Below are 109,288 nucleotides of genomic sequence, written 5' to 3' on the forward strand. Positions count from 1 at the left end.
CGATCTCCACCGGTCCCGATGCAGGAGCACCGCTGGCGCCCTCGGCGGGGTGGCGCCAGTTCAGCAGGTCTCCCCTGGGTACTAGCTGCAGCCGCGGCAGGGAGAGCCGGTCGCCCTTGGCGAGGGCTTCCAGCCGGTCGCCCTCTGAGGGCCAGCGGTGCTGGGGCGGCAGCTGCAGGATCAGGCAGCCGCCATCGCGCAGGGTGAGCAGGTCGGCCAGGAATAGGAAGACCCCCAGGTCGGTGCCCTGGCCATCGACATCGGTGGCCACCCGGGTCAGGGAGTCGGGCAGCTCCTGCCAGGCCAAGCGCGAGAGCATCCCGGCGTAGGTGCGCAGGGCATCGCGGTAGAAGCCGGTGGGGCGGGCGGCTTCTAGTCGTTTGAGATAGCAGGTCTCGGGTTCTTCTATGCCGCGGGTTAGATACAGCGGGCGGCGGCTGGTGCCGTCGGGAAGCTCCAGCAGGGTCCAGCAGTCGTAGACCAACTGCAGTCGGTCGCGCAGACCGGAGAGGGTGGGGTGCTCCAGCCAGGGGGGCTGGGCTAGGAGTCGGGGCTGCGTCTCTGGCGAGGAGGTGGGGGAGCTTGTGTTGGTTGACCTGCGGCGGCGGGTGGTAGGCACTGGCTGCTGGTGGGGTCAGAGCCATTGCCAGAGGTAGCGGTTGACCGTGGGGGCGATGCATGATCTGCATGGTTCCAGTCAGATCATTTGGGCAAGCAGGTCGGGCAGACCAAGGGGCATGGGTTCATATACGGGTCCGCATATGAACCAGGCTTGAGGGTTCATCTGCCCGAGAGTGATTGCCACGCAGTGAGTTTAGGATTGAACTAGTAATGACTTCGGGTTCTTATGCGGACCAACAGGGGCCTGGCTATTTTTAAGCGAGGATCCGCCCACATAACGTTAGGCTCTCCAAAGGATTAGTGAGACGTTTCGCCATGAGTCTTCCCAAAGTCCCACTCACCCAACATCAAGAGAGAATAGGGATCAATATTGTGGCGGAGACTCTCGCGCGGATGAACCTGGTCTGGCGGGAGACTCCATCGACAGATGTCGGTGTTGATGGCCAAATCGAGTTTATAAATGACACAGGTGAAGCAACTGGTCAGATTGTCGCTGTACAGGTAAAATCCGGCCCTTCATACCTTTCTGAAGGTCCCAATAATAGCTGGGCATACTACCCTTCAGATGCTCATCGTCACTACTGGGAACAGTTTCCTGTTCCCGTTCTTCTATTTCTCTGTGATCCTGAAACTCGGCTGGTGTTCTGGGTAGATGCACGGCAGTACCTACGGTCACCAGTGAGTGAAGGGAGTCGTGCCATTCTTGTTCCCAAGCTCTCGACACTCGAAGACAAGACGAGAGGGTCCCTGTTTGCCAATATTGGCGAGATCGATGGAAGATTTCTTGATATAGACGAACTGATTAATGTACTTATGGAACGAAGGATAGACAAGCCCGGATTCTCGATGTCTTTCTTTGACATTTTTGCCACTGGCCTTACAAACATCGCAAATACGCTTTATTTTGGCATGGATATTATTTGCAAGGTTGCCGAGGCGCGAGCCGAAATCGTCACCACCGGCGAAGATGAATACCAGTTCGCATATGACTATATGCGTTTTGTGGTTGCTCAGCAACTTGCGGATGTTCCTTGGTCTGAATGCATGATTGATTGGCACGATAGAGGAGTTGTGCCGTCATGGATGGCTCGCCTTACGCGAAGGGGGCGGCAAATCGTCGATCAAGTTTACCGTCTAGAGATGAGGCTCCGTGAAAGCGGTGTCATCGATGCGCATCCGTTGCTGCATGTGATGCAAGAGACATCTGTTTCAATGCAGTGGTCACCCTATACTTATTCACGGATAGATCTTTCCAGAGATCTTCAGAATGAGCACCTGGGAACCGACTACCAGTTTGCTGCCGGACCGGAGGACATCCATTGCATCCAGGACTGATAGCCAATGACAGCCTCGATCGGGCATGTGTTGCTAGTGCGTGCCTAACATCCAGATACAGAAGACGGGAGTGAGGGTTGCTTTATACCGCGATACTTCCTGCCCGCTTCTGATCTGGGGCGTTAATCAACAGGAAAAGCAACCACCCGAACTGAGCAAGCATCAACAATCTGAATCCACTGCTCACGGCTGATCCCTAATCGCTCCAGCATCTCGCCAACGGCTACTCCCGATGTAAGCAATCGCTGCCCCCGCGCATGCAGCTCCCGCCAAGTCGGCGGCACTTTGAGCAAGAAACCATTGTCACGCAGAAAGTGGGTGATCTCCCCGTTGGCGTATGTGCGCCCATAGGGCCGGAATGGACCCCGTGAAGGGTCGTAGCGGCGGGCTGCCTTAATCAGCCCAATCATCGCCAGCTGCAGCAAGTCCTCCTTGGGGTGAACAGTGCGGCGAGCGAAGTTGCCGGCGATCTTCTCCGCCAGATCCATGTGCTCCAGCGCCAGGGAATCGGCAGCGGCGTGGGGCCGCACTGGCCGCTGTCGCCGGGGTCTGCAGCGCGGCGGCTGCTGATGCTTGGGACTCGGCGGGCGATGCGCCGGCGTCTGGAGATTGATCTCCAACTGCTCTGCCCGTGCATGGCACATCGGCTGGCGGTAGCACCTTTGCTTGAGCATTTGCACCGCCCCAGCTGCATCACCCACCAGCACCACCGTGATCGGCAACGACAGCTGAAGCACTTCTGGTTGCCCATCCACAGGCGCCAGAGCCTGCTGGGGCGACTGCTCAGGGGCTGCCATCACTGCATCCGTCATCGGCTTCTTTCCTCCTCCATCACCGACTCACCAGCAGTGGCGTCACCACCGGCTGGATGCACTGGGCTTTCCAGTAGCGACCCTCCAGCCAGAGGGCGCCGTGACAGAAGGCATCCACCAGGTCCTTGCTGCCTTTGGGGAAACGGATCGCTTCTTCCACCAGCGGCTGGGCGCGGTGGTGAAAGCGGATTTGTCCTGCTTCCACCAGGGGGGCGACGGCATGGGCGCGGGTTTCCTTGCTGCCGCGAGCGGTGATTGGCAGCATCCCCGGCACCCTGCGCCTGAGGGTCTGGAGCACCGCTGGGCCATTGGCGGCGTCCTCAATCAACACGGCATGGGGCCGCAGGCCCTGCTGCTCCAGCGCCTCCAGGCAGCCCAGCAGGAAGCGGATCACCTCCGGCAGGCCAAAACGGTGCCGCGCAGCCCACAGCACCTCCATCTCCAAGGCAGTGCTTTGCAGCGGTCCCTCGTGCTCGCCTGTGCGCGGGTTGAGCGTCCTCGGTGGTGGTGCCAGCAGGCCCGCCAGACAGAAGCCGCAGTAATCGCTTTCTGCCTCCCCCTTGAAGGACAGGTCACAGGAGAGGGCCAGTAGGGCGTGGTGCCGCTGACGGCCATCCGGCCTGGGGAACGGCGGCCGGATCCAGTCGCGCAGGAAGATTGAGCCCGACGCTGGGCTGGGCCGCTGCTGGTACAGCGCTGCCCACCAGTAGGCGCCAAGGCGGGCGCGGATTTTGACCAGCTCGCTCAGCGGGAAGCGCTCCGGGCACAGCGCCTCGCCCGCTTGCCTCCAGTCCAGAATCAGTGTGCAGGTGGGCGGCAGCTTGGGACGCTCAGCCGGCTCTTCTGCAACAGCGGGTAGGTCCAGGACGGTCCACTGCTGCGGCGCTTCGCCGAGCTCCTGCTCGTACAGCCAGCCGATCACGTCCTGGTGATCCCAGCGGGTCAGCACCACCACCTGGGCCGAGAGGTTCGGCTGCTCGTTGCCATCCGGCCCCAGCACCATGGCCGGCTCAGCCCGGGTGAGCCACACCGAGCGCAGCCAGTCGATCAGCTTCTGCCGCAGCGCCGGAGAGGCCGCATCACCGGGGCCCTTGTAGGGGTCGTCAATGATTCCCAGGCTGTAGCCCTTGCCCGTAAAGGGGCCATCCACACCAGCAGCAATGCAGCCGCCGCGTTGGCGGGTGAGCCAGTTGCCCACAGCTGCTGAATCTCGAGCCAGCAGGTGGCCAGTCACCCGGTAGAAGTGGCGCGCTTCTCTGGAGTGGGCGTAGGCCAGCTCGGCCGAATACGACGCGATCGCTGCAAACAGGTGCGGGTAGCGCTGCAGGAAGTAGGCCGGGAACAGCTTGGAGACCAGGAGACTTTTTCCGAGCCGGGGAGGACAGGTGACGATCAGCCGGCTGAGCTGGCCATCGGCTACCTGCTGGAGCAGCTCGATCAGCACGTCGGCCCAGTGGTGGAAGCCATAGCGGGGGTAGGCCTCGGCAATGAAGCTGCGCAAGCTCTGGGGTTCTGCTGGCTCGGCAGCGGTGGTTGTGGGCAGGTGCAGCAGGCCGGCATCACCCCAGGGGTCGAGCTCGCTCAGCAGTAGGCCGCTGCTAGCTGCTGCAGGGCGCTGCACAAGTGCCGTACTTGAGGGAGCGCCCGTCATCCCCTCAGCTCCGGTGACTTAATGGGGCCCCGCAGGATGCCGCCGATCTCAGCAATCACCCGGAAGGCACCCACCGCCGCAGAGAACTGCTCGGCATCCATCGCCCGGCGGGCGCAGTCGTAGAGGGCGTAGATGTGCTGGGCCTGATGTTCGAGGCGGTTGCTGATCAGGTCTTCCACCATCCGCTGGCGAGCCGCATCTAGATAGGAGCGGACCGTGCGGGTGTTGGTGACCCCCCAGCTGGCTCCTGCGTTTTCGTAGATCCGCAGCAGGGGCATGCGCTGGGCAATCCACAGCTGCGCCTCGGCGATGCGCCGCTCCACCTCCATCGCCGTGGGCCTGGGCGCCACCTTGCCGCGACGGCGGAGGCGGGGTGGATTGCCCTTCCCGACTGGCCTAGAGGGATCGACGCCGGCTGAGGGGACGAGGGCTCGGCCATCGGCGTCCTGATCCAGCGGGGCAGAGCGCAGGGCCTCGATGACCTCGTTGACAGGTGGCGCTTGCTGAAAAGACATCAGCCAGACAACCAGAGCCGCAGGGACCCAGCTGGGGAGTACGCAGGTGCCATGGCTGGAATTTGTTTCAGCGAAAGCATAAATACTTTATCCACGCTCGCATATCCGCAGGCCTGATCACCGCTCTGGCCGCAGGTCAGCTTTGTAGCGGCTGGTCCAGGAACGGCTGGAACGGCGCTGGAACGGCCCGCGTTCCGGCCAGATCGCTTGCCAGAGCAGCGTTCCCACGGTGGTGGAACAAATGGAACACTAAATACAGATATAGATATAGATAGAGGCCTAAAGCTGCATACCAATTGGTGGGGCTATTGGGTTACCGATCGGGCCGATCCCTTGCCGAGGCTTAGCTGCCTATTTATCTAGGGGGATGTCCTTGCTGAGCGTTCCACCCGTTCCAACCGTTCCACCCATTGCAGCGCAATGGATCTGGGCGTTTTGGGAGCGGAACGCCGCGTTCCACCTAGATCCAGGTCACCGCGAAGTAACCGGCCCTCATACCAGGCCAGAACGGCTGTGCTGCAGTGGATCTGTGCTGCCGAGCCGTTCAGAGGCTATTGATGGGGATGGCGCAGGCCCTGGCCTTGGAGCCGGCCCCCTTGAAGCGCACCGAGTTCGTGGTGGGCTGCGCTCCCGGCAATCTGGAAAGGATCGTGCTCCAGCTGGAGGCCCACGGTGTGCCGTCGAGGATGCGGGCGATCGCCTCGGCGGTGTTGCTCACCAGCAGGTGGTCCTCCTGGATTCGTATGCCATGGCGCGAGAGGATCTCCTCGGCATAGCGAGCGCTCACAGGATCAAGACCGCCGGGGGTGACAACCGTCTCGACCAGCTCGCCGACGTTGCGTGTGTGGATCCGGTCCTCGGTTTCCACCCGCAGTTCGAATTGCAGGATGCGATTGAGACAGCGCCGTTCATCGGGCAGACCGATGCTCTGCTGAAAGGTGCTCCAGTCACTGCCAGCGATCAGGGCCTGAGCCTGGGCAGCTGTCGGGACTTCACTGGACTGCAGGGCCCAGGCGCCAGCTAGCAGCGTGCCGTACTGATCCCCCTGATGCTGGGAGCCGAAGTGGGCCGCCGCAACTCGGGAGAACACCCGCACTGCCTGGCGGATCATCGGGAGCAGCACCACGGTTCGGGCGATCAAGCGCCGGCCGGCGCCGGCAGTGATCTGCTCCTCCAGGTCACGGTCGAGCTCCTCCCAGTGGCGCTGCCGTGCCGGTGGCTGGAGGTGATCCGGGGCCCGCAGGGTGAGCTGGGAGAAGCGTCGTCTGTCGGCGCCCTGCCTGAGGGCGGTTGAAACGCTGCTGAGCAGGAACATCGAGCGAACCCGGAACCGCTGCACCTCCCCTGCGGCGGAGCCCTTGCCGATCGAGGCCCGTGTCTCGCTGGAGGCGTAGCGGGCCAGGGCAAGGATCTGCTGGATGCGCTGCTGATCGGCTTTCTCGTTGCTCTCGGCCTCGTCGATCACAACCGGCAGGGCATCGGAGCGCAGGGCCTGGCGGATGAAGGCCTCGGTTGTGTTGCCCACCACCGGCAGGGCGAAATCCCCCAGCAACACCCCGACAAAGCGCTCCAGCAAGGTCGACTTGCCCGAGCCTGCGGCGGCCGTAAGCCAGAGGTGAGGGCGCCAGCTGAGCGCCCCGGAAATCGGCGCCAGGGCCACCCAACCTGCAAGCAGCAGGGAGGACGCAGGGATGTCCCAGTGAAACCGCTCGGCGATCGAGAGCACCATGAACGCTTCCTGATCGCTCAAGGGAGTGGCATCGCCGGGTCCGTGGATTGCCGCGCCGCGCTGGTAGTGAAAGCGTGAGCAGAAGGGTTGGGTGATGGGCTGACTGCGGCCATCGACAACGAGGCGATCACCGAGGTGGAGTACCGATTGCCCTGCATCGGCCCAGGCGCCGCGACCGCGCAGGCATTCCAGATCAAAGATCCCAACGGCGGCCTGCTGCGTAAACAGATCAGAAGCAGCGGCGGTCCAGTTGACCCCAGTCTTGGAGGGAAAGAGGGTCTCCCAATAGGCGATCGGCGCCAGGCGGCAGAGATTCATGCCGCCGTGGGAGGAGGAGGCCAGCCGCACCACCTGACCAGTCGAGCGGGGCTGGTAGTAGTAGCCATCCCCATCAAAGCCGAGGCAGAGAAAGGGCCGTTCGCCTGTGGTGTGGGCTGCCCGCGGCGCCGCTGTTCCACCAGGGGGGAGGCCCGGAAGTACCGGAGCGGCGCTGCAGTCACCTGCGGCGTGATTCATCCGCAGGTGGGCGGCCCGGGCAGCCCGCAGGATCACGCTGATGCGCTCCCCCAGTAGGCCCGGAGCGTCATCAACCGAACCGCCCGGCGGCAGACCGCTCCAAATCTCGCCGGCCGGCAGGTGGAGCAGCGGCAGGCCCACCTCCGCTGCGGCCTTGATCACCTGGCGGGCGCGGCGCTGGCCCTGCTCATCGTGATCAGAGAGATAGACGATGCCGGCCACACCGGCCTGCCGGAGGGCGCGGTAGCGCTCAGCGATCTGGGGGCTGCTGTGGGCGTGGCCCGGTTGGGTGGAGGCGAGGAAGCCACCGCTGATCAGCAGGTCAGCGCACTTCTCCCCTTCCAGTTCAAGCAGCCAGTGGCCGCGGGCCTGCAGCAGCGACGGCCACTGGTACATGGGCCAAGGAGCTGGCCCGGCGCCGCGCTGCCAGCCCTGGTCGGTGCGGTGGTTGGCGTAAAAAACCTTGCCGCCGGATCGATCAACGCGGCTGACGCGCTGGTGGTCGGAGTAGGCGTAGGGGCTGCCGGTGGGCAGCGGCGCTGCCTGCTCATCGAGCAGCGCCAGGTGGAATGCCGGCACCGCTTCTGGCAAGGGGGGCGGCGTGGGGTCTGCAGAAGCCAGCAGGCCATCCCAGGAGACAGGGGGCTCCGCTCGCTGCGCTGCGACAGGAGGGGGTAGCGCAGCCCGCAGCGGTTTTGGTTGTTCCAATCTGAGGTGGGCCTCGAGGTGGCGGGCGGCGGTCGCAAAATCCCAGCCGGTCACGCGCAGCAGCAGGTCCATGCCGCTGCCGCCACCGCCGCTGCGCTCGCGCCCACCGCACTGGTTGCAGTACCAGCCGCCGGGCCCGTCGTCGCGGTCCCAGCGGTAGCGATCGGTGCCGCCGCAGGCGGGGCAGGGCTGGTGCCGGTCCTGCAGCTGCTCCGGGGTCAGGCCGGCCAGTTCCGCCAGGAGCCGGGGCCAGTGGCCATCAGCTGCGAGCAGCACATCGCTCGCCATCAGCGCAGGGAAGCCCCGTAGCTGGAGAGGGAGTCGCTGGATAGGGAATCGCTGGGAGCAGGGGGCAGCCTGCGCTCGTCGCCGCGCATCACCTGCACCAGGGTGCGCCTGACGAAGGAGGCGCGGCTTTCGATGCCGTCGGCGTTGCGGTCGATCCAGGCGACGACGGGCTCAGGGAGCTGCAGCTGTACGCGCTTCATGATGACGGTGGAGTGCTACCGCAAAAGCCTAGCAATAGTTTCAGGTAGCCCTAAAGTCTGGCGAAGTGCTGTCGGCGTGCCGTGGCCATCGCCCTGCGTCCTTACCAATTGGAGGCCGTGCAGCGGGTCCGGCTTGCCTTCCTGGAGGGGCACCGCGCCGTGCTGTTTGTGCTGCCCACCGGTGGTGGCAAGACGGTGGTGTTCAGCCACATCGCCCAGCAGGCGGCAGCGCGCGGTAACCGCATCGCCGTGCTGGTGCACCGGGCCGAGTTGCTGGAGCAGGCCTCCCGCGCCCTGGCGGACCTAGGAGTGGAGCACGGCCTGATCGCTGCCGGCCGCTCGATGAACCTGCGGGCACCGGTGCAGGTGGCCTCGGTGGGGTCCCTGGCCCGGCGCTTATCGATGCTGCCGCGCGATTTCTTCCAGCTGCTGGTGGTTGATGAGAGTCACCACGCGAGCGCCTCCACCTGGGCGAAGGCACTGGAGCACTTCAACACCGCCAAGGTGCTCGGCGTCACGGCGACACCCTGCCGCAGCGACGGCCAGCCTCTCGGTGCCTGGTTCTCCTGCATGGTGCTCGGTCCCACTCCCGCCTGGCTGAGCGACAACGGCTACCTGGCGCCGGCCCGGGTCTATGCCCCACCGATCGGCTTTTCAGCCAAGGGGCTGCGGCGCCGGATGGGCGATTTCGATCTGCGCCAGGCCGCCGGTGCCCTCGGCGGCAGCCGCATCCTGGGCGATGCGGTCAGCCACTACCAGCGCCACCTGGAAGGCCGCACGGCGATTGCCTTCTGCTGCTCGATCGCCCATGCCCAGGCGGTGGCCGAGGCCTTCACCGAACGGGGGATCAGGGCGGCCAGCATCGACGGCAGCCAGGATGTAGGCACGCGCAGGCAGCTGCTGGAGCAGCTGGGGTCCGGTGAGCTGAAGGTGCTCACCAGCTGCAGCCTGATCGGTGAGGGGGTGGATGTGCCCTCGGTGGGCGGCTGCTTGCTGCTGCGGCCCACCCAGAGCCTGGCGCTGCACCTGCAGATGATCGGCCGCTGCCTGCGCCCGCAGCCAGGGAAGACCGCGGTGATCCTCGATCACGTCGGCAACATCGAGCGGCTCGGGCACCACCTCGATGAGCAGGAGTGGAGCCTTGATGGAGTCAAGAAGCGTGAGCAGAGCAAGGCCCCGCCTGTGAAGACCTGCCCGCAGTGCTTCTGCGCCCTGGCCAGCACGCTCAGCGTTTGCCCGGAATGCGGACATGTGTTCCGGCCGGAGCGCCAGAAGCTGATCACGGTGGAAGGTGAGCTGCGGGAAATCAACCAGCAGGAGCTGCGCCGCCAACGGAAGCGGGAGCAGAGCCGAGCCCGAACCGCCACGGAGCTGGAGGCCCTGGGAACCCAGCGCGGCATGAAGAACCCCAAGGGCTGGGCACGCCATGTGATCGCCAGCCGCCAGACGCGAGGACATTGGAGCCTGCTGGCGTGAGCGAGCAGGAGCTACAGCAACGGATTCGGCTGCAGCTGGGCTCAAGTCCAGTGCGGCTGTGGCGCAACAACGTCGGTGCGTTGCGGGATGAACGCGGCCGGCTGGTGACCTATGGGTTGTGCAAAGGCAGCAGCGACCTGATCGGCCTGCGCCAGGTGCTGATCGGCCCGGAGCACCTGGGCCAAACCTTGGCGGTGTTCAGCGCCATCGAGGTGAAGGCCCCGAAGGGAAGGCTGCGGGTGGAGCAGCGCTCGTTCCTTGAGCTGGTGGAACGCTTTGGTGGCTACAGCGGCGTTGCCACGAGTGTCGAAGAAGCCGCGCGGGTGCTGAGGCTCAGCTGATCAGGCCGGTGAGGCTTGGCTCAGGCCCCGTAACTGTCACCGCTGATCGAGCTCATGATGCCCGTAACAGCCTGTCACGAAGCCGACCATTGGGGGTTGGTGCTTAGCAAGAAGCACGGGATACTTTAAGGGTTCCCAAACGGTAACCCTATGCAAAGCCTGCAGGACAAGCTGGATGCGGCCCGAGTGCAGTTCGGCAAGTTCCTGCGGAACTGGCGCAAGAGCAACGACTGGTCCGTCACCACCGCCCAGGACTGGGCCAAGGCCTGCCCAGGGCTGATCCCCTGGCCGCTGCGGGTAGCCGGCGGCCAGTGGGGCAACCTGGAGAACAGCAAGGTGTTGCAGCCCCAGCCCAGCACCTTCATCCAGCTGGCGGTGCTCAACGAGTGCCTGGTGCAAGAGGAGCGGGGCGCGATCAAGGACCGGTTGCTGCGCGATCGGGTGCAGCGAGCCAGGCCAGTGCTTCATGCCGACGGCCGCCCCTGGGGCGCTGAGGACTGGTTCGCCTGCTACATCGGCAAGCTGGAGGGGCCCGCCGAACTCTGGCCATGCCAGGAGGAGATCGACGCCGAGGCTGAGACCAAGCGGCTACGCAGCCTGTTCGATCAGGCCCTGGAACTAGTCGGGCTGCGGCCGGTGTCCGCCGCGATGCAGGTGTTGCGCAAGGCGGGAGATCTGCCGATGGAGCAAGTAGTGGCGATCGAGAACGCCCTGTTTGCCGGGGAGCGGCTGGGCCCGGCCCTCGTCCCGATCGCCCGTGAGGCCTTGCATGCCTGGGTGAAGGAGGTGGCCCCGGAGCTGGAGCCCAGCGAGCCTCTCAGCAAGGCGGCTTAACAGGCGCAGAGGATGCCAAAAAGCAGCAGGTAGCGCCGTCGCGTGCGCTACCAAAAAAGCATTTATGCGGTACCGGAATACCTGACTTAAGGGTTCCCGAATGGATAACCGCAGGGGTAGCGTTGGCATCCTTCTTTGCGGAAAGGTGAATCAACGCGAACGAGTCTTTACGGCTTCCCACTCCTTGCCCCCTGCTTCCAAGGGGTTGCAACGCTCCGATCTGGAGCACTACATCCTGATCCAGGCCTCCTTCTCCGCCGCCCTGGCCCAATGGCAGCAGCGTTGGCGGGCGATCACAACCGACTCACTGGCGGCACTAGCCGGCCACGGCATCGCCATCAGCTTCCGGCAGAGCATTTGCGGGAGCTACGTGGCAACGCTGCTGCACTCCGGCGGCGGCGGGATTGATTCAGGTCTCTGCCCCTCGCTGCTAGAAGCGCGGCGCATCGTCCTGGGCTATGGCCTGGAGGATTCCCCATGAGCAATTTCTCTCTGGCGGAGTATCACCGCCATCCCGCCTGGTCCCCCACGGCGCTCAAGGCTGCAGTGACAGGCACGATGCGGACCTGGAGCCATCGTTTCGGGCCAGGGGCCGCAAAATTCGTTCCCTCGGCAGACATGGTCAAAGGCGATCTGGTCGATGCCCTGCTGACGCCCCCCTTTCGGATTGATGACCGGTTCGCGGCGTATCGATCAATCGCCCGCAACACCAAGATCGGCGCCGCCAACTGCGCAGAAGCGGAAGCTGCCGGACTGACGCCAGTCAGCGTCGAGATGGTGGAGCAGGCCCAGCGCATCGCTGATGCCCTCCACGCCGACCCAGTGGTGGGAGAGGTGCTGGCGGCCCTGGACCCGTCGCTCAGCCAGCAGCCCCACTTCTGGCAAGACGAAGCGGGCCGGCACTGCCGCTGCCTCCCAGATGTGGTCACCAGCGACGGCCGGCTGTTTGACCTCAAGAAGACCCGCAGCGCTGTGCCGCGGAAGTTCTACTGGCAGGCCAAGGACCTGGCCTACGACCTGCAGCTGGCCCACCTGGCCCTGGGCCATGAGGACCGCCATGGGCAGCCGCCGCTCGAGACCGGTGTGATCGCCTTTGAGTGGCCTAGCGATCTGGCCGCCCCGATCGACTGCAGCCTGCTCATCTTTGATGGGCAAGACCTGGAAAAAGGTCTGCAGCGGCGGGAGGAGGCCTTCCGGCGGATCGCCGAATGCCAGGCCACTGGCAGCTGGCCGAGTCACGGGCGCCAGGCATTCCGTCCTGTCTTTCAAGATTTCAGCCTTCCCGAAACCATAGGCATTGATTTGGATTCCATTGACCTCTTCTAATGAACGACTCCACCCTCTCCACCAGTTCAGGTCCATCACCTTCCTCAGCCCTGGCCCCAGCGACAGACACCCTGCAGGTGTTCAGCGGCATCGCCGCCTTTGACGCCGCCCAGCGCATGGCCAAAGCCCTGTGCTCCTCAACTCTTGTTCCCAAGGAGTACCAGGGGCAGCAGGGGCTGGCCAACAGCTTGATCGCCCTGGAGATCGCCGGCCGCATGCGCCTCTCACCGCTAGTGGTGATGCAGAACATGACGCCGATCCACGGGCGACCGACCTGGAGCAGCAAGTTCCTGATCGCCACGGTTAATGCCAGCGGCCGCTTCTCGCCGCTGCGCTTTGTCTTTGACGCCAAGGAGCAGCCCAGCAGTTGCTACGCGGTAGCCACCGATAAGGCCACCGGTGAGGTGCTTGAGGGGGAAACCATCACCCTGGAGCTGGCCCGCAAGGAGGGCTGGTGGAGCCGCAAGGACCGCCAGGGCAACGAGACCAGCAAGTGGCAGACGATGACCGGCCAGATGCTGCGCTACCGCGCCGCGGTCTGGTGGTCCAACGTCTACTGCCCGGAGATCGCCCTGGGCTTGATCACCCAGGAGGAGGCGCTCGACATCGAGGCGGTCACGGTCCGAGAAGCTGGCAGGGCCAGCATTACTGGAGCTGAAATCCAGGCGCCACTTCAGGCCGCTGCGACATTGGGCCAGGCCGCTGAGAAGCCCGCTGGGCCAGCCGCCACGGCGCCGGAAAAAACCACCGCCCGGCGTACTGCAGCCAGCCCCCGCGCTGCCGCTGTACCCAATCCCTTACGCCCTCGCGAAGACAAAATGATTCCGCCGGAAACCCAAAACAGCGCCACTGGGCGTATCGAGCCGTCCCATGGGGGAAGCGCTGAGGCAGATCAAGAGGTCATCGACGCCGAAATTGTGAGCACCAGCGGGGCTGCACCGGAGCCGGCCACCCCAGCTGAGCACCAAGGCGAGCAGCAAACCGGGCAGCAGGAGGCCCTATCGCTGCAGGCCAGCGAGAACCCTGCCGCAGCAAACCAGCCAGCACCGCGGAGAAGCAGGAGCCAGGCCGCTGCTGCCTCGGCTCCAAGCCAGGCTCCAGCTCAAGAGGCTGCCCCAGCTCCAGAACCTGAATTGAATCCGGTGGAGGTGGGCCTCCGCCAGATCCCACACATCGCCACCGTGCTGGAGCTCGAGCGCGCCTACGGACGCGTCAACCAGCTGCTCAGCGCGGGCCAGATCAACGACGAGAACGCCGAGCGGCTCTGGAGCGCGATCTCCAGGCGCCGCCGGCAGCTTGAAGACTCCGAGAGCACCCAACAAAGCGCGGGGGCGGGGACATGAGCACCTCCCCCCAGAAGCCGCGGCCACTACGCCAGCGGATCGGCAACCACAAGAAGACCATCGCCATGAACAACGACACCTTTGAGCGGGTCGATGCCTTCGCCCGCAGGCACAACATCACCTGGAGCGGGGCGCTGCACGAACTGGTGCGCACCCATCCGCTCATCGGCCTGCCGTCACTGCTGGCAGTTCAGGAGCGCATCAAGGCCCGCACCGGCTCGACGCTCGAGGTGGAGGCATGAGCATCAATCTGATCGTGCTGGTCGGCAATGCCGGCCGGGATCCGGAGCTGCGCTTTTTTGAAACCGGCAGCTGCGTCTGCGAGTTCACCCTGGCGGTGAACCGCCCGCCACGCGACGGCCAGCCCCAGGAGCCGCTCTGGGTGAACTGCAAGGCGTGGGGCAAAACCGCCCAGGTGGCGGGGGACTACCTGCGCAAGGGCAGCAAGGTGGCGATCGTCGGCCGGCTCGATTTCGAGCAGTGGAGTGACCGCAGCAGCGGTGAGATGCGCAGCAAGACCCTGGTGGTGATCGACCGCCTGGAGTTCTGTGGGAGCAAGAACGGTGCGCAGCAGATGGAAGGAGCAGCCGACTTGGCTGCCTTCTCCGCTGGCCAGTCCGTCAGTGGCTCGGCGTCTCAGACAGGAACCGCCGCTCCAGCGGGCTCCCGCAGTTCGAGCGCGGCGACATGGGGCGCACCCGCTGGAGTGCCAGCGCCGGCGGCCCCGGCCTGGTCCACCAGCGGCCCCATCAGCGACGAGGAGGTGCCCTTCTGATGAGCCAGCACACCAACGTCCGCTTCGGCGGCAGGGGAAAGAGTCCCCAACTGCCGGCCTTCTGCCGCACCCGCCAGAGAAGCACCACCACCGTGGGGCTCAGAGCGCTGCAGCAGCTGCAGTGGCTGCTGTGGCTGCTGCTGGCCATTCAGCTGAGCACCCTGCTGTTGGTGCTCGCCGGCCCGGTGCCAGCTCCCCGGAGACCGCAGGCAGGAGCACCCCTCGCCACCACTGGCGCAGCTGGCGCCACTGTCCTCTCGCCTTCTCAGCTATGAGCAGAACAACCGCTCTGGTGCCCTACCCGTTCGAAGGGCACCGCATTCGGGTCAGCACCGATGAGCACGGTGAGGCCTGGTTCGCCGGGGCCGATGTCGCTGGCGCCCTTGGCCAGCTCACGATCGCCCGGGCTCTGGCCAGCCTGCGGGAAGAGGAGCAGTGCCTCTATTCCCAGGAGGGACCCGGCAGCCAGGGCTGCACCCTGGCCCTGATCAGTGAAGGCGGCCTACTGCGTCTGCTGCTGCTGGACGACAGCCAGACGGCCTGGCGAATGCGGCGCTGGCTCACCCAGGAGCTGCTGCCCGCCATCCAGCGCAACCAACAGGTCAAAGCAAGGGCCCACTTATCAGGCCCGGCTGGGGAAAAGATCCAGACCGCGGCTGCGGTGCTGCGGCTTGCCGAGGAGATCATCGAGCTCACCGGCGTCGGGTACTCCGATGCGCTCCTCGCTGCCATTGAAGACATCGAGACCAGCACCGGCCTCCACCTGGCCCCACTGCAACAGCTCCTGCGCGACAGGCACTCTGCGGACTCAGCTCATCGGCCCGCTCAGCCAGGTCGTGCGCCAGTCGAGGCACGCCTGGATGCAGAGCAACTGGCCGAGCGGCTGGGCCGCACGATCAGGGATATCAACCGCCGGTTGGCGGCCTGCGGCCTGCAGGTGCGCAATGACCTCGATGACTGGCAGCTCACCGCAGTCGGCTGCGACTGGGGTATCGCCCTGCCGCGCTGCAGCCGCGGCGAGCACCGGCAGCAGCTCGTCTGGGATCCAGCGGTGGTTGCGTTGCTGCAGGGGGAAGGGTGATGTCAAACAGCATTGCTCTGGTCGGACTACCTCCCGAGGGGCAGTGCGGCCTGGTGGCCCAGAAGTCGAATGTGAATCCCCGCTGTTGCAGGAGGGGCCGGTAATGGTCTCTCCAAGAGTTCGTCACAGCCGTCCGCAGCCCCCTGCCAAGCCAATCGAACTAGCCCATACCCAGGAATGGGCTGATGCACGATCGACGGCTCCGCTTCTCGGTGTGAGCGAGAAAACCCTGGGTCGCTGGCGCAAGGCCGGCTTGTTCCGGGCTGGGGTGCATTGGCGCCGCAAATTCCCAAGCAGCAATTCACCAGTTCTGTATCACCTAGAGCGCTGTAACGAAGCGATGAATGAAGCGACCGCCCGCACGCCCCATCTCCTCGAAAAGAACTGAGCCTTTCAGGCACAGCAACGAAAGCCCTGGTTCAGTTCGTTACTGGACCAGGGCCTTTTGTTGGTGTGGGCCAGTGACGCCCTGAAAGGGGTCCAGCAGGGCTTGTAGGGAATCAAGCCGCCAGTCCTGCTGGTTTTGCTGTGTCCCGCTGCCGGGACTTGAATCTTGGGGAAGGCGGTGCCTGATGGCTTTGCCCACATCTTGCCCACAAAGCAGGGGGCCTATCGGTGAAAAGTCAATCGGGGCGACAGGATTCGAACCTGCGACCTAGTGCTCCCAAAGCACCCGCGCTACCAAGCTGCGCCACGCCCCGTTACCTGGGAACCATAGCGGGCCATGGCGCAGATCCCTCGTCCCAACTGCGCTTACCACTGGCGTCTCCTGAAATGGTGCACCGCGGTGCACCATTTCAGGAGCGTCTCTGTCTCTACCGAAATGCCGCTGAGGCTATGCAGCGCTGGTGCCCCATTGCACTCTGCAGCGGTAACGGGCGGCACTGCGAGCTTGCCATTGGCTGCTCCCTGCTCGCCCTGAGTTAGCCAGCTCTGCCACGCCCCTGGCAGGTTTCCCCGAGATCGATACAACGGGTCGGCATCGGGCTGCGTGCATGCCGATCTCGAGCCGAGGCCTCTGCCTTCCGTTATTGCTGGCCTGTGGTCTGGCGGCTGGGGGTGGTGAGGCCCAGGGGCTAGCCGATGGGGCACCAATCCAGTCGCCGCGGCCGGAGCAATTGCCCGTGGAAACACCGGTGGCTGATCTTGGCGGTGATGCGCCCCATGGGGATCGCCAAGCTCCGGGCGGACCGGCCGATGGGCTCCTGGCCTGGGTGCCTTTGCGGTCCGGAATGCCGCTGCAGTTGGTGTATCCGCTGGCAGAGCGGGCCAGTGACGTGGACCCCTACGGCTGGCGCTATTCGGAGGCTCGCCAGGCCTGGCGGGTGCATGCCGGCCAGGATTTGATCGCCCCAGAAGGCACGCCTGTGTTGGCGATGCTGCCGGGACGGGTTGTGCTGGCGAACCAGCGCGATGGCTATGGCCTCACCGTCGTGCTCGACCACGGCCGCGGTTGGCAGACCCTCTATGCCCACCTGCTCGAGGCCTCCGTGCAACCCGGCGACCTGCTGCAGGCGGGGGAAGTCTTGGGCCGGGTCGGCCAGACGGGCCGCGCCACCACGGCCCATCTCCATGTGGAGGTGCGGCGCCGCAGCGAGGCCGGCCTGCTGGCCCTCGATCCCACTCCACTCCTGCAAGATGCGCTGCACCGGCTCGCTGATGGGCCTCTGGCGGAGGGGCGCCAACCGTGATGCGGATCCAGAAGCCAGGCCTGGAGCTGCGCCATGCCAGCGCCTGGCTCCAGGATCGGGGTGTCGCCAGCCGAGTGCTGCAGAGCGAACTCACGGCGGGCCTTCCCTGGGAGCAACCCCTGGTGCGGGTGTACGGGCGCCAGCACCCCACGCCACGGCTCACCTGTTGGGTGGCGGATCCGGGCTGCCGCTACCGCTACAGCGGCCTCGAGCAGGCCATCACGCCCTGGACTCCGGCCCTGGAGGTGTTGCGGCAGCTGTTGCAGGCCGAGCTGGGGGTGCGTTTCAACAGCCTGCTGCTCAACCGCTACCGCGATGGAGCTGATCGCATGGGTTGGCATGCCGACGACGAGCCTGAGCTCGACGCTGCCGCCCCGATCGCATCGTTGAGCCTGGGCGCGACCCGCAGCCTGCGGTTTCGGCCCAAGCCCCGCGCCCCCTGGCCTGAGCAGCCGCCACCCCCCTTTGCCGTGGAGCTGGCCGACGGCGACCTACTGGTGATGGCCCCTCCTACCCAGCAGCACTGGCAACACGGCCTACCCGCCCGAGCCCGCGTGGGCACCGAGCGCCTCAACCTCACCTTTCGCTGCCTGCGTCAGCCCAGCACAGCAATGCAGTCGATCTCCACCCGAGCCGCCTTGGGCAGCGCCGCCACTTCCACGCAGGCCCGGGCCGGCGACACGCCGTCGCTAAACATCTCTGCATAGATGGCATTCACCTTGGCGAAGTCGTCGAGGTTGGCCAGGAACACCGTGGTGCGCACCACCTGCTGGGGGGAGCAGCCGGCTTCGCTGAGCACGGCCTGGAGGTTGGCCAGCACTTGGCGCGTTTCCGCCTCCACATCGCCATTGCCCACCATGGCGCCGGTGGCCGGGTCGAGGGCGATCTGGCCGGAGCAATACAGCACTCCGCCTGCCTTCACGGCCTGGTTGTAAGGCCCCACGGGCGCGGGTGCGGCGGCGGTGGAGACGGCCTCGATCATGGCGGGGGAAGATGGGGCGCTGAGCTTATGGCTCCTTCGGCCCTGATGCGCTCTGAACTGCCACCGCAAGATCTCCCGCCCCGGCTGCAGGTGGAGCTCTCTGGGCTCTGGCATCGTTACCGCGGTGCGGCCAGCCATGGCGAATGGACCCTGCGCGCCATCGACTTCCAGTTGCGCCAGGGTGAACTGGTGGGGTTGCTGGGGCCATCTGGTTGCGGCAAAACCACCCTGCTGCGCCTGATCGCTGGCTTTGAACGGCCCGAGCGGGGCTTGGTGCGGATCGGCGGCCAGGAGGTGGCCGGTTCACATCGCTGGTTGCCACCGGAGCGCCGGGGCGTGGGCATGGTGTTTCAGGACTACGCCCTGTTCCCCCACCTCGACGCCTGGCGCAACGCCTGCTTTGGCCTCAAACGCGGCCAGGACACCAGCCGTGCCGCCTGGTTGCTCGAATTACTGGGCCTCAAGGGCCTGGAGAAGCGCTATCCCCACGAACTCTCCGGCGGCCAGCGCCAGCGCCTCGCCCTAGCCCGGGCCCTGGCACCGGGTTGCTCGCTGGTGCTGCTGGATGAGCCCTTCTCCAACCTGGATGTGGAGGTGCGGCTGCGGCTGCGGGCGGAGCTACCGGGGGTGCTGGCCCGCTGTGGTGCCAGCGGTTTGATCGTGACCCACGACCCGGAGGAGGCCCTCGCCATCTGCGATCGGGTGGCGGTGCTCGAGGCGGGCCACCTGCATCAGTGCGCCAGCCCCCAGGAGATGGTGGCTCGCCCGGCCACCGGATTTGTGGGCCGTTTTGTTTTGCAGGGCAACCTGCTGCCGGCCCAGTGGCAGGGGTCGCGGCTGGCCACCCCTCTTGGTTGGTTGGAGCCGCTCAGCCCCGGCCCGCTTCCCCCGCCCGATCCCAGCCAGCTCCTCGAGGTGCTGGTGAGCCCCCTGGGCTTGGAACTGCAAGCGGATGAGGGCGGTGCAGCCTGGGTGTTGGGGCGTGAATTCCTCGGCCGTGAGTGGCTCTATCAGGTGCAGTGCGGAGACTTGAAGCTGCGTTTGCGGCTGCCCTTGGAGGCGGATTTCCAGCGGGGGCAACGCTGTCGGCTGCGGCTCAGGGCCGGTGAGCCGGCCCGTCTGTTTCCGGGTGGGGTGGAGCTGGTGGCCGCCGCGGAGGTGTCCCAGGTTCTCTGAACTTCAGCCCCGCCAGAGATCTTTGCTGCCGCGGCGCTGGCGCAGTTGATCGGCGTTGGCGGCCTGCAGGAACAGGTTGGTGGCCTTCTCCAGGCCAATGCTGCTGGGGATGGTGGGCTGGCCTGCCGCCCTCTGCTGCTGCACCTGGGCTAGCCGTTCGACCACGGCCTTCAGGCCTGGCTCCACAGCTGCGGCCCAGCGCAGGTTGGCCTCGGTGTATTCGTGGGCACACCACACCCGGGTGGCCTCCGGCAGGGCCGCCAGCTGCTGCAGGGAGCGATGCATCTCCGTTGGAGTGCCTTCAAACAGGCGGCCGCAGCCGCCGGCAAACAGGGTGTCGCCGCAGAACAGCTCATCCCGCCCGGCCACGGCGGGCAGGTAGTAAGCGATGTGGTGTGCCGTGTGGCCCGGCACCGCCAACACCTGCACCTCACGACCCAACAGGGTGAAACGGTCGCCGCCGGCAACGCCCTGGGTCTGGAAGGGGATACGGGCCCGGTCGGCGGCACTGGCGATCACGGCCGCTGCGGGCCAGCGCTGCAGCAATGCGGGCGTGCCGCCGATGTGGTCGTGATGGTGGTGGGTGTGCAGGATCGCCGCCAGGTGCAGGTCCCGTGCTTCCAGCCAGGCGATCACCGGGTCAGCCACGGCCGGATCCACCACGGCGGCCGCGCCACCGGGATCGCCATGCAACACGAACACGTAGTTGTCGCTCAGCACCGGGATCAGCGACACCTGCTGCACCGCGCTGGTGTGGAGGGGCATCGTTAAAGTCCCAGCTCAGGCTGAGCCCCATGATCACCGTTGCGCTGGCCAAGGGCGCCCTTCTCAAGGATTCTGTGCGCCGGTTCGCGGCCGCCGGCCTCGATTTCGCGGCGGTGCTCGAGCCCGGCAACCGCCAGCTGATGGTGCCCAGCGCCTGCGGCACGGCCAGGGCATTGCTGGTGCGCAACGCCGATGTACCGGTGTATGTGGCCTATGGCCAGGCCCAGCTCGGCGTGGTGGGGTTTGACGTGTTGAAAGAGCACCAGCTGCCGGTGGCCCAGCTGGTGGACCTGGGTTTTGGTGGGTGCCGCATGAGCGTGGCGGTGAAGGCGAGCAGCGGCTACCGCCGCGCCGCTGATCTGCCGGCCCACTGCCGGGTGGCCAGCAAGTTCACCCGCTGCGCGGAGGAGTATTTCGAGGCCCTGGATCTGCCGGTGGAACTGATTCACTTGGCGGGGTCCGTGGAACTGGGCCCGATCACGGGCATGAGTGAGGCAATCGTGGACCTGGTGGCCACCGGTCGCACCCTCCAGGAGAACGGCCTCATCGCCATTGAGGATCTGTTCCAATCCACGGCGCGCCTGGTGGGACACCCCCTCTCCCTGCGCCTCGACGCCGGCCCACTGCAGACGATCGTGGACCGCATTGCGGCGGTGTCCACCGCTGCCGCCGCCTGATGGCCCACCGCGATCGGCAACGGCTGCTGCGGCTGATCCCCTACCTGGGTCGCGACCGCCGACGGCTGCTGCTCACCCTGGTGCTGCTGATCCCCGTGGCGGGTGCAGCGGCGGTGCAGCCCTTGTTGGTAGGCCAGGCCATTTCGGCCCTGCGCCATGAGCCCGTGATGCCCTGGCTCACGGGCCAGCCGGTGGCTCAGCAGTTGCAGACCCTGGTGACCCTGCTGCTGGTGGCCGTGTTGGTGCGGCTCGGATTGCAGGGCGTGCAGAGCTTCAACGTGCAGGCGGTGGGGCAGCGGCTCACTGCACGCATCCGCAACGACCTGTTCGCCCACGCGCTGGATCTCTCCCTGCGCTTCCACGACCGCACGCCCGTGGGCAAGTTGCTCACCCGCCTCACCAGTGATGTGGATGCCCTGGCGGAGGTGTTCGGCAGCGGCGCGGTGGGCATCCTGGCCGACCTGGTGACCCTGCTGGTGATCGCGATCACCATGATCTCGATCGAGCCACGGCTGGGCGTGATGCTCCTGGCCACCCAGGTGCCGGTGACCCTGGCGATCCTGTGGTTGCAGAAGCGCTACCGCAAGGCCAACTACCGCGTTCGCGAGGAGCTCAGCCAGCTCAATGCCGACCTGCAGGAAAACCTGCAGGGGTTGGAGGTGGTGCAGATGTTCCGCCGTGAGGCGTTCAACAGTGCCCGTTTCGCCCGCACCACCGATGCTTATCGCAAGGCGGTGGACGGCACGATCCTCTACGACTCGGCCATCTCCGCCCTGATCGAATGGGTGGCCCTCACCGCCATTGCCGTGGTGCTGGCTCTGGGGGGCTGGATGGTGACGGCCGGTGTGATGGGGCTGGGCACCCTCACCACCTTCATCCTGTATTCCCAGCGCTTGTTTGATCCCCTGCGCCAGCTGGCGGAGCGATTCACCCAGATCCAGGGCGGCCTCACAGCAGTTGAGCGGATTGGTGAGCTGCTGGAAGAGCCCATCGAAATCATGGAGCTGCCCCTGGAGCAGCGCTCGGCTGGGGCCGTGGCCAGCGGGGGGGAGCGCAGCAGCGCCGGCGAGGTGATCTTCGAGAACGTGTCGTTCGCCTACCGCGACGACGACCCGATCCTCACGGATCTCTCTTTCCGCATCGCCCCCGGCGAGCATGTGGCCCTGGTGGGTCCCACCGGCTCCGGCAAGACCACGGTGATCCGGTTGCTCTGCCGCCTCTATGAGCCCCAGCGGGGCCGCATCCTGCTGGATGGCGTAGATATCCGGGAGCTGCCCATTCCAACGCTGCGCCAGCGCCTGGGGGTGGTGCTGCAGGACACCTTCCTGTTCAGCGGCAACGTGGCCGACAACCTGCGCCTGGATGCCCCCATCGGCAACGCCGAGCTGGAGCGCCTCTGCGCGGAACTGGGCCTGGAACCCCTGCTGAACCGTCTTCCCAAGGGCCTGGCCACCGAGCTGCGGGAGCGGGGCGGCAATCTCTCCTCCGGTGAGCGGCAACTGCTGTCGGTGGCGCGGGTGGCGATCCGCAATCCCTCGGTGCTGGTGATGGATGAGGCCACGGCCTTCATGGATCCCTCCACGGAGGCCACCCTCCAGCGTGACCTCGACCGGCTGTTGCGGCAGCGCACCGCCATCGTGATTGCCCATCGCCTGGCCACCGTGGAGGCGGCCGATCGCATCCTGGTGCTCAAGCGTGGGCGCCTGATCGAGCAGGGAAACCACCGTGAGTTGCGGGCTGCTGGGGGGTTGTATGCCCAACTCGCCACCCTTCAGGAACGGGGCCTAGCCAAGCTCTGAGACCCAGCTGCTGATCACCTGGGCCAGCTGTTTCGTGGCGCTGCGCATGGGCAGATGGCCCTGGCCTTCCAGCAGGGTGAACGTGTGCTCGCGGCTGTAGCCAGCCAGGTGGCGCACATAGCGGGGCTCCATCACCGTGTCGCGGCTGCCGGCGATCCACAGGCTGGGCACCTGCAGCTGGGCCGTGAGGGCCGGCAGCTGCTGCACGGCCCCGCGCTGCATGCTGCAGGCGAGCAGGCTGCGGGCCGCCCGCCGCTCCGCCACCAGCGGGCTGCGGATGGCCTCGGTGCCTGGCCACTGGGCCAGCCAGCTGGGCCGCCACTGCAGGAAGGCAGCCCCGCCCCGACGCACCATGCGAAAGGGGCGGGGCTGAAACACGCCGCCCCCGGCAGCCACCTGCACCACGCCGGCCAGCTGTGGATCGAGCTGGCTGGCGGCATGGAGACAAAGGCTGCCCCCGAGGGAATGGCCGATCAGCACGATGGGCCGCCCCCCGGCCTGCTCCTGGGCCTCCCGCGCCAGCCAGCGGCCATAGCTGGCCAGGGTGGGCTGCAGGCCGCGGGGACGCGGGGTCGCGCCGAATCCCGGCAGATCCGGGGCCCAGCTCTCCCACTCGGGGCTCAGCTCGGCTTGCAGGGGCTCCCACAGCCGCCCAGACAGCAGCCAGCCATGCACACACACCAGCAGGGGGGAGCAGCTCAGGGGACCCGGTGGCCGAAGGGTCTCCAGCCTGCAACAGGGCGGCTCAGACTGGGGCAGGATCGTGCCAATGCTTAGTCCAGCCGCCACCGACCTCCAGCAGCTCTACGGGCAGGGCTATCGCCTGTGTCCCACCCCCAATGGCCAGCTCAGCCTGGTGTTGAGCACCGAGCGGGAGATCGATCTCTATGAGCTGGAGCAGCTCTGCGATGCGGTGGGCTGGAGCCGCCGTCCGCTGCGGCGGGTGCGCAAGGCCCTGCAGCACAGCCTTCTGGTGGTGGGCCTCTGGCGGCACGACCCCCGCTTCCCCCGGCTGGTGGGCTTCGCCCGCTGCACCGGCGATGGGGTGATTGAAGCCACCGTGTGGGACGTGGCGGTGCACCCCCTCTACCAGGGGGCTGGCCTGGGCAAACAGTTGATGGTTTACGTGCTCGATCTGCTCAAGGCGATGCAGGTGGAACGCATCAGCCTGTTCGCCGACCCTGGGGTGGTGGGCTTCTACAGCGCCCAGGGCTGGGAGCTGGAACCTCAGCAGAAACGTTGTGCCTTCTGGTATTCCCCGTAGTAGCGCTGCGCCAGCTCTGCAGGGCTGGCCCCCCGGCGCCAGGCGTGCCTGAGCTGCCAGTTGTGCCAGGCCACGGCCAGCACACCGCGCTCGCGCCAGCGGCGATCATCCACCCGCAGGGGCTGCTGCAGGCAGCGCAGGCGGGTGTGGGGCTGGAGCCGCTGCACCAGATCAAGATCCTCCATCAGCGGGATCGGAGCAAAGCCCCCCGCTGCGGCGTAGAGGTAGCTCGGCAGCAGCAGGCCCTGGTCGCCGTAGGGGCATTGGCCCAGGCGGCTGCGCAGGGCCACCGCCAGCTCCAGCAGCCGCAAGGGCAGCCCCGGGGCATCGATGGCGAGGTTGAAGCTCCAGGCCGCAGCGGGTTGGGCCATCGCCGCTGCGATCGCCGTGGCCCAGCCCTGGGGCAGCCGGGCATCGGCATGCAGCACCAACAGCCAAGGGGCAGCCGTGCGGGCGGCCGCAAGGGCCAATTGGTGGCCCCGGCCCCGGGGGCTGTGCAGCAGCTGGGCTCCCGCCAGCCGGGCCAGGGCGGCGGTGCCATCGACGCTGCCCCCATCAACCACGAGCGTGTCCCGCAGCAAGCCCGGTGGCGCCTGCTGCAAGTCGGCGAGCAGGGCAGGCAGCCGCTGGGCCTCGTTCAGCGCTGGGATCAGCACCGCCAGGGGCGCTAACGGCGGTGGCGCGATGGGATCCATGGGGCCAGGTCGGGGTGGCGGTCGAGGTCGTGCTGCTGACGCAGTAGGGCGGGCTTGAGGGTGCGGGCCGCGGCGGCCTCGAGGGTGGCCTGGAGCACGCTTTGGCTACCCCAGGGCATGCCGGCCATCAGGGCGGCTCCCGCGCGTTCAAATCCGCTTCGCGTGAGGCCGATCAACCAGTAGCCGCCATCGGCCGCTGGCCCGAGCACCAGCGGAGACTGCTGGAGGTGGTCGAAGGCCGCCGTGAGATCCGCAACCTCCAGACCCGGGAGATCGGTGCCGATGAGCACCACCTGCTGGGCCCCCCGCTGGAAACGGCGCTGCAGTTGGCCCTGCATGCGTCGGCCCAGGCTGCCGCGCCCCTGCAGCACGGCCGCATCGGCCCCCAGCGCGCGGCCCCAGCGGGCCATGGCCCGTGGTCCGAGCCCATCGACCGCCAGCAGCAGCTCGGCCTGGGCCTGATCGGCCGCCAGGCGGGCCGTGGCCAAGGTGTGGGCGGTGAGACGCTGCTGCACCCGGGCGGCGGCGGCGGCACCCGTGGTGATCGCCAGGCGCCGCTTGCAGCGCCCTGCTGCGGGCCAGCGGGCCATCACCACCACCTGTCGGGCTGCCATGCCCCCTCAGCGCTGGCGAGGCAGCTCCGCCGGTTTCAGCTCGAGCCTCAGGTTGCGCTCGCCGCGGCGCACCTTCACGGGCAGGGCCTCACCCACCTGGCCCTGATCCACCGCCACCTGCACCTCGGAAGGGTTGTCCACACTCGTATCGCCCACGGTTTCGATCAGGTCGCAGGGGCGCATGCCACTGCGATCGGCAGGACTGCCAGGCATCACCTCCACCACCACAACGCCATTGATTTCAGGCAGCTTGCACTCGGCGTTGGTGGCATTCACCTCCCGGGCCAGCTGTGGGGTGAGGGCCTGCAGGCGCACGCCGATGTAGGGGTGGGAGGCACGGCCCCGCTCGAGGATCTGGGCAGCGATTTGGCGCCCCAGGTTGATCGGGATCGCGAAGCTCAGGCCAGCCCCTGGGGCCTGGCGGATGGCCGTGTTGATGCCGATCACCTGGCCGCGATCGTTGATCAATGGGCCGCCGCTGTTGCCGGGGTTCACCGCGGCGTCGGTCTGCAGATAGGGCACCCGCTGGCCTTCACCCACGGCATTGGTGCGCTGCACGGCGCTGATGATCCCGGCGGTCACGGTGTTGTCCAGGCCCAGGGGGTTGCCGATGGCGATGGCCCATTCACCGGGCCGCACCTTGGTGGAGTCCCCCAGGGGGGCCACAGGCAGGTTGCTGGCGGCCACCTTCACCACGGCCACGTCGGTGATGGGGTCGGCGCCGAGCACCTTGCCGCTGAAGCTGCGGCCGTCCGGCAGGGTCACCCCCACCTCATTGGCCCCCTCCACCACGTGGGCATTGGTGAGGATCACCCCGTCGGAACGGGTGATGAAGCCGGAGCCCTGGCCCTGCTGCTGCTGCACCGATGGACCGCCGCCGAACAGGCCGCCCAGAGGGTTCACCACCCTCCGCACCGTGTCGATCCGCACCACGGCCGGGCCCACCTTGTCCACGGCATTCACGATGAAGCTGGTACCGGGCTGCAGGGGAGGCGCCGCCGGCGCATCGCTCACCCGGGTGGGATCGCCGCCGCGTCCCCCAGGCAGGCCAGGGAGATTGGTGTTGCAGGCTGCCAACAGGCTGGCCCCCAGCAGGGTGCTGATCAGAGCTACGCGGCGGCGCACACGCATCAATCGGGCCATGCAGGCGGGCTTGGGGGCCAGGTCGTGATGCGCATTATTTAAGACCGACCCGCCAGGGGGACGACCGTATATTCGGCAGCTCGGGCGTGGCATGACGGTGCAGCAGGGAGAACAGCTGTGGCACCAGGTTCAGGAGGCCCTCCAGGGCAACCTCTCCAAGCCCACCTTTGAAACCTGGATCCGGCCAGCCCGCTGCGCTGGGTTTGAGGGCGACCAGCTGCAGCTGCTGGCTCCCAATGCCTTCGCCTGCGGCTGGCTACGCAAGAACTACCTCACCACGATCGCTGCGGTGGCCTCGGAGCTGGCGGGGCGTCCGGTTGGTGTGGCTGTGGAGGCCACAGCCGATGCTGAGGGCGCGGCCACGATGCAGACCTTGGCCGGGGCCCTGGCCCCCGGGGAGGCCTCACCCACCGGCGAGTCCCGCGCTCCTGCGCTGCATGGCCCCACCGCCACCGGTGAGGCGCCGCGCAAGCTGGCTCCGGGCCTGAACCCCCGCTATGTGTTCAACCGCTTCGTGGTGGGTCCCAATAGCCGGATGGCCCATGCGGCGGCCCTGGCGGTGGCCGAGGCCCCCGGCCGTGAGTTCAACCCGCTGTTCATCTGCGGTGGTGTGGGGCTTGGCAAGACCCACCTGATGCAGGCCATCGGCCACTACCGCCTGGAGATCGACCCCGAGGCCCGTGTGGCCTACGTGAGTACCGAAACCTTCACCAATGATCTGATCCAAGCCATCCGCAAGGACGGCATGCAGAAGTTCCGCGATCGCTACCGCGCCGCCGACCTGATCCTGGTGGACGACATCCAGTTCATCGAGGGCAAGGAGTACACCCAGGAGGAGTTCTTCCACACCTTCAACGCGCTGCATGAGGCGGGGCGCCAAATCGTGATCGCCAGTGATCGGCCACCCAGCCAGATCCCACGGCTGCAGGAGCGGCTGATCTCCCGCTTCTCCATGGGCCTGATCGCCGATATCCAGGCACCCGATCTGGAAACCCGCATGGCGATCCTGCACAAGAAGGCGGAGCACGAGCGCATGAGCCTGCCCCGCGATCTCATTCAGTATTTAGCCGGGCGCTTCACCTCCAACATCCGGGAGCTGGAGGGTGCCCTCACCCGGGCCGTGGCCTTCGCCTCGATCACCGGCCTGCCGATGACGGTGGAATCGGTAGCGCCGATGCTCGATCCCTCCGGTGTGGAGGTGGAGGTGACCCCCGCCCAGGTGTTGAACAAGGTGGCCGAGGTGTTCGGCGTAGGGGTGGAGGAGATGAAAAGCCCCAGCCGCAAGCGGGCCGTCAGCCAGGCCCGCCAGGTGGGCATGTACCTGATGCGTCAGGGCACGAACTTGTCGCTGCCGCGCATCGGCGAGGCCTTCGGCGGCAAGGATCACTCCACGGTGATGTATGCCGTGGAGCAGATCGAGAAGAAGCTGGGTGCGGATCCACACCTGGGTCGTCAGGTGCAGCAGGTGCGGGATCTGCTGCAGATCGACTCGCGCAAGAAGAAATAGCGCCCTACTGGGTGATGGGCTCGCTGCGGTCAAGGCCTTCCACCTCACCGGCAAACACACGGCTGGCGGTGATGTCGTCGGCCTCCAGGGTCATCAGATCGAGCTTGGTGATCCCCATGCCGGCCATGCGATTGAACAGGCGATTGGCCTGGCGCATGCGGGCCCGGTCGATGGCATTGCGGATCGAGCGGGCATTGGCGAAGAACGGCAGCTGCATGCGCCGCTGGATATACTCGGCGAACGCCACCGTGGCTTCTTCGCTAAAGCGGTAGTTTTCCGCCGCCAGGATCAACTTGGCAATCGCCAGCAGCTCAGAAGCGCTGTAATCGGGGAAGTCGATGTGGTTCGCCACCCGCGAGGAGAGCCCCGGGTTGGACTGGTAGAACACGTCCATCCGGTCTTTGTAGCCCGCAAAGATCACCACCAGATCGTCGCGGTTGGCCTCCATCACCTGCAGCAGGATCTCGATGGCTTCGGCGCCGTAATCGCGCTCGTTCTCCGGGCGGTAGAGGTAGTAGGCCTCATCGATGAACAGCACCCCGCCCATCGCCTTCTTGAGCATCTCCCGGGTTTTCGGGGCGGTGTGGCCGATGTACTGCCCCACCAGATCGTCGCGGGTGGCAGTCACCACGTGACCCTTGCGCACGTAGCCGAGGCGGTGCAGGATCTGCGACATCCGTGCTGCCACCGTGGTTTTGCCGGTGCCCGGCCGACCGGTGAACGACATGTGCAAGCTGGGGGCCGTGGTGGCCAGGCCCACCTGTTTGCGGGCCCGTTCCACCACCAGCAGGGCCGCAATCTCGCGGATCCGGGTTTTCACCGGCCGCAGGCCGATCAGCTCCTGGTCCAGCTGCTGCAGCACGTCCTGAACCTCGGCGCCCTCGAAGGCCGCCTGCAGGTTCACGGGGGTGTCGTCCGGAGACTCAGAGGAGGCCATCGATGGCCGCGGCAAAGGCATGGTCCACCGCGCCAATAGGCTCGTTGTCCGCCTCAGACCGCAGGGTGATGTTCACGTAGGTCCGGCCAAAGCTGATGTCCGGATAGCGCCCCTGCTGGTCGCAGAAGTCGTTCAGGCGATCCAGGAAGTCGCGGTTGGCGGCGTAGTCGGCGAAATCGATGCGCCGTTCCAGCCATTCCACCCGGTCGGGCTTGGGCCTGGGGTTCCACTGGTGATCCATGGCTGTGAACTTACGTCGCCGCCAGGCAGTCGGTGCGGCCTGCTGCCAGGCGTGTGGCCCAGCTCTGGGCATAGGCCCGGTTGGCGGCCTGCTGCTGGGCATCCCCGCTATCCAGGGGGTGGGGCATGGTGCCGTTAATGGCCGCGTTGGTGACGCAGAACATCGACTTCTGGAAGCTCATGCAGATCTTCACGTGCACGTCGCCCTCACCCCTGGTGCGCTGGCGATACCAGTCGTGCAGGGCCTGGGGCAGGTGCCGGTACATGTCCTGCATCAGGAGGCTGGGGGGGATGCCGGCTCCCATGGTGGGCAGCGGATCGGCGTAGAGCGCCCCGTAGGCGAACTGGCTCTGGTCGTGGGAGATGGCCTGAGCCTGGGCGTTGAAGCTCACCGTGCCGAGGAAGGGCATGCCCCGCAGGAACACCGCCTCCACGTAGGGCACGGCCACATCAGCCAGGAAGCTGAGACCAGCCTCCGGGGGCAGTACCCAGAACTGTTCAGCACCGATGGTCACCGCGTAGGTGATCGGGTTGGCGGCGGCGGCCACCAGCCCCTGCTTGATGAACTCCACCACGTCGGCGATGGTGCGAACGCGGCCATCGCGCTCGGCGGCGGCAAGATCGAGGAACAGATCACTCATCACCCGCCAGAACTGGCCGAGGGCATGGGTGGTGGCAGCCGAGCGGATCAGTTCGGGAATGAAGTTTGGGAAGAGGGGATTGAGCACCGCCAGCAGCGGATCCCTGCCCTTGGCCCGCACGATGGCAGCGCAGTTGGCCTTGAAGGCCTCACTGTCGAAGTAGGCATCCATGCCGCCGGTGGCGTGCCACAGCATGGCTTTCTGGCAGTACTCGGCGTACTCAAAGTTGATCCGGTCGTGGGTGACATGACGCCACCACTTGCCGAGATTCAGGTCGCCATCAAAGAAGCGGAACACCGGAAAGGGATTGAGGAACTGGCGCTCTGCCTGAAAGATCAGGTTGATGCTGTAGGCATTCAGCACCACGCCGTAGCTCTCGAGCACCCCCACCACTTCCAGCAGGTGGTCATCGCTCTGGTCGAGCAGGGTCTGGCCCTGCAGCAGCCGGTCGGCCAGCTGCTCGATTGTGGGCATCAGCACGGGGGTGGTCATCAGCTGATCAGGCTCCCGGAGGCAATGGCCGCCACCAGTTCAGGCATCTGGGCCATGGCGGTGGTGGTGGCTTCCCCCAGCTGGGCCAGGCCGCCAGGCACGAGCCCCACCAGAACGATCAAGGCTGTAAGCACCAACGAGGGCAGCTGCTCTAACAGGGGAACCGAGGGGAGCTGCACATCGATCGGAGCGATGCGCTGACCGGTTGGGGTGGTGGCAGGCAGGGCCGATTGGATGGCCAGGCGTCCGAAAAAGGCCCTGTTCACCAGCAGCAGGAAGTACACGGCCGTGAGACCCGAGCCCACCATCGAGAGCAGGGTGGGGAGCGGGTAAGCCTCAAGACTGCCGCGGAACACCAGAAACTCGGAGATGAAGCCCGCCATCCCGGGCAGGCCAGCGCTGGCCATCACCCCCATGATCATCAGTGAGCCGGTGAGTGGCAGACCCCGTTGCGGGTTGAGCAGGCCGCGCAACACCTCCAGATCGCGGGTGCCGGTGGTGCGATACACCACGCCCACCAACAGGAACAGCAAGGCCGAGATCAGGCCGTGGGTCACCATCTGGAACACCGCTCCCAGCAAGCTCACCGGTGTGGCCGCAGCTGCGGCGAGCAGCACATAGCCCATGTGGCCAACGGAGCTGTAGGCCACCATCCGCTTCATGTCTCTCTGGGCAATGGCCGCCAAGGAGCCGTAGAGCACCGAAATCGCAGCCCAGATGGCGAGGTACGGCCCCATCCGCGCCCAGGCATCAGGGAACAGCCCCAGGCAGAAGCGCAACAGGCCGTAGGTGCCCAGTTTGAGCAGCACACCCGCCAGCAGCACCGACACGGGGGTGGACGCCTCGGTGTGGGCATCCGGCAGCCAGGTGTGGAAGGGGAACAGGGGGATCTTGATGCCAAAACCGATCAGCAGAGCCCCCATCAGGATCAGCTGGGTGCCCATGCCCAGTTGCTGGCTCAACACCGGAGTGAGGCTGAAGTCCACCTGACCCGTCACCAGCGCCAGGCCCAGGAAGGCGCCCAGGATGAGCATGCCGCTCACGGCGGTGAAGATCAGGAACTTGGTGGCGGCGTAGGCACGGTTGGCGCCGCCCCACACGGAGATCAGCAGCCAGAGGGGGATCAGTTCGAGCTCATAAAAGAGGAAGAACAGCAGCAGGTTCTGGGCCAGAAAGGCCCCATTCACCGCACCGCTGATCAACAACAGCAGCGCGAAGTAGAGCTTGGGCTTCTGGCTCACGCTGCCGGAGGCAAACGCGGACACAAAGGTGAGGCCGGCGTTCACCAGTAGCAACGGCATCGACAAGCCATCGACACCGAGGCGGTAGCTGAGACCCAGGCTCTGCACCCAGTCGAGCGATTCGCCCATCTGCATGCCACTGAGGGCAGGATCAAAGCCAGCCAGCACCCAGAGGCTCCAGGCCAGCTGAAGGCCCAGCACCACCAGGGCGCCACGGCGCACCTGGTCGGGTCCGGGATTGCCGGGCCACAGGGATAGGCCCAGGGCGCCCAGGAAGGGAATCAGCAGGAGAGGGCTGAGCATCATGGTCAGCCGAACACCAAGTTGAGCGAAGCCAACAGCAGCACCACGGCGATCAACGCCGTGAGCACGTAGGTCTGGGTTTGGCCGCTCACGCTGAGCTTGAGCCCATCGGCGGAGACCAGCGAGAAGCGGCCGAGGCGGTTCACAAAGCCATTCACCACCACCTGGTCCACCCAATTGGTGAGGCGGGCCATGCCCGACACCAGATTCACGATGGTGAGGCGGTAAACGCGATCGGTATAGAAGTCGAAAGCCAGCAGGTCTTGCAGGAAGCGCACGGGTTTGAGCAGGGAGCGCGCATAGCTCTTGTGCACCGGCAGCAGGCAGGCCACCAGCCCGCCAGCGGCGCTGCTGCCGATCACGGCCGCCGCCACGGCTGGCGAGAAAGAGTTGATGCCGGGCACCGGATTCAGCTTGGTGAGCAGGGCCGGGGTGAGCACCACTACCACCGAGAGGGCCACCATGGGCAGCGCCATCTGCCAATTCACCTCAGGGGCGCGTTTGGTTTTGGGTTGAGGGGCTCCCAGGAACACCTGGCGATACACCCGGGTGAGGTTCCAGGCCATCAGGGCGTTGGTGATCAGAAACACCGCGGCAAACAGCGGAGCCTGCTGGGCCAACACATCGGTGGCGAGGCCGAAACACCAGAAGCACCCCAGGGGCAGCAGGCCGGTGAGGCCCGCACCGGCCACCAGATACGCACCGGTGGTGGCAGGCATCCGACCACCCAGACCCCCCAGTTCGGTGATGTCCTGGCAGTTGGTGGTGGCGATCACGCTGCCCACACTCATCATCAGCAGGGCCTTGGCCACGGCATGGGCAAACAGCAGGAGCAGGGCCAGGGAGGGCAGCTGCAGGGCAATGGCGATGAACACCAGGCCCATGTAACTGGTGGTGGTGTACGAGAAGGCCCGCTTCATATCCACCTGGGCGATGGACACCAGCGATCCCCCCAGGGCGCTGATGCTCCCGATGGTGAGCAGCACCGAAGTGGCGACGGGGGATTGCTGCAGGATCGGCATCACCTTCAGCAGCACCAGGGCACCGCAGGTGACCACCACCGAGTTGCGCAGGATCGAGGCCGGGTTGGGACCCTCCATCGCCTCATCCAGCCAGAGGTGCATGGGGAACTGGGCGCACTTGCCCGTTGGGCCCGCAATCAAGCCGAGGCCCAGCAAGGTGGCGGCCAAAGGAGAGAGGGAGCCACTGGCGGCCCACTCATACAGGTGGTTGAAATCCATGCCACCGGCCCAGGCGGAGAGGGCCACCACGGCCATCAGCAGCAGCACATCACCCACCCGCTTGGTGAGGAAGGCATCGCGGGCGGCCGTCACCACCAGGGGCTGGGCATACCAGAAGCCCACCAGCAGGTAGGTGGAGAGGGTGAGCATCTCCAGCAGGAAGTAGCTGATGAACAGCGACCCGCTGATCACCACACCGCTCATGGCTCCCTCGAAGAAACCCACTAGGGCGTAGAAGCGCGCTAGAGAGAGCTCCTTGTCCAGGTAGCCGAGGCCAAAAAACTGGCCCAGTAGGGACAGGGAGGTGACCAGCTCCAGGGCAATCAGGTTGGTGGGGGAGAGATCGAGGGAGATGGCCAGGTGCAGATCGGCCACCTGCAGCCACTCAAACGACAGAGCCTGAGGCCCGGTCAGGAACACCTCTCGCATGGCGACGCTGCCATGCACAAAAGCCAACAAGGTGGCCAGCAGATTGAGGTAGGCCGCCGGTCGCGGCCCGTTGCGCTTGATCCAACCTGCGGCCCAGGGCAGGGACAGCACAACGCCGCTGAATCCGTAGAGGGGAATCAGCCAGGCGAACTGCAGCGGCAGGGGGAGGGCAGGGGTCAAGCGGTGTGGATTGGGCGGCCCGCCAAAACGAGGCCTTGGCGGCGGAATCTAAGCAAGAAAAGCCCCGGAACGGATCAGCCGACCGGGGCACTGTTGCGCTGGCTTGCCTGGGGCAGACCCGCTTCGGTTCAGAAGGTGGCCCGCTGGTTTGGGTTCCGCCGTGCCAGGCGGTTGGCGCTGTAGGCGCCGTAGCCACGGCTGCGGCCACCACCGAGTTCCCGCAACCAGGCATCCAGCTCCTCGCCATGGTGCTGTTCCTCGTCCCAGAGGCTCTGGAAGAACGCGGCGTTGGCCTCGTCCCGAATCACGGCGCAGAAGCGGGTGGCTTCGGCGTAGTGGTTGATCAACTGGGTTTCCAGCACGGCGTTGTGCTCCAGCAGGCCCACCAGATCAGGGGCATGGGTCACGGCCTGCAACTGGGAGGCGGCCGGAGCCACCCCCAGGGAGAGCATGTGCTGCACGATCCGCTCGGCGTGCTGCATCTCTTCCACCGTTTCCTCGCGAAAACGATCGGCGGAGACCTTGTCGCCCCAGAGCTCCACGAGGGAGGCCTGGGTCATGTACTGCTGAACGGCAGTGAGCTCAAGGCTGAGGGCGCGTCCGAGGTAGCCCAGGACGCGCGGATGGACGGCGTCCATGGTCATCAGAGACGACGGGCCAGATCGGTGCTGCCGGCCAGGGCAGGCTCCACTTCACCGTGGGGGCGGGCAATGATGTGGGCGGCCACCAGGCCATCACCCACGCGCTCGCAGGCGTCAGCGCCGGCGCGCACGGCGGCGTTCACAGCCCCGGTTTCGCCACGCACCATCACGGTGACGTAGCCACCACCGACGAACTCACGGGCCACCAGGGTGACTTCGGCGGCCTTGGTCATGGCATCGGCCGCTTCGATGGCGGGCACCAGGCCGCGGGTTTCAATCATGCCGAGGGCGATGCCGTGCACGGTGGGGGCCATGGCGTTGGAGGAGGGGGAGGAGGGGGGACGGGTGGTGCCGCTGCCGCCGCTGGAACGTCCAGGGCCGGAGGCAGCGCTGGACTTGCGGGCGGTGGTGCTAGCGCTACTGGTGCTGCTGGCCTTGGCGGCCGCTGGCGCTGGGCTGGAGGCGACGGTGGTCGCGGTCACGGTGACCGGGGGAGCCGGCAGGGCAGGAGTTGCCGGCGTCGGGGTGGGTGTCACCGGGGTTGCAGCTGCCGGGGTAGGGAGGGCGGTTTTGGCCGTCGTGGCGGTGGCTCGGGATTTGGGAGTGGCCATGGCGGTGGTGGGCAGAGCCCGGTGAATGGTGCGCGGAGGTACGGAGGGGACTCAGCGGAGCTGAGAGGGGAAGAGATCCCCTTAACCGTCTGGCGACCAGTGGTCGATGATGCCGCCGATCGTGAGATCGGTGAACAGATCGGCGTTGCCGGTGGCGTGGCGGGCGGCCGAGCCACTGGCGGTGAACACCCAGTTGCCCGGTGATGCTCCCACGGGATCACAGGCAACGCTGAGTTTTCCCTTGGAGGTGCGCAGGATGCGCAGGTTTTGATGGGCAAAGCCCTGCACCCTGTTGGTGCATACAAGCGACCCCATCACCTGCATGATCTCCATTACTTGGAGCCCCCCGAAGGGTTGCCTGCCGCCATGGCCTTGGCGGCATCGGGATCCCAGTGGTCGATGATCCCAACGATGGTGAGGTCGCTGGGGTACGACTTACTGCCGGCGGCCTCGCGAGCAGCGGAGCTGCCCACACAGATCACCCAGTCGCCGGGGATGCAACCCACGGCATCCACGGCCACTTTCTGGGTGCTGCCATCGAGCACCACCTGCAGGTGCTTGTGCTGAAAGTCCGCAATGCGGTTGGTCGACACCAGGGGCTTGACGACCTTGCAAATCAACATCTCAGTGACCCCCTCCGGTGTTGAACGTGATTGAGGAACTTACGGTTTCCGCAGGCACATGACGATCGCGGTCACGCACGGTGAGCAAGGTGTGCAGCAGGCCCTGTTGGCAGAGGTCGCTGTAGCGCGACTCAATGGCGCGCTGCACCCGCTCGCAGTGCTGAATAGCCCGTTCACGGGCACCGGGAACGGCACCGTGATAGTCAAACCGGAGCACCACGGGGATTGGCAATCCACGCGATCCATTCAGACCCTTGAAGATCTTCACGCCCACATCCAGGTCAGGGGCGCCTTCCTCCACCGTGTCCATGTAGGCGAAGTAGGTGAGGTTGCGCAGGTGGATTTCCTTGAAACCGATGCCAACGCCGATGAAGCGCTCGGCATGGCCGAAATCGTCGTAGCTGCCTGCGTGGTACTGGCGGACGTAGTCGATCTGGGAGAGGTTGTGCTCGATCAGACGCGCCACCAACTTCACCATGCCCGGATCGGGCGCTGAGGCTGCCGAGGCCTCCACCATGGCCTGGATCTGCCCGCGGGCATCTTCGGGGCGTAGGGCTTGGGTGGCGTCGTAGACGTCATGGGCATCGAGCCAGCTATCCAGATCGGTGCGGCCATCGCGGCCGGGCACATGAACCCGAATCGCATCGGTGTCGGTGTCCATGCCGATGAGCAGCAGATCCACAGAGGCGCCACAGCAGAAGCTGTTCTCCACGGCCTGCTGAAAATCCTTCAGCCGCTGCAGGCCTTGGGCAGCGGCTGCCTTGTCGTCGCTGCCGTGGGCGGCACAGCCCTCGTGGCAGGGATCCTTAGAACTGAAGTGATACACAACCGCCTTGAGGTAGCGGGTGTCGCTGTGGGCTGGATTGGGGACGCCCTCGCGGTAGCGACGATGTTCCGTCTTCACCCAGCGGTCAACGGTGTTTTCCACGTCAAACATCGCCCCTGCGTGGGAGCGGCGCCGTACGGAGCTGAAGGGCAGCCGCAGGGCATAGGCGATGGCATGGGCTAGGCGGCCATCGGCGCAGGGGGTGATGTCCAGCAGGTGGAAGCCACACTCCAGCAGGAAGGCGTCGAAGGCCTCAGCCGCGGCGCTGCCGTCCTGACCCGCCAGGGGATCGGCCTCAAAAAACTGGATACTGGTTTGCTCGTAGGCCTCAAACACACACCAGGCAAACAGGGTGCGCATGTCCAGCTGGCTGGTCCAGGCGTTCTCCAGCACCGGCAGAGGCAGCTCATACCCCAGCTCAGCCTTGGCCAGTTGTTGGGCCAAGGCTACGAAATTGTCCTCGTGCTGCAGGGCTGAGAGCCGCTTCAGCACCGGAACGATGCGATCGAAACCGCCCAGAATGGCGTCCTCGTAAGCCCGCAGGGTGGCGTTGGCTTCGCCATTGCTGAGGGGGTGGAGGCGGCTACTGGGGGTGCGAATCACCTGGGCTGCCACAGGCCGCACCCGGCGGCCAGGCTTGCCGGTGCCGGGGGAGGTTTCCAGGGCTGGGGGGCTGCTAAGGGAGGCCGCTGCCTGCACGGGGTTGCGTTGCTGGCGCTGGCGTCCAGCCCGGTTGCCGTTGCCCTGGCGGGACGCCATGGCCAGTTCGCGCTGACGCAGCACCTTGCTGAGGGCTGTCACGGGCTCGAGGGGGCTGGGCGTAGGCACGGAGGCTTGCTCAGCGTTGCCGCCGGGGCGACGGCGAGGTGCCGTCGGGCCCATGGGCTTCGGGTTGGTGGTGGCTGAACGCCGGGGCATTGGTTACGTCCCTCAGCCGCGGGCGCCGCCGGACACCGTGATCAGGGAGCCCTGATCAGTGCTGCCGCTGGATCCGGTGACACGGCTCACCGGTACGGCCACTTCCACGTTGCGCTTGGGCTGGCTTCCGGGCATGGCGCTCATGCTGCCCACGCGAGTGGGGTTGCGGCGACGGGCTGAACGGCCTTCGGTACCGGTGACGCGGTCGCCACGATCCCAGTCGTCGCCGGTGATCTTGTTGCCAGAGCCCTCACCGGTGACCCGGGAGGTTTGGCGCTCATCGGCCTCCAGGCCCACGGGAGCTGCTACAGCCAAGCGCTGGGCAGCGGGACGATCGAAGCGGAACTGCTCGGTGCCGGTGACCTTGTCACCGGCCATGTCGAAAGGGCCGGTGATACGCCCCCCTTGCTCGTAGGTGCTGCCGGTCACGGAGCCGGTGGTTTCCCGCTCCACCTGGGCGGCCTGGGCAGGGGACTGGACACTGAAGCCCTGCCAGGCGGCGGGGTTCAGGGGCTGGGGAAAGTCCGCATCGCGGGCCACGGCAGTGCCGCAGGCGACAGCCTGTTGGTCGGCACCGATGTAGGGGGTGCCGCTCACGTTTTCGCAGGCTCCGCGCTCATCGCCGGTCATCACACCGCCCACACCGGGCTTAGTACCGGTCATGCGGCGGTTGGCCATGGCCATGGGCAGGCGCTGGCGCACGGCCTCCACCTGCTTGCTGGAGCACCACTGGCCCGTCTGTTCCAGACCGGCATAGGGGGTGCCGGTCACGACCTTGCAGGTACCGGGTTCATCCCCGGTGACCTTCTCGGAACGGCCGGTGCGGGTACCACTCACCACCAGGTTTTTGTTGGTGATGCTGAAACCCACCTTGGCGGCTTCGGGGGCGGGGCGGGTGCCACAGAAGGCGTCGAACTGCTGGCTGCCCACGTATTCATCGCCGGTGACCAGCCGGCAGCTGCCGGGCTCATCGCCGGTGACGTTCTGGCTGCGGCCCACATGGGTACCGGTGATGCCAGTGCCACGCAGGGTGTTGAGGCTGCTCACCTTGGTGGGAGCACGGCCGGCCGCCGGGGCTTCGGAGCCCAGGTACTGATCGCCGGTGAGTTGCAGGCCAGAGCCGCTCTCATCGCCGGTGACCCGCTCGGAGCGCCCCACCATCACGCCGGACACGGCCTGACCACCCACGGTCTGGCTGCGACCCACCTTGCGCACGGAGGGGGTGGCGGTGCCGCAGTAGTCGGCGGATTGGTTGGCGGAGATGTATTCGGTACCGGTGACGGTTTTGCAGGTGCCGGGCTCATCGCCGGTGACCTTCTCGCTGCGGCCCACTTCGTTACCGGTGACGCGGTTTCCGTGGCTGGTGGCGGTGACGCGCACCTTGGCGGGCTGAACCGGGGCGGGCTGAGTGCCGCAGAAGGTCTGGAACACCTCAGCGCCCAGGTACTCCGTTCCAGTCACGGTGCGGCAGGTGGCCACGTCGTTGCCGGTCGTTTTCACGGAACGGTTCGCCTGGGTGCCGGTGACGACCTGGCCGCTGAGGGTTTCGCTCACGCCCACCTTGAGGCTTGCCTCAGCGGCTTGCTTGGCGCCCTTGCGGTTAGGGCCGCTGGGGCGAGTGGTGCCGCTGCCACTGCCGGTGCGGATGATGCCCGCAGACCCACTCTTGTTCTTCAGTTCCCGCAGCTTTTGGGCCAACTCACGGGTGCTCAGATCGGGATTGCCCTGGCGCACCACGGCCGCACCGCCGGTTTGGCCCGTGGTGCTGGCGGACTTGCCACGCTTGGCCAGGGCATCACGGCGGGCCAACACGAGCGCGCGGCTGGGGTTGTGCTGGGCTGTGCCCTTCTTCGTGGCCGCCCGGGCGGCGGCGCGATCGCCGTTGCCGCTGGCTGCTGGCCGGGTGGACTCGAGGGAAAGGGTGGCGGTGCGGGGGCTAGCTGTTGCAGCAGGCTTCTCGTGGCACTTGCACTTGTGCTCGCCAGCCGGGGCGCTGCTTGCCTGGGACACCTTGGCGGCCTTGGCCGCCTCGGCGCGGTTGCGATCCTTGGAGTTGTCGGCCCGCTTGCCGCTGCGGCTCAAGGCTTCGCGGCGAGCCAGCACGAGGTCGCGGCTGGGGTTCGCCACGGGCTTGGCGGCCCTGCGACGATCGCCGCTGCTGGGGGTCCCTCCCAGGGACAGGCCAGCGGAGCGGCGGGAGCGGTCGCTGGCGGCAGGGGCACTGGCAGCCACCACGGCAGCTTGGCTGGGGGCCTGGGCCACAGGCGTGTTGGTGCGGGTTGGGCGGGCATCCGCTGCGCTGCGCACACGGCTGGAGCCGGAGGTGTAGCGGCCCACGGCTTTCTTGCCGCCGTTGGTCAGCGCTTTACGGCGCTCCAGAGCTGCTTCGCGACTCGAATTGCTGGCCATGTCCGCCCGTTGAATGGAATGACTGATCGGTATGCAGCAGCTGAGGCGTCAACAGACCCACCGATCCTTCGGTGTGGCCGGCGCCGATCCAAGCTGCCGATGAAAAGAGACGTGGTCCCGGAGATAGACCGGGACCACAGAATCGAAGTCCGCTGAATCAGCGGCCTTCGAACACCACGAAGCAGGAACCCTGGCTCTGGGTGTAGGCGTCGTAGCCAACCAGACGCACGTGGTGGTCGGGGTAGGCGCGGTGGCAAGCCTCGAGCTCGTTCACGATCACGCTGAGATCCTTCTCACCGAAGAAAGGCAGCTTCCAGTAAGACCAGTAGGTGGCCATGGAATTGCTGGGGTGGACGTGCTCAACGAGCGGGCTCCAACCCTGGGCAATGATGTAAGCGATCTGGTCGTAGATCTCGTCCTGGGTGAAGGGCGGCAGGAAGCCGAACGTCTCCAGGGTGGCGACTGTTTGGTAGTCACCCACGGTGCTCTTGAAGGGCATGGGGATCCTTGAGATGGATGGAATGAATGAACCGCTCAGGGGTTCGTTGTCCGTTCATGGATGGGGTGGGAGAGCGCCGTGATGACAACTCTCCCAATCCCTCACCACTGAATGATCAGTTGACGTCGAGCTTGTCGACGGTGTCGAACTCGAACTTGATTTCCTTCCAGGTCTCGAGGGCGATGGCCAGCTCGGGGCTGTGCTTCGCGGCTTCCAGAAGGATGTCGCGACCTTCGCGCTCGATTTCGCGACCGGCGTTGCGGGCCTTGACGCAGGCTTCGAGAGCCACACGGTTGGCAGCAGCACCAGCAGCGGAACCCCAGGGGTGGCCGTGGGTACCACCACCGAACTGCAGCACGGAATCATCGCCGAAGATGCTGACCAGTGCGGGCATGTGCCACACGTGGATACCGCCGGAGGCCACGGCGAACACGCCGCCCATGGAACCCCAATCTTGGTCGAAGAAGTTACCGCGGCTGCGATCTTCGGGAACGAAGGATTCACGCAGTTGGTCGATGTAGCCCAGGGTGGACTGACGATCGCCTTCCAGTTTGCCCACCACGGTACCGGTGTGCAGCTGGTCACCACCGGAGAGACGCAGGCACTTGGCCAGCACACGGAAGTGGATGCCGTGCTTGGGGTGACGGTCGATCACCGCGTGCATGGCGCGGTGAATGTGCAGGAGCATGCCGTTCTTACGACACCACTTGGCCAGACCGGTGTTAGCGGTGAAGCCGCCGGTGATGTAGTCGTGCATGATGATGGGCTGGCCCAGTTCTTTGGCGAACTCGGCGCGCTCATACATCTCCTCGGGGGTCGCTGCCGTGCAGTTGAGGTAGTGACCCTTCTTCTCGCCAGTTTCCTGTTCGGCCAGCTTCACAGCTTCGGCAACGAACTCGAAACGGTTCTGCCAGCGCTGGAAGGGCTGCGAGTTGATGTTCTCGTCGTCCTTGGTGAAGTCGAGACCGCCACGCAGGCACTCGTACACCACACGGCCGTAGTTCTTACCGCTCAGGCCGAGCTTCGGCTTGATGGTGCAACCCAGCAGGGGACGGCCGTACTTGTTCATGCGGTCGCGCTCGACCTGGATGCCGTTCGGGGGACCCATGCAGGTCTTGATGAAGGCAAGCGGGAAGCGGATGTCTTCCAGGCGCAGGTGGCGCAGGGCCTTGAAGCCGAACACGTTGCCGACCAGGGAGGTCAGAACGTTGGTGATGGAGCCTTCCTCGAACAGGTCGAGGGGATAGGCGATGAAGGCATAGAAGGCTTCCTTGTCGCCAGGAACGTCTTCGATGCGGTAGCAACGGCCCTTGTAGAAGTCGAGGTCGGTGAGGAGCTCGGACCACACAGTGGACCAGGTACCGGTGGAGGATTCAGCAGCCACAGCAGCGGCTACTTCCTCGCGGGGCACACCTTCCTGGCCGGTGCACTTAAAGCACGCGAGCAGGTCGGAATCGAGGGGAACGTAATCAGGAGTCCAATACGTGTCGCGGTACTCCTTGACCCCAGCGTCGTACTTCTTTGCCATGGAGAATCTCCGGGTGGGTTCGGGAAAAAGAATCAGAGAGTTGAGCGGCCGTCAGCGGCGTGACTCAGTGCTCAGTCCTTGGAACCCACGAAGCCGGCGCTGCTGTTCAGAGCAGGCTCCACTTCACGGTGGGGGCGGGCAATGATGTGAGCAGCCACCAGGCCATCACCCACACGCTCGCAGGCATCAGCGCCGGCGCGAACGGCAGCGTTCACAGCGCCGGTTTCGCCGCGGACCAGAACGGTCACGTAACCGCCGCCCACGAATTCGCGACCGATCAGGCGCACTTCGGCGGCCTTGGTCATCGCGTCAGCGGCTTCGATCGCGGGCACGAGACCCCGGGTCTCGATCATGCCGAGGGCGATGCCCATGGTTTCGTTAGCCATTACCTGCTCCTGGAGGAGGGGTGGAATGTTCGCCTGCAACCATGGTCGCCAGGCGATCCTCCCGTCAAGCCATTGGGGCCTGCCTGGCCATCACCGTCTGTGCACCCATTGATAAGCGGTGCTCATTGGTGCATTACAAAACTTTGGGGATGCTTGTTGTCGGCCCCAAAACCGTCGCTGGATCTGTCAACGGGGACACCGACATCAAAGGGGTTCAGCCTCAGACACGTACGCCACGCCACCGTAGTAATCCAGCAGGGGCTGGATGCCCTCCCGCAGTTTCGCCAGGATCGAGGCCTCGCAGAAAATGATCACGTGGGCGTTGGCCCCGAGGCCGCTGAACTCCATCGCCTCCGACACGGAGCCATGGGGACCCTTGCCGGTGACGTGCTTCATCACCGAGTAGCCCGGGGCGCCGGCGGCATCAATGGCCTTGATCACGGAATCCAGCTCCCGCTCACTGAGGATCAGATCAACGCGTTTCATCAGCTCAGCCCGCAGCGGGGAGGAGTTTGTTCACCAGCGCCATGTAGAGGGGAATCCCCACAATGATGTTGAACGGGAAGGTGACCCCCAGCGCGGAGGAGATGTAGAGGCTGGGATTGGCCTCGGGCACAGTCATGCGCATGGCCGCAGGAACTGCGATGTAGGAGGCGCTGGCGCACAGCACCACAAACAGCAGGCCGTTGCCGGGGCTGAGCTGCAGGCCTCGGGCGATCAGAGCCCCCACCACGGCGTTGAACAGGGGCATCAACACCGAAAACGTAATCAGAAAAGTGCCAGCCCGCCGCAGGTCACTCAGTCTTTGGGCAGCCACGATGCCCATGTCCAACAGGAAAAAACTCAGGGCTCCATAGAAGAGCTTGTCGGTGAAGGGGAGCATCTTTTCGGCGCTTGCCGGGCTGTAAGCCGACACCAGCACCCCGATCACCAGGCTGCCCACCAGCAGAAACACGGAACTGTTGAGGAAGGCTTCGTTGAGCACGGATCCCCAACGCATCCCCTTGGCATCCGGTCGCTGCTGCTGCTGTGGGGCCGCGAGCTTCACCAGTAGCAAGCCCACAATGATCGCCGGCGACTCCATCAGGGCCAGGGCCGCCACCATGAAGCCGTCATAGGTGATCTTCTGGGTTTCCAGGAAGCTCTGGGCGGTGATGAAGGTCACCGCGCTGATCGAGCCGTAGGTGGCGGCAATGGCGGCCGCATTGAAGCTGTCGAACTTCAGCTTCAAGGCCAGGAAGCTGTAGAGCGGCACCGCCAGGGACATCGCCACAGCGGCCGCAATGGTGGGAAGCACTTGGCCCCCCAAGCCGCTGTGGGCGAGTTCCAGGCCCCCTTTGAAGCCGATGGCGAGCAAGAGATAGAGCGAAAACAGCTTCGGCAGGGGCGCCGGAATCTCCAGATCGGAGCCCACCAGCACGGCAATGACGCCGAGAAAAAAGAACAGCACCGGCGGTGTGAGCAGGTTCTGCAGAACCAGGCTGGTCTCCATGGTTCGCCCGGCACCTCAGGTCCCTTCACCCTACGTGTGCTGGCCTGTGATGTCTGTTGCTGCGCACATGCGGCACCCCACCCGTTGCTCTCCCTGCCGGACCTGCCTACGGTTCGCCCGAGGCAGGCACCCCTGGAGCTTTTCGGGGGGTGGAATGTTCAACCCAGCCTGCCTCCCCCCTCCAGTCTCGCCATTGGCGACAATGGCGGGGCAATTGAATCGCGACGTGCAAGGGCAGCTGCAGCCTCCCGTTCTGGTGATCGCCAGTGGCAACGCCTACAAGGTGTCTGAGATCGGCGCCATGCTCGATGCTGTGGCTCTGCAGGTGCGGCAGCAGCCCGAAGGGCTCGAGATTGAGGAAACCGGCAGCACCTATCTCGAAAACGCCCGCCTGAAAGCGGAAACGGTGGCCAAGCTCACTGGCCAGTGGGCCTTGGCGGACGACTCCGGCCTGGAAGTGGATGCATTGGCCGGCGCCCCGGGGTTGTATTCCGCCCGCTACGCCCCCACCGATCACGAGCGGATCCACCGGCTCCTGCAGGCACTGGGCTCCACCCCTTACCGAAGCGCCAGTTTCAACAGTGCCATGGCCCTGGCCGATCCCAGTGGCATCACCGTGCTGGAGGCGCAGGGCATCTGCCGCGGCGAGATCCTCACCGCACCGGATGGCCATGGCGGTGGGTATGACCCGATTTTCTGGGTGCGGGAAGCCGGGATGACCTATGCGCGCATGTCCCGACACCTCAAGGACAAACTTGGCAGCCGTGGCAAGGCGGCTCGCGCCCTAGCCCCAGGCCTGCGCCAGCTGCTGGGGGTCTAGGCGCTCAGGCTTTGGCGCGTCGGTTCACCATGTCCACCGCGCGCATGGCGGCGGCGGCAGCCTCTTCCACATCACCCTCACGGCCCGCCAGGGTGAGACGACCAAAGGCGCCCACAGCCTTCACGTCCACGATGGTGATATTGGAGGCCTTTTCCGCTTCATTGGCGGCGATCAGCACGTAGCCGGCTGGCTCCGTTTCCAGGATGAACATGCTCATCCCCGACTGGATCATTGAGCCACGGCGGTTCTGGCGGTTGATCAGCACCGCGTGGTCGGGGGTGATGGCGCGGATGATCTCGGTCCAGCTCACCTCGCAGCGGCTCCGCTGCTCCACCCGGCTGCCGATGGCCTCGAGCACCACATCGCCCGAGTGGAGCACGTTGCTCTGGTCGCGGTGGTAGAGGGCCAGGGAACCAAAGGCCCGCTCCACGATCATCTGGCCCAGCCGCACCGTGCTGGCCTTGAGGGCAATGTCGGTCACCCGGTGCACCGCCATGCCGGGGGACACCTCCAGCCAGAGGCAGGCATCGCCGGGGATGGGCAGGAAGCCCTGGCTCACCGTGCCCATGTAGGCCGCCAGCTGGGGTTGCAGCGAATCGAGAAACACATAGGTGCGCAACTCGATGGACTGCACCTGGCTGGACTGGCGGGCCAGGCGTGAACCCTCGCTGTCCGTGGTGATCACGCAGCTGGCCGCCGATGGCTGTAGGACATCGAGGCTGGAGCCGCTGCCGCTGAAACCCAGGTCGGTTCCGGTGATCTGCACGGAACGCGCGCGTTGCCTGGGGGATCGATCAGCCAAGGAAAGGGTGCGCTCCCTGCGGACGTTGAGGTCGTTGTCCTCAGCGGTCCAGCTGAAGGAGCCCGGCGATCTTAACGCTCTGTCCCGGTAGGCCCCTCTGATCCCGCCCCTGCGCTTGCGAGGCCGGGGATGGACCGGTACCTTCCAGCCATTCCTCGCCAACCTGCCCGTGGCCGCCAAGCGCTCTGCCTCCAACGCTTCCGCCAAGGCCAGCACCCCCCTGGAGCAGGAGAGCGGCCAGGATTTCGGCGGTGTTAAGCCGGAGCAGGCCCTGGCCCTGGTGGGCATGGGCCTGATGCAGAAGATGGCGGCCAACGGCGAGCTCCCCTGGGTGTGGAACGATTCCGAAGATGGCGGCCCGTGCGACACGGCCGCCCTGCGCCACCGGTTGGAGCTCACCCAATTGGCCCTCCAGACCGGCGCTCCCCTCAGCACCGCTGAGGTGACGTACCTGATGGGGGCCCGACCCGGCGCCGCCCTGGTGGAGCGCGGGGGTCTCAAGGCGCGGCGGGTGAGCCGCAATGTCTGGAAGCTCAGCCAGGCCAGCGGCGGCAGCGGCGAGGTGGCGAGCTTCGCCAGCTTCAACGACGGTCGTCGCCGCTTTGCCTGAGCTCAGGGCATCTCACCGCCAGTTGATCAGGGCCAGCAACCGCAGATCTGCCGCACCTTTGGGCTACACCCATAAGTGGGCCTTGCCGGGGGCATAGGTAAGACCTGTTGCTGGCGGCACCCAATGGGCTTCTGGGGTTTCTACCGTTCGCGCCACGTCGGAGGTCCGGCGCCTTCCGATTCCCTCCGGTGGCGTTGGTTCCAACGGTTTCTCCGTTGCCCCTTTTGCTCTGATTGCCGATGACCGTTTCTCTGATTGAGACGGCCTGGTTGGTGCCTCTTTATCCCCTCGTGGGAGCCCTGGCGAGCCTGCTGTGGTCGCCAGGATTGATCGCCCGCACTGGCCCCCGGCCCTCCGGCTACATCAACCTGCTGATGGTGGCCATCGCCTTTGGCCACAGTTTTCTGGCGCTGCTGGGGCTGAATGGCAATTCCGCTGCCGGTGCCGCTGCCCTCTATGCCCCGCCCAGCTTCAGCTGGACCTGGCTGAACACCGCAGGCCTGCGCATCGGCTTCGATGGTCTGGTGACCGAGCCGGCTTTGATCGCCATGACGGTGATCACCGGCCTGCACGTGCTTGTGCAGATCTATTCGATCGCCTATCTGGAGATGGACTGGGGTTGGCCCCGCTTCTTCGGTGGGCTGAGCTTTTTTGAGGCGGGCCTCTGCGGCCTGATGCTCACCGACTCGGTGTTCTTCAGCTACGTGCTGCTGGAGCTGCTCACGGTGGGCACCTACCTGATCGTGGGCACCTGGTACAACCAGCCCCTGGTGGTGAAGGGGGCTCGCGATGCCTTCCTCACCAAGCGCATTGGCGACCTGATCCTGCTGGCTGGTGTGATTGCCCTGCTGCCGGTCACCGGCACCTGGAACTTCCACGGTCTGCAGGCCTGGGCCGCGGATCTCACTAACAACGGCCAGGCGCTCCCCCCAGGCTTCCAGTTCATCCTTCTGGCTTTGATTGCCGGTCCGATGGGCAAATGCGCCCAGATCCCCCTGCACCTGTGGCTGGATGAGGCCATGGAGAGCCCGCTGCCCTCCACGGTGCTACGCAACTCGGTGGTGGTGCTAGGCGGCGCCTGGGTGCTGCTGCGACTGGAGCCGCTGATTGAGCTGAGCCCCCTGGTGCAAGGAGTTCTGGTGGTGGTGGGCGGCACCACGGCCCTGGTGGCGGCCTTGATCGCCCTGGGCCAGATCGATGTGAAGCGCGCCCTCAGCTTCCTGGTGAGCAGCTGGCTGGGTCTGCTGTTTGTGGCGGTGGGTCTGGGCGGCATCACCGTGGCCGACCACCTGCTGCTCGTCTACCCCCTGCCCATGGCGCTGCTGTTGATGGCGGTGGGCACGGTGGTGATCAGCAATGTCACCCAGGACCTCACCCAGCTGGGTGGTTTGTGGAGTCGTCGGCCGCTCATGGGGTTGGCCTTCCTGGCCGGTGCTGCCGGGCTGATGGGGCTGCCTCCGTTTGGCGGCTTTGCGGCCCTGCGGGAGCTGCTGGCTCTGGTGGCGGCCAGCCCCCTACCCCTGGTGTTGGGCGGTCTGGTGCTGATCACCAATGCCCTGATCAGTGCCTCGCTGATGCGGGTGTTCGGCTTGATCTGGGGCGGTGTGCCCACCCCCTTCACGGCCCGCTCAGCCGAGGTGCTCTGGTTGATGGTGTTGCCCACCCTGGTGTTGATGGGGTTGGTGCTGCATATTCCCCAGCTGCTGGTGCATATCGGGGTGTACCAGCTCACCCCCCTGCCCGGCTGGGGCCCCTGGGGCGTGCCGCTGTTGCTCTCCACCCTGGTGGGGGCAGGCAGTTCGGCTTTCTTCTACCTGCGGCCCCACCCCCTGGCCGAGCTGCCCGCAGGCCTCGGCGGCCTGCAGCACTGGCTGGCGGAAGACATGCACACCGAGGCCTTCTATCACCGCACCGTGGTGGCCCTGGTGGTTGGCCTGGCCCGGCTCAGCTCCTGGAGTGATGCCCAGTTGGTGGATGGCTTCAGCAGCGGCACCGGTGGGGCGGCCCTAGCCGGGGCCCGGCGCCTCAGCTTCACCACCTCCGGCCGCTCCCAGGCCTATGCCCTCACCCTGGTGCTCGGCGTGCTCTTGATGGCCGCATGGCTGTTGGCCCACTGATCTCAACGCTGGCCCACTGATTTCGCTGCTCGACCATGGCTTTGCTGTTGCTGTTTCTCCTGCCCTTGCTGGCGGGAGTACTGATTCCCCTGCTGCCGGAGCGGCCTGGGTTGGCCCGCGGGGCTGCCCTGGTGGCGCCTGTGCTGCAGCTCATCACCGCCGCCTGGCTCTGGCGCCACCCCCCTGGTGAGCTTGTGGTGGATTGGCTGCCCCGCCTCGGCCTGGTGCTAGATCTGGGGCTCGATGGCCTGTCGCTGCCCCTGGTGCTGCTCACGGCCCTGCTCACGGCCTTGGCCGTGCTGGCCAGCCCCGAGCAGCAGAGCCGCCCGCGCCTGTTTTTCTCCTTGATGCTGGCCACCAACCTGGGGCTGGTGGGCTCCTTCTTGGCCCGCAACGCCCTCCTGTTCGTGCTGGCCTACGAGCTGACCCTGATCCCCACCACCCTGTTGGTGGCCATCTGGGGTGGCAACCGGCGGGCCGGCGCGGCCATTCGCTTCCTCACCTATGGGGCTGTGTCGGGCTTCGCCCTGTTGGCGGCGGTGCTGGCCTTTGGCTTGCTCCAGCCTGGCGGCCTGGATTTCAGCTACAGCGCCCTGGCCCACCATCAGCTCACGGAGCCACAACAGCGTTGGTTGCTGGCCCTGGTGCTACTGGCCTTTGGCTTGAAACTGCCGATCGTGCCCCTGCACGGCTGGCAGCCCTACACCTACAGCCAGGCCCCAACACCGGTGGCCATGCTGCTGAGCGGGGCCGTGTCGAAATTGGGGGCCTATGGCCTGCTGCGCTTCGGGGTGGAGTTCCTGCCCGACGCCTGGACCGCCTGGTCGCCCTGGATTGCCGCCGCCGGCGCCATCAGTGCCATCTACGGCGCCCTCAATGCCATTGCCCAGCTCGACATGCGCCGTTTGGTGGCCTACAGCTCCCTGGGCCACATGGGCATGTTGTTACTCGCCCTGGCCGCTGCCACACCCCTGAGCCTGCAGGGGGTGATTGCCCAGATGCTGGCCCACGGATTGATCATCGCCCTGCTCTTCTGCCTGGTGGGGATGATCGAGGCCAAAACCGGCACCACAGCCATTCCGGAACTCTCCGGGTTGCTCAATGCCCAGCGGGGCCTGCCCTTCACCCTGGGCCTGATGCTGGTGGCCTTGATGGCGGCCGCCGGTGTGCCTGGCCTGGCGGGCTTTGTGGCGGAATTGCTGGTGTTTGAAGGCAGCTGGCTGGCGTTCCCGTGGCCCACGCTGGTTTGCCTGATGGCTTCCGGCCTCACTGCGGTGTACTCCGTGAGGCTGTTCAACCGGGTGGGCTTCGGCCGGCTGGATAACAGCAAGGCCAACTGGGCCAGCACCACCTGGGCTGAGCGTGCCCCGGCCCTGGTGCTCACAGCCCTGGTGATCGGCGCTGGCCTCTGGCCTGGGGCTCTCACCGGTTGGAGCGAAACCAGCACGGCCGCCATCGCCCTGCGCTACACCGATGCGCCGCCGCTGCTCGCCAAGGCCTCTGGTTCCGTCGGCCCCCTGTTCTCTGCCGTTGTGTTGCCCTCGCCGCTCCTGCCCTCATGACTGCCACCGTTGCTCCCGAGCGCACCCAGGCTCCCCTGATTCCCCCTTCCACCCACCGCTTTGCGGAGGTGATTCATCGCCTCGAGGCCGGTGGCTCGATGCTGCCGGACACTCCTGAAAACCTGCAGCAGATCATCGGCATCTACAAGGCCTATGCCGTGCCGATGGATTTCTATTGGCGCGACCTGCTCTACATCGCTGAGCGGGTGTTTCTAAATCCGCTGCCGGCCTTCAAATACTTCATCTCCAAGCAGTATCTCGATCTCCCCAACAGCTATGCGGGGGATCAGGCTTCGCTACGCATCTGGCGGGGCGGTGAGAAGGCCCATCCGGAGCTTCTCGCCTTCATGGAGCGGGGTGAAACCCGCCGCATGCCCAAGCTGCTGCACCACCTCTGGCACGACCGGGTGAACATGGAGTTCGCCGAGGCCTGCATGCAGGCCATGCTCTGGCACCAGGGCATGGGCGGCCGCTTCAACGACTACCTCGAAAGCGAGGCCTACCGGGCCAATGCGGATCGGGCCATCAAGGCCTATTTCAAGGGCAACCCGGTGATGCTGGGGCTCTATCGCCTGTTCCCGGAGATGTTCCTGGAGCAGGTGCGGCAGCTCTCCTACACGGCCAACCTCGGCCTGTTCTGGGAGGTGATGGCGCCGGTGTTCTTCGAGATGAGCGACATCTACGACGAAGGCGGCTTCAAAGGGGTGCCCGATGCGATGGATTTTCTGGTGAACGGCATTTTTGCCGTGGCGGGCCGGCCGATCTATCACCATGTGTTCATCGGCGACGAATGCTTCGAGATCATTCCCAAGAGCGAGGGTTTCACCTGGCTCTATGAGGCGGCCTTGCCCTATGTGGAGGCGGTGTTCTACCGCACCTCGCCGTTCCGAGGCACCAAGAGCTACAACGCCCAGGCCCATCAAGTGCCGGCTGATCAGGCCGATTTCCACTACGGCATCCTCTACGCCGATGTGTTTCCGGTGGGTTCAGCGGGCATTCCGCCCACCCTGCTCATGCAGGACATGCTGCATTTCCTACCTCCCTACCTGCAGGATCTCTACAAAGAGCATCGCCGCGGCGAGGAAGATCAACTGATTCAGTTGGGCATCACCTTCCAGCGCTCGATGTACAACGTGACCTCGGCGGTGATCCAGGCCCTGCGCTGTGCCTTGCTTTACCCCCTCGACGACACCGACCCCGAGCACCTGATGGCCAACCGGCGCTTCTTTGAAGCCCAGATGGATCGCTTCCTCAGGCCTGAGGCCCGCCTCGCCGACATCCAGACCCAGGACTACCGCTAGGAGATCCGCCATGGCCACGATTCTTGAAACCGCCGCTGGCGCCGGGGTGTTCAACACCCTCCTGGCTGCCGTGGACGCCGCCGGTTTACGGGGTGCCCTGGAGAGCCCAGGACCGTTCACGGTGTTTGCCCCGGTGGATGAGGCCTTCGCCGCCTTGCCGCCGGGCACCGTTCAGACCCTGGTGGACAACCCTCCCCAGCTGGCACGGATCCTCAAATATCACGTGCTCAGTGGTGCCCACAGCCGCAGCGTGCTGGTGGCGCAAGCCGAATGGGAGAGCCTGGAGGGAGCACCGATTCCCATTCGCCGTGCCGAGCCGTTTGAGGTGAAAAACGCCACGGTGGTGACCGCCGATATCGTCTGTGACAACGGTGTGGTGCACGTGATCGATCGCGTGATCCTGCCGGGCTGATCGCCCCTTGCTGCCACCTGCGTGGGTTCCTCCCTGCTCAGCACCCTGCTGTTGCTTTTGGTGGGGGCCCTCGTGGCCCGGCTCACGGCCACACGCCTCGAGCGCTGGGCGGTTCCCGCGATCGTGCTCGAACTGCTAGTGGGGTTCCTGTTGGGCAATACCCTGGTGCCCTTCGGCCGGATTCAAGCCCTCTCCGGCATCACCGAGTTGGGTGTTCTCACCCTGTTCTTCCAGGTGGGCCTGGAGGTACGCGGCGGTTTGTTGGGCTCACGCCCAGCGGCAGTGTTGCGCACGGTGTTGCTATCGGCGCTGACGCCTCTGCTGGCCTGGTGGCCGCTGCAGCAGGGCTTCGGGCTCTCCACCGCCACAACGCTGTTGTGCGTGGCGGTGCTCAGCGCCACGGGCACGGGTGTCACGCTGCGGGCCCTCGCGCAAGCCTCGGCCTTGAAAACACCCTCGGGTCGCCTGCTGGTGGGGGTATCGGTGCTCGACGACCTGCCGGCCATTGCCCTGCTCACCCTCTCGGTGCAGCTGGGGGCCTCCGCCACGGCTGCTCCACCACAAACCCTGGGAGTGCTTCCTCCCGGCTTGGGTGCCGCTCTGGGGCTGAGCGTCGCCCTGGCGAGCTTCCCGGCCTCGCGCTGGTGGCTGCGGCGCCATGGCGCCTGGCGGCCGGGGATTCTGGGGGTGTTGCTACTGCTAATCGGCTGCAGCTGGTTTGGCGAGGTCACGGGGCTCACCAGCCTGCTCGGGGCTCTCTGGGGCGGTGTGCTGCTGAGCCGGCTGGCTCCGATGCCGGAAGGCAGCGCTGAGGCCGCTGAGCTGGGGGGCCGCCTGGCCCTGCTGTCGGATGTATTCCTGCCCCTGTATTTCATCAGCGTGGGCATGCGCATCCAGGCCAACACCCTGGTGCAGCCGCAGGCCTGGGCCCTGGCCCTGCTTCTGTTGTTGCTGGCCATCAGTTGCAAACTGATTTGCGGCCTGGGCATCAGCCGTGCGGATCAGGCGGCCGGTATCGATCGCTGGGTGGTGGTGTTTGGCCTCATCCCGCGAGGACTGCCTGGGTTGGTGTTTGCCTCCACGGCTCTTGGGGCCGGGTTGATCACGCCGCTGCAGTTCTCCTCCCTGGTGCTGATGGTGAGCTGCACCACCGTGGTGGGGCTGTTGCTGCTGGCGCGGCGGTTGCAGCGGAGCGGCTGCTAGGCCCCGTTTCCCAGGGTTGCCGCGATGGCCGCCGCGATGGCCGCATAGCAGCAATCCAGTTGGGCATCGCTGATCGAGAGGGGTGGCAGCAGGTACACCACGTTGCCGAGGGGTCTGAGGTACACCCCTTGGGCGCGGCAGTGGCGTTGGATCTGTTTGCCGATCGGGTTGAGGTAGCTGGCTTCACCGGCCTCCAGATCGAAGGCAGCCATGGTTCCCAGACAGCGGGGGCGTTGCACCCGTGGGTGCTGGTTGAGCCGCTCGAGCCGCTGCTGATGGCGCTGTTCAAACTGCTGAAAGCGCTCGGGGTCGTGCTGTAGCAGATCAAGGCTGGCCAGGGCGGCGGCACAGCCCAGGGGATTGGCCGTGAAGCTGTGGCCATGGAAGAAGGTGGCGGTGGGTGCCTCGCTGATGAAGCCCTGGTAGAGCCGTTCACTGGCCATGGTGACCCCCATGGGCAGAAAGCCGCCCGTGAGCCCCTTGGACAGGGCCATCAGATCCGGCTGAATGTTGGCCTTCTGGCAGGCAAACAGGGCTCCGGTGCGTCCAAATCCCGTCATCACCTCATCGGCAATCAACAGGGCGCCCGCGGCCTTCACCCGTGCCGCCACAGCCCTGAGGAAGCCTGGCCGCACCACCCGCATGCCGGCGGCGCCCTGAATCAGGGGTTCCAGAATCACCGCTGCGGTGGGGATCGTGAGGGACTGCTCCAGTTGCTGCAGGGCCTGGGCTTCTTTCTCCTCCACGGTCGTATCGCCCCACCAGGTGTGGGGCCAGTCCACCCGGCTCACATCGAACAGCAAGGCGTCAAAGGGGGCCGTGAGCACGGATCGCTCCCCCAAGGCCATGGCTCCGAAGGTGTCGCCGTGATACGAGCCGCTGAAGGCGATCAGTTGGCGCCGCCCACCGCTAGACCCGCTGTCCTGGTTGCGCCACCACTGCCAGGCGATCTTGAGGGCCACCTCCACAGCCGTGGAGCCGTTATCGGAAAAGAACAGGCGATCCAGGCCCGTGAGCCGGCTGAGGCGGGTGGCCAGCTGCTCGGCGGGCGTGTGGCTGAAGTTGGCGAAGATCACCTGCTCCAACACCTGGGCCTGGCGGGCAATGGCGGCGGCAATCGCCGGCTCGCCATGGCCGTGCAGGGTGACCCACCAACTGCTGATGGCATCGATCAGATGGCCACCATCGGCCAGTTCGAGGTCACAACCACGGGCGGAGCGCACCAACAGCGGCGGGTCGCTGGTGGCCACCTGGGTGGTGGGGTGCCAGAGGTGGGGGTGCCAGCTCATCGGCGATCTCCTAACGGCAGGTGGAGGTCCAGTAGCGCACCCGCTGGTTGGCGGGGAAGTAGCTCACCCGCTGCAGCTGGCACTGGCGCGGGGGTTGGGAGGCCTTGCGGATGGTCACGCGTCCCATCAGGCAGGTGAACACGGCCATGCGATAAGGCGAATGGGCGGCCGTTTGATCAGAGCACTGTGCCAGCTGATCAAAGCGGAGCTCTTCCCCATGGGGCCAATCGCGCTGGGCATTCAGCCAGCGCTGGAAGGCGGAGGGCAGGGGATCGAAGGGCAAGGCCAGTGCCGCGGGTGGCGCGGCCACCCCCGTGACCAACAGCATCCCCAGGCTCAAGGTGGCCCAGCGTTGGCTCAGGGGGATGGTCATCAGGCGTCGTCGTCGTGGGCGAAACGGTTGTAGAGGAAATCGAGGGCTTGATTGCGAAGTTCGTAATAGCGCGGATCTTCCATGATGTCCTCGCGGCTGCGGGGCCGAGGGAAGTCAATGGTGAGCACTTCGCCGATGCCTGCGGCGGGGCCGTTGGTCATCATCACCAGCCGATCGGCCAGGAACAGGGCCTCGTCGATGTCGTGGGTGATCATCAACACGGTGCATTTCTGCGTGTTCCAGATCTTGAGCAACTCCTCCTGGAGCTCCTCTTTGGTGATGGCATCCAGGGCCCCGAAGGGTTCATCAAGGATCAGCACCTCGGGCCGGATCGCCAGGGCACGGGCAATGGCCACCCGCTGTTTCATCCCTCCGGAGATCTGGGTGATGGTTTTCTCGGCGGCTGCCGTGAGGCCCACCAGCTCCAGATGCTCCATCACGATCTCCCGCTTCTGCCGTTCCGGCAGCTCGGGCTTGACCGCATCGATGCCGAGGTACACGTTGTCATAGGCCGTGAGCCAGGGCAGCAGGGCATAGCCCTGGAACACCACCATCCGATCGGGCCCCGGCCGCTGGATTGGGGCACCGTTGAACAGCACCCGCCCGCTGCTGGGCTTGGCGAAGCCGGAGACGGTGTTCAACAACGTGCTCTTGCCACAGCCAGAGTGGCCGATCACGCAGATGAATTCACCGGCCTGCACCTCGAGATTGACGCCTTCAAGGACTGGGTAGGGCCCCTGGGGCGTTGGGTAGGCCAGCCCCATCGCTTCAAAGCGGAGCAGAGGTGGCGCCAGCGCAGCAGAGCTGGGTTGATCAGCGGAGAGGGTGGCGGTCATGGCGGTAGGGGTAACGATGGATGGGCTGCAGGAACAACGGCGACCTCAAGAGGCCAGGGCACGGGGAACGCCGATGGGAATTTCGGCCACGCTGAAGTCCTGGTGGATCGAGAGCTGGTTGAGGTAGCCAATGGGGTCCTCGGCGTTGAACGGCACGCCGTCGAACAGCTCGATGCCGCCGCGCTGATACGACACGTCGTCGAGCCCCAGTTCGCGGGCAGCGGTGCTGTACACCCCCACGGCACACACCCGCTCCAGGATTTCCACGTAGTTGCGCGGGAAGGGAATCTCGCTCCAGCGGGCCAGTTGGCTGATGATCCAGAGGTGCTCGCTGCGGCTGGGCCGATTCACCCCGGCCCCAAAGAACAAGGTGTGGCCGGATGCCTCCCGAATCTCTTCAGTGGCCGACTCCATCCCGAAGCGAATCAGCTCGGCTTTCATGCCGAGATAGCGGCGATCGCTGAGCAGTTCGCTGAGTTCATCGCGATGCTCGGGGTTGGCGCAGTAGCGGCAAGCCTCCAGCAGGGCCTTGGTGAGGGCGATGTGGGTGTTGGGGTAGGCCATGGCCCAGTCTTCTCGGGCGCCGAGCACCTTGCCGGGGTGGCCCGACCAGATCTCCAGATCGCCCGCGATCGGGAAGCCATGGCCCTCCCGATCGGCGCGCACATTCCACGGTTCACCAACGCAGTAACCATCGATCGAGCCATCTTTCAAATCCGCCAGCATCTGGGCCGGTGGCAGCGTCTGCAGATGCACATCGCGATCCGGGTTGATGGCGTTCGACGCCAACCAATAACGCAGCAGCAGGTTGTGCATCGAGGCCGGATGCACGATTCCCATCGTGTGGGGCTCCCGATTGGTGCGCAGCAAGTAATCCCGGTAGTCCGCCACGCTGCTCACACCCTTCTCCGCTAGGCGCCGGGCCAGGGTGATGCCATTGCCATTGCGGCTCAGGGTGAGGGCCGTCACGATCGGCGTGGGATCACCGCCATGGCCTCCGGCCGTGATCCAGGTGGGCATGCCCGAGGGCATCAGCGCTGCATCCAGGGTGCGATCGAGCAGGCCATCGGTGATGCCGCGCCAGCTGGTTTCACGCACCAGCTGCACGGCATCGAGGCCGTGCTTCGCGAAGAATCCCTTGGCCTCGGCAACGGCCAGAGGAGCGGAGGCCACCAGGGGGATGAAGCCCAGATCGAGATTCACCTTCTCCAGGCCATGGCGGGCCAGCACCTTGTGGGGCTTGGCCTGCCACTGCTTCACCCGCTTCTGGCGGTTGAGGAAGTAAATGATCTCCGAGCGCAGGCTGTAGTAGCTGGGGTGGTGAACCACCTCCAGGCGCTGGCGGGGCCTGGGGATATCCACCTCCAGGATTCCACCGATTTTGGATCCAGGTCCGTTGGTGAGCATCACGATGCGGTCTGAGAGGAGCACGGCCTCATCCACGTCGTGGGTCACCATCACGGCAGTGAGCTCATTCTCATTGCAGATCTGCATGAGTTTCTCCTGCAGATTGCCCCGCGTCAGCGCATCGAGGGCGCCAAAGGGTTCATCCAGCAGTAGCAACTTGGGCTTGATCGCCAGGGCACGGGCGATGGCGACCCGCTGGCGCATGCCACCGGACAGCTGCAGGGGTGGTTTGTGTGCAGCGTGGGCCAAGCCCACCATCGTGATGTGGTCTTCCACCACGGCCTCGCGCTCGGCCTTGGAGAGGTCGGGCATCACCTCATCCACCGCCAGGGCGATGTTCTCGCGCACCGTGAGCCAGGGCAGCAACGAGTAGTTCTGGAACACCACCATCTTGTCCGGTCCAGGGCGCTTGATGGTTTCGCCCTCCAGCAGCACTGTGCCACCGCTGGGAAGATCCAACCCGGCGATCATGTTCAGCAGGGTGCTCTTGCCGCAACCGGAGTGGCCGATCAGCGAGATGAATTCGCCCTTGCGAATGTCCAGGTCGATCCCTTTGAGGGCCAGGTAATGGCCGCCTCCATCGAGGCGAAAATCCTTGGCAACATCCTGAACGGTTACGAGTGTCGTCATGGCTTGCGGTGACGGAGTTAGTGGGGATGACGGAGCCGGGTCACGTCTGCGATCAGCGTGTGTTTCAGCGCCCAGAAGCGATACGCGTTTGCAGCCAGGCCATCAGACGATCCAAAATCAGGCCGATGGCGCCAATCCAAATCACACCAAGCACGATTTCTGACACATAGCCATTCTGGTTGGCATCCCAGATGAAGTAGCCAATGCCGGGAGTGCCGGGCATCACGATCTCTGCCGCGATGATGGCCAGCCAGGCCAGGCCAATGGAGATGCGCAGACCTGTGAAGATGTAGGGAAGGGTGGAGGGAATCAGGATCTTCGTGAAGAAGCGTCGATTCGACATTTGCAGCACCAGGGCTACGTTGCGGTAGTCCTGCGGGATCTGGCGTACCCCCTCTGCCGTGTTGATCAAGATGGGCCAGATCGAGGTGATGAAAATCACAAAGATGGCCGCAGGCTGGTTCTGCTGGAACATCACCAGGGCGATGGGGACCCAGGCCAGCGGTGCCACCATGCGCAGGAACTGGAACAGGGGATCAAAGGCACGGTTGAGGCCTTTGTTGAGCCCCACGGCGATCCCAATCCCGATGCCGATCACGGCAGCCAACGAATAGCCAATGGCCACGCGTGAAAGGCTGCTCATGGTGTGCAGAAACAGGCCCTTATCCAAGCCACCGTTATCAAAGAACGGATAGAGCAGCAACTCACGGGTCCGTTCATCGGTCCAGAGGCTAAGGGGGCCCTCCAGCTTGGTGAGTCCCAGGCTGGAGCTGAGCTGCCAGAACAACAGGAAGCCACCAATGCCGAAGATGGGGGGAAGGATGGCCTTGCGGTTCTGCTTCCACCAGTTGGCCGGGTTGATCTTGGAGCTGGGAACTGGGGTCATGGCTGTGAATGATGGGGGGTTGAGATTGAGATTGAGGAGCAGTCGTTCTGGTGGTGAATCAGCGCTTGATTTTCAGGCTGTTCAGATAGGCCTGGGGGTTGCTGGGGTCGTACACGGTGCCGTCGAAGAACACCTCCTTGCCCCGGCTGGTGCTTGTGGGGATGTCCTTGGCCGGCAGCCCCAGTTCCCTGGCCGCTTTCAGCCAGAGACCGTCGCGGGTGACCCTGTTATTGATCGCTTCAGCCTGTTGGATCGTGTCCACGGTGCCTGGGTAGAACTGCCAACGCAGGGATTCCACCAGGAACCAGAGGGTGAGGCTCTTGTAGGGATACGAGATCACCCCACGATCACTGCTCCAGTAGAGCGGCCCCAAGGCGGGATTGTTCTCCGGTGTTGCCTTGGCACCGATGGTGTACTGGCCTTTCAGCGATTGCTCCAGCACAGGCTGCGGAACATTGAACCACTTGCGCGAGCTGAGCATCCTGGCCGCTTCCGCCTTGTTCTCCGGTTTGTCCAGCCATCTCTGGGCTTCGATCAAACCCTTGAGCAGGGCCACAGCAGCCTTGGGGTGCTTGTTCACCCAGTCGGCACGGATGGCCAGGTATTCCTCTGGATGCACTTTCCAGATCTGGGCTGTGGTGGTGGCCAGGTAGCCCACGTCTGCCTTGCTGATGCGGGAAGGCCAGGGATCGCCGGTGGAGAAGGCTTCCATCGTGCCGTTCTTCATGCCCTGCAGGGTCTCCGGAGCGGGAACGGTCAGCAGCTCCACGTCCTTGTCGGGATGCACACCACCGGCAGCCAGCCAATAGCGGATCCAGAAGTCCTGGTTGGCCTTTGGAAAAGTGTAGGTGGCCCGGAACTTGCGGCCCTCTTTCTGGCTGAACTTCTGGAAGAACCCCGGCGATGATTGGCGCAGATCAACGCTGAGATTGCCATCCTTCACGGAGTTGGCCGCTGCGATGCCGTTGCCCTGGCTCATCAGCATGGCCAGGACCACCATCGGCACCTTCTTGCCGTTGGTGAGCGCCCCCTCGCTGATCATCTGGGGCATGGGCAGTTGCCATTGCCCGCCATCGATGCCGCCACCGCTGGTGCCCAGCACCACATTGTCGCGCGCTGTCGACCAGCTGGATTGCTTGGCGAGTTTCACATCCAGGCCATGCTTGGCAAAGAAGCCTTTTTCCACACCCACAACCAAGGGTGCAGATTCCAGGATCGGAACAAAACCCAGGGTGATGCTGCCTGTTTCCAACTTGGCCCGAGCCTGGGGATCCACTTGGATCGCAGCCCCACGGTTGAGGCCCCTTTGGCTGGGGGGGGCGCCCAGGCAGCCGGTGAGCAGGATGGAAGTGCTGATGGCTCCGCCCAGCAGAGCCAGCAGTCGACGTCTTTGGGCCATGGCGATGTTGGTTTGGTGGCAGGGTGGGGAGGGAGGGGTGCAGAAAATCAAGGCACAGTGATCACTGCAACCTGGAGACATTCATGCGTGTTGGATTGTCAGACTGGATCTACGGCCCTGTTGTTGACGGAACAAGGCTGGCCGTGACTCGGATTAAGGACTCGCCGGGGGGTAGACCTCTGTTTTGTGATGAGCAAACGTTAGAGAGAGCTCAGCAGTCCCTGGGTTGACGCTGCTGGCAGTCTTCCCAATTGCGATGATCAGTCCTGCTGATCGTTTACCCCATTTGCGTGGGCGCGTCTCCGCAGGAGTTGGCATGGTCGGGAGTGTGCCCCAGTTTCAGCCTTGTTGGCTTCGGCTAATCATGCTTGAAAACTTAGTTATTCCGGGATCTCGTTCATGGTCTCCCAGCATTGTGCTGCTGCCATTCAGATGGTGCGTTGGATGCCTAACCAGAATGCGATCACCATGGCCCCCATCAGCAGGAAACGAGCGATCAGAAAGCGAATCACATTCTCCCGTTTCATCATCGTGGTTTCGATGGCTTGCAGGCGCTTCTGCAGGCTCGCCACCATCGGATTGTGCATTGCTCCTGGCCTTATTGTGATGGTGGATGCTGACGCCTTAAACGCTAGGTATAGGGAGGCTAGATTTGGGTTGACGTGCAAGGCATGGCTTTGTATCCCTCTCCCGTGGGTGTGATTGCACTGGCTACCCAGCACGGCAAGGAGCGTGTGATGGCCAAGCCCCTCTGGCATGGTCTTGGCCTCACCGTTCGGCGCGCGGAGCAGGTGGACACCGATCTCTTCGGCAGTTTCAGTGGTGAGCAGCAGCGCCCTGCTGATGCATTAACCACCTGCCGCCTGAAAGCGGAAGCGGGTATCGAGGCCCTCGGTGTGGATCTGGGTATCGCCAGTGAGGGTGCCTTTGGGCCCCACCCCGCCGTACCCCTGCTGCCTGTGGGTCGTGAGTGGATCACCTTTGTGGATCGTCGCCTCAACTTGGTGATCAGCGAACATGCAGTGAGCCGGTCCACCAACTTCAGCTCCTGCTTTGGGGTATCGCCTGCGGCAATCGCCGACTGGCTGCAGCAGGTGGGGTTTCCCTCCCATGCGCTGATGCTGAAATCCCACGATGGGGAGGCTGGGAGAACGGGCCCCTGGCTTGCCAAAGGGGTGCGCTGTGAGCAGCAATTGACAGAGCTGATGGCTGTAGCCGTGCAGGACTCTCCCGTTGGCTTGGCCTGGGTAGAAACTGATATGCGTGCCCACTGCAATCCCACGCGGATGGCCTCAATCAGGCGCCTGACATTTCGGTTGATTCGGCGCCTAGCCAACCCCTGCCCATCCTGTGCAGCCCCGGGCTGGGGGCTGGTGAACACCATGGTGGGGTTGCCCTGCCGCTGGTGTGGCCTGGCTACGGAGTTGGTAAACATTGAGGTGTTCGGCTGTGTCGCGTGTGGGCACACCCGCCAACAGCCGCGCCGTGATGGGCTCACGAGCGCGGATCCCGCGCACTGCCCCTACTGCAACCCCTAATCCCTTCAAGCCCTGATGTAATCCACCACCTGCCGCGAACGCTCTTGCACTGCAGCCACGGCCCGTCGCTCCACGCCGCGGGCTGTATCACGCGTGATCCCCATGGTTCTCGCGACTGCACTGAGGGTCATCGGTTCCGGTTGATTGATGCCATAGCGAAGGCGCAGCAATTGAGCCTCGTGGCCCGGCAATTCCGTGAGGAGTTTCTCGAGGTCTTGATGCAGCAGTGTGCGGATCAGTTGATCACCGGGCTGGGTGGCATTGCAGCTGAGTCGGTCCAGCAAGGTGCTGTCATCGTCCACGGGTAAGCCATCATCGAGGCTCACGGGTTGCTGCGCTCGGAAGAGCAATTCGCGGATGTCCAACGGTTTGAGCCCGGTTTCCTCGGAAAGTTCCTCCAAGCTGGGAGGTCGGCCAAAGCTCTGCCAGAGGGTTTGCTGGGCTCTGCGTAGCTTACTGAGGCTGTCTCCAATGTGAACAGGCAACCGAATCGTGCGGCTTTTATCGGCAATCGCTCTGGTGATACCTTCACGAATCCACCAATAGGCATAGGTGGAGAACTTATATCCCCGTGTGGGATCAAAGCGATCAACAGCTTTGATCAGGCCCATGTTGCCCTCTTGAACGAGATCGTCTAGTTCGAGTTGTTGGCCGAAATACTTACGCGCCACTGTTACCACAAGGCGCAGGTTGGCTGTCACCATCCGTTGCTTCGCCCGTGTGCCCATCCTGATGCGTCGCTTCAGCTGCTGAGGGCTCAAGCCTGCAGCTGTAGCCCAAGCCTCATCGGTGGGGGCAAGGCCACCTGATCGCATGGTGAGTTCTTCGGCGATCTCGTTGAGTTGCCGGAGGGCCTGCACGGCACGCCCGAGGGTGATTTCCTCTTCATGGGTGAGCAGAGGAATCCTGCCGATGGAGTGGAGGTGCAGGCTGATTGCGTCGCAGCTGCCACTGGGGAGCTTCTGTGGCGCAGGCATCGAAGGATGTCTTTCTCAGGTCCAAAACTCTAAAGCCCATGACCATGCAATGGGGGCTGCGATGGAGGCTGAATAGCAAGCCCAATGCGCTTGATCAGACTCCCTGATCAATACTCCGGGCCTAGCAATCAGTCACACTGATGGTGGACACTTCAGGCCTCGAGGTGATCAATCATGTGCGAGGACAGCCGACGAATAGAGGCATTGGCCCGCCGCTCCAGCCCACGGGCCGTGTCCCTTGTGATGCCCATCTGTCGGGCGGTGGCACTCAGGCTCAAGGGTTCCCCTGCTGCGATTCCGTAGCGCAAGCGCAGCAGCTCGGCCTCCTGTTCGGGGAGTTCATCGAGCAGCTGTTGGATGTCTTCTTGCATGAGGCTGACGTCCACTTGCTCCTGGGGCTGGCTCACCTCGCAGGGCAGGCTATCGAGCAGGCTCAGTTCTGCATTGGCGGTTTGGCGGCCATCCAGGCTGAGGGGTTCCTGAGCCCTGAACAGCACTTCGCGGATGTCGAGGGGTTTGAGGCCGGTGGCAGCGGCCAGCTCGTCCAGGGTTGGGTCGCGCCGCAGCTGCTGACTGAGGGATTGCTGAATCTGGCGCAACCGATGCAATTGGTCCACCATCGTGGAGGGCAGCCGGATGGTGCGCCCTTTGGCCACAAGGGCACTGCCGATGCCATCCCGGATCCACCAGGTGGCGTAGGTGGAAAATCGGTAGCCGCGGCTGGGGTCAAAGCGCTCCAGGGCGCGGATCAGGCCAATCGTTCCCTCCTGGATCAGGTCTTCAAGGTCGCCACGGGAACGCTGGTAGCGGCGGGCCATGCTGATCACCAGGCGGATGTTGGCGAGCACCATTCGGCTTCGGGCCTGATCGGCCTGCCGCAGGCAGCGCTGCAACTGGCGCACTTCCATGCCAGCTTCCTGAGACCAGGCTTCAAGGCTGGGGGATACGCCACCGGCCCGCAACTTCATTTCCTGGGCCACGTCGGTGGCTCGGCAGCCACTTTGAACGAGTCGGGCAAGGCTGATTTCTTCCTCAGCGCTGAGCAGCGGGATGCGGCCGATCGCACGCATGTGCTGACTGAGTGCGTCGCAGTCGCCCTTGGGGCGCTTCTGTGGCGCAGGCATCGGTGGGGCGTCTGCAGGTGGGGTTGGCAAACGGTAGTGATTGTTGCGGGGGGTTGGGTATTGGGGGCACTGCCCATCCACCAGAATCTTCAATAGCCGTGATCAGGGAAGCTCATTGCTGCCTGGAGTCTTAGAGACCTAGCACACTTATTGCTCCGGTTGCGGTAAGCCAGCCTGCTGATCCTGCCTGGCTTGCTTGACCAGCCAATAGGCCGCAGCGAGACCTATCACAATCACCCCGAATCCCGCCATCAGCTGGGGCTTGCTTTCCGTTCCCGGCGGAAGCACGATCACTTTTCTGGCTACGGCAGTCATAGCCGTGAGCAACACCAGTTCGATCTGCACCACCTGGTCGCGAAGATAAGCCGTGACGTTCTGCAGAACTTCCAAGGCAATGAAGACAAGCAGAAGCCTATCGAGCAATTTGATTAAGCCACCGTCAAACCAATCGGTTTGAAACTGGGCAACCTTGATGACTGATTCAATCACCAACTCAAAGACGGCAATGCCGACTACGGCCGCCAGAAGTAGAGCGAGAATCTTCGCGAGTTGCCGCTCATAGCTGTGAACTCCGTCAAGAAACCGATCATCACCAAGGAGCTTCATGACTGCGGACGGTGGAACTAGCAAGGAGAATCAGCGAAAGCCCGCCTGTGCATGGATGCACGTGCGGGCTTGGCTAAACAGAAGAGCAAATAGTCGCGGCCAACTGCCTCGGGCTTTCTTGTCGGGATGCTTAAGGCAGTTGGATGGCGAACGACTCAGAACTTGTGATCGCGCAGGGCTTCCACTGGGTAGATGTAGGTGATGATCGAGTAATCGGTGTAATACTTGGCCTCGATCTCGTGAGTGATCTTGTCGGCCAACTCGCGAGTTCCGGTGAGCACCTCGATCTTCACGTTGGAGAGGGTGTGGGACACACTCGGTTCGCCGGTGGATCGTACATTGCGACTGCCTTCCCCGCCAGCTGCATTCACAGTGTAACCGGTGGCACCGGCTTCCTTGATCAGTTTAGTGAGCTTCTTGGAGAGGATTTCCTCCGCAACGATCACCAGCTTCCAGACTTGTTGGCTCATGGTTTTTGTTTCTTGATAACTGTTTTGAGAGATCTCTATCGGCCGAGCATCACTTCAGCAATCCCAATGAAGAGCGGGATGCAGATCGCGATGGCCACTGGGGTTCCGATGGCTGTGGAGGCGCCGATGTATGCCGAGGGATTCGCCGATGGAATGCCAGCGCGAAGGGTGGGTGGGCCAGAGATGTCGGAGCTCGATGCCGCAATCACTGCCAGCACCACAGAGCCGCCAATGCTGAAGCCGGTGAGCTTGTGCAGGATCAAGCCAACACCAAAACCCAGGAAGCCATGCACGATCGGCGCAATGAAGGCATAGATGGCAAACCACTGGGCCACTTTGCGCAACTCATTCATGCGCTGGGCAGCCTCCATCCCCATGATGATCATGAGAACGGCGAGGAAGCCGCGGAACAGTGGGTTGAAGAAGCTCTCATACACAGGTTCCGGCTTGGTGAGGATGCCAAGGGCTACGCCCAGGAGCATCGCCGTCACGGCCGAGCTCTGCAGGCTTTCCTTGATGATCGGCCAGATCTCAACTTTTTCGGATGTGTTGCCGGTCTTCTTGCCGATGTACAGGCTGGCCATCACGATCGCAGCCACCAGGGCCGGGATGTCCATGAACGGATAGAGGGCAGCAGTCCAGGCTTCATAGGGAACCTTGGCGGAATCCAGCTGGGGCAGGACTGCCGCCAGAGTGGAGCCACTCACCGCACCGAACAGACCCCCCGTAGCCACGGCATCGGGCACCTTGATGCCAGGTAGTTTCCCGAGGGTATAACGGCTGATCAACACAATCACGATGCCAATCCCCACGGCTCCGAGAGCAGGGAGAATGATTTCGGAGAAGTTCGAATTGCGAATGGCGATGCCGCCAGTCAATCCAATCTTCATCAGCAGGAAAAAGCTGATGAACTTGTAGATCGAGTCGGGAATAGCCAGTTGGCTACCAAGTGCGGCGACGACGATCCCGCCGATCAGAAAGCCCAAGGTAGGCGATTGAAGTTGCTCTATAAAGAGCGGCAAAAAATCCGTCATGTTAGGTCCGCTTTTGGTGCCCGGAAATCAAGTCACTGAAGGCTAGGGATCCCGACGCGAAGTTGGGTTTGGTTCCGCGGTACGGGTGATTGGTCTGAGCCACCCAGGGGTGACTTGACGCGAAAGATAGGCATCGCCATCCCCGGTTGGGGCGTGTGCTCGGAATTCGTGCTGCTGGCGGGCGCTGATTTGTGCCACGCCTCGTCCAATAGCCGGAAGGCCTGTCGCAACAAGCGATGACCTGGATTTGTGGCCTGCTCCGCCCCAACAGCCAGTGCGCCGTCCCTATAACCCCCCCACTACGCCCGTTCCATATGTTTCCGATCTCTCCGGTGTTGCTGGAGATCAGCTCTCACCAGCTCGAGGTGGCGGAAACCCTCATTCAGGTGGGGCGTTTTGTGGTGATTTTTATCGCCGCCCGGGCCATTGCCGAAGTGATGGTGCGCCTGCAGCTGCCCACCATCCTTGGCGAGCTCGTTGCCGGGGTGCTGATCGGTATCTCAGGCCTGCACCTCATTGTGCCGCCAGACACCCAAGCCCAGATCAGCCAAACAGTTCTGTCCCTACTCGGTTCCTTAGCGGAGATCAGCCCTACTGCGGTGGGCGAGATCTACAACCACACCTTCCCCAGCCTGCAGGCGGTGTCCCAGTTGGGGCTCTTCGCCCTGTTGTTTCTCACGGGTCTGGAGAGCGAGCTCGATGAGCTGGTGGCCGTGGGCGTTCAGGCCACCACGGTTGCCGTGGCTGGTGTGGTTCTGCCCTTTGCCCTGGGTACGGCAGGCCTCTACTTTCTCTTTCACGTGCCACTGATTCCGGCCGTGTTTGCTGGGGCCGCCATGACGGCCACCTCGATCGGCATCACCGCCAGCGTGTTTGGCGAGCTCAAGTGGCTCAAGCGCAAGGAAGGCCAGATCGTGATCGGCGCCGCCGTGCTTGACGACATCATTGGGATCGTGATCCTGGCGGTGGTGGTGGCCATCGTGGGTGGTGGTGCCTTCAGCCTCGGCCCGGTATTGAAGTTGTGTCTGGCGGCGGTGGCGTTTGTGGCGGTGGCCCTAGTGCTCAGCCGCACTGCCGCACCTGCCTTCGATTGGGTAGTGGATCAGCTCAAGGCCCCTGGCGATGTGGCCGTTGCCAGCTTTGTGGTGCTCACCCTCTGCTGCTTTGCCGCCCAGGCCATCGGCCTGGAGGCGGCCCTGGGCGCTTTCGCCGCTGGGTTGATCCTCAGCGCCTCGAAGCACACCCACGACATCGATGCTGCGGTGAAGCCCTTGGTGGCTCTTTTTGCCACCGTGTTCTTCGTGCTGATCGGCACCAGCCTTGACCTTTCGGTGCTCAACCCCTTCGATCCCGCCAATCGGGAGGGCCTGATCGTGGCTGGCTTCCTGCTGGTGGTGGCCATGGCCGGCAAGGTGGCTGCCGGCTGGAGCTACCTCAGCAAAGAACCCACCAACCGCTTGGTGGTGGGGCTGGGCATGATGCCCCGCGGCGAAGTGGGCCTGATTTTTCTGGGTCTCGGTAGCCAGGCAGGCATCCTCACGCCTGCTCTGGAGGCAGCCATTTTGCTGATGGTGATCGGCACCACCTTCCTGGCACCCATCCTGCTGCGGCTCGTGATTCCAGCTACGCCCGAGGGGGGCAATCCAACCCTGGTGGATGTGACGTCCTGACTAAAGCCGCCAACAGCTCTGCATAATCAGCCCACTGCCGCCGCGCCGATGAGCTTTTCGTTCAGTGCCCTCGAGATCCTGGTGGGGATCTTGCTGCTCTTTGGCGGGGGCGAGTTGTTTGTCGCCGGATCGGTGGCCCTGTCTCTGCTGCTGGGGATTCCCCAGATCGTGATTGGTCTCACCGTGGTGTCGATGGGCACCAGCGCCCCCGAGCTGTTCGTGAGCCTGCTCTCCACCATCCAAGGCGGCAGCGGCGATGCCATTGCCGTGAGCAACGTGGTGGGCTCCAACATCTTCAATGTGTTGGTGGTGCTCGGCGCCAGTGCGCTGGTGATGCCCCTGCGGGTCAAGAGCCGCCTGGTGAAGCGCGATGTGCCCCTGCTCCTGGGCGTGTCCATGGCCACCTGGGGCATGGCCTCCGGTGGCCGGCTCACCTGGGTGGCGGGCTTGGCCCTGATCACCGGCACGGTGATCAATCTCCTCTGGGAGGTGCGGAGCGCCAAGGAGGAGCCAGCCGAAGCCGCAGACGATCTCGATACCGAAGGGGCTGCACCACCACCCGTGGCTGCCGCCAAGCTCGCTGCAGGTTTGGGATTGCTGGTGCTCGGCTCCCAGTTGTTGGTGAAGGGTGCCACCGCCGCTGCCCTAGGCCTGGGCGTGAGCGAAACCGTGATTGGCCTCACCATCGTGGCCGCTGGCACCTCGATGCCGGAGCTCGTTACCTCCCTGGTGGCGGCCTACCGGGGTAAGGCCGATCTGGCCATTGGCAACGTGGTGGGCAGCAACCTGCTCAACCAGCTGGTGATCCTGGGCCTCTGCGGGTTGGTGTCCGGCGGCCGCGGACTTGGGGTGGACCCTGTGATGATCAGCCGCGATTTCCCGATCATGGTGGCCACCACCCTGGCCTGTTTGCCGATTTTCTGGAGCGGTGGCGTGATCACCCGCCTGGAGGGCGGCATCTTGGTGGCCCTCTACGGCCTCTATCTGGTGGAGCAGATCCTCAGCAATTCGGTGCCGGCGGCGGCCGATGAATTCCGCCTGGTGGTGCTGGTGGCTGTGTTGCCGCTCCTGCTGGTGTTTCTCGCCTGGGGATCCCTGCGCTGGCGTCAGTTGCGCCGGGGGGCCACGGCTCAGTCATGATCCGCTCTGCGGCGCTCATGATCCCTCTCCTTGGCTGACCAGAGTCTTCTTGCCCTGGGGCTCACCTGTCTGGCTGGTCTGTCCACGGGGATTGGCAGCCTGATTGGTCTGAGCTCCCGCCGCTTCAGTTCCCAGTTCCTCACCTTGTCCCTCGGCTTTTCGGCCGGGGCCATGGTGTATGTGTCGCTGGTGGAGATTCTGCCCAAGGCGCGGCTCTCGCTTGAGCCCTTGCTGGGGCTACGCCTGGGCTACGCCTCCACGGTGCTGGCCTTTTTTGCGGGCATTGTGCTGATGGGCCTGGTGGATGCCCTGCTGCCAGCCCATGCACCAGCCGCTGCCTTGCACGATGAGCTGCGACCCAGCAGCGACGATGCCCCCCGGCGCCGCAGGCTCCTGCGCATGGGTGTGTTTTCTGCCTTGGCCATCTGCATCCACAACTTTCCCGAGGGGTTGGCCACCTTCCTCGGCGCCCTATCCAACCCCAAGCTGGGGATGAGCATCGCGGTAGCCATTGCGATCCACAACATCCCGGAGGGCCTGGCCGTTTCGGCACCCGTGTTTTTTGCCACCCGCAGCCGAGCCAAGGCCTTCTGGGTGTCGTTCCTGTCGGGCTTGGCTGAACCGGTGGGGGGGCTGGCCGGTTACTTCATGTTCCGCTCGTTCCCGAATCCGCTGGCCTTCGGGTTGGTGTTCGCTGCTGTGGCGGGAGTGATGGTCTACGTGTCCTTGGATGAACTGCTGCCGGCCGCCAAGGATTACGGCGAGCATCGCCTCGCTATTGGCAGCTTGATGGCGGGCATGGCCGTGATGGCGCTCAGCCTTGTGGCGCTGGCCTGAACCCTGCCAGGATCGCTTGATTGCCTGCAACCCTGTCCGCCGCGGCTGCGTGAGTCAAGTTCTTCCCCCTGCCTCCGCCGCCTTCCTAGTGGCCCTGGGTGCCGTGCCCGGCGCCTGGCTGCGCTACCGCGTTGTGGATCACTTCGAGCCCATGTTGCCGCGCAAGCACTGGGGCACCTTTGGGGTGAATGTGATCGCCTGCTTTGCCCTGGGTTTGCTGGTGGGGCTGGAAGAGAGCTGTGGCGAGGCAGCCAAGCGCGTGCTGCTGATTCTTGGCACCGGTTTCCTCGGTAGTTTCAGCACCTTCTCCACCTTCATCGCCGAGTTGCATGCCGTGCTCCGGCAACGGCTCTGGCGGGAGGCCCTGGTGTTGGTGCTGGGCTCTGTGGCGGGAGGTCTTCTGGCGATGAAGGCAGGGCTGACTCTGGGAGGTGGGGCATGAGCAGCAACAGGTCAGAGCAAGGTGCCCGAAGCTCCAAGCTGGAGGAGGAACTCAGCCAACTGGGGCTGGTGGCTGCCGGGGCAATCCCAGGGGCTCTGCTGCGCTGGCACTTGGAGCAGGCCGGCGAACAGGTGGTCGGTGGCCTGCCGGGCCTGGTGGGGGCCGACTTCCTGGCCAACATGATCGGCTGCCTGCTGATCGGCATGTTGGTGGCGCAGCCTCCCCGCCGAGCACGCCTCTATCTCTGGGCCGCCATCGGGTTTTGTGGTTCTCTCACCACGTTTTCCTCCTGGATGCTGGAGTTAGCCAGGGCTTTGGATGGCGGACACCCCAGCAAAGCCCTGGCCGTTCTGGTGCTGAGCCTTGTAGGGGGCCTTGTTCTGGTGGTGTTGGGCTATGGCCTGGCTCGCCGCTTCAGGCGTGAGTGAGGCCCAAAAGAACCTCGTGCTCAGCTGCCGTGACTGGGAATAAGCTCCACTGCTGGAATCCGGAACACGGCCAGGCCCGCTTGGCTGGCATCGCGGCAGAGCTCCTCAACGCAGGCAGCTTGGAGGCGTACCGCGCCGGAACAGATCAGCTCCCAGGTGTTGATTTCGAAGTGGGTTTGAAGCCAAGCCAACCCCAGCACAGACGTGGGCACTAGGCGGTAAGAGCTGCCAACTCCTGCCATTGCCAGATCCATGAAAAACCCCCTTGCTGCACCCATTGACGACGCAGCAAGGGGTTTGTGTCGTGGCCGTTGCTACGGAAGCGCCAGGTTCCGGTTGGGATCAGCCCTGGTTCACCTGTTGGGCGGCTTCAGCGGCCCGGTGGTGGTAGGTGTGGCCGCGGTACTGGAGTTCCACTTCCGTGTCGGAGGCAGCGGCTTCGTGGCGCAGGGGCGCATTGAAGTGCTGGCCGCGGTAGGTGTGCTCCACCGGTTGGCTGGTGAGCTGTTCGTGCTGGGCGGTGTCGTAGGCGACGCCGCGGTATTGGAGTTTGGTCATGGTCTTCGGGCCTCGAAGGATTGGATGGGATGTCCGCTTCGTGGGAAGGAGCGTTGCTTCGCCTTGCGGTGGGCTACTTCCGGTGAACCAGGGCCCGCAGGCGGCTCACCCAACGTTTTGTCCTTCAATGCATTTCTAACGCGTCAAGGATGTTCGTGCTGAACAGTTCGTCCATTTCTTCATCCCGTGCTCGTTGTTCTTGTGCGGGCATGAACGTTCTTGGCTCGAAAGCCTTTCTCTGTGATGGCGGCCCTGTGGTGCGGATTGCAGGTTTTGTATCCGATCGAACGGAACTGTGCACCGCTTTGGCGAATGATTCGCCTCCAATGGCGTTAGATCCGCCATCCCCCCACAGCCATTTCCCTTCATGACTGTTGCCTCGCCTGCCCCGCGGCGCCGCCAGCCGCGGAGTTTGCAGGAAGCGAGCCTGTTGGATGCCCCCGAACTGCTGCTTCGCAAGATTCGGGGGTTGTCCTCCAGCCGCACGCTCACCTGGCTGGCCTGCATTCCCATCGCCCTACTGGGCCTGGGTCTGTTCAACCTGTCGGCCCATGCCGCTGAGCTGCCCGAGCTCACACCGGCCTTCCTGGCCAACAACATGTTCCTGTTGATCTGCGCCGCTCTGGTGATCTTCATGAACGCCGGCTTCGCCATGGTGGAAGCCGGGATGTGCCGCCAGAAGAATGCCGTTAACATCCTTGCCAAAAACCTGATCGTCTTCGCCCTAGCGGTGACGGCCTACTGGTTCATTGGCTACAAGGTGATGTACAACGCCGATTGGATCATCCCCGGCTGGTTCAAGTTTGGTGGCCTGTTCTTCGATCCCACCGTCACTCCGGAGATGGTGACTGAGGGTAAGCTGGTACCCAGCGTTGATTTCCTCTTTCAGGCTGCCTTTGCTGGCACCGCCGCCACGATCGTTTCCGGCTTGGTGGCTGAGCGCATCAAGTTTGGCGAGTTCGTGATCTTCTCGCTGGTGCTGGTGGGCATTCTCTATCCCATCTCAGGATCCTGGCAGTGGAACGTGGGTGAGGGCTGGCTCAACAAGCTGGGCTTCATCGATTTCGCCGGCTCCACCGTGGTGCACTCCTTCGGTGCCTGGGCTGGCTTGATTGGGGCCATCCTGCTTGGACCTCGCATCGGCAAGTTCAGCGATGGCAAGCCCCAGGCCATCCCCGGCCACAACCTGGCGATCGCCACCCTGGGTTGCCTGATCCTCTGGCTCGGTTGGTATGGATTCAACCCCGGCTCCTGGCTGTCCATGGCGCCGGAAGTTCCTTACATCGCCGTAACCACCACCCTCGGTGCCGCCGGTGGCGGCATTTCCGCCACCCTGCTCAGCCAGTTCACTGGTGGCAAGCCGGATCTCACCATGACCATCAACGGCATCCTGGCCGGTTTGGTGGGTGTTACTGCGGGCTGCGACGGCTTCTCGATGCCTGCTGCCTGGGTTGTTGGTTTCATCGCCGGCATCCTGGTGGTGTTCTCAGTGGCCTTCATCGACGGCCTCAAGATCGACGATCCTGTGGGTGCGTTCTCCGTGCACGGCACCTGCGGCATCTGGGCAACCCTGGCCGTGGGGCTGTTCAACACCGATAAGGGTCTGCTCACCGGCCATGGCTTCAGCCAGCTCGGTATCCAGATCGTGGGTGTGCTGGCCTTCGCGATCTTCGCGATCGTTTCCTCCTGGATCGTCTGGTCGATCATCGGAGCGATCTTTGGTGGCATCCGCGTCACCGAGAAGGAAGAGATCGAAGGTCTCGATATCGGCGAGCACGGCATGGAGGCCTATCCCGATTTCGCCTCTGCCAAATAGGCCATTGGCCCCAGGCTCCAAGCGCCCGCCAGAGGCGGGCGCTTTTTGTTTGCTTTGAACAGTTGGATGCGTCCTGCTTCGGCAGGATTTCTAATTCAAGGGTGATCGTTCGATGTCCTGCCCCCACTGTGGTGAGCACCTGATTACCAAGGTGGAAGGCACCCTCTGCTGCTGCCAGTGTGGCCGGCCGAGGATCGATCTGCATTCCCCCCAGCGGTGGGCCAACCCCCTGAGCTCCTGGTCTGTGCTGGTGGGAACGCTCCTGGTGTTGCCCTTGGCCCTTGGCATGGCAGCCACGGATGCTCTCCGCCACGGCGGTGCCCATGGCCAAAGCCAGGCCGCCGCTCAGATCGCAACACGGGCCCAAGCCCGCTGACACGCCAGCAACGGTCTGGCAGCCTGGGTTTGGCTCCACCTGTTGATTGCGTTGGCCTGTCCCTTCTGTGGTGCCCGCCTGGTTTCCAAAACTGCAGATCACCCGCCGCGGCTGATCTGCAGCACCTGTGGCCGCATCCTGCCCCAAGCCCCCACTCCCACAGTCCTGGGGTGGCTGGATCGGCACTGGGGAGGATTACTGGTGCTGGTGCCTCTGCTTGTGATGCCGTTCAGCGTGCTCGTGGTAGCGCCGTTCCTGGAGGGTGCCGTTGAGCGTCGCCAGCCACGGCTGGAGAAGCGTGTTGAGCCCCGGCACGGGAAACACCAGCAACCCCATCAGCCAGCCAGTGCTGTGAGATCTCCAGCGCACCGGAGGCTGAGGGAGATGCCGTAGTTCAGCCCCAGCCTCCAGTCTCCTACGCGTCGGCGCTGGCCTTGCGGCGCCAGAGACGCCAGAGCTTCTCCACTTCCAGATAGAGGAAGAACAGCAGGCTGAAGCCCACACAGATCAGCAGGTCATGGCCACTCAGGGGGGTGGTGCCGAAGAACCGTGCCAGCGATGGCACATAGAGAAGCAGCAGTTGCAGGCCTGTGGTGAGGGCCACCGCCCAGAGCAACCAGGGATTGGAGAAGGGTGCCACCTGGATCAGCGGCAGGTCACTGCGGGCCGAGAGGGCATGGCCCATCTGGGCCAGGCAAAGGGTGGTGAACACCATGGTTTGCCAGGGGGCCTCCTGCCGGGAGGCATACAGCATCAGGGCGATCACGATCACGGCAAACACCACGCCAACCCTGAGGATGTAGCTGCCGATGCCGCGGGCAAAGATCGATTCACCGGGCTCAGCGGGAGCGCGTTGCATCAAGCCCTCCTCTCCCGGTTCCAGCGCCAGGGCGAGGGCTGGAACGCCGTCTGTCACCAGATTCATCCAGAGGATCTGCAGGGGCGTGAGCGGAACCCCGAGCAGCCCCACGAGCGGGGCGGCGGCGATTGTGATCAGCTCGCCCACATTGCTGCCCAGGATGTATTTCACGAAGCGGCGGATGTTGGCGTACACGAGCCGCCCTTCCTCCACCGCATTCACGATGGTGGCGAAGTTGTCGTCGAGCAGCACCATATCGGCGGCCTCCTTGCTCACCTCCGTGCCGGTGATGCCCATGGCCACACCGATGTGGGCCTGTTTCAGGGCCGGGGCGTCATTGACGCCGTCGCCGGTCATGGCCACCACCTGGCCGTTGGCCTGAAGGGCCTTCACGATCCGGAGCTTCTGCTCGGGAGGAACCCGGGCATAGACGCTGCAACGGGCCACCACATCCCGCAGTTGGGCGTCGTCGCAGGCTTCCAGTTCCCGGCCGAGCACCACTTCGCTGTCGGCGCTGCTCAGGCCGATGGCCGCTCCAATGGCCCTGGCGGTGAGGGGGTGATCGCCGGTGATCATCACCGGCCGGATGCCCGCCTCGCGGCAGGTGGCCACGGCCTCACCCACTTCCGGTCGTGCTGGATCCAACTGGGCCATCAGGCCCAGCAGCACCTGGCCATCGAGCTCATGCTCCGGGCTCTGGTGATGGGGAGCACAGGCGAAGCCCAGCACCCGCAGGCCGGAGGCCGCGAGCTCCCGGGCCTGGTCCAGCCACCACTGGCGCTGCTCGTCGCTGAGCGGCACCACGCCGGAGCCATCGATCCAGCGATCGGAGTGCCCAATGATCACCTCAGGGGCGCCTTTGCTGATCAGCAATCGCGAAGAGCCGCTGGCAGTGCCACCGAGAGGCGCTTGTAGCTGGCCACTGGGATCATCAACCCACACGGCCATCAATTGGCGTTCAGAGCTGAAGGGGATTTCGGCTGAGCGGCGGTAGTGGCTGCGCAGCTCAAAGCCATCGATTCCGCCTTTTGCCGCCACCACCACCAGGGCTCCTTCGGTGGGGTCCCCCAAGATGTCCCAACGGCCATCCGCGTCCCGCTTGAGCTCGGCATCGCTGCAAAGCACACCGGCCTGGAGCAGCAGTTGGCTGGCGCCTGCCGGGCTGCCGGGGGTCACGCCCACCGGCGGCACCAGGGCGGTTGTGGTCATGGTTCCCACCGGTTCGTAGCCCTGCCCGGCCACCACCACCGATTCAGAGCCCACCCGCAGTTCCTGCACCACCTGGCGGTTCTGGGTGAGGGTGCCGGTTTTGTCGGAGCAGATCACCGTTACCGAGCCCAGCCCCTCCACGGCCGGCAGACGGCGGATCAACGCGGCCCGCCGCACCATCCGTTGGGTGCCGATGGCCAGGGTCACGGTGATCACCGCGGGTAGACCCTCAGGAACGATGGCCACCGCCATCGACAGGGACACCTCGAGCAGATTGAGCAGGGGCTGGCCGAGCAACCAGCCCAGCAGCACCACAACAGCCACCAACACCAGGGCACTACCCACCAGCACCTTGGCGAGGCCATCGAGCCGTTCCTGAAGTGGGGTGCTCTCGCCGCCTGCGGTGTTGATCAGTTCGGCGATTTGTCCCAGTTCGGTGTCCATGCCCGTGGCGGTTACCACCGCCAGGCCACGGCCCCGCACCACCTCCGTGCCCTGGAACAGGCAGTTCTGGCGCTCCAGAACAGGGGTTTCTGCTTCCAGCACCAGGCTGGCCTGTTTGAACACCGCTTCGGCTTCGCCGGTGAGGGCCGCTTCACGCACCCCCAGGTCGGCCACCTCCAGCAGGCGTGCATCGGCGGGAACCCGGTCGCCGGCCTCGAGGCGAATCACATCGCCGGGAACCAGCAGATCGCTGGAGAGTCGATCCCAGGTGCCATCCCGGCGGGCTTGCACCATGGGTTGGGCCATATCCCGCAGGGCAAGCAGCGCCTGTTGGGCCTTGCTCTCCTGCAAGTAACCCAGTAGGCCATTGAGCACCACGATCACGAGGATCGCAATGGCATCCTTCGGAAACTCTTGCTGATGCAGCGACACGGCCGCTGACACGGCCGCCACCGCCAGCAACATGATCAGCATCACATTGCTGAATTGATCCCAGAGGATCTGCAAGCTGCTCCGGCCAGTCGCCAGTTCCAGCCGGTTGGGGCCGCAGTCCGCCAGCCTGCGGGCGGATTCGGCCGTGCTGAGGCCCTTGCCACTGGCCTGCAACCGCTCCAGGCAGCCTTCGCCAGTGAGGGCATGCCAGGCGGTTGGAGTTGGACGGGTCAATCGTGGAAGGAGCCCCGAGCCCCACATGCTGTCGAATCGACCATAGGGCGAGCGAATTCAGGGCTGGTCAGCCGCCAGCGGCGAGACCCAAGGGCTATGGAGTTGATTTGAGCTCATTCCCTGGGGAAAATCGTTGCGACGGATACAGGGCGGGACACCGTGAGGGTGGAGGGTCTAAGAGCGAAAGACAAGAGAGGTTGCTCCCCGACATGGCCCATGTCCCCCTGGCGGGCGGTGGTCCTACACCACTGGCCGTTTTTGATCGCTTCCGTACTAAGGCGTTAGCGCGCGTTCAGGAGCCTGAGCTCAAGCGCTACGCGGTGATGTTGCTCGCCGCTGGTGCAGGCCTACTGCCCCTGATGGCCGGCTCGGCCAAGGCGGCCCTGGCCAAGGTGCCCACCGATGGTGCGGACACCCTGCTGATGCTGATGGGTTCGGCGCTGGTGTTGCTGATGACCCCAGGCCTGGCGTTCTTCTACGGCGGCTTCACCCGCGCCAAGAACGTGCTCAACACCATGATGATGAGCTTCTTCCTCATGGGGCTCATCGGGGTTGTGTGGGTGGTGCTCGGCTACTCCCTCTCCTTCGATACCGGCTTTGGCAGCCCCTTCATCGGCGGTCTTGGCCAGATGTGGCTGAATGGCGTTGGCGGTGAACTGGGTGATGCACCCCTGGCCGATGGCTTCGCAATTTCGGCGTCTTCCTTTGCCCTGTTCCAGGGCATGTTTGCGATCATCACGCCGGCCCTGATCTCTGGTGCCCTCGTGGAGCGCATCAACTTCAAGGCGTGGTTCTGGTTCTCGCTGCTGTGGAGCCTCTTCATCTATTGCCCCATGTGCAAGATGGTGTGGGGTGGCGGTTATCTCGGCCCCTTCGGTGAGATCGGCGCCATCGACTTCGCCGGCGGCACCGTTGTGCACATCGCCGCTGGTGTTGCTGCCCTGGTGGCCACGGCAATTGTGGGACCTCGCACCAACTACCCCGATAGCAAGCGCCCACCCCACAACGTGCCCTTCATCCTGCTGGGTGCTGGCCTGTTGTGGTTTGGCTGGTTCGGCTTCAACGGCGCCAGCTATTTCGCCGCCAAAGGCGCTGGCTTCTCCTTCCTTGCCACCACCCTCTCGGCCTCGGCCGCGATGCTCACCTGGTGTTTGATCGAGTGGTTCCGTGATGGCAAACCCACGGCCGTGGGTGCTGCCACCGGCGCCGTGGCTGGGCTGGTGGGGATCACTCCCGCGGCGGGCTTTGTGTACATGCCCCAGGCCCTGATCATCGGCATTGCCACCTCTGCGGCTTGCTACATCGCCGTTCAGGTGAAGGCTGCCATCAAGTTCGACGACTCCCTGGATGCCTATGCCGTCCACGGCGTGGGTGGCACCGTTGGGGCCCTGCTCACCGGCCTCCTGGCGGTTCCGGCCCTGGTGCCGGCCGATTACTTCCCCAAGTCTGCCGAGATCCTCGCCAACGGTGGCAACGCTGCCCTGTTTGTGGCCCACATCAAAGCTGTTCTGATTTCCTACGGCTTCGTGGGCATCGGCACGGCCATCATTCTCTGGATCGTGGGTGCTGTAGTGGGGCTGCGCGTCACTCCTGCCGAGGAAGAGCGCGGCCTCGACTTCGTTGCCCATGGCGAAGAGGCTTACGACCCCATGACCTACTGAGACGGCAGCCATGAAACAGATCACTGCTGTCATCCGCCCCTCCAAGGTGGATGCCGTCAAAACCGCCCTCGTCGCCATCGACGTGGTGGGCATGACCATCAACGATGTACGCGGCTTCGGCCGTCAGAAGGGCCAGGTGGAGCGCTACCGCGGCAACGAGTTCACGGTGGACTTTCTGCCGAAGGTCCGCATCACCACCGTCGTTTCCGACGACAAGGTGGAGGCGGCGCTCACGGCCATCACGGAGGCGGCTCGAACCGGTGACATCGGCGACGGCAAGATCTTCGTGACCTCCGTGGACACGGTGGTGCGCATCCGCACCGGCGATCGTGGCGAAGCGGCCATCTGAGGGCAGCTCGTTTCGGGATCGCTCCCCAAAGCCCCTGGCCTTCGGCGAGGGGCTTTTTGCTGTGATCGATCAGCAGGCGTAGCGTCAAGGCCTGTTGCCTGGGAAGTGATCTCCCTGCATGCCCCGCTTTCGTTTGGATCGGCTCAAGGCGGCTCTGGTGGGGGCGCCCCTGCCCACAAGTGCCCACGCTGAAGAGCGCCTCACCAACGCCGAGGCCCTGGCGATCCTCAGTTCCGATGCCCTCTCGTCGGTGGCCTATGCCACCCAAGAGATCGTGCTGGTATTGGGCATGGCCGGTGCGGTGGGGTTGGGCTTCACCCTGCCGATCACGGGGCTGATCATTGCCCTGATGGTGATCGTGGCGATCAGCTACCGGCAGACCATCAAGGCCTATCCCCAGGGGGGAGGCTCCTACCGGGTGTCCCACGAGAACCTGGGCGATCTGGCCGGATTGGTGGCCGGTGCCTCGCTCTCGATCGACTACGTGCTCACCGTGGCGGTGAGCACGGCAGCGGGCATTGCCGCCCTCACGTCCTATGTCCCTGAGCTGGACAGCCTGCGTGTGCCCCTCTGCCTGGCGGCCGTGGTGGTGCTGATGGTGGCCAACCTGCGGGGGGTGCGCTCCAGTGCCCAGATCCTGAGCCTGCCCACCTACGTGTTCATGGCCGCAGTGTTCACCCTGCTGGTGGCCGGTGGCGTGAAGGTGTGGGCCGGAGCGTTGCCCTCCATGCCCGCGGCGGAGCAGAACCTGGTGATGACCCAGGAGCACGGCGGTGCGCTGATGGCCGTAGGGGGAGTGTTGCTGATGCGCGCCTTCAGTTCCGGTTGTGCGGCCCTCACCGGGATTGAAGCGATCAGCGATTCGGTGATGGCCTTTCGCCCCACCGAGTGGAAGAACGCCCGCCGCGTGCTCACCGTGATGGTGTTGCTCTTGGCCACCATGTTTGGCGGCATCAGCCTGCTGGCCCATCACCTGGGGGCGGTGTACGTGGAGCACGGACCAACCCTGCTCTACCAGCTGGGCGAGCAGGTGTTTGGCAATGGGCCGTTGCTGCTGATCCTGCAGCTGTCCACCTTGTTGATCCTGCTGTTGGCGGCCAACACGGCCTACGCCGATTTCCCCCGCCTGGCCAATTTCCTGGCCCAGGATGGCTATCTGCCCCGGCAGCTCACCTCCCTGGGCGATCGGCTGGTGTTCAGCAACGGCATCCTGGCCCTCAGTGGCTTTGCCGCTGTGTTGCTGGTGGCTTTTGGCGGCAGCGTGACCCGGCTGATTCCCCTCTATGCCGTGGGGGTGTTTCTCAGTTTCACCCTCTCCCAGGCCGGGATGGTGGTGCATTGGTGGAAGGAACACTCCAGTGGCTGGCTGGGAAAGGCCTTGGTGAACGGGTTTGGCAGTGCCGTCACCGCAGTGGTCACAGGCGTGCTGCTCTACAGCAAATTCAGCCAAGGGGCCTGGCTGGTGGTGGTGGCCGTGCCGCTGCTGGTGTGCCTGTTCCTCACCATCCACAGCCACTACCGCAGTGTGTCCAAACGGCTGCGCCTGGCCACGGATAAAAAACTCACCCTGCCCCCGGCTCCGGCCGGCGGGGGCGCCCCCGTGGTGGTGCTGGTGGGTCAGCTGCACCGCGGCAGTTTCGAAGCCGTGCGCTACGCCCGCACTATTTCCAGGGATCTGGTGGCTGTGCATGTGGATCTGGGCCTGGGCAAAGCGCAGGCCTTTCAGGAGCAGTGGCAGCGCCAACTGCCCGAGATCCCTCTGGTGGTGCTCGAGTCTCCCTACCGCTCCCTGATCGATCCGGTGGTGCAGTTTGTGCAGCAGTTCGAGAGTCAGCACAAAAAAGATCGCGATCGCTTCTGCACCGTGGTGCTGCCGGTGTTCGTGACCCGGCATCGCTGGGAGAACCTGCTCCACAACCAGAGCACGATTGCCCTGCGCAGCGCCCTGCGGGCCCAGGGCACCCGGGTGGTCACCACCGTGGGCTTCTACCTATGACCCGCAGGCGGGCGCGGCGACTCCGCCACAAGTCGTGGTTGCGGCTGCTGAAGCAACGGCTGATCTGGCTCTGGCGCCATGAGGGCAGCCATGGCGAGCGGGCTCGTGGGCTAGCCGCCGGCGTGTTCACCGGCTGCTACCCCTTCTTCGGGCTGCAGATCGTGCTCGGCGTGGCCCTGGCCAGCCTGGTGCGCGGCAATCACCTGCTAGCGGCCGCCGGCACCTGGATCAGCAATCCGCTCACTTCGCTGCCCCTCTACTGGTTCAACTATCAGGTGGGCAGTTGGCTCCTGGGGGCGGGCCCAGGCTTCCCCTCGCTCGATCAGATCAAGGAGGGGGCCCTCTGGGATCTGGGGGCAGCCTTCAGTAGCCGGCTGCTGCTGGGCTCCACCCTGGTGGGCCTGATCAGTGCCCTGGTGGTGAGTGGGCTCTATTGGCTGTCCCTGCGGCGGCAGGTGCCCCGCTCTCAGCTCTGAGGGCCGCCGGGCTCGGTCTGCACCCGTTTCCAACCCGCCAGCACCCCGAGGATGTCGGCGGCACTTACCAACCCCACGAAGGCCCCGAATTCATCCACCACCACGCGCACGGAGGTCTTGTCGCCCCGGCGGAAGGTGGTGAGCAGCCTGTCGGCGCGGATCATCTCCGGCACGAACTGAGGTGCTTCGCAGAGCTCACTCACCGAGGATTCTCCATGGCCCCGCAACAGCTCGGTGAGGGCCACCTCGCGGCTCTGCACCCCCAGCACCTCATCCACCTCCTCGCCAAGCACCACCCACCAGGCATCTTCCGGGGCGGCGAGGATCTCCTCCTGGGCCGAGGCCAGGGTGGTGGCCCCCGCCAGGGAGGGGGTGGCCACCCGCGACACCATCAAGTCGCGCGCCGTGAGGTCGTTGAGCGCGAACACCTTGCCGATCATGGCCGCCTCATCGGCCTCAATCTGTCCCTGCTGGGAGCCCAGCCGGGCCATCAGGTGGATCTCCCGCTCGTTGGTGGTGAGCTCGGCCTCCGCTGTGATCGCGGGCATCAGTTTTTCCAGGAGCAGCAGCACCGGCAGGCTGAGCCGCTCCAGGATGAGCAGGGCCCTGGAGGCCACCAGAGAGATGGGCATCGCGAAGCTGTTGCCGATGGCCTTGGGCAGGATCTCGGCAAACAGGATCACCAGCAGGGTGAACACCACGTTGAAGATCACCAGGCCCATGGCGCCGCCATAGCCGCCGTGAAACACCTCATCGGCCCGGCTGCCCAGCAGCATCGAGCCGGAGATGTTGAACAGGTTGTTGGCCACCACCAGCAGGGCGAGCGCCCGTCCGGGCCGCGCCTTGATCCGTTCCAGGGCGCGGGATCCCGGCACCCGTTGTTGGGTGAGGGTGTGCACCTGGATCGGACTCACCGTGAGGATGGCGGCCTCCACTCCCGTGGCGATCGCCGAACCCACCAGGATCACCGCCCCTAGGACGATGAGCACAACGATCGGGTTCATGGGCAGGCATGGCCTTTCGGGTTGGACCGGACCTTACCTACGGTTTGGGGATTAAACCCGTAGCGGCTGGATGACCCAAGCCCCTCTGCCCAACGCGCTGTCAGCTCTGCAGCGTTGGCGCCATCAGCTCACGGTGCCCCAGTTCACCGTTGTGACGGGCCTGCTGGTGATCGTGGTGGGCACCTTTCTGCTGGCTTCCCCGCTGTGCTCCAGCGACGATGTGGGGCTGTGGCAGGCGCTGTTCACGGTGACCTCCGCCATCACGGTGACGGGCCTTTCGATCATCGTGGTGGACCGCGACCTCACCCTGCTGGGCCAGATCGTGCTCTCCGGACTGATCGTGACCGGGGGCCTGGGCCTGATGGCCATCACCACCTTCCTGCAAGGCTTTGTGCAGGGCCGCTCCGGCCTGCGCCGCCGCCTCGACCGTGGCCGCGCCCTCGATGAATTCGGCGTGGGGGGGATTGGTCCCACCTTCAACAACATCCTGCTCACTGCCACCTGTGTGATGGGTCTGGGAACGGTGGTGCTCTATGCCTTTGGCTTCACCGACATCGCCAATCCAGGTCAGAGGCTCTGGGCCTCGATGTTCCACGTGATCAGTGCCTACAACAACGCTGGTTTCGGCCTCTGGGCCAAGAACCTTGAGGCCTACCGCGACAACACGGTGGTGAACGCGGTGATCGCCGCCATGATCGTGATCGGCGGCATTGGCTGGCGCGTTACCAACGATCTCTGGGTGAATCGCCTGCGCCTGCAGCGCCTGCGCCGCCTCAGCCTGCACACCCGCCTGGTGCTACGCACCACGGTGGTACTGATCGTGCTGGGAGCCCTGGGGTTGCTGGTTACGGAACACTTCGGCTTCGATGCCGCGGCCATGGGCAACTACAGCCTCTGGCAGAAGCTGCAGATCACGCTGTTTCAGTCGGTCACCACCCGCACGGCTGGGTTCAACACCATCCCCCTCTCGGCAGAGGTGATCACGGATGCGGGTCTGCTGCTGATGATCGTGTTGATGTTCATCGGGGCCAGCCCCGGGGGCACCGGCGGCGGCATCAAAACCACCACGTTTGCCATCCTGATGGGGGCCACCCGCTCCACCCTGCAGGGGCGTGACAACGTGCTGCTCCACCGCCGCCAGATTCCCGATGGCACGGTGCTGAGGGCCGTGGGGGTCACCCTGGCCTCGGTGCTGTTCGTGGTGTTAATGGCTCTGCTGCTGGGTATTGGCCCCACCGCCGGTGGCTTGCCGGGTCACCAGTCCTTCAGTTTTCTCGAGAAGCTGTTCACCTGCGTGTCGGCCTTTGGCACCGTGGGGCTCGATCTGGGGGTCACCGCCAACCTCAACCGCTGGGGTCAGCTGGTGCTGATGGTGGGCATGTTCGTGGGGCGGATTGGCATCCTGCTGCTGCTATCGGCGCTCTACGGCCATCGGCCCCAGCAGCGGGTGGGTTACCCCCGCGAGGATCTGTACGTGTGAGGGGCACCCCGCGCTTCCCGACCGCTTAGAACTGTTGTGTGAGCGATGGAATCAGACCCGTGAACCAGTGGTGGCAGTGGGGGGCTGAGGGCGAGAGCCAACCGGGTGGATTTGCCGTGATTGGCGTGGGTCGCTTCGGCTCCTCGGTGTGCGCTGAACTGCTCCGGGCCGGTGCCGATGTACTGGCGATCGATTCGAGCCAGCGGGCCATCGATGAGCTCCGCCAGATCGACCCGGCCATCGAAGCTCGGGTGGTGGACTGCACCGATGAGGAGGCTCTCCGGGCCGCCGGTGTGCTCGATCTCACCACCGTGGTGGTGGCCATCAGTGAACCCATTGAGGCCAGCATCACCGCCACCCTGATTTGTAAGGACGCACCCGGCACCAAGGTGCGCCAGGTGATCGCCCGCGCCACCAGCGATCTGCACCTCAAGATGCTCTACCGGGTGGGGGCCGATCGCGTGGTGTTCCCCTCGAAGATGCAGGGCCAGCGCCTCGGCATGGAGCTGGTGCGCCCCAACCTGCTGGAGCAGTTGCGCCTCGACGATCGCAACAGCATTGAAGAGATCAAGGTGCCCCGCGGGTTCGTGGGCCACTCGCTGCGGGATCTCAACCTGCGCAAGCACTACAACGTGAGCGTGCTGGCGGCCGGCCCGGCCGGTCAGTTGCACGTGAACCCGCCGGCCTCCCATGTGCTGCAGGAGGGCGAACTCTTAGTGGTGATGGGCTCCAGTGAGGCCCTCAGGGCCCTGCCGCCGGATTGAGCAGCAGCGCCGGCGAGCGGCGTTGGCCCCTGATCCCGAAGACAACCGGCGCGAGCCGTGGTCCTCAGGCCGAGTCTGGCTAGGCCTGTAGGCGACCCCCCGCGGCATCGCCGCCCATGGTTCAGACCGAGTTGTTGCGGGAGAGCGGCCAGCGGGAGGTGTTCTGCGGCCTCACCTCGATCGTGTGGCTGCACCGGCGCATGCCCGATGCCTTTTTCCTGGTGGTGGGCTCCCGCACCTGTGCCCACTTGGTGCAGAGCGCTGCCGGCGTGATGATCTTTGCCGAGCCCCGCTTCGGCACCGCGATCCTTGGGGAGCGCGACCTGGCCGGCTTGGCGGATGCCAATGAGGAGCTCGACCGGCTGGTGAGCGATCTGTTGGTGCGACGCCCGGAGATCCGCACCCTGTTTCTGGTGGGCAGTTGCCCCAGCGAGGTGATCAAGCTCGATCTGGCCAAGGCCGCCGAGCGCCTCAACACCCAGCTGGCCGGCCGGGTGAAGGTGCTCAACTACAGCGGCAGTGGCATCGAAACCACCTTCACCCAGGGGGAAGACCAGGCCCTCTTGGCGATGGTACCGCTGATGCCCAGCAGCGCTGTGGAGCAGCTGCTGATCGTGGGCACCCTGGCCGATGCGGTCGAAGACCGGCTGGTGCAGCTGTTCGGCCGCCTGGGGATTCCGGTGGTCACGAGCCTGCCGCCGCGCCGTTCCACCGAACTGCCACCGATCGGCCCCGGCACCCGCGTGCTGCTGGCCCAGCCGTTCCTCTCGGCCACGGCGCGGGCCCTGGTGAACCGCGGGGCGCGGCTGTTGACGGCTCCCTATCCCTTCGGCGTGGAGGGCAGCCGGGCCTGGATGGCGGCGGGGGCGGAGGCCTTTGGAGTGGCACCGGCCCAGGTGGCCGCCGTGCTGGATCCCTTGGTGGAGCGGGGCCGCCGCGCCATCGCTCCCCACCGGGAGCTGTTGGCGGGCAAACGCCTGTTCCTGCTGCCCGATTCCCAGCTGGAGCTCTCCCTGGGGCGTTTCCTGCAGCGCGAGTGCGGCATGGAGCTGGTGGAGGTGGGCACCCCCTACCTCGATCGCCAGCTGCTCGATGCCGAGTTGGCCCTGCTGCCGGAGGGCACCCGCATCAGTGAAGGCCAGGACGTGGAGCGCCAGCTGGAGCGGGTGCGCGCCGCGCGGCCCGATCTGGTGGTGTGCGGCCTGGGCCTGGCCAACCCCCTGGAGGCCGAGGGCATCGCCACCAAGTGGTCGATCGAGCTGGTGTTCAGCCCCATCCACGGCTGCGATCAGGCCGGCGAACTGGCCGAGCTGTTTGCCCGCTCCCTGCGCCGCCGCGCCGCCCTCTCGTTTGCCTGAGTGCCGCCTCAGTTCCGCCCCCTCCTGCTCTCCCCCCGATGGAACTCACCCTCTGGACCTACGAAGGCCCGCCCCACGTGGGCGCCATGCGCATCGCCACGTCGATGGAGGGGGTGCACTACGTGCTGCATGCCCCCCAGGGCGACACCTACGCCGATCTGCTGTTCACGATGATCGAGCGGCGCGACCGGCGCCCCCCCGTGACCTACACCACGTTCCAGGCCCGTGATCTGGGCGGCGACACCGCCGAACTGGTGAAGCGCTCGATCAGCGAGGCGGTGGCGCGCTTCCAGCCGGAAGCCCTGCTGGTGGGCGAGAGCTGCACCGCCGAGCTGATTCAGGACCAGCCCGGTGCCCTGGCGGGTGGCATGGAGCTGGGTGGGATTCCCGTGGTGAGCCTGGAGTTGCCGGCCTACTCCAAGAAGGAGAACTGGGGTGCGGCTGAAACCCTCTACCAACTGGTGCGGGGCCTGCTCAAGCCCCAGCTGCCGCCGCCGGGCTTTGCCAAGCCCTCGCCCAGCCGCTGGCAGCAGGAGGGCCGGCGGCCACGGGTGAATCTGCTGGGGCCGTCGTTGCTCGGGTTTCGCTGCCGCGATGACGTGCGGGAGATCACGGCGCTGCTGGCGGACTACGGCATCGAGGTGGCGGTGGTGGCGCCCCTGAGCGCCCGCCCCGCCGATCTGCTGCGTATCCCCACGGCCGATGCCAACGTGTGCCTCTATCCGGAGGTGGCGGGTTCGGTGTGCAGCTGGCTGGAGCGCAGCTTCGGCATGGCCACGGTGCGCACCGTACCGATCGGCATCGGGGCCACCGCCAGCTTCCTGCGGGAGCTGCACCATCTGCTGGGCCTGGAATTACCCGCCGAACTGGAGCCTGGCCCCGATGGCACCTGCCAGGCCGAACGGCGCTCGCGCCTGCCCTGGTATTCGCGCTCGGTGGATTCCACCTATCTCACTGGCAAGCGGGTGTTCATCTTTGGCGATGCCACCCATGCCATCGCCGCCGCCCGCATCGCCAGCCGGGAGTTGGGCTTCCAGGTGGTGGGGCTGGGCAGCTACAGCCGCGAGCAGGCCCGCGAACTGCGGGCCGCAGCGGCCGAGCTGGGCCTCGAAGCCCTGATCAGCGACGACTACCTCGCTGTGGAGGCGGCCATGGCGGCCGCGGCGCCGGAGCTGGTGCTCGGCACCCAGATGGAGCGTCACAGCGCTAAGCGCCTCGGCATCCCCTGCGCGGTGATCAGCGCGCCACTGCACGTGCAGGACGTGCCGGCCCGTTATTCCCCCCAGATGGGGTGGGAGGGGGCCAATGTGATTTTCGATGCCTGGGTGCATCCGCTGATGATGGGGCTCGAGGAACACCTGATCGGCATGTTCCGCCACGACTTTGAATTCGTGGATGGTCACCTCAGCCATCTCGAGGGGGCCAGCGCGCCGGCGAGACCTGCAGAGCCGGAACCGCCCGATGATCAAGCCGCGGCGGAGCCGGTTGCGAGCGTGCTCCCCGGCCATGGGGCCGTGGTGTGGAGTGCCGATGGCGAGGCGGAATTGGCCAAGATTCCCTTCTTTGTGCGCGGCAAGGTTCGCAAGAACACCGAGGCCTATGCCCGGGATCGGGGCCTAGTCCAGATCGATAGTGAAGCCCTCTACGAGGCCAAGGCCCACTTCAGTTCATGAGCGGCTGCTTAGCTGGAATGCACCCACATCAGCAGCAGCTTAAGTATTTTCACCCATCCTCATGTGTGTGGATCCGCATGGGCTGAAGTGATCATGTTTCGCTTTGCACGTTCAAGCCTTGATGGGGTCCCTGGCAGCGGTTGGATGGAATCAGTTAGTCCCGTGCGTCGGGGTTCCCCGGCGAGCGCCTTGCATGACAGCAACACTCCCTTCACTTGAGATCAAGCGCCCTGATGGTGAGGGCAGTGTTCAGGTGCACCAGGACCCCGCCATGGCGATCGAAGAGGGGGCTCTAGTGATTGCCGTTTACGGCAAAGGAGGCATTGGCAAGAGCACCACCTCTTCCAACCTCTCGGCAGCCTTCTCCAAGCTCGGTAAGCGGGTTCTGCAGATCGGTTGTGACCCGAAGCACGACAGCACCTTCACGCTCACCAAGTCGATGGTGCCCACGGTGATCGACATCCTCGAAACCGTGGATTTCCACACGGAGGAATTACGCCCTGAAGACTTTGTGTTCGAGGGCTACAACGGGGTGATGTGCGTGGAATCGGGTGGCCCTCCGGCGGGTACTGGCTGTGGCGGCTATGTGACGGGCCAGACGGTGAAACTACTCAAGGAGCATCACCTTCTCGAAGACACCGATGTGGTGATCTTCGATGTGCTCGGCGATGTGGTGTGCGGGGGCTTTGCTGCACCCCTGCAGCATGCCCACTATTGCCTGATCGTGACGGCCAATGATTTCGACTCGATCTTTGCCATGAACCGCATCATTGCGGCGATCCAGGCCAAGGCCAAGAACTACAAGGTGCGTCTGGGCGGTGTGGTGGCCAACCGCAGCAAGGACACGGACCAGATCGATCGCTTCAACGATCGGGTGGGAATGAAGACCATGGCCCATTTCCCCGATCTCGATGCGATTCGTCGTTCGCGCCTGAAGAAGTGCACCATCTTCGAGATGGAATCCACGCCGGAGGTGGAGGCGGTGCAGCAGGAATATCTCAAGTTGGCGGCCCGGATGCTGGAGAGCGTGGAGCCCCTGGAGGCGGAATCCCTGAAGGATCGCGAGATTTTCGACCTACTGGGTTTCGACTGATCGCCAGGTGGCCGCCGCGGCGCCCGTGGCCCCAGCGCAGGTGACGGGACACGTGCAACCCCGTGGGTGTGTCTCGCTGCTCGCTATCGCTGGGGCTTGTCTTGATGAATCCCGAAGGCGGCCCTCGGTGCGGCCGATCAGGCCAACCCCACCAGCTTCATCGAGAGCTCCCACACCCCCTGGGCGGTGTCGGGGTTGCTCGCCTGATCGGAGAGTTCCTGGCTGAACTGGGTGCCATCCTTCTTCTGGCGGTTACCCCAGCTCCAGTGCACGCCGGAGGCGGAGAAGCCCGGATCGGCCACCACCTGGGCCACCCGATCGCCCGCCAGGGCCTGGCTCACATAGCCGCCAGTGATGTTCTTCTGGAACCAGGGAAAGATGGTTTGGAAGGCCCGTGGCGTGTTGCGAAACAGGGGCGTATCGGCCACACAGCCCGGATAGAGGGAGCTGAACACGATCCCGGTGGAGGCATGCAGCCGGCGGTGCAGCTCCTGGGTGGTGATCATGTTGCAGAGCTTGCTGTCCTTGTAGGCCTTACCGGGCTTGAACGGCTTGCCGTTGGCCATCGCGATCGGAGCCTTGAAGCCGGCCTTGAAGCCGGAGAGATCGCCAAGGTCGGCGGGGGCAGGGATGGGGATCTTGCCCCCCAGTTCCTTGGAATTGGCCGTCACCGTGCCCAGGATCACCACCCGGCGGGAGGGATGGCCAGAGCGCTGCAGATCGGGCAGCAGCAGTTGGATCAGCAGAAAATGGCCCAGATGGTTGGTGGCCATCGAGATTTCATAGTCCTGCGGCGACCATTCCGGTTGCTTCAGCCGTGGCTTGTACACGGCGGCGTTGATCACCAGGGCGTCCAGGGGCAGGCCGATGGAGGCCACCAGGGTTTCCACGCCAACCCGCACGCTCTCGAGGTCACCCAGGTCGATGCGCAGGTGGTGGAGCCGTTCCGAGGGGATGGCGAGCGAGTCGGCCGCCGCGGCCGCCCGCACGGGGTCGCGGTTGGCGGTGATCACCGTCCAGCCCCGATCCACGAGGGCCTTCACCGCATTCAGCCCCACCCCGGAGGTGGTGCCGGTCACCAACACGGTTCCTGGCGTTCCGGTTGTGGATGGATTGCTGTTGGAACTGGAAACCATGACGCCCGGCGCTCGCGCGCATCAACCTAAGGACGCGCCGCTGGTTTCCCGCTGGTGCCAGGTGCCTGCTCAACAGTTGGAAATGGGCGCTGGGCCGCCTGGTCAGCTTGCTGCCACACCACCCGCAGGCGATTGGGGGCGATCCACTGGTCCTGCTCCTGGATCAGCTTCTGCTCACCGCCAGCGGCAAACAGCGTGTCGAAGCGATGCTGGGCCTTGAGCAGCTTGGCCTGCTGGATGTTGAGCACCGCGGAGATCTCACCGTGGCGTTCAAGCCGGGTTTGGTAGGCACCTGCAAGGCGCACCAGGCTCACCACCGCCACCAGACCCAAGCCCACCTTGAGGGCGAGGCCAATGGCACTGCAGGTGAGTTCTTGGTGGGGGGTGGAGGGCCGAATACCGGTGGCCGCAGGCGCTGGGTTGGGCGTGCTTGGACCCGGAGGCACGCGAACTGGGCGCAGGCTTACACCGCGATGACCTCCTGACTGCCGGCTGGCGGATCTCCGCTGAGAGGGTTGGGCTGGCCGGGAGGGGGTCAAGGGGGGCTGTTGGTCGGATCTGGCCCGCTTTTAGCAGGTCAGATCCGACCGATCAAGGGACTCAGGCGCGATACAGGCTGGCGGCCAGGCGAACGGCGAGAACGCCCGCATGGGCAGCCACCACCAGGGCAATCAGCACTTCGGCCTGGGTGAGGGACGAAACCATGACCTGTTCCGAGCAAAGAATGTCCTGTCCATTCTCTCGGCTTCAGGGGTTCTGGCCAGATCAGGCCGCGGGCCTGTCACAGCTCGACACGCCCTCGCTACGGTCGCCGGTATCGATGAACGGGTTGTCTTGGCATCTCCTCTCCCCGAGGCGCCGGTGCTCATCACCGCCGAGCAGGTGAACCAGCGCGATCTCTCGGCGCTGCAGAGCTGGGCGGAGCTAAGGCCTGAGGCCCTGCTGGAGCTCAGTGGCCAGCTGGAGCTGCAGTTCACCTGGCCGCGCCAGGCCGATGATCCCCGTGAGCTCTCGGAGATCCCCGAACTGCGGCTCTGGAGCCTGCGGGCTGATGCCCTCTATCCCTGGCTGCCCTTGGTGCTGGAGCGCAGTGGGGGTCAGCTCACGCGCCACGTGGCCATGCAGCTGCCCCATGGCTTCAGCCGCACCGAAGGCATCCGCTTTGCCCCCGAAGCGCTTGAGCTGTGGGTGACCCACCGGCTGTTCCAGCTCGATGCCTGGGGACAGGGCCATGGCCTCACCTGCCGCCGCAATCTCGAGCAGATGGCGGCTGTGCTGGGGTTTGAACTGGACGCTGGCTTCTGGGAGGGGCTGACCTGAGCGACTCAGCCAGCCGCCATGGCCAGGGCAAAGGCCCTCCTACCGGAATCCAGGGCCAGCAGCACGGTGAGAAGCCGCAGCAGCCACACCAGCCGACCTTCGCTCACCCGTTGCAGCCGCGCCGCTGACCATTGCGAGGCGAGGGCCGCGGTGCCTCCCAGCAACAGCCCCATGGCCAGATTGCTGCGGCCGTCGGCCAGGAAGCCCACGGACGCCGCCGAGGCTGAGGCACAGACCGCCAAGGTGCTGAGCCGAATGGCCAGGTAAACCCTGAGCCCAAGGCCCTGCACCATCAACGGCACCATCACCAAGCCGCCGCCCACCCCCAACAGGCCGCTGGACCAGCCCGCCACCAGGCCCACCCCTCCGAGGGCCATCAGGGACAGCGCCGTGCTGGCGGTTTCCTGCTCGCTGCGGCGGGGTTGGATCACGACGCTGAGAATCCCGTACATCAGGGATTGGAGGGCCAGCAGGTGCCAGCCCTCCAGGCCATTGCCGATGTGGCTGAAGCTCACACCCCCCACCAGGGCCCCCAGCACGATGGCGGCCATGGCCCGGCGGGGCACCGCGCCGCTGCGCAGGTGGGCCCAGCTGCCCGCCAGGGTGGTGGGCACGATGGCCAGGGTGCTGGTGGCCAGGGCCTGGTGAGGCGTCAATCCCAACCACAGCAGCAGGGGTGAGAACACCAGTCCGCCACCGATCCCCAGCAATCCGGAGAGCAACCCAGCCAGGATGCCGAGGGGAAGTAGGGGCAGCAGGTCCCAGGGCATTGCGCCTTGAGGGCATCAGCGCTCCAGCATCCCCCATCCCTGCGGTGCTCCCCCTTGCCGTTGCCCTGGCGCTGGATCGCTCCCATTGAGGCCCCTGGTGCCTTTCAGATGGCCTGCGATGCCTGGTTGTTGGATCAGCTCGTGCAGGGTCAGGGCACACCGGTGCTGCGCTTCTATCGCTGGTCGCGGCCCACCCTGTCGCTCGGTTTCCACCAGCGGCGGCTGGAGCCCCACTGGCCTGCCCTGGTGCGCGATGGCGGCCTGGATGTGGTGCGCCGTCCCAGTGGTGGCCGCGCCGTGCTGCACGCCGGTGAGCTCACCTACGCCCTGGTGCAGCCGGCGCTGAGCGGGCGCCGGGTGGACACCTACACCCAGGCCTGTCAGTGGTTGCAGCAGGCCTTTGCTGGCCTCGGTCAGCCGTTGCAGTTCGGCCAGACCGGCGGTGGCGATGCCCAGCAGCGCAGTAGCTGCTTTGCGAGCAACACCGCCGCGGACCTGATCCATGGCAATGGTGCCAAGCGCATCGGCAGCGCCCAGCTGTGGCGGCAGGGCTACGTGCTCCAACACGGGAGCGTGCTGATCCACCCGCCAGGCGCGCTGTGGGAGCGGGTGTTTGGAGAAGCTCCACCTTCGCTGCCGCCCCTGGTTCTCAGCTGGCAGCAGCTGGCCGAGGCCCTCAGGCGGGCGGCCGAGCAGCACCTCTGTGGTGGTGTGCTTCAGGAGCAGCCGCTCAGCGCGGCCGAATGGGAGGCCGTGGAGCGCCTCAGCCCTGCTTACCGCGCCACGGCGGCAGAGTTGCTCAATTCCTGACCCTGCACCTCACCGCTGGCCAACATGGCCCGGGCCACGGGGGCCAGGCCCATACCCAGGGGATACACGCCCTCGCGGCGCGCCGCTTCGAGGATGGGGGCGGGCAGCTTCACGCCCAACTTGGCCAGCACGGCCTCCGCCAGCTCGGGTCGCTCGAGGGTGCCGCAGGGCAGGCCAGCGGGGCTCAGTACGAGGAGACGATTGGTGTTGCCGTCATCGAGCTGAATCACGGCCTGCCACAGGGGGGCGTCGTCGTGGATGCTCGGCAGGCTGGTCAGGGGCTGGAGGTGGTCGCCGATGCGCTCGCCATCCCAACGCTGCACCGGCAGCGCCTGAAGCGGGGCGTCATTGATGACCCCCTGCCAGCGGCCGCCATCACACACGAGCAGCCAATCGGCGGGGCCTGTGCCCTCCTGCAGCCGCAGGCGGCTCAGCTCCCGCAGGCTGCTGCGGGCCTCCAACACCCGAAAGCGCCGCTGGGCTGCATCCTTCACCTTCAGTTCCCGCAGGGTGGATTGCAAGGCCAACAGCTGGGTCTGGTTGCGGGCGGCCCCAAGGCCGAACCAGCCCAGCACCATCAGCCAAAGCCCCCCGACGCTGCCGCCTCGCAGAAGCAGCACGGCGCCCAGACCGATGGCCAACAGCGACAACAACTTGCCGCTGGTGGTAGCCACCTGAATCCCTTTGCGCTGGCTGCCGGTCCACTGCCACACGAGCGCCTTCAGAATCAGGCCCCCATCCAGGGGCAGGCCGGGTAGCAAGTTGAACAGGGCCAGGATCAGGTTCAGGCCCCCCAATTCCTTCACCATGGTCCCCAGCAGGGGGGAGACATGGGCCGCGCTGTGGGTACTGCCCAACAGCAACCCGGCCAATGCCAGGCTCACCAAGGGGCCGGCGGCCGCCACCAGCAGCGAACCCATGGCCGTGGAGCATTCCCGCTCCACGCTGGCCACACCCCCCAACATGAACAGGGTGATGCTGCGCACCTTCACCCCCTGGCTGATGGCGGCGATGGAGTGGCCGAGCTCGTGCAGCAGCACCGACACGAACAGCAGCAGGGCCGTGCCAAAACCCAGGATCCATAGCAGGGCTCCGCTGGTTTGGCTGGCGAGTTGCTGGCTGTACTGCTGCTGAAAGGCAACGCTGGCCAGGGCCAGGATCACAAACCAGCTGGCATGGATGCGCAGAGGGATTCCACGGATCTTCAGCAGCTGCCAGCCTTCGCCCACGCCCATCACCCCAGTGGCCCGATCCTAGAAAGAACGCCCCGTCCCCACCGTTCTTGGCCGTTCCTGTTTCGCCCTGGTCCACTGCCCCCCAGCCCTGGCTGAAGGTCTGTGGGCTGCGGCAGCCCGATCAGGCGGCGGCGGTAGCCAGCCTCGGTGTTGAGGCCATCGGCGTGATCGCCGTGGCCCGTTCGCCCCGCTGGCTCCCCCCGGATCAGCGCCCCGCACTGTTTGACGCCATGGCGCAGGGAAATCCTCACTGCCGTGGCGTGTTGGTGGTGGCCGATCCGCAGGATGGAGAGCTGCCGCAGCTGGGGCCCGGCCTCGGCCATCACGTGGTGCAGCTCCACGGTGATGAGACGCCTCAGCGTTGCGGCCAGTTGCGGCAGCAGCTGGGGCCAAACCTGGCGCTGTGGAAGGCCCTGCGCATTCGTTCCGCGGCGGATCTGGCCCATGCTGCCCACTACGCCACCGTGGTGGATGGCCTGCTGCTGGATGCCTGGGTACCCGATCAGCTGGGTGGGACCGGCCACCGCATCCCCACGGAATGGCTCGATGGCTTTGCCCCGGCGTTGCCCTGGTGGTTGGCCGGGGGGCTGACACCAGAGCGGGTTGGCCCGGCCCTGCAGGCCCTGGTGGCGTCGCCGCCGCATGGCCTGGATGTGTCCAGTGGCGTGGAGCACGCGCCGGGTGACAAAGATCTCGATCGCGTGGCCCAGCTGGTGGCGGCGGTGAACGCGGTCCGTCAGGATCGCCAAAGCTGATCGGCTCCCATGGCTCGTTTCTTTCGCTCTGCCGTGCTCGCTGTTGGCAGCTGCGGCCTCTTGGCCCTGCCTGGCGTAGGCACCGCTGCCGCCCAAGCCCAGGACCTGGTGGGCTGCCAGTTGGTGGGCGCCACTCTGCAGTGTGTGCCGGGGGTGACCGAGAGCCCTCAGCAGCAGATTCGCCAGCTGCAGCAAGAGGTGTCCACTGATCTGCAGCTGGAGGGTGCGGTGCAGCAACAGATCAATGGCCTGCAGCAGCTGGTGTTGGCAGGAGATGTGGCCGTGGGGGCGATGCTCACGGCCACGGCCGTGGCCGATGCCCAGGCGGCTTTGCCAAGCGCCAATTACCACTGGTATCGGCTCAAGCCCGGCCAGCGCAGCTGGGTGTTGATTGAAAGTGCCAACGGCACCACCTACGTGCCGGCCCCGATCGACATCGGCCAGAATCTGATGGTGGTGGCTGTGGTGAATCAGAACGGCCAAGTGAAGCGGGTGGCTTCAACACCGGTGGGTCCTGTGCGCTGATCACCAACCAGCGATCGGTGCAGGGCAGTCCGTGCAGCTGCCCTGCAGCCCATTCAGGTGGAGAGCACGGCTTCTTGCTGTTTCACCAGTTCAAAGAACTCGGCCTTGAGGCTGGGGTCGTGGCGGAAATCGCCACGCACCACCGAATTCACCATGCTGGTTTGAGGTTCTTTCACCCCACGCCATTTCATGCAGTAGTGCTGAGCTTTCACCAGAATCGCCAGGCCCTGGGGTTCGCACAGCCGCTCGATTTCATCGGCGAGGATCATCACCGCCTCTTCCTGGATATGGGGGCGGGAGAACACCCAATCGGCCACGCGAGAAAACTTGGAGAGGCCAATCACCCGCTCGCCGGGCTTGATGCCGATCCAGCAGTTGCCCAGGATGGGCACCAGGTGGTGCGAACAGGCCGAGCGCACGGAGATGGGGCCTACGGTGTAGATCTCGTCCAGCTTCTTGACGTTGGGGAAGCTGGCAATCTTGGGCTGCTCGTGATAGCGACCCTTGAACACCTCATGGAGATACATGCGAGCCACGCGCTCAGCCGTTTCTTCCGTGTTGTGGTCGTTGTCAATATCGATCACCAGGCTGCGCAATAGGTCACGCACCTTGCCGGCAACTTCGAGTTCCAGTTGGTCCAGCTCACCGTCCAACAGGTGGTCGGCGATGTTGTCGTTGGCCAGGTAGGGCACGCCAGCGGCGCTGAGGCGCTCGCGGATGCGCAGGCTCACGGGAGCCAGTTGGCCGGAAATGCTGGAAGGAAGGGTAGAGGTCATGGGGGGGCTCTCAGGTTGCGCTCAGAGAGCGCCGGCGGCGGGCATCAAGGTGAGGTCCTCCACAACTTGGGAGGCAGGCTGTTGGGCCAGCGACAACAGCGCTTCAGCCGCATGCTCAGCTGGAAGCATGGCACGGCGATCGAAGCTGCTGTGGACGGTTTCGCTGTCCCAGAGAGGCGTATTAACCGCACCTAGGGTGAGGGTGCTGACGCGGATGCCGTGGGCCCTCTCTTCCTCCGCCAGGCAGCGGGAGAAGGAAGCGAGTGCCGCCTTGGTGGCGCAGTAGGCGCCCCACTCCGGGAAGGCGTTACGGGCTGCATGGCTGCTCACGTTGATGATGTGTCCGCCGCCTTGGCGCAACATCGGCAGCAGGGCTTGGCACACCTGGAACACGCTGGTGACGTTCAACTGGAACAGCCACTGCCACTGCTCCACCGGCATGGCTGCGAGGGGGCCGGTGTAGGCAGCCCCCGCGTTGTTCACCACCACCGTGGGCCGGAGCCCCCGGTTCACCAGCTCGCTGAGGCCGGGAAGAATCGCGGCGGCATCGGCCAGGTCAAGGCTGAGGGTTTCCACCCGGCGCCCCAGCTTGCGGAGTTCCTCAGCCAGGCTCTCTAGATCTGCAGCAGACCGGGCCACCAGCAGCAGGTCGTAGCCAGCGGCAGCGAATTGCCGTGAAGCAGCGGCCCCGATACCGCGGGAGGCACCGGTGATCAGGGCAACAGGTGGTGCGGTCAAGCACGCAGGAATGCCCAACCGGCATCCACGAAACGAAAGTAAACCTTACGTGCTGATGGACGCGTCCTGGGTGCCGGCTTCCAGGAATCGACCCATGCGCCGGAACTTGGCATAGCGCTGATCGATCAGCTGGGCTTCGCTGAGGCCCTGGAGCTCTTCCAGGTGTTGGAGCACCGCCGTCTTGAGGCTCTCGGCAGCCTGGCGCGGGGCCCAGTGGTTGCCGCCGGAGGGTTCGCTAATCACGGCGTCGATGATGCCGAGCTTGAGCAGGTCGGACGCAGTGATCTTGAGCGCTTCCGCCGCCGCTGGGGCCTTGGCGGCATCGCGCCAGAGGATCGAGGCACAGGCTTCGGGGCTAGCCACGGTGTAGACGCTGTGCTGGAACATCAGTAGGCGGTCGGCCACGCCAATGCCGAGGGCACCGCCGGAGCCGCCCTCGCCAATCACGGTGGCCACGATCGGCACCCGCAGCCGGAACATCTCCCGCAGGTTCACGGCGATGGCCTCTCCCTGGCCCTGTTCCTCCGCCAGCAAACCTGCGTAGGCGCCGGGAGTATCAATGAAGCAGAGGATTGGCAGCCGGAAGCGATCGGCATGATCCATCAGGCGCATGGCCTTGCGATAGCCGCCGGGGGAGGCCATGCCGAAGTTGCGGGCCACGTTTTCCTTGGTATCGCGCCCCTTCTGGTGGCCCAGCAGCACAACGCCCTGATCCCCAATCCGGCCCACACCTCCCACCAGGGCCCGGTCATCGGAGCCGCGGCGATCACCATGGAGTTCGATGAATTCGTCGGTCAGCACCTGGATGTAATCCAGGGTGCTGGGGCGCTGCGGGTGGCGTGCCACCTGAATTTTCTGGGCCGGCGTGAGGCTGGTGAAGATCTCTTCGCGGCGCCGGGCCGCCAGGGTTTCCAGCTGCAGTAGCTGCTGGCTCACATCCACCTCAGAATCCTTGGCCAGCTGGCGGATCTGCTCGATCTGCTCTTCGAGTTCCACCAGGGGCTTTTCGAACTCGAGCAGGGGGCGGCGGGCCATGGGGAGAGAAGGGGAGATGGCAGAGCGAACGAGCTCAGGCGGCGGCGAGCTGGCGTCCGATCAGGGCAGACGTCAATTGGTCCGCGGCCAGGCCAATGGCCTGGAATCCATGGCGTAGGGAGGCTCCTCCGATCAACTCCATGTTGGCGAGGCTGATGTTGTTGCGCCCCCAGCTGAAGTTGGTGTGGATGCCCTCGAATTCCAGCAACATCGCCTCGGCGAAGCAGGCAAACAGGTGGCGCCGGGGATTTTCCATTTCCGCCACCTCCATCATTTGCCAGCCAATGTCCTGCCAGAACTCCACGATGCCGCCCTTGAGAACGTGCACGCCATCGCCGGCCACCTTGGCGTCCAGGTTCTTGGGGTAGCCGCCGTCGATCATCAGGCAGGGCTTGCGCAGGCTGTCGTGATCGATGCTGAGGGTCTGGGGCAGGCTCGCCACCCACACCACCACATCCGCCTCAGGCAAGGCCTCCTCGAGGCTGAGGATCCGGCCGCCGCCCAGCGACTGCTGCAGATCCTGCAGACGCTGCTGTTGGCGAGCCACCAGCAGCAGTTCGCCCACCTGGGTGCGCTGGCTCAGCCACCGGCACACGGCGCTGCCAATGTCGCCGGTGGCCCCCACCACCGCCACCTTGGCGGTGGTGAGATCAATGCCGAGCTTGGGGGCATTGCGCTCCACCTGCTGGCAGATCACCCAGGCTGTGTGGGTATTGCCAGTGGTGAAGCGCTCCCACTGCAGCGTGGTGTTGCGGATCTGCTGGAACTTGGAGAGGTCGTAGTTCTCGAAAATGATCGAGGTGAAGCCACCGAGGGCGGTCACGTTGATGCCATTTTTCTGGGCCAGCTCCATGGCGTTCTGCACCTTGCGCGTGGCCGTCTTGAAACGGCTCAGCATCTCGGGCACGAAACAGGAGTCGATGTAGGTGCCCTGAATGGTTTTGCCGGTTTGGCTGGTGACTTGAAAGGTTTCCAGCAATTGGGGTGGGGCGGAGCACCAGGCCATCAGGTCCGCACCTGCCATTTCTTCCAGCCCTAGATCCATGGCTTTCTGCTGCGCCTGCTCGAAGCTGCTGGAGTGACCGATCAGACCGAACATGCGTGGGGGATCTGCCAGGGCAAGGGGAAAGGAAAGGCCACTGGTGGTGTGACCTGATTAAAGGGCAGCAACGGTGCGGGGCAGAGAGCCGGACAGGTCGGAGATCAACCCACCAGAGCGGAAGCGGCCATGCGGGCGATCTCCCGGGTGGTGAAGCCGATCTCCGTGAGGGCTTCCTGGTAGGCGATCAGGAAATCCTCAATCAGGTCTTCCTTGTCCATCTGCAGCACGGCGGCGTCGCCAGCCACCTGGTCGAGCATGCGGCGAATCAGGGGGAGGTTGTCGCGGTTGGCCTGCTCCAGTTCCTCGCGGCAGCTGTCCAGGTTGGCTTTGAGCCACTCCTGGCCGTAGTTGAGGTGGGTGTACTCGTCCTTCACCACGCCCTCAGTGATCTTGCGCGCGAAGGGGTCGGCAACCGGGATATAGATGTGGTAGGCCGAAATGGCGAAGGCCTCGATCAGCAGTGCCTGGATCAACAGACAGGTGGGCACCTTGCCCGCAGCCAGGGCGGTTTGGAAGTTGCCGTGCAGGGGTGCGAAGAACGCCTTGGCGAAGGCCATGTCGGCCGTGACCCCCAGGTTGTTAGCGCAGGCGGTGAAGCCCTTCATGTGCTTGAGCTCCATGCGGGCCAGCTTGGTGAGCTCGTCCGCTTGGTCGGGAAGCAGAGTGCCGATCGAGACGTAGTTGTCGTGGGCTTCCTGCTCGCCCTCGATCACGATGGCGTTGATGCGGCTGTAGGCGTCCTTGTAGTTGGCGCTCGTGAAGTCGGGCAGCGCATCGGCGGAGAGCTCGAGGGTGGCGGGGGCTTCCGCTGCAGTTTCGAGGGTCGCCATGGCTACCGGGAACACGTCAGATTTGGCTTGACTGTAACCATTTCAGGCCGCTTGGGTTTGGTTTTTGTTCGTTTTGTGGGTTCCTGCACCGATCAGAGCGGTTAACCGGCCCCCCGTGCGGCCTTGGGCGGCCAGTCGCTGCGCAGCAGACCCTCCAGCAACTGCACCCATTCCTCCACCAGCCGGTGCTGCAGGGCGGCCCCCAGCTCTGCATTGGCGTGGCGGGCATCGCCGATCACGCCTGTACTGGAGAGATCACCGGTCAGCCAGGCCTCCGGCACGGCGCCCTCCAGGCTCCAGCCCTGGGGTGGCGGTTCACTCAGCAGGCCGTCCACGGGCCGTTGCGGGCCCACCAGCTGTGGGGCGAGGTGCAGCATCAGGCTCGTTTCCGCCAGGCCGGCATGGAGCCCCTGGCTGCGCTCCGGTTCCGGGATCAGCTCGCCAAGTCCTCGCGGACCACTCCACAGGAAGCAGGGCAGCACCGCCATGCCGGGGTGGGCGGCCCGCAGTTGGCGAGCAGCCACCTGCAGCAGCGCGATCTGGCCGCCATGGCCGTTGAACAGCAACAGTCGCTGGAAGCCTGCAGCGGCCAGCTGGGCGCCGATCGCCATGATCTGGGCGATCAGCAGCTCGGCGGGGAGGCTCAGGGTGCCGCTGAAGCCCTGGTGTTCTGGCGAAAACCCGAACCCCTGAATGGGCAACCGCCAGATCGGCAGGGCTGGCTCGAGCCGGGCCAGCACCGCGTCTGCAATGGCCTCGGCAAAGCGGGCGTCAGTGCCCAGGGGTAACTGGGGACCATGCTGCTCAAAGGCGCCGAAGGGCCAGAGCACCGTGCTGCCAGGAGTGGTGGCGACCTGCTGAAACTGGGGCCAGCTCATCCGGTCCAGACCCCGTTCCGCGTGCATGGAAAAGCTGGGGTGGCATCTCTACAGTGTGGCGCTGTCTCTCACACCTTGGTCATGGCCGGTTCTGGCACCCCACAGCCTCCCCAGCCCTCGGCCAAGCCCCAGGCCCAGTCGCCGCGTCCCACGCCTCCGGCGCCCGTGCGCCCCGCGGCGCCGGCCCCAGCGCGCAAGCCTCCCCAGGTGTTGCAGATCAACAAGAAGGACGAGCAGCTGCGGTTAGAGCGCGAAGCAGCCGAGGCCCGTGCAGCCGCCGATGCGGCAGCCCAACGCGCTGTCGAGCTGGAGAACGCGGCCCGGGCCGGGCGCGGGGAAGGGCCCGTGGCCCCCCAGCGGCCCAGCGCTCCGGCGACGCCCGCCCGCAGCACCTCCGTGGGCGATGACGAGCTCTTCGACATGAGCGGCTTTGAAGGGCTCACCATGGCCGACCTGATGGGGTCCGACGACAGCCGCAAGCGGCGCCCTGGCGGTTCATCAGGTTCGGCCCAGATGGCGCCGCCCCAGCCCGAGCGTGCCGCGATGCCCTCCCGCACCGTGGACGACTTTGATTTCGATGCGGACGCCTTCCTGGCGGCCCTGGATGAACAGGATTTCGTGGGCACCACCGGTGAGGTGGTGACTGGTGTGGTGGTCGGCATCGAAAGCGATGGCGTGTACGTGGACATCGGCGGCAAGGCGCCGGGCTTCATGCCCAAGAAGGAAGCGGGCCTGGGGGTGATCACCAACCTCAAGGAGCGCTTCCCCAAGGGCACCGCGGTGGAGGTGCTCGTGACCCGCGAGCAGAACGCCGATGGCATGGTCACCATCAGCGCACGGGCCCTGGCCCTGCGCCACAGCTGGGAGAAGGTGCGGGTTCTGGAAAAGGAGGGCAAGGTGGTGCAGGTCACGATCACGGGCTTCAACCGTGGTGGTGTCACCTGCGACCTGGAGGGCCTGCGGGGCTTCATTCCCCGCTCCCAGCTCCAGGAGGGGGAGAACCACGAGGCCCTCGTTGGCAAAACCCTGGGCGTCACCTTCCTGGAGGTGAACCCCGAAACCCGCAAGCTGGTGCTCTCGGAGAAGAAGGCGGCCACCGCAGCCCTCTTCCAGAACCTCGAGGTGGGTCAACTGGTGGAAGGCCAGGTGGTGTCCGTGAAGCCCTACGGCCTGTTTGTGGACCTGGGTGGCGTCAGCGGTCTGCTGCACCACTCCGCTATCACCGGTGGGCAGATGCGCGATCTGCGCGAGATCTTTGACCAGGGCGACCGTGTCAAAGCGCTGGTGACCCAGCTCGATCCCGGCCGTGGCCGCATCGCCCTCAACACTGCCCTCCTGGAGGGTCAGCCTGGGGAACTGCTGATCGAAAAAGACAAGGTGATGGCTGAAGCCGCCGATCGGGCCAACCGAGCTCGTAACGTGCTGCGCCAGCAGGAACAGAGCGCCGGATGAGCCAGGCCACCGAGGAAGCCCCCCAGGTCGCTGCTGCGGGCCAGTTTCCTGCCGACTGGGAACTCGATTACTACTCCCGGCCCATCCTCGAGTCCGATGGCAAGAAGCGCTGGGAACTGCTGATCTGTTCTTCCCTGGATGCCGCCGGCGCCGATGCCATGGTGGCTCCCTTCCGCTGGGTGCTGAACTGCCCCGCTACCAGCGTGAATTCCGCCTGGTTGAAGGAATCGCTGGAGCAGGCCCTCGCTGCCGCTGCCGAACAGGGTTTCGCGCCGCCCCGCAAGCTGCGTTGCTGGCGCTCGTCGATGCGCACGATGGTGCAACGGGCCGCCGAACCCCTCGGCCTGGACGTGGTTCCCAGCCGCCGCTGTTATGCGCTGGTGGAGTGGCTCCAGGAGCGGCAGGCCACGGTGTATCCCCAGGAGGAGGGCTACATGGCCGGTCCCCTGGCGCCGCCACCCCAGTCCATTCCGCCCCTGGCGGTGCCTCTGCCCGAGGCCGCCCGGGGCGATCGCTGGAGTTGGGCCTCGCTGCCCGTGGCGGCGCTGCGGGAAGCCATCCAGTGGGATGTGGGCTTTTCGGGTCTGGTACCCCTGCCCGCTCACCTGCCGGATGACGCATTGGTGAGCGGCCTGCGCCTGTTCAGTTCCGCCCGGGCGCTTGCCATTGCTGGTTGGGTGGCGGGGCTGGAGCCGGTGCGCCTGGAGATCGCCGGAAATCAGCTGGTGCTGGAGGCCGGCATGGAAGACCGCTGGCTGCTGGGCAACCTGGAGGCAGAAGAGGCGCGAGCAGCCTCCGAGGCCTTCCTGGCCAGCCGGGTTCAGGTGGGTGGCGTCCAGTTCCTGGCGGTGCAGGCCGATGAGGATGAGCCCCGTTTCGAGGGGTTCTGGATCCTGCGGGATCTTCCCGACGCCTGATGGCCGAGGCGGTTGATGCTCCGTTTGACCGGCCTGATGCCGGCTTCAACAGCCTTGAGGGCTGGACCTGGGTGGGCTGCTACGGCGGCTATTACCTGCAGGCCGATCTGTTGGCGGACTTCGAGCACGGCTTCTTCACCCGCCAATGGCAGGGACGGGGCCCAGAGGAGCTGGCCGGATATGTGAGTGCCGGGGTGAGCGTCCACCGCCCCAAGCAGATCCACAGTGCCCTGGTGTTGCCGGCCAGTCAGGCCGGTGCCGAACCCTGGCCTGAAGCTGATGGTTTGGTGAGCGATGGTGGCGGGCAGAGCCTGTGGGTGTGTGGGGCCGATTGCACCCCCGTGCTGCTCGCTGACCCCGTGAATGGCCGGGTGGCGGCCTGCCATGCCGGCTGGCGCGGGGTGGCGGGCCGCATTCTGATGGCGGCCATCGCCCAACTGGAGGCTGCCGGCAGTCGCCGTAGCGATTTGCTGGTGGCCCTAGGCCCCGCGGTGAGCGGTGTCAATTACCAGGTGGAGGCCAGCGTGACCCGGCAACTGGCCGCCAGCCTCGAACCGGAAGGCCTCAACGAAGACGAGGGCCTGGCGGCGCTGGACGCCTGCGGTGCCGTGCAGCCCGATCCCGTACCGGGCCGCGATCGCCTCGATATCCGGGCCGCCACCCGGCTCCAGCTCGAACGGGCCGGTGTGAGGGCCGATCGCATTGCCGTGTGCCCGCTCTGCACGGTGCAGGAGGAGCTGCTCTTCCATTCCTGGCGGCGGGACCAGGTGAAGGCCGTGCAGTGGAGCGGCATCGTGGCTCAGGCCTGAGGCCTCTCAGAGGCTGAGGTCCAGGCTCAACTGGCCCGGCGCCTCGGGCTTGCTGCGGCGGCGGCGGGTATTGCTCGGAGGGCTGGCCTGACGCCCTGGTCCCTGGATCACGAACCAGCTGAGCAGGTCTGCCCGCTGGGGGCCCTGTAGTGCGTCGAGATCCACGGCGGCGGGAAACAGACCCGCATCGCGCTGCTGCGCCCAGCCCACCACGGCCTCGGGGAAGCGCTGATGGCCAAAGGGCGTCAGGTTCTCAGCCAGTCGTGCCATCGACTCCAGAGCCGAGGTCTGCGGCGACCGCCGGGCGGCTAAGGCCTCGAGCCGTTGGCGGCGAGCTCTCTCGTAATCGAGCACAGGCCGCGGGTAGTCCGCCATGGGGGGAGGTGCGCCCAGCTGATCATTGGTGAGGCTGGCCAGCTCCGGCAACCAGCGGCGGATGAACAGTCCCTGAGGATCGCAGCGCTCCACCGCCACCTGGCCGGGGTGGTAGATGCGGGTCCAGGCCCGGCTGCCACGGTGGGTCACCCCCGCCTGCATGGCCCACTGGTAGTGGTCGATCGGGCAGTCGCCATCAATCAGGTGGCGCATGAAATGCAGGGCCCCATAGCGCCAGTCCATGCCGCAGAGGTTGGCCAGGAAGCTGGCATAGATGGCGCGGCTGCGGAAGTTGAGTTCCCGCCACCCCCCTTCCGCCGCCAGGCAACGGGCTGCGGCATCCACGATCGGGAAGCCGGTGCGGCCCTCCCGCCAGGCGGCGTAGAGCTCCTCATCGAAGGGCCAGGGCTCCTGGTCGAAGGGGGTCCACAGCGACTGCAGTTCCAATTGGGGCAGGTAGCGGAACCGCTGGCTGATGGCGGCGGCCCAACGCAATCGGCTGGCCAGTTGCACGGCACTGCGCTGAAGCCTCCGGTCGCTGTGGCCGCCGAGGGGGGCCAGCCGCCGCAAGCACTGCCGTGGCGAGATCACGCCAAATTTGAGATACGGACTCAGCCCGGAGGTGACCTTTGCCGCCGGATAGCTGAGTTCCCAGAAGTAACTGCGGGCCGCCGGTCCCTCGCAGAATTGATCGAGCCAGTGGCTGGCGGCTGCACTGCCGGCTGGGGGAAGGGCCTTGCCATCGCCGAGGAGCCCCAGGTCTGCCAGTGAGGGCACGGGCTGATCGGCAAGGGCAGGGCACGGCGGTGGCACCTCCACCCGCTGAGGCTCGCTGGCGAGCGGGGAGGCCATGGCCCCATGCCAGTGGCGCCGCCAATCGCTGTAGCTGAGCAGCTGCCCGGTGGCCCCCGCCGGTTCGATCCAGCTGATCGGGATGCGATGGCGCGCCAGCAGTCGGTTCACCCGGTGATCGCGCACCCGGCCCACGATCCGCTCCGCGTCGGTGTGGGCCATCACCCGGTCGGCGCCACTGGCCTGCACCAGCTGCAGCAGCACCTGGGCCGGTTCGCCGCGGCGCACCAATAGCCGGCCACCCTTGCGGCGCAGCTCGCCATCGAGGGCCCTCAGGCTCTCCAGCAGAAAGGCCACGCGGGCCACGGCGGTTTCCGGATGAAACAGCAGGTCGTTGTCGAGGATGAACAGGGGCAACACGGGCCCCAGCTGGCAGGCCCGTTCCACCACCGCGTGGTCCGCCAGCCGGAGGTCGCGCCGGAACCAGATCACGGTGCCGCCCATTGCTCCGCAGTGGTCGTTGCTGGACGCAATGCTGGCGGGTTCAAACCCGCGGCGGCGATACAGAGCTGGTTCTTGGGTTGTTCACCCCGAGGCGCTTGCCGATGGTCCCTCGGGGTGAAAGAATGCAGATGTTGCATAAGTGTTCACCAGATGCTCATCGGAGCCGATTTGCTCGCCAAGGTCAAAGATCTTGGCGATGCCAGCAAGTCAGACATCGTTCGTGCCTGCGGCTATGTCTCCACCAAGAAGGACGGCACTGAGCGTCTGAATTTCACGGCTTTTTACGAAGCCCTGCTCAATGCCAAGGGCGTGGAGTTCGGCGGCGGACCCTCCAAAGTTGGTAAGGGTGGTCGCAAGCTGAGCTTCAGCACCAAGGTGCAGTTCAACGGCAACCTGATGGTGGGCAAGGCCTACACGGCGATGCTCGACCTCAAGCCCGGCGACGAATTCGAAATCAAGCTGGGTCGCAAGCAGATTCGCCTGGCGCCCCTGGGTGCTGACGACGAAGATTGAGCACCACGGCCTCGGCTATCCGGATGCCATCAATGCCCGCCGAGAGAATGCCGCCGGCATAGCCGGCTCCTTCTCCAGCCGGATAGAGCCCCTGGGTGTTCACGCTCTCCAGGCTGGTATTGCGTGGTAAGCGAACGGGCGATGAGGTTCGTGTTTCAACCCCGGTGAGCATGGCGTCGTCCATGGCGTAACCGGGGATTTTTGTGGCAAAGGCCGGCAGAGCTTCACGCATGGCCTCGATCACGTAGGCCGGCAGGCAACCCTCCAGGTTGGCGAGCTGCACCCCAGGCGCGTAGGAGGGAGCCACCTCGCCCAGGTTCTGGCTGGCCTCTCCGGCCAGGAAATCACCCAGGCGCTGGCCGGGGGCCGCATAGTTGCGGCCGCCCAGTTCAAACGCCCGGCTTTCCCAGTGGCGTTGGAAGGCCACCCCCGCCAGGGGATCCCCAGCCCCATGGCCATAGGGAGCCACATCCTCGGGCTCGATGTTCACCACGATGCCGCTGTTGGCATTGCGCTCGTTGCGGGAGTGCTGGCTCATGCCATTGGTGACCACCCGCCCCTCCTCGGAGGTGGCGCCCACCACCAGGCCGCCCGGGCACATGCAGAAGCTGTACACACAGCGGCCGTTGCTGGCGTGGTGCACCAACTTGTATTCAGCGGCCCCCAGCAGGGGATGGCCGGCGAAATTGCCCCAGCGGGCCTGATCGATCAACGGTTGGGGATGTTCGATGCGAAAGCCCACCGAAAAGGGCTTGGCCTCCATGGCCACGCCGTTGGCATGGAGCATGGTGAAGGTGTCACGGGCGCTGTGGCCTACGGCCACCACCACGTGATCCGCTGCGATCAGGCTGCCATCGCTGAGCTGCACCCCGCGCACCCGGCGCTGGCCGTTCAGCTCCTCGATGCTGATCTGATCCACCCGGCTCTCAAAGCGGATCTCACCTCCCAATCGCTCGATCTGGGCCCGTAGGCCGCGGACCACGGTGGCCAGCTTGAAGGTGCCGATGTGGGGACGATGCAGCACCAGGATCTCCGGGTTGGCGCCGGCGGCCACGAATTCCTCCAGCACCTTGCGGCCGTAGTGGTTGGGATCGCGCACCTGGCTATAGAGCTTGCCGTCGGAGAAGGTGCCGGCTCCGCCCTCCCCGAATTGGGCGTTGGATTCCGGGTTGAACGGTGTCTTGCCCTTCCAGAAGCCGAAGGTGTCGGCACTGCGTTCCTTCACGGGTTTGCCCCGCTCCAGCAGTAGGGGGCGGTAGCCCATCTGGGCCAGCACCAGGGCGCAGAAATAGCCGCAGGGGCCAGCACCGATCACCACCGGCCGCGGGATTGCCCCATCGGCGATGCCGACGGGAGCCTTCGCCACGAACTGATAGCTGGTGTTGGGCGCAGGCTGCAGATGGGGATCCTTGCGGAAGCGTTGCAGCAGCTTCTGCTCCAGGGCTGGCTCCAGTTCGATCTCCACGCTGTAAGTCAGCTGGATGTGGGCCTTCTTGCGGGCATCCACACTGCGCTTCACCACCCGCTGGCTGCGCAGGGCCTCCGGTGCCAGCTTCAGGCGTCGGCAGATGCTGGCTGTGAGGTCGGCCTCGCCGTGCTCGAGGGGCAGCTTCAGTTCGTTCAGCCGCAGCACCCCGCCTCTCCCTTGCCCTGGTCTGTATTTCAGCACCGCAAGAGCAGGGCGCCGATGTCGAAGGATGGCGAGTCCGCCCTGCCCCCGGTTGAGGCTGTCAGGGTGGGCGCATTCAGGGCCCCTGTGGCATGTCGCTCACCCACTGCCCCCTGTGCGTTGGTTTGGCCGTGCTCTGCGTGGTGCGCAGCGCTGCCCATGGGGTGATGCTCTGGCAGTGGCTGCGCCAGGAGCCCCAGGCGGCACTTCGGTTGCAGGGGGCCTAGGGTCCGGCCCCATCCCCCGATTCGGCTGCCATGGCCCTGCACGCCACCTATTTCGGTGCCAATGGCTGGCTGCTGGAGTTCGACGGCCTGCGGGTGCTGTTGGACCCCTGGCTCACCGGCAGCCTCTGCTTCCCACCAGGGCCCTGGTTCTTTCAGGGGGACTTGCCCCGCCCCTGGCCCGTGCCGGAGCAGCTGGATCTGCTGCTGCTCACCCAGGGGCTGCCCGATCACACCCACCCCGCCACCCTGGCCTTGCTCCCTAAGGATCTGCCGGTGGTGGCCTCCACCACAGCCGCCGCCAAGGTGCGCGAGTTGGGCTTCCGTGCGGTCACGGCCCTGCGTCCGGGGCAGCAGCACCAGGTGGGTGAGCTGGAGATCACCGCCACGGCCGGTGCTCCGGTGCCCCAGGTGGAGAACGGTTACCTGCTGCAGCACCCCGGCGGCCGTCTCTATGTGGAACCCCACGGTTTCCTCCCTGCCGATCTCCAGGCCCAACCCCTCGATGCGGTGATCACGCCGGTGGTGGATCTCGGCCTGCCGGTGGCCGGTGCCTTTGTGAAGGGCCGCGGGGTGCTGCCCCAGCTGCTCTCGCGCTTCTCCCCCCGCACGGTGTTGGCCAGCACGGCCGGGGGGGATGTGGCCTTCACGGGGCTGCTCACCAAGCTGCTGTGGCAGGAGGGCAGCCCGCTCGAAGCCCAGGAGCTGGTGGAGGGCAGCCCCACCCGGCTGATCGATCCGGTGCCGGGGGAGCGCTATTCCCTGACGATCACCCCAGCGCCTGCTCCATAGCTGCCACAGCGATCCGGGTCTGAATCACCGCGTCGGGGTTGAGGCTGATGGAATCAATGCCCTCGCGCACTAGGAATTCGGTGAATTCGGGGTGATCGCTAGGGGCCTGGCCACAGATGCCGATCTTGCGCCCGCAGCGCCTGGCGGTGTGGATCGCCATCCGGATCATCTCCTTCACGGTGGGATGGCGTTCATCGAACAGCTGGGCCACCAGTGCGGAGTCGCGATCCAGTCCCAGGGTGAGCTGGGTGAGGTCGTTGGAGCCGATCGAGAAGCCATCAAACCGCTCGGCGAAGGCCTCGGCACCGATCACGTTGCTAGGGAGCTCGCACATCACGTACACCTGCAGGCCGTCGCTGCCGCGCACCAGCCCGTGGCGCGCCATCTCCGCCAGCACCTTGTCCCCCTCCTCGGGCGTGCGGCAGAAGGGCACCATCGGAATCACGTTGCTCAGCCCCATCTGGTTGCGCACCCGCTTGAGGGCCTGGCATTCGAGGCCGAAGGCCTCGCGGAAGGCTGGGGCGTAGTAGCGGGAGGCCCCGCGCCAGCCGAGCATCGGGTTCTCCTCGCTGGGCTCGAAGCTGCGGCCGCCCAGCAGGTTGGCGTATTCGTTGCTCTTGAAATCTGAAAAGCGCAGGATCACCGGCCGTGGGTAAAAGGCCGCCGCAATGCGGGCCATGCCCTGGCTCAGCAGGGTCACGTAGTAGTCCGCGGGAGTGGCGTAACCGGCCGTGAGCTCGGCGATGGCCTGGCGTGCAGCGGCGTCGCTGACCCGCTCCGGCTGCAGCAGTGCCATCGGGTGCACCCGGATGTGGTTCGCGATGATGAACTCCAGCCGGGCCAGCCCCACGCCATCGCAGGGAATGGCCGCCAGGTTGAAGGCCTCCTCCGGGTTGCCCACGTTCATCAGGATCTGGGTGCGGGTGCTGGGCAGATCGCCCAGGTCCTGCTCCACCAGCTGAAAGGGAACCGCACCGCGGTACACCCGGCCCTCATCACCTTCACTACAGCTGGCGGTGATCCAATCGCCATCGGGGATCCTCTCGGTGGCATCGCCGCAGCCCACGATCGCGGTGATCCCCATCTCGCGGGCAATGATCGCGGCGTGGCAGGTGCGCCCGCCCTGATTGGTGATCACACCACTGGCCAGCTTCAGGATGGGCTCCCAGTCGGGATCGGTGCGCTCGGTCACGAGCAGATCCCCCTGGGTGAAGCGCTGGATCTCGCTGGGGCTCTGGATGATCCGGGCCCGGCCGCTACTCACCGAGGTGCCGATGGCGCGCCCCGTGGTGAGGCATTCGGCGTTGTGGGGCTCCAGGTGCCAGCTGCGCAGCACCGCCCCCGATCGGCGCGACTCCACGGTTTCAGGCCGGGCCTGCAGGATGAACAAGGCACCGCTGTCACCATCCTTGGCCCACTCGATGTCCATCGGGGTGGGGCAACCGCGCCTCCGGCTGTAGTGGGCTTCGATCGCGATGGCCCAGCGCGCGAGCTGCAGGGCCTCCGCATCGCTGATGGCGAAGCAACGGCGCTCGGGCTCCGGCACGTCGAGGGTGCGGGTGGCGGCCCCTTCGCCCTCGCCGACCACCATGCGGATCGCCTTGCTGCCGAGCCGTTTACTCAGGATCGGCGCAAAACCCTCGGCGAGGGTGGGTTTGAAGATCAGGTATTCATCGGGGTTCACTGACCCCTGCACCACGGTTTCCCCCAGGCCGTAGGCGGCGGTGAGCAGCACCGCCTCGCGGAAGCCGGTCTCGGTGTCGATGCTGAACATCACCCCGGAGGCGGCCAGATCCGAGCGCACCATGGGCTGCACGCCGATGGAGAGAGCCACCTCGAAGTGGTCGAAGCCATTGATCTGGCGGTAGGAGATGGCCCTGTCCGTGAACAGGGAGGCGTAGCAACGCCGGCAGGCGGCGATCAGCGCGGCCTCGCCGTGCACATTCAGATAGGTCTCCTGCTGGCCGGCAAAGGAGGCATCGGGTAGATCTTCCGCCGTGGCACTGGAACGCACCGCCACGGCGATGGCCTCCCTGCCGCTCTCCGCGGCCAGCTGCCGGTAGGCCGCCAGGATGGCGTGCTCCAGCTCGACCGGCAGGGGCGTGGCCAGCAGCAGGGAGCGAGCAGCAGCCCCG

The 109,288-nt window shown here is 65.2% G+C and carries 111 protein-coding genes, 1 tRNA gene and 1 pseudogene (2 of these 113 running past the window's edge); 52 read left to right on the forward strand and 61 right to left on the reverse strand.

Annotated elements, in window-relative coordinates:
* Positions 1-619: the start of a DUF4055 domain-containing protein gene (locus KBZ14_RS02210; protein ID WP_255116666.1), read on the reverse strand. 965 nt of this gene lie to the left of the window's left edge; only the first 619 of its 1,584 coding nucleotides appear in the window; the start codon lies at positions 617-619; its stop codon lies beyond the left edge, outside the window.
* A 317-nt stretch (positions 620-936) separates the two neighbouring features.
* Here KBZ14_RS02210 and KBZ14_RS02215 point away from each other — a divergent pair, with 317 nt between their 5' ends.
* Positions 937-1,956: a DUF4365 domain-containing protein gene (locus KBZ14_RS02215; RefSeq protein WP_255116667.1), complete on the forward strand. Its 1,020-nt coding sequence runs from the start codon at positions 937-939 to the stop codon at positions 1,954-1,956.
* Positions 1,957-2,078: 122 nt separating this feature from the next.
* Here KBZ14_RS02215 and KBZ14_RS02220 read toward each other — a convergent pair whose 3' ends face one another.
* From KBZ14_RS02220 to KBZ14_RS02240, 5 genes are all read right to left on the reverse strand, one after another.
* Positions 2,079-2,768 carry a sigma-70 family RNA polymerase sigma factor gene (locus KBZ14_RS02220; protein ID WP_255116668.1) on the reverse strand — a complete coding sequence of 230 codons (690 nt, stop codon included), beginning with the start codon at positions 2,766-2,768 and terminating at the stop codon, positions 2,079-2,081.
* 19 nt (positions 2,769-2,787) lie between these two features.
* Positions 2,788-4,419: a phage terminase large subunit family protein gene (locus tag KBZ14_RS02225; RefSeq protein WP_255116669.1), complete on the reverse strand. Its 1,632-nt coding sequence runs from the start codon at positions 4,417-4,419 to the stop codon at positions 2,788-2,790.
* On the reverse strand, positions 4,416-4,934 hold the full coding sequence (locus tag KBZ14_RS02230) for a hypothetical protein (protein WP_255116670.1): 519 nt from the start codon (positions 4,932-4,934) through the stop codon (positions 4,416-4,418). The genes KBZ14_RS02225 and KBZ14_RS02230 overlap by 4 nt, the downstream gene beginning before the upstream one ends.
* A gap of 544 nt (positions 4,935-5,478) precedes the next feature.
* Positions 5,479-8,175, reverse strand: coding sequence for a primase-helicase zinc-binding domain-containing protein (locus KBZ14_RS02235; RefSeq protein ID WP_255116671.1), 2,697 nt, complete (start codon positions 8,173-8,175; stop codon positions 5,479-5,481).
* Positions 8,175-8,375, reverse strand: a complete 201-nt coding sequence (locus tag KBZ14_RS02240; protein WP_254937108.1) for a hypothetical protein — start codon at positions 8,373-8,375, stop codon at positions 8,175-8,177. Before KBZ14_RS02240 ends, KBZ14_RS02235 begins: the two co-directional genes overlap by 1 nt.
* An 81-nt stretch (positions 8,376-8,456) precedes the next feature.
* Between KBZ14_RS02240 and KBZ14_RS02245 the strand changes: the two genes are divergently transcribed.
* The 10 genes from KBZ14_RS02245 (at position 8,457) to KBZ14_RS02290 (ending at position 15,551) form a co-directional block, all read left to right on the forward strand.
* The gene (locus KBZ14_RS02245; protein ID WP_255116673.1) at positions 8,457-9,851 is read left to right on the forward strand and encodes a DEAD/DEAH box helicase; all 1,395 of its coding nucleotides are present in this window, start codon (positions 8,457-8,459) and stop codon (positions 9,849-9,851) included.
* Positions 9,848-10,192: a VRR-NUC domain-containing protein gene (locus tag KBZ14_RS02250; protein ID WP_255116674.1), complete on the forward strand. Its 345-nt coding sequence runs from the start codon at positions 9,848-9,850 to the stop codon at positions 10,190-10,192. The genes KBZ14_RS02245 and KBZ14_RS02250 overlap by 4 nt, the downstream gene beginning before the upstream one ends.
* Positions 10,193-10,342: 150 nt before the next feature.
* On the forward strand, positions 10,343-11,026 hold the full coding sequence (locus KBZ14_RS02255) for a hypothetical protein (protein WP_255116675.1): 684 nt from the start codon (positions 10,343-10,345) through the stop codon (positions 11,024-11,026).
* A gap of 184 nt (positions 11,027-11,210) precedes the next feature.
* On the forward strand, positions 11,211-11,507 hold the full coding sequence (locus tag KBZ14_RS02260; protein ID WP_255116676.1) for a hypothetical protein: 297 nt from the start codon (positions 11,211-11,213) through the stop codon (positions 11,505-11,507).
* Positions 11,504-12,352: a PD-(D/E)XK nuclease-like domain-containing protein gene (locus KBZ14_RS02265; RefSeq protein ID WP_255116677.1), complete on the forward strand. Its 849-nt coding sequence runs from the start codon at positions 11,504-11,506 to the stop codon at positions 12,350-12,352. Before KBZ14_RS02260 ends, KBZ14_RS02265 begins: the two co-directional genes overlap by 4 nt.
* Entirely contained in the window at positions 12,352-13,695 is a 1,344-nt protein-coding gene (locus tag KBZ14_RS02270) for a recombinase family protein (protein ID WP_255116678.1), read from the forward strand. The genes KBZ14_RS02265 and KBZ14_RS02270 overlap by 1 nt, the downstream gene beginning before the upstream one ends.
* A complete protein-coding gene (locus KBZ14_RS02275; RefSeq protein WP_255116679.1) occupies positions 13,692-13,937 on the forward strand; it encodes a hypothetical protein in 246 nt (81 codons plus the stop codon). The genes KBZ14_RS02270 and KBZ14_RS02275 overlap by 4 nt, the downstream gene beginning before the upstream one ends.
* Positions 13,934-14,470, forward strand: coding sequence for a single-stranded DNA-binding protein (gene ssb, locus KBZ14_RS02280; protein ID WP_255116680.1), 537 nt, complete (start codon positions 13,934-13,936; stop codon positions 14,468-14,470). Before KBZ14_RS02275 ends, ssb begins: the two co-directional genes overlap by 4 nt.
* Positions 14,470-14,745 (forward strand): hypothetical protein, encoded by a 276-nt coding sequence (locus KBZ14_RS02285; RefSeq protein WP_255116681.1) that lies wholly within the window; start codon positions 14,470-14,472, stop codon positions 14,743-14,745. Before ssb ends, KBZ14_RS02285 begins: the two co-directional genes overlap by 1 nt.
* Complete coding sequence (locus KBZ14_RS02290; RefSeq protein WP_255116682.1) at positions 14,742-15,551, forward strand: BRO-N domain-containing protein; 810 nt, start codon at positions 14,742-14,744, stop codon at positions 15,549-15,551. Before KBZ14_RS02285 ends, KBZ14_RS02290 begins: the two co-directional genes overlap by 4 nt.
* Before the next feature lie 627 nt (positions 15,552-16,178).
* On the opposite strand, the gene KBZ14_RS02295 is transcribed toward KBZ14_RS02290, so the two are convergent.
* Positions 16,179-16,252 (reverse strand) — tRNA-Pro (locus KBZ14_RS02295).
* Positions 16,253-16,546: 294 nt separating this feature from the next.
* On the opposite strand from KBZ14_RS02295, the gene KBZ14_RS02300 reads away from it, so the two are divergent.
* Positions 16,547-17,242, forward strand: a complete 696-nt coding sequence (locus tag KBZ14_RS02300) for a M23 family metallopeptidase (RefSeq protein ID WP_255116683.1) — start codon at positions 16,547-16,549, stop codon at positions 17,240-17,242.
* Entirely contained in the window at positions 17,242-17,949 is a 708-nt protein-coding gene (locus KBZ14_RS02305) for an alpha-ketoglutarate-dependent dioxygenase AlkB family protein (protein WP_255116684.1), read from the forward strand. Before KBZ14_RS02300 ends, KBZ14_RS02305 begins: the two co-directional genes overlap by 1 nt.
* Here KBZ14_RS02305 and KBZ14_RS02310 read toward each other — a convergent pair.
* Entirely contained in the window at positions 17,838-18,224 is a 387-nt protein-coding gene (locus KBZ14_RS02310; protein WP_255116685.1) for a Rid family detoxifying hydrolase, read from the reverse strand. The two genes, KBZ14_RS02305 and KBZ14_RS02310, sit on opposite strands and share 112 nt — an antisense overlap.
* A gap of 45 nt (positions 18,225-18,269) precedes the next feature.
* Here KBZ14_RS02310 and KBZ14_RS02315 point away from each other — a divergent pair, with 45 nt between their 5' ends.
* Positions 18,270-19,400: an ABC transporter ATP-binding protein gene (locus KBZ14_RS02315; RefSeq protein ID WP_255116849.1), complete on the forward strand. Its 1,131-nt coding sequence runs from the start codon at positions 18,270-18,272 to the stop codon at positions 19,398-19,400.
* Between the two features lie 3 nt (positions 19,401-19,403).
* Here the strand turns inward: KBZ14_RS02315 and gloB are convergent, their stop codons facing one another.
* Positions 19,404-20,165: a hydroxyacylglutathione hydrolase gene (gloB, locus tag KBZ14_RS02320; RefSeq protein WP_255116686.1), complete on the reverse strand. Its 762-nt coding sequence runs from the start codon at positions 20,163-20,165 to the stop codon at positions 19,404-19,406.
* Positions 20,166-20,194: 29 nt separating this feature from the next.
* Between gloB and hisG the strand changes: the two genes are divergently transcribed.
* Together hisG and KBZ14_RS02330 are read left to right on the forward strand one after the other, a co-directional pair.
* Entirely contained in the window at positions 20,195-20,842 is a 648-nt protein-coding gene (hisG, locus tag KBZ14_RS02325) for an ATP phosphoribosyltransferase (protein WP_255116687.1), read from the forward strand.
* Positions 20,842-22,641 (forward strand): ABC transporter ATP-binding protein, encoded by a 1,800-nt coding sequence (locus tag KBZ14_RS02330; RefSeq protein ID WP_255116688.1) that lies wholly within the window; start codon positions 20,842-20,844, stop codon positions 22,639-22,641. Before hisG ends, KBZ14_RS02330 begins: the two co-directional genes overlap by 1 nt.
* Here the strand turns inward: KBZ14_RS02330 and KBZ14_RS02335 are convergent.
* Complete coding sequence (locus KBZ14_RS02335; RefSeq protein ID WP_255116690.1) at positions 22,627-23,322, reverse strand: alpha/beta fold hydrolase; 696 nt, start codon at positions 23,320-23,322, stop codon at positions 22,627-22,629. The two genes, KBZ14_RS02330 and KBZ14_RS02335, sit on opposite strands and share 15 nt — an antisense overlap.
* Positions 23,323-23,410: 88 nt before the next feature.
* Here KBZ14_RS02335 and KBZ14_RS02340 point away from each other — a divergent pair, with 88 nt between their 5' ends.
* Complete coding sequence (locus KBZ14_RS02340) at positions 23,411-23,905, forward strand: GNAT family N-acetyltransferase (RefSeq protein ID WP_255116691.1); 495 nt, start codon at positions 23,411-23,413, stop codon at positions 23,903-23,905.
* Here KBZ14_RS02340 and KBZ14_RS02345 read toward each other — a convergent pair.
* Genes KBZ14_RS02345 through KBZ14_RS02355 form a run of 3 tightly spaced genes read right to left on the reverse strand, consistent with a single transcriptional unit; the run spans position 23,869 to position 26,345 of the window.
* Complete coding sequence (locus KBZ14_RS02345) at positions 23,869-24,600, reverse strand: TIGR04283 family arsenosugar biosynthesis glycosyltransferase (RefSeq protein WP_255116692.1); 732 nt, start codon at positions 24,598-24,600, stop codon at positions 23,869-23,871. The two genes, KBZ14_RS02340 and KBZ14_RS02345, sit on opposite strands and share 37 nt — an antisense overlap.
* Complete coding sequence (locus KBZ14_RS02350; protein WP_255116694.1) at positions 24,573-25,214, reverse strand: TIGR04282 family arsenosugar biosynthesis glycosyltransferase; 642 nt, start codon at positions 25,212-25,214, stop codon at positions 24,573-24,575. Before KBZ14_RS02350 ends, KBZ14_RS02345 begins: the two co-directional genes overlap by 28 nt.
* A 6-nt stretch (positions 25,215-25,220) precedes the next feature.
* Entirely contained in the window at positions 25,221-26,345 is a 1,125-nt protein-coding gene (locus KBZ14_RS02355; protein WP_399210995.1) for a trypsin-like peptidase domain-containing protein, read from the reverse strand.
* A gap of 103 nt (positions 26,346-26,448) precedes the next feature.
* Here KBZ14_RS02355 and dnaA point away from each other — a divergent pair, with 103 nt between their 5' ends.
* Positions 26,449-27,864, forward strand: a complete 1,416-nt coding sequence (dnaA, locus tag KBZ14_RS02360; RefSeq protein ID WP_255116695.1) for a chromosomal replication initiator protein DnaA — start codon at positions 26,449-26,451, stop codon at positions 27,862-27,864.
* 4 nt (positions 27,865-27,868) lie between these two features.
* On the opposite strand, the gene cbbX is transcribed toward dnaA, so the two are convergent.
* The 16 genes from cbbX to KBZ14_RS02440 all read right to left on the reverse strand — a co-directional run bounded on the left by cbbX (position 27,869) and on the right by KBZ14_RS02440 (position 43,501).
* Complete coding sequence (cbbX, locus tag KBZ14_RS02365) at positions 27,869-28,801, reverse strand: CbbX protein (RefSeq protein WP_255116696.1); 933 nt, start codon at positions 28,799-28,801, stop codon at positions 27,869-27,871.
* On the reverse strand, positions 28,788-29,042 hold the full coding sequence (locus KBZ14_RS02370) for a 4a-hydroxytetrahydrobiopterin dehydratase (RefSeq protein ID WP_255116698.1): 255 nt from the start codon (positions 29,040-29,042) through the stop codon (positions 28,788-28,790). The genes cbbX and KBZ14_RS02370 overlap by 14 nt, the downstream gene beginning before the upstream one ends.
* A gap of 10 nt (positions 29,043-29,052) precedes the next feature.
* Positions 29,053-30,174 (reverse strand): CO2 hydration protein, encoded by a 1,122-nt coding sequence (locus tag KBZ14_RS02375; protein WP_255116699.1) that lies wholly within the window; start codon positions 30,172-30,174, stop codon positions 29,053-29,055.
* The gene (locus KBZ14_RS02380) at positions 30,174-31,721 is read right to left on the reverse strand and encodes an NADH-quinone oxidoreductase subunit M (protein ID WP_255116701.1); all 1,548 of its coding nucleotides are present in this window, start codon (positions 31,719-31,721) and stop codon (positions 30,174-30,176) included. The genes KBZ14_RS02375 and KBZ14_RS02380 overlap by 1 nt, the downstream gene beginning before the upstream one ends.
* Before the next feature lie 2 nt (positions 31,722-31,723).
* Entirely contained in the window at positions 31,724-33,568 is a 1,845-nt protein-coding gene (locus tag KBZ14_RS02385; RefSeq protein ID WP_255116702.1) for an NAD(P)H-quinone oxidoreductase subunit F, read from the reverse strand.
* A gap of 128 nt (positions 33,569-33,696) precedes the next feature.
* On the reverse strand, positions 33,697-34,206 hold the full coding sequence (locus KBZ14_RS02390; RefSeq protein ID WP_255116703.1) for a ferritin-like domain-containing protein: 510 nt from the start codon (positions 34,204-34,206) through the stop codon (positions 33,697-33,699).
* 5 nt (positions 34,207-34,211) lie between these two features.
* Entirely contained in the window at positions 34,212-34,820 is a 609-nt protein-coding gene (gene csoS1 / locus KBZ14_RS15800) for an alpha-carboxysome major shell protein CsoS1 (protein ID WP_315856118.1), read from the reverse strand.
* A gap of 81 nt (positions 34,821-34,901) precedes the next feature.
* A complete protein-coding gene (locus tag KBZ14_RS02400) occupies positions 34,902-35,153 on the reverse strand; it encodes a carboxysome peptide B (protein WP_255116704.1) in 252 nt (83 codons plus the stop codon).
* The gene (gene csoS4 / locus KBZ14_RS02405; protein WP_255116705.1) at positions 35,153-35,443 is read right to left on the reverse strand and encodes an alpha-carboxysome shell vertex protein CsoS4; all 291 of its coding nucleotides are present in this window, start codon (positions 35,441-35,443) and stop codon (positions 35,153-35,155) included. The genes KBZ14_RS02400 and csoS4 overlap by 1 nt, the downstream gene beginning before the upstream one ends.
* A 1-nt stretch (position 35,444) precedes the next feature.
* Positions 35,445-37,187, reverse strand: coding sequence for a carboxysome shell carbonic anhydrase (locus tag KBZ14_RS02410; protein WP_255116707.1), 1,743 nt, complete (start codon positions 37,185-37,187; stop codon positions 35,445-35,447).
* A 12-nt stretch (positions 37,188-37,199) separates the two neighbouring features.
* Positions 37,200-39,596, reverse strand: coding sequence for an alpha-carboxysome scaffolding protein CsoS2 (gene csoS2, locus KBZ14_RS02415; protein WP_255116708.1), 2,397 nt, complete (start codon positions 39,594-39,596; stop codon positions 37,200-37,202).
* Positions 39,597-39,753: 157 nt separating this feature from the next.
* Complete coding sequence (locus tag KBZ14_RS02420; RefSeq protein ID WP_255116709.1) at positions 39,754-40,095, reverse strand: ribulose bisphosphate carboxylase small subunit; 342 nt, start codon at positions 40,093-40,095, stop codon at positions 39,754-39,756.
* Between the two features lie 115 nt (positions 40,096-40,210).
* The gene (locus KBZ14_RS02425; protein ID WP_255116710.1) at positions 40,211-41,623 is read right to left on the reverse strand and encodes a form I ribulose bisphosphate carboxylase large subunit; all 1,413 of its coding nucleotides are present in this window, start codon (positions 41,621-41,623) and stop codon (positions 40,211-40,213) included.
* A 71-nt stretch (positions 41,624-41,694) separates the two neighbouring features.
* On the reverse strand, positions 41,695-42,009 hold the full coding sequence (csoS1, locus tag KBZ14_RS02430; RefSeq protein ID WP_094587519.1) for an alpha-carboxysome major shell protein CsoS1: 315 nt from the start codon (positions 42,007-42,009) through the stop codon (positions 41,695-41,697).
* A gap of 204 nt (positions 42,010-42,213) precedes the next feature.
* Complete coding sequence (locus tag KBZ14_RS02435) at positions 42,214-42,495, reverse strand: P-II family nitrogen regulator (RefSeq protein ID WP_255116711.1); 282 nt, start codon at positions 42,493-42,495, stop codon at positions 42,214-42,216.
* 4 nt (positions 42,496-42,499) lie between these two features.
* Positions 42,500-43,501 (reverse strand): sodium-dependent bicarbonate transport family permease, encoded by a 1,002-nt coding sequence (locus KBZ14_RS02440; protein WP_255116712.1) that lies wholly within the window; start codon positions 43,499-43,501, stop codon positions 42,500-42,502.
* A gap of 202 nt (positions 43,502-43,703) precedes the next feature.
* Here KBZ14_RS02440 and rdgB point away from each other — a divergent pair, with 202 nt between their 5' ends.
* Positions 43,704-44,321, forward strand: a complete 618-nt coding sequence (rdgB, locus tag KBZ14_RS02445) for an RdgB/HAM1 family non-canonical purine NTP pyrophosphatase (protein ID WP_255116713.1) — start codon at positions 43,704-43,706, stop codon at positions 44,319-44,321.
* A 4-nt stretch (positions 44,322-44,325) separates the two neighbouring features.
* Here rdgB and KBZ14_RS02450 read toward each other — a convergent pair whose 3' ends face one another.
* Positions 44,326-45,087 (reverse strand): BMC domain-containing protein, encoded by a 762-nt coding sequence (locus KBZ14_RS02450; protein ID WP_399219576.1) that lies wholly within the window; start codon positions 45,085-45,087, stop codon positions 44,326-44,328.
* Positions 45,088-45,292: 205 nt separating this feature from the next.
* Between KBZ14_RS02450 and KBZ14_RS02455 the strand changes: the two genes are divergently transcribed.
* The 6 genes from KBZ14_RS02455 (at position 45,293) to KBZ14_RS02480 (ending at position 52,328) form a co-directional block, all read left to right on the forward strand.
* Positions 45,293-45,733 (forward strand): DUF8679 domain-containing protein, encoded by a 441-nt coding sequence (locus KBZ14_RS02455; protein ID WP_399210984.1) that lies wholly within the window; start codon positions 45,293-45,295, stop codon positions 45,731-45,733.
* Positions 45,734-45,972: 239 nt separating this feature from the next.
* Complete coding sequence (locus KBZ14_RS02460; RefSeq protein ID WP_255116714.1) at positions 45,973-47,850, forward strand: NAD(P)H-quinone oxidoreductase subunit F; 1,878 nt, start codon at positions 45,973-45,975, stop codon at positions 47,848-47,850.
* A 35-nt stretch (positions 47,851-47,885) separates the two neighbouring features.
* Entirely contained in the window at positions 47,886-49,412 is a 1,527-nt protein-coding gene (locus KBZ14_RS02465) for a complex I subunit 4 family protein (RefSeq protein ID WP_255116715.1), read from the forward strand.
* Positions 49,409-50,713 carry a CO2 hydration protein gene (locus tag KBZ14_RS02470; RefSeq protein WP_255116716.1) on the forward strand — a complete coding sequence of 435 codons (1,305 nt, stop codon included), beginning with the start codon at positions 49,409-49,411 and terminating at the stop codon, positions 50,711-50,713. Before KBZ14_RS02465 ends, KBZ14_RS02470 begins: the two co-directional genes overlap by 4 nt.
* A 10-nt stretch (positions 50,714-50,723) precedes the next feature.
* A complete protein-coding gene (locus KBZ14_RS02475; RefSeq protein ID WP_255116718.1) occupies positions 50,724-51,125 on the forward strand; it encodes a fasciclin domain-containing protein in 402 nt (133 codons plus the stop codon).
* A 21-nt stretch (positions 51,126-51,146) separates the two neighbouring features.
* Positions 51,147-52,328 (forward strand): cation:proton antiporter, encoded by a 1,182-nt coding sequence (locus KBZ14_RS02480; protein WP_255116719.1) that lies wholly within the window; start codon positions 51,147-51,149, stop codon positions 52,326-52,328.
* Here KBZ14_RS02480 and bioA read toward each other — a convergent pair.
* The 7 genes and pseudogenes from bioA to KBZ14_RS02515 form a co-directional block, all read right to left on the reverse strand.
* Positions 52,325-53,617, reverse strand: coding sequence for an adenosylmethionine--8-amino-7-oxononanoate transaminase (bioA, locus tag KBZ14_RS02485; protein ID WP_255116720.1), 1,293 nt, complete (start codon positions 53,615-53,617; stop codon positions 52,325-52,327). The genes KBZ14_RS02480 and bioA overlap by 4 nt on opposite strands.
* 10 nt (positions 53,618-53,627) lie before the next feature.
* Complete coding sequence (locus tag KBZ14_RS02490; protein ID WP_255116721.1) at positions 53,628-53,990, reverse strand: hypothetical protein; 363 nt, start codon at positions 53,988-53,990, stop codon at positions 53,628-53,630.
* Positions 53,990-54,826 (reverse strand): nitrate ABC transporter ATP-binding protein, encoded by an 837-nt coding sequence (locus KBZ14_RS02495; RefSeq protein WP_399210980.1) that lies wholly within the window; start codon positions 54,824-54,826, stop codon positions 53,990-53,992. Before KBZ14_RS02495 ends, KBZ14_RS02490 begins: the two co-directional genes overlap by 1 nt.
* A gap of 446 nt (positions 54,827-55,272) precedes the next feature.
* Positions 55,273-56,863 (reverse strand): annotated as a pseudogene (locus tag KBZ14_RS02500) (ABC transporter ATP-binding/substrate-binding protein); the annotation flags it as partial.
* Positions 56,864-56,927: 64 nt separating this feature from the next.
* Complete coding sequence (ntrB, locus tag KBZ14_RS02505; protein WP_255116723.1) at positions 56,928-57,749, reverse strand: nitrate ABC transporter permease; 822 nt, start codon at positions 57,747-57,749, stop codon at positions 56,928-56,930.
* 58 nt (positions 57,750-57,807) lie between these two features.
* Positions 57,808-59,148, reverse strand: coding sequence for a CmpA/NrtA family ABC transporter substrate-binding protein (locus KBZ14_RS02510; protein ID WP_255116724.1), 1,341 nt, complete (start codon positions 59,146-59,148; stop codon positions 57,808-57,810).
* A 428-nt stretch (positions 59,149-59,576) separates the two neighbouring features.
* Complete coding sequence (locus KBZ14_RS02515; RefSeq protein WP_255116725.1) at positions 59,577-59,723, reverse strand: hypothetical protein; 147 nt, start codon at positions 59,721-59,723, stop codon at positions 59,577-59,579.
* 96 nt (positions 59,724-59,819) lie between these two features.
* Here KBZ14_RS02515 and KBZ14_RS02520 point away from each other — a divergent pair, with 96 nt between their 5' ends.
* A complete protein-coding gene (locus KBZ14_RS02520; protein ID WP_255116726.1) occupies positions 59,820-60,686 on the forward strand; it encodes a DUF6671 family protein in 867 nt (288 codons plus the stop codon).
* Positions 60,687-60,691: 5 nt separating this feature from the next.
* Here KBZ14_RS02520 and KBZ14_RS02525 read toward each other — a convergent pair whose 3' ends face one another.
* The 5 genes from KBZ14_RS02525 to KBZ14_RS02545 form a co-directional block, all read right to left on the reverse strand.
* The gene (locus tag KBZ14_RS02525) at positions 60,692-61,663 is read right to left on the reverse strand and encodes a sigma-70 family RNA polymerase sigma factor (RefSeq protein WP_255116727.1); all 972 of its coding nucleotides are present in this window, start codon (positions 61,661-61,663) and stop codon (positions 60,692-60,694) included.
* 152 nt (positions 61,664-61,815) lie between these two features.
* Positions 61,816-62,787, reverse strand: a complete 972-nt coding sequence (locus KBZ14_RS02530) for a sigma-70 family RNA polymerase sigma factor (protein WP_255116728.1) — start codon at positions 62,785-62,787, stop codon at positions 61,816-61,818.
* 147 nt (positions 62,788-62,934) lie between these two features.
* Positions 62,935-63,393 (reverse strand): phosphate-starvation-inducible PsiE family protein, encoded by a 459-nt coding sequence (locus KBZ14_RS02535; protein WP_255116729.1) that lies wholly within the window; start codon positions 63,391-63,393, stop codon positions 62,935-62,937.
* Positions 63,394-63,548: 155 nt separating this feature from the next.
* On the reverse strand, positions 63,549-63,863 hold the full coding sequence (locus tag KBZ14_RS02540; protein ID WP_255116730.1) for a P-II family nitrogen regulator: 315 nt from the start codon (positions 63,861-63,863) through the stop codon (positions 63,549-63,551).
* Between the two features lie 35 nt (positions 63,864-63,898).
* Positions 63,899-64,897 carry a sodium-dependent bicarbonate transport family permease gene (locus KBZ14_RS02545; RefSeq protein ID WP_255116731.1) on the reverse strand — a complete coding sequence of 333 codons (999 nt, stop codon included), beginning with the start codon at positions 64,895-64,897 and terminating at the stop codon, positions 63,899-63,901.
* A 314-nt stretch (positions 64,898-65,211) separates the two neighbouring features.
* On the opposite strand from KBZ14_RS02545, the gene KBZ14_RS02550 reads away from it, so the two are divergent.
* From KBZ14_RS02550 to KBZ14_RS02570, 5 genes are read left to right on the forward strand one after another with little or no spacing between them, the layout of a single operon-like run.
* The gene (locus KBZ14_RS02550; protein ID WP_255116732.1) at positions 65,212-66,567 is read left to right on the forward strand and encodes a cation:proton antiporter; all 1,356 of its coding nucleotides are present in this window, start codon (positions 65,212-65,214) and stop codon (positions 66,565-66,567) included.
* A 48-nt stretch (positions 66,568-66,615) separates the two neighbouring features.
* Positions 66,616-67,707 carry a calcium/sodium antiporter gene (locus tag KBZ14_RS02555; RefSeq protein ID WP_255116733.1) on the forward strand — a complete coding sequence of 364 codons (1,092 nt, stop codon included), beginning with the start codon at positions 66,616-66,618 and terminating at the stop codon, positions 67,705-67,707.
* A gap of 30 nt (positions 67,708-67,737) precedes the next feature.
* A complete protein-coding gene (gene zupT, locus KBZ14_RS02560; protein ID WP_255116734.1) occupies positions 67,738-68,544 on the forward strand; it encodes a zinc transporter ZupT in 807 nt (268 codons plus the stop codon).
* A 49-nt stretch (positions 68,545-68,593) separates the two neighbouring features.
* Positions 68,594-68,986 (forward strand): fluoride efflux transporter FluC, encoded by a 393-nt coding sequence (locus tag KBZ14_RS02565; RefSeq protein ID WP_255116735.1) that lies wholly within the window; start codon positions 68,594-68,596, stop codon positions 68,984-68,986.
* The gene (locus tag KBZ14_RS02570; protein WP_255116736.1) at positions 68,983-69,414 is read left to right on the forward strand and encodes a FluC/FEX family fluoride channel; all 432 of its coding nucleotides are present in this window, start codon (positions 68,983-68,985) and stop codon (positions 69,412-69,414) included. Before KBZ14_RS02565 ends, KBZ14_RS02570 begins: the two co-directional genes overlap by 4 nt.
* A 20-nt stretch (positions 69,415-69,434) precedes the next feature.
* On the opposite strand, the gene KBZ14_RS15975 is transcribed toward KBZ14_RS02570, so the two are convergent.
* Both KBZ14_RS15975 and KBZ14_RS02575 read right to left on the reverse strand, forming a co-directional pair.
* Entirely contained in the window at positions 69,435-69,692 is a 258-nt protein-coding gene (locus tag KBZ14_RS15975; RefSeq protein ID WP_488657333.1) for a hypothetical protein, read from the reverse strand.
* 64 nt (positions 69,693-69,756) lie between these two features.
* On the reverse strand, positions 69,757-69,972 hold the full coding sequence (locus KBZ14_RS02575; RefSeq protein ID WP_255116737.1) for a DUF4278 domain-containing protein: 216 nt from the start codon (positions 69,970-69,972) through the stop codon (positions 69,757-69,759).
* Positions 69,973-70,339: 367 nt separating this feature from the next.
* Between KBZ14_RS02575 and KBZ14_RS02580 the strand changes: the two genes are divergently transcribed.
* Positions 70,340-71,788 (forward strand): ammonium transporter, encoded by a 1,449-nt coding sequence (locus KBZ14_RS02580; protein WP_255116738.1) that lies wholly within the window; start codon positions 70,340-70,342, stop codon positions 71,786-71,788.
* Between the two features lie 112 nt (positions 71,789-71,900).
* The gene (locus KBZ14_RS02585; RefSeq protein WP_255116739.1) at positions 71,901-72,164 is read left to right on the forward strand and encodes a hypothetical protein; all 264 of its coding nucleotides are present in this window, start codon (positions 71,901-71,903) and stop codon (positions 72,162-72,164) included.
* A gap of 195 nt (positions 72,165-72,359) precedes the next feature.
* Here KBZ14_RS02585 and KBZ14_RS02590 read toward each other — a convergent pair whose 3' ends face one another.
* Entirely contained in the window at positions 72,360-72,533 is a 174-nt protein-coding gene (locus KBZ14_RS02590; RefSeq protein ID WP_255116740.1) for a hypothetical protein, read from the reverse strand.
* Between the two features lie 46 nt (positions 72,534-72,579).
* Complete coding sequence (locus tag KBZ14_RS02595; protein WP_255116741.1) at positions 72,580-75,369, reverse strand: cation-translocating P-type ATPase; 2,790 nt, start codon at positions 75,367-75,369, stop codon at positions 72,580-72,582.
* Between the two features lie 182 nt (positions 75,370-75,551).
* Here KBZ14_RS02595 and KBZ14_RS02600 point away from each other — a divergent pair, with 182 nt between their 5' ends.
* The 4 genes from KBZ14_RS02600 to KBZ14_RS02615 all read left to right on the forward strand — a co-directional run bounded on the left by KBZ14_RS02600 (position 75,552) and on the right by KBZ14_RS02615 (position 79,824).
* Positions 75,552-77,003, forward strand: a complete 1,452-nt coding sequence (locus KBZ14_RS02600; RefSeq protein ID WP_255116742.1) for an ammonium transporter — start codon at positions 75,552-75,554, stop codon at positions 77,001-77,003.
* Between the two features lie 10 nt (positions 77,004-77,013).
* On the forward strand, positions 77,014-77,352 hold the full coding sequence (locus KBZ14_RS02605) for a P-II family nitrogen regulator (RefSeq protein WP_255116743.1): 339 nt from the start codon (positions 77,014-77,016) through the stop codon (positions 77,350-77,352).
* 118 nt (positions 77,353-77,470) lie between these two features.
* Positions 77,471-79,348, forward strand: a complete 1,878-nt coding sequence (locus tag KBZ14_RS02610; protein WP_255116744.1) for an APC family permease — start codon at positions 77,471-77,473, stop codon at positions 79,346-79,348.
* Positions 79,345-79,824, forward strand: coding sequence for a DUF2062 domain-containing protein (locus tag KBZ14_RS02615; protein ID WP_255116745.1), 480 nt, complete (start codon positions 79,345-79,347; stop codon positions 79,822-79,824). Before KBZ14_RS02610 ends, KBZ14_RS02615 begins: the two co-directional genes overlap by 4 nt.
* On the opposite strand, the gene KBZ14_RS02620 is transcribed toward KBZ14_RS02615, so the two are convergent.
* Positions 79,815-80,828 carry a CNNM domain-containing protein gene (locus KBZ14_RS02620; protein WP_255116746.1) on the reverse strand — a complete coding sequence of 338 codons (1,014 nt, stop codon included), beginning with the start codon at positions 80,826-80,828 and terminating at the stop codon, positions 79,815-79,817. The two genes, KBZ14_RS02615 and KBZ14_RS02620, sit on opposite strands and share 10 nt — an antisense overlap.
* Before the next feature lie 70 nt (positions 80,829-80,898).
* Here KBZ14_RS02620 and KBZ14_RS02625 point away from each other — a divergent pair, with 70 nt between their 5' ends.
* The 5 genes from KBZ14_RS02625 to bchL all read left to right on the forward strand — a co-directional run bounded on the left by KBZ14_RS02625 (position 80,899) and on the right by bchL (position 87,196).
* Complete coding sequence (locus tag KBZ14_RS02625) at positions 80,899-82,308, forward strand: TrkH family potassium uptake protein (RefSeq protein WP_255116747.1); 1,410 nt, start codon at positions 80,899-80,901, stop codon at positions 82,306-82,308.
* Positions 82,309-82,367: 59 nt separating this feature from the next.
* Positions 82,368-83,072 carry a potassium channel family protein gene (locus KBZ14_RS02630; protein ID WP_255116855.1) on the forward strand — a complete coding sequence of 235 codons (705 nt, stop codon included), beginning with the start codon at positions 82,368-82,370 and terminating at the stop codon, positions 83,070-83,072.
* Between the two features lie 116 nt (positions 83,073-83,188).
* Entirely contained in the window at positions 83,189-84,430 is a 1,242-nt protein-coding gene (locus KBZ14_RS02635) for a ferredoxin:protochlorophyllide reductase (ATP-dependent) subunit N (RefSeq protein ID WP_255116748.1), read from the forward strand.
* A 38-nt stretch (positions 84,431-84,468) separates the two neighbouring features.
* Positions 84,469-86,103, forward strand: coding sequence for a ferredoxin:protochlorophyllide reductase (ATP-dependent) subunit B (locus tag KBZ14_RS02640; RefSeq protein WP_255116749.1), 1,635 nt, complete (start codon positions 84,469-84,471; stop codon positions 86,101-86,103).
* 193 nt (positions 86,104-86,296) lie between these two features.
* A complete protein-coding gene (gene bchL, locus KBZ14_RS02645) occupies positions 86,297-87,196 on the forward strand; it encodes a ferredoxin:protochlorophyllide reductase (ATP-dependent) iron-sulfur ATP-binding protein (RefSeq protein ID WP_255116750.1) in 900 nt (299 codons plus the stop codon).
* A gap of 137 nt (positions 87,197-87,333) precedes the next feature.
* On the opposite strand, the gene KBZ14_RS02650 is transcribed toward bchL, so the two are convergent.
* From KBZ14_RS02650 to psaM, 3 genes are all read right to left on the reverse strand, one after another.
* The gene (locus KBZ14_RS02650) at positions 87,334-88,332 is read right to left on the reverse strand and encodes a protochlorophyllide reductase (RefSeq protein WP_255116751.1); all 999 of its coding nucleotides are present in this window, start codon (positions 88,330-88,332) and stop codon (positions 87,334-87,336) included.
* 26 nt (positions 88,333-88,358) lie between these two features.
* The gene (locus KBZ14_RS02655; protein WP_255116752.1) at positions 88,359-88,778 is read right to left on the reverse strand and encodes a hypothetical protein; all 420 of its coding nucleotides are present in this window, start codon (positions 88,776-88,778) and stop codon (positions 88,359-88,361) included.
* A gap of 154 nt (positions 88,779-88,932) precedes the next feature.
* Complete coding sequence (gene psaM, locus KBZ14_RS02660; protein WP_094590456.1) at positions 88,933-89,037, reverse strand: photosystem I reaction center subunit XII; 105 nt, start codon at positions 89,035-89,037, stop codon at positions 88,933-88,935.
* Between the two features lie 129 nt (positions 89,038-89,166).
* Between psaM and KBZ14_RS02665 the strand changes: the two genes are divergently transcribed.
* Positions 89,167-89,652 (forward strand): CRR6 family NdhI maturation factor, encoded by a 486-nt coding sequence (locus KBZ14_RS02665; protein WP_255116753.1) that lies wholly within the window; start codon positions 89,167-89,169, stop codon positions 89,650-89,652.
* Between the two features lie 5 nt (positions 89,653-89,657).
* On the opposite strand, the gene KBZ14_RS02670 is transcribed toward KBZ14_RS02665, so the two are convergent.
* Positions 89,658-90,422 (reverse strand): sulfite exporter TauE/SafE family protein, encoded by a 765-nt coding sequence (locus KBZ14_RS02670; protein WP_255116754.1) that lies wholly within the window; start codon positions 90,420-90,422, stop codon positions 89,658-89,660.
* A gap of 54 nt (positions 90,423-90,476) precedes the next feature.
* On the opposite strand from KBZ14_RS02670, the gene KBZ14_RS02675 reads away from it, so the two are divergent.
* Positions 90,477-91,232 (forward strand): lipoate--protein ligase family protein, encoded by a 756-nt coding sequence (locus KBZ14_RS02675; protein WP_255116755.1) that lies wholly within the window; start codon positions 90,477-90,479, stop codon positions 91,230-91,232.
* Here the strand turns inward: KBZ14_RS02675 and KBZ14_RS02680 are convergent.
* Entirely contained in the window at positions 91,196-92,461 is a 1,266-nt protein-coding gene (locus KBZ14_RS02680; protein WP_255116856.1) for a site-2 protease family protein, read from the reverse strand. The genes KBZ14_RS02675 and KBZ14_RS02680 overlap by 37 nt on opposite strands.
* Positions 92,462-92,514: 53 nt before the next feature.
* Between KBZ14_RS02680 and KBZ14_RS02685 the strand changes: the two genes are divergently transcribed.
* Positions 92,515-93,222, forward strand: a complete 708-nt coding sequence (locus KBZ14_RS02685) for a phosphoribosylanthranilate isomerase (RefSeq protein ID WP_255116756.1) — start codon at positions 92,515-92,517, stop codon at positions 93,220-93,222.
* Between the two features lie 9 nt (positions 93,223-93,231).
* On the forward strand, positions 93,232-93,747 hold the full coding sequence (locus KBZ14_RS02690; RefSeq protein ID WP_255116757.1) for a hypothetical protein: 516 nt from the start codon (positions 93,232-93,234) through the stop codon (positions 93,745-93,747).
* A gap of 53 nt (positions 93,748-93,800) precedes the next feature.
* Here the strand turns inward: KBZ14_RS02690 and folE are convergent, their stop codons facing one another.
* The 6 genes from folE to KBZ14_RS02720 form a co-directional block, all read right to left on the reverse strand.
* Positions 93,801-94,523 carry a GTP cyclohydrolase I gene (gene folE / locus KBZ14_RS02695; RefSeq protein WP_255116758.1) on the reverse strand — a complete coding sequence of 241 codons (723 nt, stop codon included), beginning with the start codon at positions 94,521-94,523 and terminating at the stop codon, positions 93,801-93,803.
* Positions 94,524-94,544: 21 nt separating this feature from the next.
* Positions 94,545-95,261, reverse strand: coding sequence for an SDR family oxidoreductase (locus KBZ14_RS02700; protein WP_255116759.1), 717 nt, complete (start codon positions 95,259-95,261; stop codon positions 94,545-94,547).
* Between the two features lie 45 nt (positions 95,262-95,306).
* Entirely contained in the window at positions 95,307-96,296 is a 990-nt protein-coding gene (locus tag KBZ14_RS02705; RefSeq protein ID WP_255116760.1) for an acetyl-CoA carboxylase carboxyltransferase subunit alpha, read from the reverse strand.
* 34 nt (positions 96,297-96,330) lie between these two features.
* Entirely contained in the window at positions 96,331-97,395 is a 1,065-nt protein-coding gene (locus tag KBZ14_RS02710; protein WP_255116761.1) for a long-chain acyl-[acyl-carrier-protein] reductase, read from the reverse strand.
* Positions 97,396-97,499: 104 nt separating this feature from the next.
* Positions 97,500-98,228 (reverse strand): aldehyde oxygenase (deformylating), encoded by a 729-nt coding sequence (locus tag KBZ14_RS02715; RefSeq protein ID WP_255116762.1) that lies wholly within the window; start codon positions 98,226-98,228, stop codon positions 97,500-97,502.
* Between the two features lie 101 nt (positions 98,229-98,329).
* Positions 98,330-99,106, reverse strand: a complete 777-nt coding sequence (locus KBZ14_RS02720; protein WP_255116763.1) for a creatininase family protein — start codon at positions 99,104-99,106, stop codon at positions 98,330-98,332.
* A gap of 81 nt (positions 99,107-99,187) precedes the next feature.
* Between KBZ14_RS02720 and KBZ14_RS02725 the strand changes: the two genes are divergently transcribed.
* From KBZ14_RS02725 to pgeF, 3 genes are read left to right on the forward strand one after another with little or no spacing between them, the layout of a single operon-like run.
* On the forward strand, positions 99,188-100,558 hold the full coding sequence (locus tag KBZ14_RS02725; protein WP_255116764.1) for a S1 RNA-binding domain-containing protein: 1,371 nt from the start codon (positions 99,188-99,190) through the stop codon (positions 100,556-100,558).
* The gene (locus KBZ14_RS02730) at positions 100,555-101,475 is read left to right on the forward strand and encodes a Tab2/Atab2 family RNA-binding protein (RefSeq protein WP_255116765.1); all 921 of its coding nucleotides are present in this window, start codon (positions 100,555-100,557) and stop codon (positions 101,473-101,475) included. The genes KBZ14_RS02725 and KBZ14_RS02730 overlap by 4 nt, the downstream gene beginning before the upstream one ends.
* Positions 101,475-102,284, forward strand: coding sequence for a peptidoglycan editing factor PgeF (gene pgeF / locus KBZ14_RS02735; RefSeq protein WP_255116766.1), 810 nt, complete (start codon positions 101,475-101,477; stop codon positions 102,282-102,284). Before KBZ14_RS02730 ends, pgeF begins: the two co-directional genes overlap by 1 nt.
* Positions 102,285-102,290: 6 nt before the next feature.
* Here pgeF and KBZ14_RS02740 read toward each other — a convergent pair whose 3' ends face one another.
* Positions 102,291-103,955 carry an FAD-binding domain-containing protein gene (locus KBZ14_RS02740; protein WP_255116767.1) on the reverse strand — a complete coding sequence of 555 codons (1,665 nt, stop codon included), beginning with the start codon at positions 103,953-103,955 and terminating at the stop codon, positions 102,291-102,293.
* Positions 103,956-104,105: 150 nt separating this feature from the next.
* Between KBZ14_RS02740 and KBZ14_RS02745 the strand changes: the two genes are divergently transcribed.
* Positions 104,106-104,468, forward strand: a complete 363-nt coding sequence (locus KBZ14_RS02745; protein ID WP_255116768.1) for an AbrB family transcriptional regulator — start codon at positions 104,106-104,108, stop codon at positions 104,466-104,468.
* Here KBZ14_RS02745 and KBZ14_RS02750 read toward each other — a convergent pair.
* A complete protein-coding gene (locus KBZ14_RS02750; RefSeq protein WP_255116769.1) occupies positions 104,410-106,101 on the reverse strand; it encodes an NAD(P)/FAD-dependent oxidoreductase in 1,692 nt (563 codons plus the stop codon). The two genes, KBZ14_RS02745 and KBZ14_RS02750, sit on opposite strands and share 59 nt — an antisense overlap.
* Before the next feature lie 128 nt (positions 106,102-106,229).
* Here KBZ14_RS02750 and KBZ14_RS02755 point away from each other — a divergent pair, with 128 nt between their 5' ends.
* On the forward strand, positions 106,230-106,364 hold the full coding sequence (locus KBZ14_RS02755; protein WP_255116770.1) for a hypothetical protein: 135 nt from the start codon (positions 106,230-106,232) through the stop codon (positions 106,362-106,364).
* 30 nt (positions 106,365-106,394) lie between these two features.
* Positions 106,395-107,153, forward strand: coding sequence for an MBL fold metallo-hydrolase (locus KBZ14_RS02760; RefSeq protein ID WP_255116771.1), 759 nt, complete (start codon positions 106,395-106,397; stop codon positions 107,151-107,153).
* Here the strand turns inward: KBZ14_RS02760 and ppsA are convergent.
* Positions 107,131-109,288: the 3' portion of a phosphoenolpyruvate synthase gene (gene ppsA, locus KBZ14_RS02765; RefSeq protein ID WP_255116772.1), read on the reverse strand. It continues 260 nt past the right edge of the window; only the last 2,158 of its 2,418 coding nucleotides appear in the window; its start codon lies off the right edge, out of view; it ends in the stop codon at positions 107,131-107,133. The two genes, KBZ14_RS02760 and ppsA, sit on opposite strands and share 23 nt — an antisense overlap.

Source organism: Synechococcus sp. HJ21-Hayes, from assembly GCF_024345835.1.
Lineage (GTDB): Bacteria > Cyanobacteriota > Cyanobacteriia > PCC-6307 > Cyanobiaceae > Vulcanococcus.

What these genes read in the sequence shown, in the direction of transcription:
- KBZ14_RS02355 (WP_399210995.1), bottom strand. Translation starts at nt 26,345, where the DNA reads ATGCGTGTGCGCCGCCGCGTAGCTCTGATCAGCACCCTGCTGGGGGCC.
- bioA (WP_255116720.1), bottom strand. Translation starts at nt 53,617, where the DNA reads ATGAGCTGGCACCCCCACCTCTGGCACCCCACCACCCAGGTGGCCACC.
- KBZ14_RS02230 (WP_255116670.1), bottom strand. Translation starts at nt 4,934, where the DNA reads ATGTCTTTTCAGCAAGCGCCACCTGTCAACGAGGTCATCGAGGCCCTG.
- KBZ14_RS02510 (WP_255116724.1), bottom strand. Translation starts at nt 59,148, where the DNA reads ATGGCCCAAAGACGTCGACTGCTGGCTCTGCTGGGCGGAGCCATCAGC.
- KBZ14_RS02440 (WP_255116712.1), bottom strand. Translation starts at nt 43,501, where the DNA reads ATGGAGACCAGCCTGGTTCTGCAGAACCTGCTCACACCGCCGGTGCTG.
- cbbX (WP_255116696.1), bottom strand. Translation starts at nt 28,801, where the DNA reads ATGGCCTCCTCTGAGTCTCCGGACGACACCCCCGTGAACCTGCAGGCG.
- KBZ14_RS02600 (WP_255116742.1), top strand. Translation starts at nt 75,552, where the DNA reads ATGGCCCATGTCCCCCTGGCGGGCGGTGGTCCTACACCACTGGCCGTT.
- KBZ14_RS02270 (WP_255116678.1), top strand. Translation starts at nt 12,352, where the DNA reads ATGAACGACTCCACCCTCTCCACCAGTTCAGGTCCATCACCTTCCTCA.
- ntrB (WP_255116723.1), bottom strand. Translation starts at nt 57,749, where the DNA reads ATGACCCCAGTTCCCAGCTCCAAGATCAACCCGGCCAACTGGTGGAAG.
- KBZ14_RS02420 (WP_255116709.1), bottom strand. Translation starts at nt 40,095, where the DNA reads ATGCCCTTCAAGAGCACCGTGGGTGACTACCAAACAGTCGCCACCCTG.
- KBZ14_RS02705 (WP_255116760.1), bottom strand. Translation starts at nt 96,296, where the DNA reads ATGGCCCGCCGCCCCCTGCTCGAGTTCGAAAAGCCCCTGGTGGAACTC.
- KBZ14_RS02755 (WP_255116770.1), top strand. Translation starts at nt 106,230, where the DNA reads ATGTCGCTCACCCACTGCCCCCTGTGCGTTGGTTTGGCCGTGCTCTGC.
- KBZ14_RS02315 (WP_255116849.1), top strand. Translation starts at nt 18,270, where the DNA reads ATGCGCTCTGAACTGCCACCGCAAGATCTCCCGCCCCGGCTGCAGGTG.
- KBZ14_RS02435 (WP_255116711.1), bottom strand. Translation starts at nt 42,495, where the DNA reads ATGAAACGCGTTGATCTGATCCTCAGTGAGCGGGAGCTGGATTCCGTG.
- KBZ14_RS02650 (WP_255116751.1), bottom strand. Translation starts at nt 88,332, where the DNA reads ATGGTTTCCAGTTCCAACAGCAATCCATCCACAACCGGAACGCCAGGA.
- KBZ14_RS02580 (WP_255116738.1), top strand. Translation starts at nt 70,340, where the DNA reads ATGACTGTTGCCTCGCCTGCCCCGCGGCGCCGCCAGCCGCGGAGTTTG.
- KBZ14_RS02635 (WP_255116748.1), top strand. Translation starts at nt 83,189, where the DNA reads ATGGTTCAGACCGAGTTGTTGCGGGAGAGCGGCCAGCGGGAGGTGTTC.
- csoS1 (WP_315856118.1), bottom strand. Translation starts at nt 34,820, where the DNA reads ATGGCCACTCCCAAATCCCGAGCCACCGCCACGACGGCCAAAACCGCC.
- KBZ14_RS02530 (WP_255116728.1), bottom strand. Translation starts at nt 62,787, where the DNA reads ATGCCTGCGCCACAGAAGCGCCCCAAGGGCGACTGCGACGCACTCAGT.
- KBZ14_RS02285 (WP_255116681.1), top strand. Translation starts at nt 14,470, where the DNA reads ATGAGCCAGCACACCAACGTCCGCTTCGGCGGCAGGGGAAAGAGTCCC.
- KBZ14_RS02380 (WP_255116701.1), bottom strand. Translation starts at nt 31,721, where the DNA reads ATGATGCTCAGCCCTCTCCTGCTGATTCCCTTCCTGGGCGCCCTGGGC.
- KBZ14_RS02460 (WP_255116714.1), top strand. Translation starts at nt 45,973, where the DNA reads ATGACCGTTTCTCTGATTGAGACGGCCTGGTTGGTGCCTCTTTATCCC.
- KBZ14_RS02340 (WP_255116691.1), top strand. Translation starts at nt 23,411, where the DNA reads ATGCTTAGTCCAGCCGCCACCGACCTCCAGCAGCTCTACGGGCAGGGC.
- KBZ14_RS02215 (WP_255116667.1), top strand. Translation starts at nt 937, where the DNA reads ATGAGTCTTCCCAAAGTCCCACTCACCCAACATCAAGAGAGAATAGGG.
- KBZ14_RS02265 (WP_255116677.1), top strand. Translation starts at nt 11,504, where the DNA reads ATGAGCAATTTCTCTCTGGCGGAGTATCACCGCCATCCCGCCTGGTCC.
- KBZ14_RS02290 (WP_255116682.1), top strand. Translation starts at nt 14,742, where the DNA reads ATGAGCAGAACAACCGCTCTGGTGCCCTACCCGTTCGAAGGGCACCGC.
- KBZ14_RS02235 (WP_255116671.1), bottom strand. Translation starts at nt 8,175, where the DNA reads ATGGCGAGCGATGTGCTGCTCGCAGCTGATGGCCACTGGCCCCGGCTC.
- KBZ14_RS02760 (WP_255116771.1), top strand. Translation starts at nt 106,395, where the DNA reads ATGGCCCTGCACGCCACCTATTTCGGTGCCAATGGCTGGCTGCTGGAG.
- pgeF (WP_255116766.1), top strand. Translation starts at nt 101,475, where the DNA reads ATGGCCGAGGCGGTTGATGCTCCGTTTGACCGGCCTGATGCCGGCTTC.
- KBZ14_RS02725 (WP_255116764.1), top strand. Translation starts at nt 99,188, where the DNA reads ATGGCCGGTTCTGGCACCCCACAGCCTCCCCAGCCCTCGGCCAAGCCC.
- KBZ14_RS02390 (WP_255116703.1), bottom strand. Translation starts at nt 34,206, where the DNA reads ATGGACGCCGTCCATCCGCGCGTCCTGGGCTACCTCGGACGCGCCCTC.
- folE (WP_255116758.1), bottom strand. Translation starts at nt 94,523, where the DNA reads ATGACCTCTACCCTTCCTTCCAGCATTTCCGGCCAACTGGCTCCCGTG.
- KBZ14_RS15975 (WP_488657333.1), bottom strand. Translation starts at nt 69,692, where the DNA reads ATGGGTGCAGCAAGGGGGTTTTTCATGGATCTGGCAATGGCAGGAGTT.
- KBZ14_RS02300 (WP_255116683.1), top strand. Translation starts at nt 16,547, where the DNA reads ATGCCGATCTCGAGCCGAGGCCTCTGCCTTCCGTTATTGCTGGCCTGT.
- KBZ14_RS02575 (WP_255116737.1), bottom strand. Translation starts at nt 69,972, where the DNA reads ATGACCAAACTCCAATACCGCGGCGTCGCCTACGACACCGCCCAGCAC.
- hisG (WP_255116687.1), top strand. Translation starts at nt 20,195, where the DNA reads ATGATCACCGTTGCGCTGGCCAAGGGCGCCCTTCTCAAGGATTCTGTG.
- KBZ14_RS02350 (WP_255116694.1), bottom strand. Translation starts at nt 25,214, where the DNA reads ATGGCAGCCCGACAGGTGGTGGTGATGGCCCGCTGGCCCGCAGCAGGG.
- KBZ14_RS02490 (WP_255116721.1), bottom strand. Translation starts at nt 53,990, where the DNA reads ATGACCATCCCCCTGAGCCAACGCTGGGCCACCTTGAGCCTGGGGATG.
- KBZ14_RS02595 (WP_255116741.1), bottom strand. Translation starts at nt 75,369, where the DNA reads ATGTGGGGCTCGGGGCTCCTTCCACGATTGACCCGTCCAACTCCAACC.
- dnaA (WP_255116695.1), top strand. Translation starts at nt 26,449, where the DNA reads ATGACGGTGCAGCAGGGAGAACAGCTGTGGCACCAGGTTCAGGAGGCC.
- KBZ14_RS02615 (WP_255116745.1), top strand. Translation starts at nt 79,345, where the DNA reads ATGACCCGCAGGCGGGCGCGGCGACTCCGCCACAAGTCGTGGTTGCGG.
- KBZ14_RS02720 (WP_255116763.1), bottom strand. Translation starts at nt 99,106, where the DNA reads ATGAGCTGGCCCCAGTTTCAGCAGGTCGCCACCACTCCTGGCAGCACG.
- KBZ14_RS02545 (WP_255116731.1), bottom strand. Translation starts at nt 64,897, where the DNA reads ATGACGGATTTTTTGCCGCTCTTTATAGAGCAACTTCAATCGCCTACC.
- KBZ14_RS02715 (WP_255116762.1), bottom strand. Translation starts at nt 98,228, where the DNA reads ATGGCGACCCTCGAAACTGCAGCGGAAGCCCCCGCCACCCTCGAGCTC.
- KBZ14_RS02620 (WP_255116746.1), bottom strand. Translation starts at nt 80,828, where the DNA reads ATGAACCCGATCGTTGTGCTCATCGTCCTAGGGGCGGTGATCCTGGTG.
- ssb (WP_255116680.1), top strand. Translation starts at nt 13,934, where the DNA reads ATGAGCATCAATCTGATCGTGCTGGTCGGCAATGCCGGCCGGGATCCG.
- KBZ14_RS02535 (WP_255116729.1), bottom strand. Translation starts at nt 63,393, where the DNA reads ATGAAGCTCCTTGGTGATGATCGGTTTCTTGACGGAGTTCACAGCTAT.
- gloB (WP_255116686.1), bottom strand. Translation starts at nt 20,165, where the DNA reads ATGCCCCTCCACACCAGCGCGGTGCAGCAGGTGTCGCTGATCCCGGTG.
- KBZ14_RS02625 (WP_255116747.1), top strand. Translation starts at nt 80,899, where the DNA reads ATGACCCAAGCCCCTCTGCCCAACGCGCTGTCAGCTCTGCAGCGTTGG.
- KBZ14_RS02605 (WP_255116743.1), top strand. Translation starts at nt 77,014, where the DNA reads ATGAAACAGATCACTGCTGTCATCCGCCCCTCCAAGGTGGATGCCGTC.
- csoS1 (WP_094587519.1), bottom strand. Translation starts at nt 42,009, where the DNA reads ATGGCTAACGAAACCATGGGCATCGCCCTCGGCATGATCGAGACCCGG.
- KBZ14_RS02740 (WP_255116767.1), bottom strand. Translation starts at nt 103,955, where the DNA reads ATGGGCGGCACCGTGATCTGGTTCCGGCGCGACCTCCGGCTGGCGGAC.
- KBZ14_RS02515 (WP_255116725.1), bottom strand. Translation starts at nt 59,723, where the DNA reads ATGGTGGCGAGCCTGCAGAAGCGCCTGCAAGCCATCGAAACCACGATG.
- KBZ14_RS02470 (WP_255116716.1), top strand. Translation starts at nt 49,409, where the DNA reads ATGACTGCCACCGTTGCTCCCGAGCGCACCCAGGCTCCCCTGATTCCC.
- KBZ14_RS02345 (WP_255116692.1), bottom strand. Translation starts at nt 24,600, where the DNA reads ATGGATCCCATCGCGCCACCGCCGTTAGCGCCCCTGGCGGTGCTGATC.
- KBZ14_RS02730 (WP_255116765.1), top strand. Translation starts at nt 100,555, where the DNA reads ATGAGCCAGGCCACCGAGGAAGCCCCCCAGGTCGCTGCTGCGGGCCAG.
- KBZ14_RS02690 (WP_255116757.1), top strand. Translation starts at nt 93,232, where the DNA reads ATGGCTCGTTTCTTTCGCTCTGCCGTGCTCGCTGTTGGCAGCTGCGGC.
- csoS2 (WP_255116708.1), bottom strand. Translation starts at nt 39,596, where the DNA reads ATGGCCAGCAATTCGAGTCGCGAAGCAGCTCTGGAGCGCCGTAAAGCG.
- KBZ14_RS02540 (WP_255116730.1), bottom strand. Translation starts at nt 63,863, where the DNA reads ATGAGCCAACAAGTCTGGAAGCTGGTGATCGTTGCGGAGGAAATCCTC.
- KBZ14_RS02330 (WP_255116688.1), top strand. Translation starts at nt 20,842, where the DNA reads ATGGCCCACCGCGATCGGCAACGGCTGCTGCGGCTGATCCCCTACCTG.
- KBZ14_RS02465 (WP_255116715.1), top strand. Translation starts at nt 47,886, where the DNA reads ATGGCTTTGCTGTTGCTGTTTCTCCTGCCCTTGCTGGCGGGAGTACTG.
- KBZ14_RS02585 (WP_255116739.1), top strand. Translation starts at nt 71,901, where the DNA reads ATGTCCTGCCCCCACTGTGGTGAGCACCTGATTACCAAGGTGGAAGGC.
- KBZ14_RS02310 (WP_255116685.1), bottom strand. Translation starts at nt 18,224, where the DNA reads ATGATCGAGGCCGTCTCCACCGCCGCCGCACCCGCGCCCGTGGGGCCT.
- KBZ14_RS02410 (WP_255116707.1), bottom strand. Translation starts at nt 37,187, where the DNA reads ATGCCCCGGCGTTCAGCCACCACCAACCCGAAGCCCATGGGCCCGACG.
- KBZ14_RS02495 (WP_399210980.1), bottom strand. Translation starts at nt 54,826, where the DNA reads ATGACCGCCACCCTCTCCGCTGATCAACCCAGCTCTGCTGCGCTGGCG.
- KBZ14_RS02525 (WP_255116727.1), bottom strand. Translation starts at nt 61,663, where the DNA reads ATGCCTGCGCCACAGAAGCTCCCCAGTGGCAGCTGCGACGCAATCAGC.
- KBZ14_RS02555 (WP_255116733.1), top strand. Translation starts at nt 66,616, where the DNA reads ATGAGCTTTTCGTTCAGTGCCCTCGAGATCCTGGTGGGGATCTTGCTG.
- KBZ14_RS02255 (WP_255116675.1), top strand. Translation starts at nt 10,343, where the DNA reads ATGCAAAGCCTGCAGGACAAGCTGGATGCGGCCCGAGTGCAGTTCGGC.
- KBZ14_RS02225 (WP_255116669.1), bottom strand. Translation starts at nt 4,419, where the DNA reads ATGACGGGCGCTCCCTCAAGTACGGCACTTGTGCAGCGCCCTGCAGCA.
- KBZ14_RS02375 (WP_255116699.1), bottom strand. Translation starts at nt 30,174, where the DNA reads ATGACCACCCCCGTGCTGATGCCCACAATCGAGCAGCTGGCCGACCGG.
- KBZ14_RS02520 (WP_255116726.1), top strand. Translation starts at nt 59,820, where the DNA reads ATGGCTTTGTATCCCTCTCCCGTGGGTGTGATTGCACTGGCTACCCAG.
- rdgB (WP_255116713.1), top strand. Translation starts at nt 43,704, where the DNA reads ATGGCGGGGCAATTGAATCGCGACGTGCAAGGGCAGCTGCAGCCTCCC.
- KBZ14_RS02370 (WP_255116698.1), bottom strand. Translation starts at nt 29,042, where the DNA reads ATGGATCACCAGTGGAACCCCAGGCCCAAGCCCGACCGGGTGGAATGG.
- KBZ14_RS02425 (WP_255116710.1), bottom strand. Translation starts at nt 41,623, where the DNA reads ATGGCAAAGAAGTACGACGCTGGGGTCAAGGAGTACCGCGACACGTAT.
- KBZ14_RS02670 (WP_255116754.1), bottom strand. Translation starts at nt 90,422, where the DNA reads ATGCCCTGGGACCTGCTGCCCCTACTTCCCCTCGGCATCCTGGCTGGG.
- KBZ14_RS02275 (WP_255116679.1), top strand. Translation starts at nt 13,692, where the DNA reads ATGAGCACCTCCCCCCAGAAGCCGCGGCCACTACGCCAGCGGATCGGC.
- KBZ14_RS02745 (WP_255116768.1), top strand. Translation starts at nt 104,106, where the DNA reads ATGCTCATCGGAGCCGATTTGCTCGCCAAGGTCAAAGATCTTGGCGAT.
- KBZ14_RS02570 (WP_255116736.1), top strand. Translation starts at nt 68,983, where the DNA reads ATGAGCAGCAACAGGTCAGAGCAAGGTGCCCGAAGCTCCAAGCTGGAG.
- bchL (WP_255116750.1), top strand. Translation starts at nt 86,297, where the DNA reads ATGACAGCAACACTCCCTTCACTTGAGATCAAGCGCCCTGATGGTGAG.
- KBZ14_RS02240 (WP_254937108.1), bottom strand. Translation starts at nt 8,375, where the DNA reads ATGAAGCGCGTACAGCTGCAGCTCCCTGAGCCCGTCGTCGCCTGGATC.
- KBZ14_RS02475 (WP_255116718.1), top strand. Translation starts at nt 50,724, where the DNA reads ATGGCCACGATTCTTGAAACCGCCGCTGGCGCCGGGGTGTTCAACACC.
- KBZ14_RS02400 (WP_255116704.1), bottom strand. Translation starts at nt 35,153, where the DNA reads ATGGAGATCATGCAGGTGATGGGGTCGCTTGTATGCACCAACAGGGTG.
- KBZ14_RS02550 (WP_255116732.1), top strand. Translation starts at nt 65,212, where the DNA reads ATGTTTCCGATCTCTCCGGTGTTGCTGGAGATCAGCTCTCACCAGCTC.
- KBZ14_RS02710 (WP_255116761.1), bottom strand. Translation starts at nt 97,395, where the DNA reads ATGTTCGGTCTGATCGGTCACTCCAGCAGCTTCGAGCAGGCGCAGCAG.
- KBZ14_RS02305 (WP_255116684.1), top strand. Translation starts at nt 17,242, where the DNA reads ATGCGGATCCAGAAGCCAGGCCTGGAGCTGCGCCATGCCAGCGCCTGG.
- KBZ14_RS02220 (WP_255116668.1), bottom strand. Translation starts at nt 2,768, where the DNA reads ATGACGGATGCAGTGATGGCAGCCCCTGAGCAGTCGCCCCAGCAGGCT.
- psaM (WP_094590456.1), bottom strand. Translation starts at nt 89,037, where the DNA reads ATGGTTTCGTCCCTCACCCAGGCCGAAGTGCTGATTGCCCTGGTGGTG.
- KBZ14_RS02610 (WP_255116744.1), top strand. Translation starts at nt 77,471, where the DNA reads ATGCCCCGCTTTCGTTTGGATCGGCTCAAGGCGGCTCTGGTGGGGGCG.
- csoS4 (WP_255116705.1), bottom strand. Translation starts at nt 35,443, where the DNA reads ATGTTGATTTGCAAGGTCGTCAAGCCCCTGGTGTCGACCAACCGCATT.
- KBZ14_RS02640 (WP_255116749.1), top strand. Translation starts at nt 84,469, where the DNA reads ATGGAACTCACCCTCTGGACCTACGAAGGCCCGCCCCACGTGGGCGCC.